This is a genomic window from Mesorhizobium sp. M0227 (assembly GCF_040321855.1).
Lineage (GTDB): Bacteria > Pseudomonadota > Alphaproteobacteria > Rhizobiales > Rhizobiaceae > Mesorhizobium.
The window spans coordinates 166876-280925 of record NZ_JAMYSJ010000005.1; the positions used below are offsets into that span (position 1 = coordinate 166876).

110 protein-coding genes (2 of these 110 only partly in view) are annotated in these 114050 nt (G+C 63.4%); 50 read left to right on the top strand and 60 right to left on the bottom strand.

What is annotated here, in order from left to right; translation table 11 throughout:
- Positions 1-17: the final stretch of a response regulator gene (locus NKJ00_RS09710; protein ID WP_352440854.1), read on the top strand. Its footprint begins 2242 nt before the window's first position; 17 of the gene's 2259 nt are visible here — the last part of the coding sequence; its start codon lies beyond the left edge, outside the window; its stop codon occupies positions 15-17.
- A gap of 180 nt (positions 18-197) precedes the next feature.
- On the top strand, positions 198-1073 hold the full coding sequence (olsB, locus tag NKJ00_RS09715; RefSeq protein ID WP_352629609.1) for a l-ornithine N(alpha)-acyltransferase: 876 nt from the start codon (positions 198-200) through the stop codon (positions 1071-1073).
- A gap of 142 nt (positions 1074-1215) precedes the next feature.
- Here olsB and NKJ00_RS09720 read toward each other — a convergent pair whose 3' ends face one another.
- Together NKJ00_RS09720 and grpE are read right to left on the bottom strand one after the other, a co-directional pair.
- A complete protein-coding gene (locus NKJ00_RS09720; protein WP_352440853.1) occupies positions 1216-1848 on the bottom strand; it encodes a trimeric intracellular cation channel family protein in 633 nt (210 codons plus the stop codon).
- A gap of 120 nt (positions 1849-1968) precedes the next feature.
- Entirely contained in the window at positions 1969-2604 is a 636-nt protein-coding gene (gene grpE / locus NKJ00_RS09725) for a nucleotide exchange factor GrpE (RefSeq protein ID WP_127296395.1), read from the bottom strand.
- A gap of 239 nt (positions 2605-2843) precedes the next feature.
- Here grpE and NKJ00_RS09730 point away from each other — a divergent pair, with 239 nt between their 5' ends.
- The 3 genes from NKJ00_RS09730 (at position 2844) to NKJ00_RS09740 (ending at position 4670) form a co-directional block, all read left to right on the top strand.
- Positions 2844-3044, top strand: coding sequence for a hypothetical protein (locus tag NKJ00_RS09730; protein WP_352610170.1), 201 nt, complete (start codon positions 2844-2846; stop codon positions 3042-3044).
- A 97-nt stretch (positions 3045-3141) separates the two neighbouring features.
- On the top strand, positions 3142-3519 hold the full coding sequence (locus NKJ00_RS09735; RefSeq protein WP_023812522.1) for a hypothetical protein: 378 nt from the start codon (positions 3142-3144) through the stop codon (positions 3517-3519).
- A gap of 128 nt (positions 3520-3647) precedes the next feature.
- Positions 3648-4670 (top strand): fatty acid desaturase, encoded by a 1023-nt coding sequence (locus NKJ00_RS09740; protein ID WP_023812521.1) that lies wholly within the window; start codon positions 3648-3650, stop codon positions 4668-4670.
- Positions 4671-4787: 117 nt separating this feature from the next.
- Here the strand turns inward: NKJ00_RS09740 and NKJ00_RS09745 are convergent, their stop codons facing one another.
- From NKJ00_RS09745 to cysG, 6 genes are all read right to left on the bottom strand, one after another.
- A complete protein-coding gene (locus NKJ00_RS09745) occupies positions 4788-6392 on the bottom strand; it encodes a GMC family oxidoreductase (RefSeq protein ID WP_352629568.1) in 1605 nt (534 codons plus the stop codon).
- Positions 6393-6489: 97 nt separating this feature from the next.
- Positions 6490-7023, bottom strand: a complete 534-nt coding sequence (locus NKJ00_RS09750) for a DUF934 domain-containing protein (RefSeq protein ID WP_128303221.1) — start codon at positions 7021-7023, stop codon at positions 6490-6492.
- Positions 7024-7135: 112 nt separating this feature from the next.
- Positions 7136-7900 carry a phosphoadenylyl-sulfate reductase gene (locus tag NKJ00_RS09755; RefSeq protein WP_023812518.1) on the bottom strand — a complete coding sequence of 255 codons (765 nt, stop codon included), beginning with the start codon at positions 7898-7900 and terminating at the stop codon, positions 7136-7138.
- On the bottom strand, positions 7875-9545 hold the full coding sequence (locus NKJ00_RS09760) for a nitrite/sulfite reductase (protein WP_023812517.1): 1671 nt from the start codon (positions 9543-9545) through the stop codon (positions 7875-7877). Before NKJ00_RS09760 ends, NKJ00_RS09755 begins: the two co-directional genes overlap by 26 nt.
- Before the next feature lie 43 nt (positions 9546-9588).
- On the bottom strand, positions 9589-9882 hold the full coding sequence (locus NKJ00_RS09765) for a DUF2849 domain-containing protein (RefSeq protein ID WP_023812516.1): 294 nt from the start codon (positions 9880-9882) through the stop codon (positions 9589-9591).
- On the bottom strand, positions 9879-11330 hold the full coding sequence (cysG, locus tag NKJ00_RS09770) for a siroheme synthase CysG (protein WP_023812515.1): 1452 nt from the start codon (positions 11328-11330) through the stop codon (positions 9879-9881). Before cysG ends, NKJ00_RS09765 begins: the two co-directional genes overlap by 4 nt.
- A 420-nt stretch (positions 11331-11750) precedes the next feature.
- Between cysG and NKJ00_RS09775 the strand changes: the two genes are divergently transcribed.
- Positions 11751-12200, top strand: coding sequence for a baeRF12 domain-containing protein (locus tag NKJ00_RS09775; RefSeq protein WP_023812513.1), 450 nt, complete (start codon positions 11751-11753; stop codon positions 12198-12200).
- Positions 12201-12423: 223 nt separating this feature from the next.
- On the top strand, positions 12424-14220 hold the full coding sequence (locus NKJ00_RS09780; RefSeq protein ID WP_352610164.1) for a cation:proton antiporter domain-containing protein: 1797 nt from the start codon (positions 12424-12426) through the stop codon (positions 14218-14220).
- Between the two features lie 70 nt (positions 14221-14290).
- On the opposite strand, the gene NKJ00_RS09785 is transcribed toward NKJ00_RS09780, so the two are convergent.
- On the bottom strand, positions 14291-15100 hold the full coding sequence (locus NKJ00_RS09785) for an AraC family transcriptional regulator (RefSeq protein ID WP_352610161.1): 810 nt from the start codon (positions 15098-15100) through the stop codon (positions 14291-14293).
- Positions 15101-15217: 117 nt separating this feature from the next.
- Between NKJ00_RS09785 and NKJ00_RS09790 the strand changes: the two genes are divergently transcribed.
- Complete coding sequence (locus NKJ00_RS09790; protein ID WP_352610160.1) at positions 15218-16138, top strand: zinc-binding dehydrogenase; 921 nt, start codon at positions 15218-15220, stop codon at positions 16136-16138.
- Between the two features lie 13 nt (positions 16139-16151).
- Here the strand turns inward: NKJ00_RS09790 and NKJ00_RS09795 are convergent, their stop codons facing one another.
- On the bottom strand, positions 16152-16904 hold the full coding sequence (locus tag NKJ00_RS09795) for an SDR family NAD(P)-dependent oxidoreductase (RefSeq protein WP_023812510.1): 753 nt from the start codon (positions 16902-16904) through the stop codon (positions 16152-16154).
- A 164-nt stretch (positions 16905-17068) separates the two neighbouring features.
- On the opposite strand from NKJ00_RS09795, the gene NKJ00_RS09800 reads away from it, so the two are divergent.
- Positions 17069-17431, top strand: a complete 363-nt coding sequence (locus tag NKJ00_RS09800; RefSeq protein WP_352610157.1) for a nuclear transport factor 2 family protein — start codon at positions 17069-17071, stop codon at positions 17429-17431.
- A gap of 9 nt (positions 17432-17440) precedes the next feature.
- Here the strand turns inward: NKJ00_RS09800 and NKJ00_RS09805 are convergent, their stop codons facing one another.
- The 8 genes from NKJ00_RS09805 to NKJ00_RS09840 form a co-directional block, all read right to left on the bottom strand.
- Entirely contained in the window at positions 17441-19702 is a 2262-nt protein-coding gene (locus NKJ00_RS09805) for a transglycosylase domain-containing protein (RefSeq protein WP_127296407.1), read from the bottom strand.
- Between the two features lie 149 nt (positions 19703-19851).
- Complete coding sequence (locus tag NKJ00_RS09810; RefSeq protein ID WP_352610154.1) at positions 19852-21822, bottom strand: acyltransferase family protein; 1971 nt, start codon at positions 21820-21822, stop codon at positions 19852-19854.
- A 23-nt stretch (positions 21823-21845) separates the two neighbouring features.
- On the bottom strand, positions 21846-22760 hold the full coding sequence (locus NKJ00_RS09815) for a hypothetical protein (protein ID WP_352610152.1): 915 nt from the start codon (positions 22758-22760) through the stop codon (positions 21846-21848).
- 33 nt (positions 22761-22793) lie between these two features.
- Entirely contained in the window at positions 22794-22940 is a 147-nt protein-coding gene (locus NKJ00_RS09820) for a hypothetical protein (protein ID WP_013529552.1), read from the bottom strand.
- Between the two features lie 25 nt (positions 22941-22965).
- Entirely contained in the window at positions 22966-23220 is a 255-nt protein-coding gene (locus NKJ00_RS09825) for a GlsB/YeaQ/YmgE family stress response membrane protein (protein ID WP_013529551.1), read from the bottom strand.
- Between the two features lie 110 nt (positions 23221-23330).
- Positions 23331-23534, bottom strand: a complete 204-nt coding sequence (locus tag NKJ00_RS09830; protein ID WP_013529550.1) for a hypothetical protein — start codon at positions 23532-23534, stop codon at positions 23331-23333.
- Positions 23535-23634: 100 nt separating this feature from the next.
- Complete coding sequence (locus tag NKJ00_RS09835; RefSeq protein ID WP_031213535.1) at positions 23635-24255, bottom strand: ribonuclease D; 621 nt, start codon at positions 24253-24255, stop codon at positions 23635-23637.
- Positions 24256-24379: 124 nt separating this feature from the next.
- Positions 24380-25765: a M20/M25/M40 family metallo-hydrolase gene (locus NKJ00_RS09840; protein ID WP_352610150.1), complete on the bottom strand. Its 1386-nt coding sequence runs from the start codon at positions 25763-25765 to the stop codon at positions 24380-24382.
- A gap of 415 nt (positions 25766-26180) precedes the next feature.
- Between NKJ00_RS09840 and polA the strand changes: the two genes are divergently transcribed.
- Positions 26181-29132 (top strand): DNA polymerase I, encoded by a 2952-nt coding sequence (gene polA / locus NKJ00_RS09845; RefSeq protein WP_023812503.1) that lies wholly within the window; start codon positions 26181-26183, stop codon positions 29130-29132.
- An 82-nt stretch (positions 29133-29214) separates the two neighbouring features.
- Here polA and NKJ00_RS09850 read toward each other — a convergent pair whose 3' ends face one another.
- Positions 29215-29619 (bottom strand): Fur family transcriptional regulator, encoded by a 405-nt coding sequence (locus NKJ00_RS09850; protein WP_013529546.1) that lies wholly within the window; start codon positions 29617-29619, stop codon positions 29215-29217.
- A 245-nt stretch (positions 29620-29864) separates the two neighbouring features.
- Here NKJ00_RS09850 and NKJ00_RS09855 point away from each other — a divergent pair, with 245 nt between their 5' ends.
- The 3 genes from NKJ00_RS09855 (at position 29865) to NKJ00_RS09865 (ending at position 33257) form a co-directional block, all read left to right on the top strand.
- Positions 29865-32063: a caspase family protein gene (locus NKJ00_RS09855; protein ID WP_352629569.1), complete on the top strand. Its 2199-nt coding sequence runs from the start codon at positions 29865-29867 to the stop codon at positions 32061-32063.
- 109 nt (positions 32064-32172) lie between these two features.
- The gene (locus NKJ00_RS09860) at positions 32173-32553 is read left to right on the top strand and encodes a hypothetical protein (RefSeq protein WP_352440845.1); all 381 of its coding nucleotides are present in this window, start codon (positions 32173-32175) and stop codon (positions 32551-32553) included.
- Positions 32550-33257, top strand: a complete 708-nt coding sequence (locus NKJ00_RS09865; protein ID WP_352440844.1) for a DUF4760 domain-containing protein — start codon at positions 32550-32552, stop codon at positions 33255-33257. The genes NKJ00_RS09860 and NKJ00_RS09865 overlap by 4 nt, the downstream gene beginning before the upstream one ends.
- Before the next feature lie 60 nt (positions 33258-33317).
- Here the strand turns inward: NKJ00_RS09865 and NKJ00_RS09870 are convergent, their stop codons facing one another.
- Complete coding sequence (locus NKJ00_RS09870; RefSeq protein ID WP_352610145.1) at positions 33318-34412, bottom strand: trypsin-like serine peptidase; 1095 nt, start codon at positions 34410-34412, stop codon at positions 33318-33320.
- Between the two features lie 397 nt (positions 34413-34809).
- Between NKJ00_RS09870 and NKJ00_RS09875 the strand changes: the two genes are divergently transcribed.
- On the top strand, positions 34810-35907 hold the full coding sequence (locus NKJ00_RS09875; protein WP_352610143.1) for a S1 family serine peptidase: 1098 nt from the start codon (positions 34810-34812) through the stop codon (positions 35905-35907).
- A gap of 71 nt (positions 35908-35978) precedes the next feature.
- Here the strand turns inward: NKJ00_RS09875 and mgrA are convergent, their stop codons facing one another.
- From mgrA to NKJ00_RS09910, 7 genes are all read right to left on the bottom strand, one after another.
- Entirely contained in the window at positions 35979-37025 is a 1047-nt protein-coding gene (gene mgrA, locus NKJ00_RS09880; protein WP_023812497.1) for an L-glyceraldehyde 3-phosphate reductase, read from the bottom strand.
- A gap of 121 nt (positions 37026-37146) precedes the next feature.
- Positions 37147-38289, bottom strand: a complete 1143-nt coding sequence (locus tag NKJ00_RS09885; RefSeq protein WP_352610140.1) for a Gfo/Idh/MocA family protein — start codon at positions 38287-38289, stop codon at positions 37147-37149.
- An 11-nt stretch (positions 38290-38300) separates the two neighbouring features.
- Positions 38301-39047: a sugar phosphate isomerase/epimerase family protein gene (locus NKJ00_RS09890; protein WP_352610137.1), complete on the bottom strand. Its 747-nt coding sequence runs from the start codon at positions 39045-39047 to the stop codon at positions 38301-38303.
- A 53-nt stretch (positions 39048-39100) separates the two neighbouring features.
- Positions 39101-40198, bottom strand: coding sequence for an ABC transporter ATP-binding protein (locus tag NKJ00_RS09895; protein WP_352610134.1), 1098 nt, complete (start codon positions 40196-40198; stop codon positions 39101-39103).
- Positions 40199-40203: 5 nt separating this feature from the next.
- On the bottom strand, positions 40204-41142 hold the full coding sequence (locus NKJ00_RS09900; RefSeq protein ID WP_352610131.1) for a carbohydrate ABC transporter permease: 939 nt from the start codon (positions 41140-41142) through the stop codon (positions 40204-40206).
- On the bottom strand, positions 41139-42026 hold the full coding sequence (locus tag NKJ00_RS09905) for a carbohydrate ABC transporter permease (protein ID WP_352610128.1): 888 nt from the start codon (positions 42024-42026) through the stop codon (positions 41139-41141). The genes NKJ00_RS09900 and NKJ00_RS09905 overlap by 4 nt, the downstream gene beginning before the upstream one ends.
- Positions 42027-42106: 80 nt before the next feature.
- Positions 42107-43345 (bottom strand): ABC transporter substrate-binding protein, encoded by a 1239-nt coding sequence (locus NKJ00_RS09910; protein WP_352629571.1) that lies wholly within the window; start codon positions 43343-43345, stop codon positions 42107-42109.
- Positions 43346-43747: 402 nt separating this feature from the next.
- On the opposite strand from NKJ00_RS09910, the gene NKJ00_RS09915 reads away from it, so the two are divergent.
- Positions 43748-44803 (top strand): LacI family DNA-binding transcriptional regulator, encoded by a 1056-nt coding sequence (locus tag NKJ00_RS09915; protein WP_023812490.1) that lies wholly within the window; start codon positions 43748-43750, stop codon positions 44801-44803.
- Between the two features lie 9 nt (positions 44804-44812).
- On the opposite strand, the gene gnd is transcribed toward NKJ00_RS09915, so the two are convergent.
- The 6 genes from gnd to NKJ00_RS09945 form a co-directional block, all read right to left on the bottom strand.
- Entirely contained in the window at positions 44813-46240 is a 1428-nt protein-coding gene (gnd, locus tag NKJ00_RS09920) for an NADP-dependent phosphogluconate dehydrogenase (protein WP_023812489.1), read from the bottom strand.
- Between the two features lie 234 nt (positions 46241-46474).
- Positions 46475-48115, bottom strand: coding sequence for a copper resistance CopC/CopD family protein (locus NKJ00_RS09925; protein ID WP_023812488.1), 1641 nt, complete (start codon positions 48113-48115; stop codon positions 46475-46477).
- Positions 48112-48687: a YcnI family copper-binding membrane protein gene (locus NKJ00_RS09930; RefSeq protein WP_352629572.1), complete on the bottom strand. Its 576-nt coding sequence runs from the start codon at positions 48685-48687 to the stop codon at positions 48112-48114. Before NKJ00_RS09930 ends, NKJ00_RS09925 begins: the two co-directional genes overlap by 4 nt.
- A 30-nt stretch (positions 48688-48717) precedes the next feature.
- Positions 48718-49257, bottom strand: coding sequence for a copper chaperone PCu(A)C (locus NKJ00_RS09935; RefSeq protein ID WP_352629573.1), 540 nt, complete (start codon positions 49255-49257; stop codon positions 48718-48720).
- Between the two features lie 97 nt (positions 49258-49354).
- Positions 49355-49711, bottom strand: a complete 357-nt coding sequence (locus NKJ00_RS09940) for a DUF2946 family protein (RefSeq protein ID WP_352440835.1) — start codon at positions 49709-49711, stop codon at positions 49355-49357.
- A 194-nt stretch (positions 49712-49905) separates the two neighbouring features.
- On the bottom strand, positions 49906-50808 hold the full coding sequence (locus NKJ00_RS09945) for a GntR family transcriptional regulator (protein ID WP_023812484.1): 903 nt from the start codon (positions 50806-50808) through the stop codon (positions 49906-49908).
- Between the two features lie 226 nt (positions 50809-51034).
- On the opposite strand from NKJ00_RS09945, the gene NKJ00_RS09950 reads away from it, so the two are divergent.
- The 6 genes from NKJ00_RS09950 (at position 51035) to NKJ00_RS09975 (ending at position 58672) form a co-directional block, all read left to right on the top strand.
- Entirely contained in the window at positions 51035-52540 is a 1506-nt protein-coding gene (locus NKJ00_RS09950) for a UxaA family hydrolase (protein ID WP_023812483.1), read from the top strand.
- Between the two features lie 61 nt (positions 52541-52601).
- Entirely contained in the window at positions 52602-53600 is a 999-nt protein-coding gene (locus tag NKJ00_RS09955) for an aldo/keto reductase (protein WP_023812482.1), read from the top strand.
- 300 nt (positions 53601-53900) lie between these two features.
- Positions 53901-54893 (top strand): ABC transporter substrate-binding protein, encoded by a 993-nt coding sequence (locus NKJ00_RS09960; RefSeq protein WP_023812481.1) that lies wholly within the window; start codon positions 53901-53903, stop codon positions 54891-54893.
- A 180-nt stretch (positions 54894-55073) separates the two neighbouring features.
- The gene (locus NKJ00_RS09965; protein WP_023812480.1) at positions 55074-56627 is read left to right on the top strand and encodes a sugar ABC transporter ATP-binding protein; all 1554 of its coding nucleotides are present in this window, start codon (positions 55074-55076) and stop codon (positions 56625-56627) included.
- Complete coding sequence (locus NKJ00_RS09970) at positions 56624-57589, top strand: ABC transporter permease (protein ID WP_023812479.1); 966 nt, start codon at positions 56624-56626, stop codon at positions 57587-57589. The genes NKJ00_RS09965 and NKJ00_RS09970 overlap by 4 nt, the downstream gene beginning before the upstream one ends.
- Before the next feature lie 66 nt (positions 57590-57655).
- Entirely contained in the window at positions 57656-58672 is a 1017-nt protein-coding gene (locus tag NKJ00_RS09975; protein WP_023812478.1) for a zinc-binding alcohol dehydrogenase family protein, read from the top strand.
- Between the two features lie 279 nt (positions 58673-58951).
- Here NKJ00_RS09975 and phnF read toward each other — a convergent pair whose 3' ends face one another.
- Entirely contained in the window at positions 58952-59701 is a 750-nt protein-coding gene (gene phnF / locus NKJ00_RS09980) for a phosphonate metabolism transcriptional regulator PhnF (RefSeq protein ID WP_023812477.1), read from the bottom strand.
- A 132-nt stretch (positions 59702-59833) separates the two neighbouring features.
- On the opposite strand from phnF, the gene phnG reads away from it, so the two are divergent.
- The 3 genes from phnG to NKJ00_RS09995 are packed head-to-tail and all read left to right on the top strand — an operon-like array spanning position 59834 to position 62020.
- A complete protein-coding gene (gene phnG, locus NKJ00_RS09985) occupies positions 59834-60295 on the top strand; it encodes a phosphonate C-P lyase system protein PhnG (RefSeq protein WP_023812476.1) in 462 nt (153 codons plus the stop codon).
- Positions 60295-60906, top strand: a complete 612-nt coding sequence (gene phnH, locus NKJ00_RS09990) for a phosphonate C-P lyase system protein PhnH (protein ID WP_128303247.1) — start codon at positions 60295-60297, stop codon at positions 60904-60906. Before phnG ends, phnH begins: the two co-directional genes overlap by 1 nt.
- Position 60907: 1 nt before the next feature.
- Positions 60908-62020, top strand: coding sequence for a carbon-phosphorus lyase complex subunit (locus NKJ00_RS09995; protein WP_023812474.1), 1113 nt, complete (start codon positions 60908-60910; stop codon positions 62018-62020).
- 2 nt (positions 62021-62022) lie between these two features.
- Here NKJ00_RS09995 and NKJ00_RS10000 read toward each other — a convergent pair whose 3' ends face one another.
- The gene (locus tag NKJ00_RS10000) at positions 62023-62226 is read right to left on the bottom strand and encodes a hypothetical protein (RefSeq protein WP_023812473.1); all 204 of its coding nucleotides are present in this window, start codon (positions 62224-62226) and stop codon (positions 62023-62025) included.
- Between the two features lie 65 nt (positions 62227-62291).
- Between NKJ00_RS10000 and NKJ00_RS10005 the strand changes: the two genes are divergently transcribed.
- The 8 genes from NKJ00_RS10005 to phnE (NKJ00_RS10040) all read left to right on the top strand — a co-directional run bounded on the left by NKJ00_RS10005 (position 62292) and on the right by phnE (NKJ00_RS10040) (position 70256).
- Entirely contained in the window at positions 62292-63260 is a 969-nt protein-coding gene (locus tag NKJ00_RS10005; RefSeq protein WP_023812472.1) for an alpha-D-ribose 1-methylphosphonate 5-phosphate C-P-lyase PhnJ, read from the top strand.
- Positions 63257-64033 (top strand): phosphonate C-P lyase system protein PhnK, encoded by a 777-nt coding sequence (phnK, locus tag NKJ00_RS10010; RefSeq protein WP_023760811.1) that lies wholly within the window; start codon positions 63257-63259, stop codon positions 64031-64033. Before NKJ00_RS10005 ends, phnK begins: the two co-directional genes overlap by 4 nt.
- 322 nt (positions 64034-64355) lie before the next feature.
- A complete protein-coding gene (phnL, locus tag NKJ00_RS10015; protein WP_023812471.1) occupies positions 64356-65063 on the top strand; it encodes a phosphonate C-P lyase system protein PhnL in 708 nt (235 codons plus the stop codon).
- Positions 65060-65677, top strand: coding sequence for a DapH/DapD/GlmU-related protein (locus NKJ00_RS10020; protein WP_128306073.1), 618 nt, complete (start codon positions 65060-65062; stop codon positions 65675-65677). Before phnL ends, NKJ00_RS10020 begins: the two co-directional genes overlap by 4 nt.
- Positions 65678-65954: 277 nt before the next feature.
- Positions 65955-66812: a phosphonate ABC transporter ATP-binding protein gene (gene phnC, locus NKJ00_RS10025; RefSeq protein WP_352629574.1), complete on the top strand. Its 858-nt coding sequence runs from the start codon at positions 65955-65957 to the stop codon at positions 66810-66812.
- 151 nt (positions 66813-66963) lie between these two features.
- Positions 66964-67872, top strand: a complete 909-nt coding sequence (phnD, locus tag NKJ00_RS10030) for a phosphonate ABC transporter substrate-binding protein (protein WP_127297934.1) — start codon at positions 66964-66966, stop codon at positions 67870-67872.
- A 57-nt stretch (positions 67873-67929) separates the two neighbouring features.
- Positions 67930-68886 (top strand): phosphonate ABC transporter, permease protein PhnE, encoded by a 957-nt coding sequence (gene phnE / locus NKJ00_RS10035; RefSeq protein WP_128306075.1) that lies wholly within the window; start codon positions 67930-67932, stop codon positions 68884-68886.
- 2 nt (positions 68887-68888) lie between these two features.
- A complete protein-coding gene (gene phnE / locus NKJ00_RS10040; protein WP_128306076.1) occupies positions 68889-70256 on the top strand; it encodes a phosphonate ABC transporter, permease protein PhnE in 1368 nt (455 codons plus the stop codon).
- Between the two features lie 345 nt (positions 70257-70601).
- On the opposite strand, the gene NKJ00_RS10045 is transcribed toward phnE (NKJ00_RS10040), so the two are convergent.
- The 3 genes from NKJ00_RS10045 to NKJ00_RS10055 form a co-directional block, all read right to left on the bottom strand.
- Complete coding sequence (locus tag NKJ00_RS10045) at positions 70602-71453, bottom strand: sugar phosphate isomerase/epimerase family protein (protein WP_128306077.1); 852 nt, start codon at positions 71451-71453, stop codon at positions 70602-70604.
- A 41-nt stretch (positions 71454-71494) separates the two neighbouring features.
- Positions 71495-72682 (bottom strand): Gfo/Idh/MocA family protein, encoded by a 1188-nt coding sequence (locus NKJ00_RS10050; protein WP_127295124.1) that lies wholly within the window; start codon positions 72680-72682, stop codon positions 71495-71497.
- Positions 72683-72830: 148 nt separating this feature from the next.
- Positions 72831-73886, bottom strand: coding sequence for a sugar phosphate isomerase/epimerase family protein (locus tag NKJ00_RS10055; protein ID WP_128304518.1), 1056 nt, complete (start codon positions 73884-73886; stop codon positions 72831-72833).
- Between the two features lie 398 nt (positions 73887-74284).
- On the opposite strand from NKJ00_RS10055, the gene NKJ00_RS10060 reads away from it, so the two are divergent.
- From NKJ00_RS10060 to NKJ00_RS10080, 5 genes are read left to right on the top strand one after another with little or no spacing between them, the layout of a single operon-like run.
- Positions 74285-75172 carry a sugar phosphate isomerase/epimerase family protein gene (locus NKJ00_RS10060; RefSeq protein WP_023812461.1) on the top strand — a complete coding sequence of 296 codons (888 nt, stop codon included), beginning with the start codon at positions 74285-74287 and terminating at the stop codon, positions 75170-75172.
- A gap of 60 nt (positions 75173-75232) precedes the next feature.
- Positions 75233-76402, top strand: coding sequence for a mandelate racemase/muconate lactonizing enzyme family protein (locus NKJ00_RS10065; protein ID WP_023812460.1), 1170 nt, complete (start codon positions 75233-75235; stop codon positions 76400-76402).
- Positions 76403-76404: 2 nt separating this feature from the next.
- Positions 76405-77121: a FadR/GntR family transcriptional regulator gene (locus tag NKJ00_RS10070; protein ID WP_023812459.1), complete on the top strand. Its 717-nt coding sequence runs from the start codon at positions 76405-76407 to the stop codon at positions 77119-77121.
- A gap of 5 nt (positions 77122-77126) precedes the next feature.
- Complete coding sequence (locus tag NKJ00_RS10075; RefSeq protein WP_128304519.1) at positions 77127-78107, top strand: hydroxyacid dehydrogenase; 981 nt, start codon at positions 77127-77129, stop codon at positions 78105-78107.
- 42 nt (positions 78108-78149) lie between these two features.
- Positions 78150-78536 carry a hypothetical protein gene (locus NKJ00_RS10080; RefSeq protein ID WP_352629575.1) on the top strand — a complete coding sequence of 129 codons (387 nt, stop codon included), beginning with the start codon at positions 78150-78152 and terminating at the stop codon, positions 78534-78536.
- An 18-nt stretch (positions 78537-78554) separates the two neighbouring features.
- Here the strand turns inward: NKJ00_RS10080 and NKJ00_RS10085 are convergent, their stop codons facing one another.
- Positions 78555-79850: an amidase gene (locus tag NKJ00_RS10085; protein WP_352629576.1), complete on the bottom strand. Its 1296-nt coding sequence runs from the start codon at positions 79848-79850 to the stop codon at positions 78555-78557.
- Between the two features lie 106 nt (positions 79851-79956).
- On the opposite strand from NKJ00_RS10085, the gene NKJ00_RS10090 reads away from it, so the two are divergent.
- Entirely contained in the window at positions 79957-80304 is a 348-nt protein-coding gene (locus NKJ00_RS10090; protein ID WP_023812455.1) for a GFA family protein, read from the top strand.
- 96 nt (positions 80305-80400) lie between these two features.
- On the opposite strand, the gene NKJ00_RS10095 is transcribed toward NKJ00_RS10090, so the two are convergent.
- The gene (locus NKJ00_RS10095; RefSeq protein WP_352629578.1) at positions 80401-81615 is read right to left on the bottom strand and encodes an MFS transporter; all 1215 of its coding nucleotides are present in this window, start codon (positions 81613-81615) and stop codon (positions 80401-80403) included.
- A 91-nt stretch (positions 81616-81706) separates the two neighbouring features.
- On the opposite strand from NKJ00_RS10095, the gene NKJ00_RS10100 reads away from it, so the two are divergent.
- The 3 genes from NKJ00_RS10100 to NKJ00_RS10110 all read left to right on the top strand — a co-directional run bounded on the left by NKJ00_RS10100 (position 81707) and on the right by NKJ00_RS10110 (position 84563).
- Positions 81707-82690 (top strand): AraC family transcriptional regulator, encoded by a 984-nt coding sequence (locus NKJ00_RS10100; protein ID WP_352629580.1) that lies wholly within the window; start codon positions 81707-81709, stop codon positions 82688-82690.
- A 298-nt stretch (positions 82691-82988) separates the two neighbouring features.
- On the top strand, positions 82989-83960 hold the full coding sequence (locus NKJ00_RS10105) for an AraC family transcriptional regulator (RefSeq protein WP_352612888.1): 972 nt from the start codon (positions 82989-82991) through the stop codon (positions 83958-83960).
- Between the two features lie 171 nt (positions 83961-84131).
- Positions 84132-84563, top strand: a complete 432-nt coding sequence (locus NKJ00_RS10110; RefSeq protein WP_127293503.1) for a DUF4437 domain-containing protein — start codon at positions 84132-84134, stop codon at positions 84561-84563.
- Positions 84564-84576: 13 nt separating this feature from the next.
- Here NKJ00_RS10110 and NKJ00_RS10115 read toward each other — a convergent pair whose 3' ends face one another.
- The 7 genes from NKJ00_RS10115 to NKJ00_RS10145 form a co-directional block, all read right to left on the bottom strand.
- Entirely contained in the window at positions 84577-85680 is a 1104-nt protein-coding gene (locus NKJ00_RS10115; protein ID WP_128304526.1) for an ABC transporter ATP-binding protein, read from the bottom strand.
- Positions 85680-86783 (bottom strand): ABC transporter ATP-binding protein, encoded by a 1104-nt coding sequence (locus tag NKJ00_RS10120; RefSeq protein WP_023812449.1) that lies wholly within the window; start codon positions 86781-86783, stop codon positions 85680-85682. Before NKJ00_RS10120 ends, NKJ00_RS10115 begins: the two co-directional genes overlap by 1 nt.
- On the bottom strand, positions 86780-87001 hold the full coding sequence (locus NKJ00_RS10125) for a hypothetical protein (RefSeq protein WP_127268335.1): 222 nt from the start codon (positions 86999-87001) through the stop codon (positions 86780-86782). The genes NKJ00_RS10120 and NKJ00_RS10125 overlap by 4 nt, the downstream gene beginning before the upstream one ends.
- Positions 86998-87957, bottom strand: coding sequence for a carbohydrate ABC transporter permease (locus tag NKJ00_RS10130; RefSeq protein WP_292455374.1), 960 nt, complete (start codon positions 87955-87957; stop codon positions 86998-87000). Before NKJ00_RS10130 ends, NKJ00_RS10125 begins: the two co-directional genes overlap by 4 nt.
- Position 87958: 1 nt before the next feature.
- Positions 87959-88864 carry a carbohydrate ABC transporter permease gene (locus tag NKJ00_RS10135; RefSeq protein ID WP_023812446.1) on the bottom strand — a complete coding sequence of 302 codons (906 nt, stop codon included), beginning with the start codon at positions 88862-88864 and terminating at the stop codon, positions 87959-87961.
- Positions 88865-88934: 70 nt separating this feature from the next.
- On the bottom strand, positions 88935-90251 hold the full coding sequence (locus NKJ00_RS10140) for an ABC transporter substrate-binding protein (protein WP_023812445.1): 1317 nt from the start codon (positions 90249-90251) through the stop codon (positions 88935-88937).
- A gap of 360 nt (positions 90252-90611) precedes the next feature.
- Positions 90612-91307 (bottom strand): TetR/AcrR family transcriptional regulator, encoded by a 696-nt coding sequence (locus NKJ00_RS10145; RefSeq protein WP_352629584.1) that lies wholly within the window; start codon positions 91305-91307, stop codon positions 90612-90614.
- A 111-nt stretch (positions 91308-91418) separates the two neighbouring features.
- On the opposite strand from NKJ00_RS10145, the gene NKJ00_RS10150 reads away from it, so the two are divergent.
- The 3 genes from NKJ00_RS10150 to NKJ00_RS10160 are packed head-to-tail and all read left to right on the top strand — an operon-like array spanning position 91419 to position 93915.
- Entirely contained in the window at positions 91419-92615 is a 1197-nt protein-coding gene (locus NKJ00_RS10150) for a Tm-1-like ATP-binding domain-containing protein (RefSeq protein ID WP_128304529.1), read from the top strand.
- A gap of 12 nt (positions 92616-92627) precedes the next feature.
- On the top strand, positions 92628-93491 hold the full coding sequence (locus NKJ00_RS10155; RefSeq protein WP_352629586.1) for a phosphoenolpyruvate hydrolase family protein: 864 nt from the start codon (positions 92628-92630) through the stop codon (positions 93489-93491).
- A gap of 7 nt (positions 93492-93498) precedes the next feature.
- On the top strand, positions 93499-93915 hold the full coding sequence (locus NKJ00_RS10160; RefSeq protein ID WP_352629588.1) for a cupin domain-containing protein: 417 nt from the start codon (positions 93499-93501) through the stop codon (positions 93913-93915).
- Positions 93916-94112: 197 nt separating this feature from the next.
- Here NKJ00_RS10160 and NKJ00_RS10165 read toward each other — a convergent pair whose 3' ends face one another.
- Positions 94113-95303, bottom strand: coding sequence for a M24 family metallopeptidase (locus NKJ00_RS10165; protein WP_352629590.1), 1191 nt, complete (start codon positions 95301-95303; stop codon positions 94113-94115).
- Between the two features lie 61 nt (positions 95304-95364).
- Entirely contained in the window at positions 95365-95679 is a 315-nt protein-coding gene (locus NKJ00_RS10170; protein ID WP_352629592.1) for a hypothetical protein, read from the bottom strand.
- Here NKJ00_RS10170 and NKJ00_RS10175 point away from each other — a divergent pair.
- The 5 genes from NKJ00_RS10175 to NKJ00_RS10195 all read left to right on the top strand — a co-directional run bounded on the left by NKJ00_RS10175 (position 95678) and on the right by NKJ00_RS10195 (position 101140).
- A complete protein-coding gene (locus tag NKJ00_RS10175; RefSeq protein ID WP_352555953.1) occupies positions 95678-97288 on the top strand; it encodes an ABC transporter substrate-binding protein in 1611 nt (536 codons plus the stop codon). The genes NKJ00_RS10170 and NKJ00_RS10175 overlap by 2 nt on opposite strands.
- Before the next feature lie 264 nt (positions 97289-97552).
- On the top strand, positions 97553-98539 hold the full coding sequence (locus NKJ00_RS10180) for an ABC transporter permease (RefSeq protein WP_352629594.1): 987 nt from the start codon (positions 97553-97555) through the stop codon (positions 98537-98539).
- Positions 98536-99366 (top strand): ABC transporter permease, encoded by an 831-nt coding sequence (locus NKJ00_RS10185; protein WP_352629596.1) that lies wholly within the window; start codon positions 98536-98538, stop codon positions 99364-99366. The genes NKJ00_RS10180 and NKJ00_RS10185 overlap by 4 nt, the downstream gene beginning before the upstream one ends.
- Complete coding sequence (locus NKJ00_RS10190) at positions 99363-100367, top strand: ABC transporter ATP-binding protein (protein ID WP_352440806.1); 1005 nt, start codon at positions 99363-99365, stop codon at positions 100365-100367. The genes NKJ00_RS10185 and NKJ00_RS10190 overlap by 4 nt, the downstream gene beginning before the upstream one ends.
- Positions 100364-101140, top strand: a complete 777-nt coding sequence (locus NKJ00_RS10195) for an ABC transporter ATP-binding protein (RefSeq protein ID WP_352440805.1) — start codon at positions 100364-100366, stop codon at positions 101138-101140. The genes NKJ00_RS10190 and NKJ00_RS10195 overlap by 4 nt, the downstream gene beginning before the upstream one ends.
- Before the next feature lie 171 nt (positions 101141-101311).
- Here NKJ00_RS10195 and NKJ00_RS10200 read toward each other — a convergent pair whose 3' ends face one another.
- Both NKJ00_RS10200 and NKJ00_RS10205 read right to left on the bottom strand, forming a co-directional pair.
- A complete protein-coding gene (locus NKJ00_RS10200; protein ID WP_352440804.1) occupies positions 101312-101923 on the bottom strand; it encodes an NAD(P)-dependent oxidoreductase in 612 nt (203 codons plus the stop codon).
- Positions 101924-101958: 35 nt separating this feature from the next.
- The gene (locus NKJ00_RS10205; protein ID WP_352440803.1) at positions 101959-102597 is read right to left on the bottom strand and encodes a DsbA family protein; all 639 of its coding nucleotides are present in this window, start codon (positions 102595-102597) and stop codon (positions 101959-101961) included.
- A gap of 131 nt (positions 102598-102728) precedes the next feature.
- Between NKJ00_RS10205 and NKJ00_RS10210 the strand changes: the two genes are divergently transcribed.
- Positions 102729-103646 carry a LysR family transcriptional regulator gene (locus tag NKJ00_RS10210; RefSeq protein WP_352440802.1) on the top strand — a complete coding sequence of 306 codons (918 nt, stop codon included), beginning with the start codon at positions 102729-102731 and terminating at the stop codon, positions 103644-103646.
- A gap of 12 nt (positions 103647-103658) precedes the next feature.
- Here the strand turns inward: NKJ00_RS10210 and NKJ00_RS10215 are convergent, their stop codons facing one another.
- The 9 genes from NKJ00_RS10215 to NKJ00_RS10255 form a co-directional block, all read right to left on the bottom strand.
- Entirely contained in the window at positions 103659-105275 is a 1617-nt protein-coding gene (locus tag NKJ00_RS10215) for a GMC family oxidoreductase (RefSeq protein WP_352629598.1), read from the bottom strand.
- The gene (locus tag NKJ00_RS10220; RefSeq protein WP_352629600.1) at positions 105272-106786 is read right to left on the bottom strand and encodes an FGGY-family carbohydrate kinase; all 1515 of its coding nucleotides are present in this window, start codon (positions 106784-106786) and stop codon (positions 105272-105274) included. The genes NKJ00_RS10215 and NKJ00_RS10220 overlap by 4 nt, the downstream gene beginning before the upstream one ends.
- A gap of 22 nt (positions 106787-106808) precedes the next feature.
- A complete protein-coding gene (locus NKJ00_RS10225) occupies positions 106809-107651 on the bottom strand; it encodes a class I fructose-bisphosphate aldolase (protein WP_352629602.1) in 843 nt (280 codons plus the stop codon).
- Positions 107642-109339 (bottom strand): glycerol-3-phosphate dehydrogenase/oxidase, encoded by a 1698-nt coding sequence (locus NKJ00_RS10230; RefSeq protein WP_352629605.1) that lies wholly within the window; start codon positions 109337-109339, stop codon positions 107642-107644. The genes NKJ00_RS10225 and NKJ00_RS10230 overlap by 10 nt, the downstream gene beginning before the upstream one ends.
- Positions 109340-109360: 21 nt before the next feature.
- On the bottom strand, positions 109361-110356 hold the full coding sequence (locus tag NKJ00_RS10235; RefSeq protein ID WP_352629607.1) for an aldo/keto reductase: 996 nt from the start codon (positions 110354-110356) through the stop codon (positions 109361-109363).
- Positions 110353-111333: a sugar-binding transcriptional regulator gene (locus NKJ00_RS10240; RefSeq protein WP_352612862.1), complete on the bottom strand. Its 981-nt coding sequence runs from the start codon at positions 111331-111333 to the stop codon at positions 110353-110355. The genes NKJ00_RS10235 and NKJ00_RS10240 overlap by 4 nt, the downstream gene beginning before the upstream one ends.
- Positions 111334-111358: 25 nt before the next feature.
- A complete protein-coding gene (locus NKJ00_RS10245; protein WP_352629611.1) occupies positions 111359-112282 on the bottom strand; it encodes an ABC transporter permease in 924 nt (307 codons plus the stop codon).
- 76 nt (positions 112283-112358) lie between these two features.
- A complete protein-coding gene (locus NKJ00_RS10250; protein WP_352612860.1) occupies positions 112359-113894 on the bottom strand; it encodes a sugar ABC transporter ATP-binding protein in 1536 nt (511 codons plus the stop codon).
- 95 nt (positions 113895-113989) lie between these two features.
- Positions 113990-114050, bottom strand: the 3' portion of a protein-coding gene (locus NKJ00_RS10255; protein ID WP_013529471.1) for a substrate-binding domain-containing protein. Its footprint extends 971 nt past the window's final position; only the last 61 of its 1032 coding nucleotides appear in the window; the start codon falls outside the window, past its right edge — the gene reads right to left on this strand; it ends in the stop codon at positions 113990-113992.

Here is a 114050-nt window from a genome sequence, read left to right on the forward strand (position 1 = left end):
AGGTCGTCGCGGCCTGAGCTTTCCACCGCCATTCGGCACGGGCGATCACTTAAACGTAGCCGGTTGATCGTATTCGCCAGCCGACGAAGTATTGCCCATGACGTCGTATCACGGTACTGTCACAATCCTGTTGCACCTACACCGTATCCCCGTGCCAAGAGGGATGGCTCGAAGGAGAATCACTCGTGCATACAGTTATGCCGGAATGTGACACTCGGCCGAACGCCAGCAGCGCCTTGCTTGCCGGACGTAACGTCGATTCCGTCATAAAGGGCGCTGCGCTGGGCCGTATAGGCAATCTTGAAGTGCGGCTCGCTCGCAACGAGGCCGAGATCGCGGCCGCGCAGGAAGTGCGCTACCGGGTGTTCTACGACGAACTTGGCGCCAGGAAGGACCTGTTCCAGGCCCATGACCGCCGGGACACCGATCGGTTCGATCCGCTCTGCGACCATCTGCTGGTTTTGGACACCACGCTTTCCGGTCCCGAACATCGCCGCATCGTCGGCACATATCGGCTGCTGCGGCAAGAAATCGCGGCCACGGCCGGTGGCTTCTATTCCGAAGGTGAATTCGAGCTGACCAAGCTCATCGCCCGCCACCCCGGCCAGCGCTTCCTTGAACTCGGCCGCTCCTGCGTGTTGCCGGAATACCGCTCGAAGCGCACCATCGAGGCGTTGTGGCAAGGCATCTGGGCTTACATCAACCATTACGAAATCGGTGTGATGACCGGCTGCGCGTCCTTTCACGGCACCGTGCCGGCGGCGCATGCCGAGGCGCTCACCTACCTAGCCCACCACTGCCGGACGAACTCGGCCTGGGACGTGCGCGCGGTGTCCGGGCGCTATTGCTCGATGGATCTGATGCCGATCGAGGCCGTCAATGCCAAGGCGGCGATCGCCGCGATGCCGCCTTTGGTCAAGGGCTATCTGCGCGTCGGTGCCCGCATCGGCGATGGTTGCGTCATCGATCGCGAATTCTCGACGGTCGATGTGTTCGTCGTGATGCCGGTCAAGGAGATCGGCGCACGCTACGTCAACTATTATGGCGGCGAAGCCCAGCGCTTCGCGGCGTGAGATTGAGTAGGCAGTAGGCAGTAGTGATGACGCCACGATTAAGCTCCTGTGACTACTGATTATTCCCTATTCCCTATTCCCTATTCCCTATTCCCTATTCCCTATTCCCTATTCCCTATTCCCCATTCCCTATTCCCTCTCTTCACGGAATATCTTCCGGCCGCCTGCCGGGTCGGCTCTTGTAGGACGGAAACGACCAGCCGAATTTGAGCGCACCACCGCGCACGAGGAACGCCGCCGCAAAACCGGCGAGGTCCGAGGCGAGCGGCGGCAGTCCGGCAAGTTCGCCAAGCGTGTAAAGGCCGGCACCCGCAAGGGCCGCCGTAACGTAGATTTCGGGCCTGAGCAGCACCGATGGCTCGCCGGCGAGGAGATCACGCAGAATGCCGCCGAAAGTGGCGGTGAGCACGCCGGTGATGACGGAGACGACCGGCGAACCGGTAATCGCAAGCCCCTTGGCCGCGCCCATCACCGAAAAAGCGGCGAGCCCGACGGCGTCGAGCCAGAGCAGCCATTTCCAGCGCGATTCGACACGATGCGCGCTGAAGAAGACCAGCACCGCAACCGCGGCGCAGACCAGCACATAGCCGGAGTTGGCGACCCAGAAAACCGGCAGGTTGAGGATAACGTCGCGAAGCGTGCCACCTCCTATCCCGGTGACGCTGGCCAGGAACAGGAAGCCGATAATGTCGAGTTGCTTACGCGAAGCCGCCAGCGCCCCGGTCGCCGCGAAGACGGCGACACCGGCATAATCAAGAAGCGCGATAGGGTTCATGAGGCCAAGGCAGTAGGGATTAGGGATTTAGGGATTAGGCAGTATGAATAGCACGAAGCCGCGCGAAGATACGACTGCCCTAGTTTCCTACTGCCTACTGCCTACTGCCTATTCCCTGCCTCACGCATCTTTCTCAGCCTGTTCGTTCACCGGCCCCGGCTCAACCGGTGCTTCAGCGGCGACGAACTTTGGCCCGCCCTTGGCGACGCCCACCATGGCCGGGCGCAGCACGCGGTCGCCGATCGAATAGCCCGGCTGCACGACCTGGACCACGGTGTTGGCCGGGACATCCGGATTGGGCACTTCGAACATCGCCTGGTGGAAATTGGGATCGAACTTCTCGCCTTCAGGCGCGAGCTTCTTGACCCCATGCCGTTCCAGCGCCGACAGCATGGCGCGCTCGGTGAGGTCGACGCCTTCGATCAGCGCCTTGAAGCCGGCGTCACCCGATGCCTTGGCCTCGGCGGGAATCGCATCCAGCGCGCGGCGCAGATTGTCCGACACCGACAACATGTCGCGGGCGAAATTCGCGACCGCGTAGGTGCGCGCATCGTGCACATCGCGCGCCGTGCGGCGACGCAGGTTTTCCATCTCGGCCGCCACGCGCAGCGCGCGGTCCTTCAGCTCTTCATTTTCCTTCAGCAGCCGCACAAGGGCTTCATAATCACCGTCGGTGCTGCCTTCCGTGCGCTCGGCTGTGGGCTCGGTCGCCTCGACTTCATCGGGCGCGCGTTCGTCTTTTGCCTGGTCGCTCATCGCCGTTTCCCGTCAATCTCGAATGATGTGGATTTTGTGCCCGATATCGATGTTTGGCGGCCAAAAATCAAGGGGTAAGCGACTATGGAAGCCGCCGGCCAAGGCGGGACAATGACAGGCAAGACATTTCGACTTTAATTCAAATTTTACCTTAACCGCCGGCTTTGCTTGCCACACAGGCATGATGGGGGAACCATTCTCTTGCTGCAGGAGTTTCGAAGCCGAGACAGGATTTTGAGATGATGACCCGCAACATGGGCGAACAGACAGAGGGGCTGGCCATCGAGATCAGGCGCCAGTTCGGCGCCGAGGCGGTGACCCGCTTTCTGCGCACCTTGCCGGCCTTCCGCACCGAGGCCGACATCCCCGACCGGCTCAGAGAACTGCTCGACCGCCTCGATGGGGCGGAGCGCGGTGACATCGGCTGGCGCCGGCCGTAACGCAACAATCGATCTTGGCAGCAAACCTCCTATAGGCAATAGCCGGGGAGAGCCGAACCATCTAAGGATAGATGGGTTGGTTCAAATGGAGGACGTAATGCGCAAGGTTTCGATTACCTCATCGCTGATGGCGCTTGTCGGCCTCGGCGCCATAACTTTGGCGGCCTTTCCGGCACAAGCAGACAATCTGCAGCTGCAATTGGGCAAACATGGCCCGCGGCTGAAGCTCATGGAAGATTGCGACCCCGCCTACGACGATTGCGAAGGTCCCCGTCGCGACGATCGGCGCGACCGGCGTCAACGAGGCTGCACGGAAGACCGGGCTCTCGACAAGGCAGAGCGAATGGGCATCCGCCGCGCAAGAATTGAGTCCATCGGCCGCCGGGAGATCACGGTCCGCGGCAGACAGGGTGGCGACCGCGTGCGCGTGACTTTTGGCACCGAGCGCGGCTGTCCTATCCTCGATCGCGAATAGCGGTCGACGTCATCAGCAGGTTGAGCTGGCGGTTGGCTGGCTCGACCGCCAAGCCACGCGACAATTACGCACAGTAATTTTGCGTGATGTTGCCTTGCGGCGGCGAGGCACCGCGCCTATGCTTCCTGATGAACATGATTTCCCCTGAGGCGGTGGCCAACAGCAAGCGCGCCTGGCTGAAGATTCTCGCCCGCTACAAGAAGCCCGACAGGCGGCGCAGCGCCGTCGAACTCGCCATCACCCTCATTCCATTCGCCATACTCTGGGGACTGTCCTCGGCGGCCTATGCCTATGGCCATTGGTGGGGACTGGTCCTCATCCTTCCCGCGGCCGGGTTTCTGGTGCGCATCTTCATGATCCAGCACGACTGCGGCCACGGCTCCTTCTTCGCCAATCGCTACGCCGACGACTGGATTGGCCGCGCGCTCGGCATCCTGACGCTGACGCCCTACGATTGCTGGCGGCGTGCCCACGCGACGCACCACGCCAGCGCCGGCAATCTTGACGAACGCGGCATGGGCGACATCCGGACGCTGACCGTTGCAGAATACCGGCAGATGTCGTGGCGAGGCCGCCTCGCCTACCGTCTCTATCGCCACCCGCTGGTGATGTTCGGGCTCGGTCCGATCTGGCTGTTCATCTTCGAGCAAAGGCTTCCCGTCGGCATGATGCGCGGCGGGCTGACCCCTTGGGTGTCGTCGATGACCACCAATCTTGGCATCGCGGTCGCGGCAGCCATCCTCATCTGGTTCGTCGGCCCAGGCGCTTTCCTGGTGGTCCACCTGCCGATCGTCATCCTCGCCGGTTCGGCCGGCATCTGGCTGTTCTACGTCCAGCACCAGTTCGAGGAAACGGAATGGGCGAAGGATGCCGACTGGGAATTCCAGCACGCTGCCCTGCACGGATCGTCCTATTACGATCTACCGCCGGTGCTGAACTGGCTCACCGGGAACATCGGTGTCCATCACGTCCATCATCTCTCCGCCAAGGTGCCGTGCTACCGGTTGCAGGAAGTGCTGCGGGATTATCCCGAGTTGCGCGACATCGGCCGTGTCACGCTGCTCGAAAGCTTGCGCTGCGTCAAACTGGCATTGTGGGACGAAAACCGCCGCAAGCTGGTGTCGTTCCGCGAGGCACGGGCGGCGGCTTAAGCAATTCCAGGAGAAGTTTGAACGGTTTCCCAGGGAAAGCGCGTAACGTTTTCCCTGGGCAATTGCGTCATAACAAAAGGACCGCCGCGCTATGGGCGCCGCGGCCTGGAGCTCCGATCAGGCAGCCCTGATCATGTCGGCGGCCTTTTCGGCGATCATGATGGTTGGGGCATTGGTGTTGCCACCAATCAGTGTCGGCATCACCGAGGCGTCCACGACACGCAAGGCTTCAAGCCCGCGCACCTTGAGTTGCGGATCGACCACCGCCATCTCGTCGACCCCCATCCGACAGGAGCCGACCGGGTGATAGACTGTGTCGGCGCGGGTACGGATATGGGTCATCAGATCGGCATCGCTCGGCTCGCCGGCGATGTGCATTTCCTTGTGCCGGTAGCGCGTCAGCGCCGGCGAAGCCAGCACCTGCCGGGTGATCCTCACGCCTTTCAGCAGCAGTTCCGCATCGCGCTGGTCGCCGAGAAAGCGCGGATCGATGCGTGGCGCGGCAAATGGATCGGCGCTGGCCAGCCCAACCTCGCCACGTGAGTGCGGCCGCAATATGCAGACATGACAGGAAAAACCGAAGCCGTAGTGCAGCGTGCGCGCATGGTTTTCGACCAGGCCGATGACGAATTGCAGCTGCAGGTCAGGGCGTTCAAGCGCCGGGTCGGATTTGACGAAAGCGCCGCTCTCGGCCGCCGGCGAGGCGATCAGCCCGGTTCCATCCCGGCGCCACTGCGCGATGTGCCTAAGGAAACCCAACGCGCCGCGCGGGCTCATGCCAAGCATATCGGTGTCCTTCGATCTCCAGCCGACGATGAAATCGAGGTGATCCTGCAGGTTCTTGCCGACGCCCGGCAATTCGTGGACGACGGGAATGCCATGCACGGCAAGTTCGGCCGCCGGGCCGATACCCGATAGCAACAGAAGCTGCGGCGAACCGAAGGCACCGCCACAGAGGATCACCTCGCGCGACGCCTGTGCCACTGTCTCGCCTTTGCGTGTCCGGTAGCGGATGCCGGTGGCGCGCTTGCCGTCAAGGACGATGCCTGTGGCGTGCGCCCGCGTGACCACGGTCAGATTGGTCCGCTGCATCACCGGATGGAGATAGGCGGCGGCAGTCGAACAGCGCTCGCCATTACGGGCGCCACCGGCAAACTGGGTCACCTGGAAATAGCCGGCGCCCTCTTGTTCCGGTCCGTTGAAATCGTCCGAGGCGCGAATCTGGTTTTCGGCACAAGCCTCTATGAAGGCCTTGGCGATCGGCCTCGGCGAGCGCTGGTTCGACACTTTCAGCGGGCCGTCCCCGCCATGCAACGCATCAGTGCCGCGCTCATTGCCCTCGGCGCGCCGGAAATAGGGCAGCACCTCATCCCACGACCAGCCCTCGCAGCCTAGATTTGCCCATTCGTCATAGTCGCTGCGATGGCCCCTGACATAGAGCATTGCATTGATGGCGCTGGAGCCGCCCAGCGCCTTGCCGCGCGGCTGGTAGCCCTTGCGGCCGCCAAGACCTTGCTGCGGCACGGTCTCGAAGGCCCAGTTGTTGATCCTGGGCCGGCCGGAAAGCATGCCGATAATGCCAGCAGGAGCGCGGATCAGCATATCCCTGCCCTCGCCGCCAGCTTCGATCAGGCAGACCGTTTTCGATGGATCTTCCGAAAGCCGCGCGGCAAGCGCACAGCCGGCGGACCCACCGCCGGCTATGACATAGTCGTAACGCATGAAGACCCCTCCCCGATCGTCCACGGATTTTCCATCCGGATGATCAAGAGAAGGCCTGAACACGACTGATGTAAAGACGCGCGGAATTACCGCAACGTCAGCTGCTGCGAACGCGCCGCCAGGAGTATTTCGGGCCTTTTGGTTCCGGCACGGCGGCTGGCTGGTAGTAGAGCCCCAATCCGCCGGTACGGTCCTCCTCCAGGCGCTTCAACAGCACCGGATTGGAAATCTCGAACTCGTCGAAGCCCAGCCGCAGCATATGCGGCAGCTGGTCCACCAGCACCTGGCCCGTGGCGCGAACGGCACCTTCGAAATGGTAGCGGCCGCGCAGCAGTTCTCCCTTGGAGAAGGAGCGGCCGTCGCTGAAGGCCGGGAAGGCCAATGCCACCAGCGACAGCTGGTCAAGCAGGTCGGCAATCTTCTCGAGCTGATCACCCGGCTGCAGCAGGACGCCGAGCCGTTCCTTGGCCGAGCGGCGCACCTCCGGATCCAGATCGAGGAAGACTTGCAACGGCAGGATGAAGCGGCCGTTGCCGGACAGCGCATCGGCGCTTTCGGCATGCGTCCACTCATCCTCGTGAAAACCCGCAGGGGTCCAGAGCCGGGTCTCCGGTGTCGTCGGTCCAGTCATAAAGATTCCTAAAGCCCCAAGATCCAGGTCCGCTGAAAGTCCATCCCACGCAAAGCCGGCGGCCTCCGGATGAAGGTTCGCCGTTCGCAGGCCGGCTGAATTTCAGCATACCCTATAGTGATGCGTCGGTCAGCGACTTCTCCAGCCCCGACAGGTGAATGCCGCACTCGGTCTTGGCATGACCGGCCCAGCGGCCGCTGCGCGCGTCCTCGCCCGGCTGCACCGGCTGCGTGCACGGGAAGCAGCCGATCGACAGATAGCCATAGGCGACCAGTGGATTTTCGCGCAGCGCATGCGCGCGCATGTAGTCGGCCTGGTCCGATGTCGTCCAATGCGCCAGCGGATTGATGCGGATGCGCGGACCGACCGCCTCGAACACCGGCAGCGCCGCCCGCGTCGCGGCCTGAAAACGCTTGCGGCCGGTGAGCCAGGCACGAAATGGCGCGACACCGCGCGCCAGCGGCTCCACCTTGCGCACGTCGCAGCAGGCGTCGGTGTTGCTCTGATGCAGATTGCCCGTCGGATCGATCCGTTCGAGTGCTGCTTCCTCGGGTTTGATCACCCTTATGTTGGTCAGCCCGAAATCGGCGGCGAGCGCGTCGCGATAGCCGAGCGTCTCCTCGAAATGCTTGCCGGTGTCGAGGAAGATGACCGGCAGTGTCCGGTCGATCTTGGCGATCATGTGCAGCAGCACAGCCGAATCCGCGCCGAACGACGACACCGCAGCGATCTCGTCAAGGAACAGTTCGCGGGCCGAGCGTTCGATGATCTCGAGCGGCTTCAGATGACCGTAGAGCGCATCGAGCCCCGCCGCTTTGGCGGCGATGCCGTCATCGACGTCTCCAATACGGTCAAGCGGCCTTGGCTTCGCCAGCATAGAGCGCCTCCTTGAACGGCGCGGGACCGACTCGGCGGTAGGCGTCGATGAATTTCTCTTGTGGGTCGAGCCGAAGGCCGAGATAGGTCTCGACGATCTGTTCGATGGCGTCGGTGATCTCTTCCGACGAGAAGCCGCGGCCGATGATCTCGCCGACCGAGGTGTTCTCGTCTGCCGAGCCGCCCAGCGTCACCTGATAGAGTTCGGAGCCCTTCTTCTCGACGCCGAGGATGCCGATGTGGCCGACATGGTGATGACCGCAGGCGTTGATGCAGCCGGAGATCTTCAGCTTCAGTTCGCCGATCTCGCGCTGCCGTTCCAGCGAGGCGAAGCGTTGCGAGATTTCCTGCGCGATCGGGATCGAGCGCGCCGTGGCCAGCGCGCAATAATCGAGGCCCGGGCAAGCGATGATGTCCGATATCAGGTTGGAGTTGGCTGTCGCCAGACCGATGCCGACCAGCGCATCATAGACCGCCTTGAGGTCGGCGCGGGCCACATGCGGCAGGATCAGGTTCTGCTCATGGCTGACACGCAGCTCGTCAAAGCCATATTTCTCGGCGATGTCGGCGATCGCTTCCATCTGGCTGTCCGAAGCGTCGCCGGGCACCTCGCCGATGCCCTTCAGCGAGATCGTCACCGCCGCATAGTCGGGATGGCGGTGCGTCACGACGTTCTGGTCGAGCCACTCCGAAAACCCCTTGGAATCGAGCCGCGCCAGCTTGACCGCCTGGTCGCCTTCCGGCCGCCCAGCGAGCACCGGTGGCGCGAAATAGGCCTCGATCGCGCGGATGTCGGCTTCCGGCAGCTTCAGCTCGGCGTCCTTCAACTCCAGCCACTCGGCCTCGACCTGACGGGTGATCTCCTCGACGCCGGTCTCATGGACGAGGATCTTGATGCGCGCCTTGTACTTGTTGTCCCGGCGGCCATAGAGGTTGTAAACGCGCAGGATCGCCGTGCAGTAAGACAAAAGATCGGCTTCCGGCAGGAAGTCGCGGATTTTCCGGGCAACCATCGGCGTGCGGCCCTGGCCGCCGCCGATATAGACGGCAAAACCGAGTTCGCCGGCGGCGTTCTTCTTCAGGTGCAGGCCGATGTCGTGGGTCTGAATGGCGGCGCGGTCGCGCTCGGCGCCCGTCACCGCGATCTTGAACTTGCGCGGCAGGAACGAGAATTCCGGATGCACCGACGACCACTGGCGCAGGATTTCCGCGTAGGGACGCGGATCGGCGACTTCGTCGGCGGCAGCGCCGGCGAAGTGGTCTGCGGTGACGTTGCGGATGCAATTGCCGCTGGTCTGGATGGCATGCATCTCAACGCTCGCGAGATCCGCCAGGATCGCCGGAATGTCAGACAGCGCCGGCCAGTTGAACTGGATGTTCTGGCGCGTGGTGAAATGGCCGTAGCCCTTGTCGTATTTGCGGGCGATGTGGCCAAGCATGCGCAACTGCTTGCCGTTCAGCGTGCCGTACGGCACCGCGATGCGCAGCATGTAAGCATGCAGTTGAAGATAGACGCCGTTCATCAGCCTCAATGGCCGGAACTGGTCCTCGGTGATCTCGCCGGCAAGACGACGCTGCACCTGGTCGCTGAACTCGGCAACGCGGGCCTGGACAAAATCGTGGTCGAACTCATCGTAACGGTACATGCTTGGTCTTTCAGGGCGCGTCCGCCCATGCCTGGTGTCTTGGTTATGCTGCCCGCGCAGCCTGCTTGCCGAGATCGTTGCGAATGGTCGGGCCGGCGGCGCGGATCTTCTCGCGTAGCCGCACCGGCTGGACGACGCCGTTGACGACTTCAGCGTCGATCAAATTGACGTCGACCACTTCGTTGGCGGCATAGGCCTTGGCGCCGGTCGCCTCGAGCCTGTCCTCGGCTGCCTTGTCATGGGCGAGGTCGGCATGGTCCACCGTCTCGGCCCAGCCGCCATCGGCGTACCAGACGGCAATACCGTCGGTGAGGCGGTTGGCGGTCAGTATCTTCATTGCTGAACTCCTTCGGCGACCGAACTGGACGCGCCTTCATGCCTGTGTGCCGCCAGCGGCTCGGACCGTTCAAAGTTGGCGCCGGCGACCGCATCGCCGATGATGGTCATGACCGGGCCGGAAAGATCGGCGCGCGTTTCCAGCGACGGCAGGTCGGCAAGCGTGCCGTGGAAGCGACGCCGGTTGGCGAGGCTGGCATTCTCGACCACGGCCACCGCCGTATCTGGCGACAGACCCGCCTCGATCAGCCGTCCGGCAACCTCGGCGGCCACCGAGCGGCCCATATAAACGGCGACGGTGGCGCCGGAAATGGCGAGCTTGGCCCAGTCGGGCAGCGAATTGCCCTTGAGGTCGTGGCCGGTGGTGAACACCATCGACGAGGAGACACCGCGCAAGGTCAGCGGCAGTTCGAAATCGGCGGCGGCGGCAAAGGCCGCGGTGACGCCCGGAACCACCTCATAGGCGATGCCGGCATCGCGAAGTGCCGCCATCTCTTCGCCGGCCCGGCCGAACACCAGCGGATCGCCTGACTTCAGCCGCACGACACGCTTGCCTTCACGGCCAAGCTCGACCAGCAGCGCATTGATCTCAGCCTGGCTCTTGGTGTGACAGCCCTTGCGCTTTCCGACCGGCAGACGCTCGGCATCGCGGCGACCCATGGCAACCACCGCCTCCGGCACCAGCGCGTCATGGACGATGACATCGGCTTCCATCAGCAGGCGGTGTGCGCGCAAGGTCAGAAGATCCTCGGCGCCCGGACCGGCACCGACCAGCGCGATGTGGCCGCGAGCCGGCGCATTCGAAAGCAGGAGATCGACGGCAGCATCATGCGCCTGCGAAAGCTGACCGATTTCAGCCGCGCGTGCAGGAGCACCAGTGAAGAAATCATTCCAGAAGCGGCGCCGGGCATTGCCTCTCGGCAGCAGCTTCTCGGCAGCCCCGCGAAACGAAGCGGCAAGCGTTGCCAGCGGCCCGAGCGACGGCGACAGCATACGGTCGATGCGGCCGCGCAGCATCTGCGCAAGCACCGGCCCGGCGCCTTCGGTGCCGATGGCGATGGCGACTGGCGCGCGGTTGACCAGCGCCGGGGTGAAGAAATCGCAAAGCTCAGGCCGATCGACGGCATTGACCGGAATGCTTAGGCGGCGCGCATCCGCAGCCACCCGACGGTCGAGTTCCTCGTCGCCGCTGGCGGCAAACACCATGATCGCGCCTTCGAGCTGCGATGCGTCGTAAGCGGCGGCAAAATGGCTCGCGCCGGCCTGGGCGACGAAGGCGAGCAGGTCAGGCTCGGCGTGTTCCGCGATAATCCGCAGGACCGCACTCGACTGTCCGATCAGCCGCGCCTTGGCCAGCGCCTCTTCGCCGCCGCCAACGATGGCCACAGCTTCGCCCTCGACCCGCATGAACACGGGGAAGGCATTGAGCTTGGGAGCAGTGTGCGACATGGACGCGAGCGGAATCCTGAATGAGCTTGCAGTTCTACGCGCGGGCGCGAGAAACCAGAAGGAACGCACTCGCGCATCCCTTATCGGGATGCAATTGCTTTTCTGAAAGCATCCCGGCCAAGAGAAAAATATTTCTCGTTTATAGATGGAGCGGATTCAAGCTGCTGTCGCAGGCCTTGTTTTCCGGGTCTTTTAGCGCCCAGGGAGAAAAGCCGCAAAACCGTTTTTTCTAAATTCTACCAAATTAGTAGATTAAAGCCGCGAACTCTGGATAGCCAGAATGTCCAACGCCGACGCGGCTGCCGACTGGAACATTAGTGGCTCGGGGCGCGTTCTCAAAAGGCCTGTCATATCGGATCGAAACCCCGGCTGCGGAACGCCACGAAAGGCCACCACGCGGCTGAAAAGGAGCCTGTCATCATGAACACAATCATACTCAAGCACGGTATCTGGGTCATGGTGGCCGATGGCGAGAAGGCGCTTTTCCTCCGAAACGCCGGCGACAACAAATATCCGAATCTCGAGGTGGTGCAGGAAATGCAGCAGGACAACCCGCCCACCCGCGAGCAAGGCAGTGACAGCCCGGGCCGATACAATGATGGTCCCTCCGTACACCGCAGCGCAGTCGAGGATACGGACTGGCACCGCATCGGCAAGGAGCGTTTCGCCGATGAAATCGCCGCCCGGCTCTACAAGCTCGCGCATGACGGCGAATTCAGCGAGATCGTGCTCGTCGCACCGCCGGTGGTGCTTGGGACAATGCGCAAAAAGCTGCACAAGGAGGTCGGGGACAAGGTGACCGCCGAAATTCCCAAGACATTGACCAACCATGCCATACCGGAAATCGAGGCCTTGCTGCAGGCAGCCTGATCATTGTCGATCGGCCCTGACCGATCGAGACGAATAGCACCGCACAAATTCCGATTTGACCGGCAGCTTTCTCAGCTGCCGGTCAAATATTTGCGGCAGCGCCGTCGATTTCATGGCTTTGCGGGTTGCATCGCCGACATACCATCCACCATATTGCAAACAGGCGGCGGCTTTGGGCGGCGCTCATCCAACATCGCTGTTTTTGAAAGGCGCTCCATAGACAATGCCGCATGACACGCCCCTTATCGCCACCATCGTCGCCGGTCTGGGGCTGGCTTTCGTCTTCGGGGCTCTCGCCAATCGCTTCCGCATTCCGCCGCTGGTCGGCTATCTCGTAGCCGGCGTGCTGGTCGGGCCGAACACGCCTGGCTTCGTCGCCGATGCCGGCCTTGCCAACGAACTGGCCGAAATCGGCGTCATCCTCCTGATGTTCGGCGTCGGGCTGCACTTCTCGCTGAAGGATCTGCTGTCGGTGCGTGCCATCGCCGTGCCGGGCGCCATCGTCCAGATCGGCTTCGCCACCGCACTTGGCGCCGGTCTTGCCTGGATGCTTGGCTGGTCGATGGGCGCGGGGCTGGTGTTCGGCCTGGCGCTGTCGGTGGCCTCGACCGTGGTGCTGCTGCGTGCCCTGCAGGAACGGCGGATGATCGAGACCGAGCGCGGCCGCATCGCCGTCGGCTGGCTGATCGTCGAGGATCTGGCCATGGTGCTGGCGCTGGTGCTGCTGCCGGCGCTCGCTGGCGTGCTCGGCGGTCAGGAGCAGGCTGACGCCCATGCGAGCGGCCTGCTGTCGCTGCCGGCCAGCTACGGCATCTGGGGCGTCGTCGGCATCACGCTGGCCAAGGTCGCCGCTTTCGTGATCGTCATGCTGGTGGTCGGCCGCCGGGTCATTCCCTGGATCCTGCATTACGTCGCCCATACCGGCTCGCGCGAACTGTTCCGGCTGGCGGTTTTGGCCATCGCGCTCGGCGTCGCCTTCGGTGCGGCAAAACTATTCGGTGTCTCGCTGGCGCTGGGCGCCTTCTTCGCCGGCATGATCATGAGCGAGTCCGAGCTCAGCCACCGCGCCGCCGAGGAATCGCTGCCGCTGCGCGATGCCTTCTCCGTGCTGTTCTTCGTCTCGGTCGGCATGCTGTTCGACCCGTTCAGCCTGATCAGCAATGGCTGGCCGATCCTGGCGACGCTGGCCATCATCGTCATTGGCAAATCACTGGCCGCATTCGCCATCGTTGTCGCCTTCGGCTATCCCATCGCCACGGCGCTGATAATTTCGGCAAGCCTTGCCCAGATCGGCGAATTCTCCTTCATTCTGGCTGAACTCGGCGTCGGGCTGAAGCTGCTGCCGGAACAGGGCCGCGACCTCATTCTGGCCGGTGCGATCCTGTCGATTGTCCTCAACCCGCTGATGTTCCTGGCCATCGACTGGATGAAGCCGTGGCTGGAACGGCGCGCCGCCAGGACGGCACCACCGGTCGAGGCAAAACCGGTTGGTCCGGCGACGGAGCCGGGCCAGGTAGCCTCTGTCGCGGCAACGACGAAAAAGGAGGACGGCCCGCCTCCAAAGACGGCACTCACCGGCCATGCTATCCTGATCGGCTACGGCCGTGTCGGTGGCCTGGTCGGCTCGGCGCTGAAAGACGCGGCAATGCCCTTCCTGGTCATCGAGGACGCCGACAAGACGCTGGCGAAATTGAAAGCGGACAGCATCGAGACCGTCGCCGGCAATGCGGCCAATGCCGAAGTGTTCGCCGCCGCCAATCCCGAAGGCGCCAGCCGGCTGATCCTTGCCATCCCCAATGCCTTCGAAGCCGGCCAGATCGTGCTCCGAGCCCGCACCGCCAACCCTGGCATCAACGTCATCGCTCGTGCCCATTCCGACGCCGAGGTCGAACATCTCAAGGGTTTGGGCGCCGATACGGTGATCATGGGTGAACGCGAGATTGCGCGCGGGATTGTGGAAGAAGTTCTCGGTCCCAAACCGGAGTTGAGGCGCGAAACCGCCGAGCCATCGGTGGCCTGAGTTCCAAAGCCCAGGCTGCACTCTCGCACGCTGGCACCGTGATCGGCTCGACCACCCTTTCAAGCGAGCATCACGCCACGAATGCAGAGCCGCCATTTTGCGCGATGCCACTGAGGTATTTGGCCGGCGGCTTCCCAAGCGCCTTCTTGAACATGGTGATGAAGGCCGTAACGGAACCATAGCCGAGATCGCCCGAGACCTGCTGGACACTTTTGCCGGAAGCCAGTTCCCGAATTGCAACGATCAAGTGCAATTGCTGGCGCCAGCGCCCGAAACTCAGCCCTGTCTCCTTTGCCACAAGGCGGGCGAGGCTGCTTTCGCTGAGCGCCACGCGATTGGCCCATTCCGCCAGTGTGCTGCGGTCGGCGGGATCCTGCGCCAACGCCTCGGCGATCCTGTTCAAGCGCGGCTCGGACGAGATCGGCAGGTGTAGCTGCTGGACAGCCATGCGTGGCAATTCGGTGAGCAGTATCTTGATCAAGAGTTCGCCCCTCGCCTCGTCGTCCTGCAGCCGATCGGAAAGCTCGATGATCAATTCGCGCAGCAGTGGCGAGATCGAAAGCGTGCAGCACCGCTCCGGCAGATCGGCGGCTCCCGGCTCTATGTAGACGAAAAAAATCCGGGCGTTGGCGGTTGCGACATTGCTGTGCTCCATGCCGCCGGGGATCCACACCCCGCAATGCGGCGGCACCATCCATAAACCGCTTGGGACGCGGCATGTGACGCCGCCTGCAAGCGCGAAAACGAGTTGGCCCTTGCGGTGCCAATGGGAGGGTACCTCCGCTCTGGTCTCTGGGATATCGACGCGCACGGCAATCGCAGGCGCGGAAAGGTCATCCACATCGAAATCGAGCCAGGGGTAGCTGAGGGGCTGTCTCATGATTGACAGTTTTTAGCGATCAATTGCTTTCATATCTAAATTATTCAAAGGCAAAAGTCGATAAGGTACACTTGCGAATGAGCGGTGCGACCGCCGCGCAGCCAGGAGGTATCAACCATGCTCGCCCTCGTCATCTCCTCCGACAGCGCGACCGGACTGAGGATCTCAGAGCTTGCCGAGCCTCAACCGGCCTCGAACGAGGCGCTTGTCTCGGTCCACGCGACCTCGTTGAATCGCGGCGAACTGCGCCTGCTCAGCATACGTCCGAACGGCTGGATACCCGGCCAGGACATCGGTGGGATCGTCGAACGGGCAGCAGCCGATGGCTCAGGACCGGCCGTTGGCGCCCGCGTCGCGGCTTTGGTCGATGAAGCCGGATGGGCGCAACGTGTCGCCGTTCCGACCGACCGTCTCGCCGTCCTGCCCGATGACGTCAGCTTTGCCGCCGCCGCCACGTTGCCAGTCGCGGGCACGACGGCGCTGAGGACTCTACGCCATGGCGGCGACCTGACCGGCCAGCAGGTGCTGATTACCGGTGCAAGCGGCGCGGTCGGCCGTTTCCAGGTCCAGCTTGCCCGCGAGCAGGGCGCCTCGGTGACGGCAATCGCCGCCGCCCGGCACGCCGAGGATCTCCGCGGCCTTGGAGCCGAGCAGGTTGTCGAAGCGATCGATCTGGCCGAGGGACCGTTCTCGCTGATCACGGAGTCGGTGGGCGGCAAAAGCCTCGCTCACGCGATCGAGCGCATCGCACCTGGCGGGACCATCGTCATGTTCGGTTCGAGCAGCGGCGAACTGACGCCCGTCGGATTCCGCCAGTTCGTTCCGGATCGTGAAGGAGCGAGGCTTCAGACTTTCGCGTACTACACGTCTGGTCCAGGCATTGGCGAGGACATCGCCTCGCTGCTCGCTCTGGTCGCAGCCGGCCGGCTCGAAACGCGCGTGGCCTTGACCGTGCCGTGGACAGACATCGCCCAAGTGCTGGACGCACTGCGACAGCGCAGCTTCAGCGGCAAGGCCGTTCTCACAATAACCGGATGAGCACCCTGATTTGTCACACATGCTGACCGCCATTGATGTGGATTTCCGAGCCGGTCACGTAGGACGCCTGCTGCGAACACAGGAAGAAGATGATGTCGGCGACTTCCGCCGTGGTGCCAAGGCGCCTGAGAGGGATGGTCTCGACGATCTTGTCAGTGCCCGGCGACAGGATCGCGGTGTCGATCTCGCCGGGCGCAATGGCATTGACGCGGATGCCGTGCGGGCCGAAATCATGTGCCATCTCGCGCGTCAGCGAGCCGAGTGCCGCTTTCGATGTGGCGTAGGCCGTGCCGGCGAAGGGATGCACGCGGGTTCCGGCGATCGAGGTTACGTTGACGATCGAGCCCTTGGCCGCCGCCAGTTCCTTGAACAGGCCGCGCGCCAGCATGATCGGCGCGAAGAAATTGACCTGGAACACGTCGCGCCAGACATGCATCGGCGTGTCGATCGAATCCATGCGGCTGTTGCCGTCCTTGAGCTTCGGCGAAATGCCGGCATTGTTGACCAGTGCATGCAGCTGGCCGCCATGCGCTTCCAGCCGGTGGCGGATTTCGGAGACGGCGATGCCGACATCCTCCTGATCGGCGAGATCGACCTTGATGTGGTCTTCCGGCCCGGCCGGCCACGGGCAATCCTCGGCGAAAGCCTGCCTGGAGCAGGTGATGACGCGCCAGCCCTCGCGCGAAAAACGCTTGACGGTGGCGTGGCCGATGCCGCGGCTGGCGCCGGTCAGCACGATGGTCTTTCTGGTGTCGAGTTCAGTCATTTCAAGGTCTCCGGCCGGCAGATGTAGCCGAACGCCGCCGAGGTGGCGAGAGGCCGAAATGTCACCATTCACGTCAAAGGAGGAACCGGGAAGCCAACTCGCCGTTGGTTCGGGAGTGCAGGACAAGGGTGCGGGGTTTCACATCAAATCAATCGGACAGAGCCATGACACAGACAGCACCCCTCGACATCGCCACGGCCTTCACCAAGGCGTGGACAGGCCACGACCTCGAAAAGCCAGCATCCTATGTCGCCGACGACGTCGTTTTTGATGGGCCGATGCAGCAATCGACCGGCAAGGCCCCCTACCTGAAGGGCCTGACCAAACTTTCACAGGATGTGACCGGTGTGCGCATGATCGCTGCTTTCGGCGACGATCACCAGGCGCTGCTGATGTATGACTTGATGACAAAGTCGTCCGGCGCGCTTTCCTGCGCCAAGCACCTTACCGTCCGCGATGGCAAGATTCACAGCGACAACCTGACCTTTGACAGCAAGAAATTGGGCAACGCCAAACCACGGAATTAGCGGATCGGATCAGCCGCCAAGGAGGTCGAGGATGGAGGTCTGCCGCTTTTTGCGCGGACCGCCGACGTCGCCTGGCGGCACCGGGTGCTTGATCGATGCGGTGGCGCCGTCATCCTCTGGCATGGAAAGGCCATCGGCATCTACGGTTTGGGCGGGACGGGCCGCGCGGGACGGCGCTTGGGCAACCGGCGCTGCTGGCCGCGCCGGAGCCTGCTGGCCGACCGACGTTGACGGAACCGGCGCCGTGTTGTTCGCCGAGGGTATCTCGTCGGGGACGAATGTGTCGGCCGGCGTCGATTTCCAGGTGCCGGGCAGTGGCCGCACCGGCACACCCTCGTGGGCCGCAACCATGAACTCGTGCCAGGCCTGCGCCGGCAGTGCGCCGCCGGTGACCTTCTTCATCGGGCTGCCATCGTCATTGCCGAACCACACACCGGTGGTGAGGTTGGCGGTGTAGCCCACGAACCAGGCGTCGCGCGAATTCTGACTGGTGCCGGTCTTGCCGGCCGATGGCCAGGCGAAAGCCGCTTTCCGGGCAGTGCCGATCTCAACCGTGCCCGTCATCATCGAGTTCATCATGCCCACGATCTCAGGCTTGACGACGCGCGGCGCGCTGCCGCCGCCGCTGTCGTAAAGCACCTTGCCCTCGGTGGTCGTCACGCGCCGGATGAAATGGATGTCGGGCTTGTAGCCGCCATTGGCAAAGGGGACATAGGCCGAGGTCAGCTCCAGCGGCGTCACTTCCGAAGTGCCGAGCGCGATCGAGGTGTTGGACTGCAGATCGGACTGGATGCCCATGCGGTGCGCCGCCTCGACGACCGCGTTCGGCCCGACCTCCATGGTCAGTTGCGCCGCCACCGAGTTCAGCGACTTGGCCAGCGCGGTGGCCAGCGTCACCTTGCCGAAATACTTGCCGCCGTAATTGTCGGGCGTCCAATTGCCGATCTTGATCGGCGCATCGTTGCGGATGCTGTCGGGCGTGCGACCGGCTTCGAGCGCGGCCATATAGACGAACGGCTTGAACGCCGAGCCCGGCTGGCGACGTGCCTCCGAAGCACGGTCGAACTGGCTCGTCGAATAGTCGTAGCCGCCGACCATGGCGCGCACCGCGCCGGAATCGTCGATCGACACCAGGGCGCCCTGGCTGACGTTGAGCTTCTTGCCGCTGTCGTCGATCAGCCTGCGGATCGATTGTTCGGCGAGCTTCTGCAGGTTCAGGTCGACGGTGCTGTCGATGACGATGTCGCCGCGTACGTCGCCGATCAGGTCGGGCAGTTCCTCCATGATGGTATCGGCGACGTAATTCTCCGAGCCGGTCCAGTAGGACGGCGCACGCGTTGCCGGCGCGCTCATTGCCGAGGTCAGTTCCTTGGCGCTGATCTTTCCCTCGTCGCGCATGGCGGCAAGCACCAGTTGCGAGCGTTCCTCGGCGGCCTTCGGATCGCGTGCCGGCGACAGCCGCGACGGCGCCTTCAACAGGCCGGCAAGCAATGCGGCTTCCGACAGGGTGACGTCACGCGCGCTCTTGCCGAAATAGCGGCGCGAGGCGGCCTCGACGCCATAGGCGCCGGAACCGAAATAGACCCGGTTGAGGTACATTTCGAGGATCTGGTCCTTGGTGTGCTTGTGCTCCAGCCACAGCGCCAGCAGCACTTCCTGCACCTTGCGCTCCAGCGTGCGGTCGGGTGTCAGGAACAGGTTCTTCGCCAATTGCTGGGTCAGCGTCGAACCGCCCTGCGAGAAATGCCCGCCAAGCACATTGGTGACCATGGCGCGAGAAAGCCCGATCGGGTCGATACCGAAATGCGAGTAGAAGCGCCGATCTTCAATAGCGATGACGGCTTCCGGGATATAGGGCGACATTTCATGCAGGCCGACGGCCTCGCCACCGCTCATGCCGCGATTGGCGAGCAATTGGCCATCTGCCGAAACGATCTTGATGTTGGGGGCGCGGTCGGGAATCGACCAGGTCGTCGCCGCCGGCATCTTGGCGCCATAGTAGACGACGATGCCGGCCACGCCGATGCCGCCCCAGATGGCCAGCACGAAGCACCAGTAGAACAGCCGGCCGAGCACACCGAACAGGCCGCGCCGGCTTCTGCCGCGCTTGGCCCGCGACGATTTCCCTTTGGCCGGCTTGCGTTTTGCGGAGGCTTTGCGATTGCTCGGCACGACGCGATCCTCCTCGTTCACCGAAAGACCCGCCGAGGACCGCGCCTGCGGCGGCCCCTCGAAACTGGGTTCGATGCGACTGTCCCTGCGGTTCGCCATGCGCTGTGCTTGATATCCCCGATGCCTATGGCGTTCGGGTTGAAGAGTAGATGCGGCGATTTAAGGGCGGGTTAAGTCGTGTCCGAATGCCGGCCTTGGCATTGGTCAACGATGTTGATGCGAAAAAGCCGCTACGCCTTGATATCTCGCTAGAGACCCGCCGCCTTCGCCAGATAGGGCGCCAGCGCCAGCGCATAGGTGGCCGTCATATGGTGATGGTCGCGCCAGACGATGATGTTGCCGACCACGGCCGAACAGCTGTTCTTGCCACATAAGGCATCGTTCATGTCAACGACGCGGACCCCCGGCAATGCCCCTGCGGCGAGGGCGAAGACGTCGCTCGTCTCCACCTCGTGTCGCGCGTTGACGCATTTGTCGGGATCGGCGGCCAGGCAATCACCGGGATCGAACTTGACGAAAGGCGTGTTCCGGATGGCGATAATGCGCACGCCGGCTCTGTTCAAGTCGCTCCAGATGCCGCGCAAACCGTCGATCATTGCTGGCTCCGGTGTGTCGGAATAGCGAGACTGGCTGGTGAACATCAGGTCTGGCCGCAATTTCCTGATCTCGGCGAGAACGTTGTCGCGCCATGTTGCGCAGGCCTCATACGGCTTACCGTCATCCGTCACCGCGGCAAGGGTGAAAGGGCATGCAGCCTTGGTGAAGGTGACCAGTTTCCACTTGCGGTCCCTGGCAATCTCGTCGATGGCCGGGATCCATTGTGCTGCGTGTGAATCGCCTGCGACGACAATGGTCCTGGTTCCCTGGGGATCGCCGAGCTGGCAGCCCACAGCTTGCGTGCTGTCCTGCTCCTGATGGCATTTCAGTCGATAGACGATCGGTACGTCACGCCTGAGTTTGCCGAGGGATGGCAGCAGTTCCACGTCGCGCGGAACCGAAGCGTTGGCAAGCAGCGCTGCCGGCCCTGGATAATTCGGTGTCCCGATCAGGGTGATATCGACGTCTTGCCTGTCGAGCGCATAGCCGAACCCACCCGACACCATCACGCAGACGGCAACGGCGGCAGTGGCATAGGCCAGAGGTTTCCGTTCCGTATCCGGCCGCGGCTGCCGGTAGCGCTGTTCGACATATCGGTAGGACAGGTCCGAGATTGCCAGCGTCAGGGCGATCAGCACGACACCTGCAAAGAGCCCGGCGGCGGGGCGATGCGCCGAATAGAAAACAACCAGCGGCCAATGCCAGAGGTAGATCGAATACGACCGGTCGCCGACATAGCAAAGGATGCTGGCGTCAAGTGCGCGAAACCGACCTAGTTTGATGCCGCCGGCGGCAATGATGAGCACCGTTCCCAGGGTCGGCAGCAACGCAAGAGCGCCAGGAAATGGCGTCGAGGCGGAAAGGAAAAGCGCTGAAAACCCGATAGCGCCAATACCGGTCATCGCCATTGCGGTGCGCAATGGCAGCCCTGCCCTGAACCGATGGACCGTCAGCGCCAGCAGGCCACCGAGCGCCAGCTCCCACAGACGGGTATGGGTTACGAAATAAGCGGCGGCCGGATCGCTCCGGGTGATGAGAACCGAGGCGATCAGCGATCCGGCAAAAACCGCGGTCAGCCCTACGAGGAATACGCCTTTCGCTGGCCGCCCGAGACGGCGCGCCAGCCAAAGGCCTGCCACCATCAGCAATGGCCAGACGATATAGAACTGCTCCTCGATCGATAGAGACCAGTAATGTTGTACCGGGCTCGCCGCCTCCTCGGCGCCGAGATAGTCGACCGCCTGCCAGGCAAGCCGCCAGTTCTGCACATAGAGCGCACTGGCAGCGACCTGGATCGCCGTCTCTTCCCAACGGGCCATGGACAGGAAGACCAGCGTTCCGGCGAGCGTGGCAAGAAGGGCCAGGATCGCAGTCGGCAGCAGTCGCCGCACTCGCCGCGAATAAAAGGCCATCAGCGAGATGCGACCATCGCGCAACGCCATGCGGGCAAGCAGACCGGTGATGAGATAGCCCGAGATGACGAAGAACACATCGACCCCGACATACCCACCAGGAAGAACCGCGGGCCAGATGTGGAAAACCACCACCAGGGCAACGGCAATGCCACGCAGCCCCTGGATTTCAGGCCGCAATGCAACAGGCCCCTCAGCGTTTTCTGTCAACACCACCCGCCTCAGACCTGATTTCAGATGGGCTCGAACTTCACATCCGGCTGGTCGGGACCGCCCGCTTGCCGCAACAGCGCGAGAATGTGTTCGCTCCTGTCAACCTGCTGTCGCCTCCAGTTCGAGGCGTTCGTTACATGCAGCCAGCCATCGACCACCATGAAAAAATCCTCGGATTGATCATGTCCAGCGCCGAAGCGAAGCGATTTGTTTTCAGCGAACCGAACCATCGCCGGGTCGATCGACCTGTAGAGCACCGGCCAGTTGCCGCCGCCGGAATCCATATGAAACTTGTAGCTCGGGGCGAAATCCAGCCGCCGTCGCAACAGGCTTCCATCGAAAAAACAGAAGCCGGGCCACAAAAACCAGCCGCCTGGTGTCGGCGTATCGCGCCGCACGCTGCCGTAGAGGCTCTTGCCCTCCATCCGGTCGCGGATCGAAAATGGTTCAGTTGGAAAGATGTCATGATCGATGAAGCCGAAAAGCTTCGGCCCGAACCCAGGCAAGAAATTCCGCACGATCCAGTTGAGCGCTTGACCGTGCGATCTGCTGACGACCAGCCTGTTCTTCGGCAATGCCACATAGGGAACATGCTGGCGACGGCAGAGATCGCGGATCGCTTGCCTCGCCTCGTCCTTCTTGCTGTTGTCGAAGACGATGTAGCTCTCGTGCTCGGCAACGTATCGGCGCACCAGGTGGATCTGCCATTCGATCATTTCGGGCCGGTTGAAGGCCACGGTGGCGACGACCGCACCGCGGAATACCTGCTCTTGCCCTTGCAATTCGCTGACCGGCGCGGATGTCCTCAGAAAGCGAAACACCCGCCAATGATAGCGCAACAGCGCCTCGCGCCTTGGCGGCCTGTTCAGCCTCTCCCATTCCGCGACGGTAATTCTGGGCGGATCGTCGTCTTCCGGCGCGTCGGAAGCCCCCATGTCGCGCTCCTGCATCTGCCCCACCGGTGCAGGCTAGTTCTGCTGGATCGAAATGCCCTTGTCGTCGATCTTGAGTTCGACGCCTTTGGGTTTGGTCTGCTCGCGATAGACGTAGATGCCGAGCGCAATGACCACGACGACGAGCGCGCCAATGACGAGATAGAGCGTATTCTGTTTCATGGCGCGCTCTTTGCGTTGTCGAGCCTCAGGCTCTTTTCAGGACCTTGACCAGCACCAGCAGGATGATGGCGCCGATTGTGGCATGGATGATCGCGGCGAGAGTGCCGCCGCCGATGGAAAATCCGATCCTCGGGAACAGCCAGCCAGCGATGAACGCGCCGACGATACCGACAATGATGTTGCCGATCAGACCGAAGCCGAAGCCGGAAACGATAAGACCGGCGAGCCAGCCGGCGATGGCACCGATGATGATGAAGACGAGCAGGCTTTCGACACCCATAGAGAGTTCCTCCGAGCAAGAGGACGACGGCGGAACGGAAAGCTCCGAATCGGCCTCGATATCAACAGCTTCAGGCTATTCGAAAGCGGCCGGCCTCACCAGCGGCGCCATCATTGATCGTCATCGTCGCTTGCGGCAGGGCGCCAACTGGTCGGCTCGACCTTCTTTTGCGTGTGACTGTCGATATAGACCCACCAGCCGTCGTCGCGATATTGCGCGATGGATTCGTTGATGACGCCGTCGCTGTCCTTCCAGGTCACGGAGACCTTGGAGCCATCTGTCGGTGCGGTCGCAATCGGCTTTCTGTCCGCCATGTCATCATCCCCCAATTGCACCGACAAACTGAGCCGACAGAACGCGGCGGCCTGCATCCGGTTCCAAACGCTCACCGGCCGCGGAGCGCGCCGACGACCGTCAGCTATGGGCGAAGATATCCTCTTCGTCCCAGCCCATCAGGTCAAGCTTGGCACGCGTCGGCAGGAAGCGGAAGCAGGCATCGGCTTCCTTGATCCGCCCATCGCGCGCCAGCCGTCCGGCCAGCACATCGCGCAACCGGTGCAGATAGAGCACATCGGAAGCTGCATATTCGAGCTGTTCGGGCGACAGCGTCTCGGCCGCCCAGTCCGACGATTGCTGCGCCTTGGAGAGGCCGACGCCAAGAAGCTCGAAGCAGATGTCCTTCAGCCCGTGGCGGTCGGTGTAGGTGCGGGTCAGCCGCGAGGCGATCTTGGTGCAGAACACCGGCTCGGGCATGACGCCGAACGCATTGTAGAGCACGGCAAGGTCGAAGCGTCCGTAGTGGAACAGCTTGGTTACGCCGCGGTTCCGCAGCAGGCTGACGAGGTTCGGCGCCTTCTTCTGGCCGGGCGCGATCTGGATCACATCGGCCGTGCCGTCGCCAGGCGAAATCTGCACCACGCACAGCCGGTCGCGATGCGGATTGAGCCCCAGCGTTTCGGTGTCGATGGCCACTGCCCCGACATTGTAGTGCGAGAGGTCGGGCAGATCATGCTTGTGGAAACGGATATCGGCCATTGTCTTCTCCGGTCGAGCCTTGCGCGTCCCTTGACCCGCAAGGGACGCTGTAGCGCTTTGTCTTGTGGCCCGTCCTCGCCGCGTTCCGCTGAAAAATCAACTGAAAGTTGATTTTCACGCCGCGTCAGCGGGTCAGCGCATCGAGAATCCGCGCCCAGGAGCGCTGGCCCTTGTGGAAGGAGCTGAGCTCGTATTTCTCGTTGGGCGAGTGGATGCGGTCGTCGTCGAGGCCGAACCCGACCAGCAGCGATTCCATGCCGAGATAGGTCTGGAAGTCGCCGACCACCGGTATCGACCCGCCGCTGCCCGTCGTCACCGCCGGCTTCGGCCATTCGTCGGACAGCGCATCCTTGGCCTTGGCCAGGAAGGGCGAGTCGTAGGAAAGCTGGATTGCCGGCGAGCCGCCATGCGGATGGAATTCGACCGAGCAGTCGGCCGGAATCCGCTCCTTGACGAATTTCTGGAACGCCGCGCGGATTTTCTTGGGATCCTGCTTGTGTACGAGGCGAAACGACACCTTCGCCGAGGCTTCGGCCGCGATCACCGTCTTGAAGCCCTTGCCGGTGTAGCCGCCGATGATGCCGTTGAACTCGGCCGTCGGCCGCGCCCAGGTCAACTCCAGCACGGAGCGGCCCTTTTCGCCCGACGGGATCGACAGGCCGACTGGCCCGAGGAACGTCTCGGCCGTCTCGCCCAGCGTCTCCCAAGATTTCAGGATCTGCGACGGCGTTTCCTCGACGCCGTCATAGAAGCCGGGAATGGTGATGTGACCGTCCTTGTCGTGGATATCGGCCAGCACCTTGGCCAGGATGCGGATCGGGTTGGCGGCGGCACCCCCATAGAGGCCCGAATGTAGGTCGCGATCGGCCGCCTTCACCGTGATCTCCTCACCGACCAGCCCGCGCAGCCCGACGCAGATCGACGGCGTGTCGCGGTCCCACATGCCAGTATCGCAGACCAGCGCGAAATCGGCCTTGAGTTCGTCGGCATTGGCTTCGAGGAACGGCTTCAACGAGGGCGAGCCGGATTCCTCTTCGCCCTCGAACAGGATGGTGATGCGGCAAGGCAAATTGCCGTGCACCTGCTTCCAGGCGCGGCAGGCCTCGACGAAGGTCATCAGCTGGCCCTTGTCGTCGGCCGAGCCGCGTCCGGTGATCACCTTGTGATCCGGGCCGACCTCCTTGACCGCGGGGGCGAACGGGTCGCTTTCCCACAATTCGATCGGATCGACCGGCTGCACGTCATAATGGCCGTAAAACAGCACATGCGGCGAACCGGCCGGGCCATCGTGATGGGCGACCACCATCGGGTGTCCGGGCGTGTCGCGCACACTGGCATCGAAGCCGATCAGCTTGAGCTCCGCCACGAGCCATTCCGCCGCCTTGCGGCAGTCGGCGGCATAGGCCGGATCGGTGGAGATCGACTTGATCCTGAGCAGGCCGAACAGGCGTTCGAGGCTCTGGTCGAGATTCTTGTCGAGACGGTCGAGGACGGGGGAAACTGCGGACATATGTGAAGCCTTTCGATTCAGAACCCGAACCGTAAAGGCAGGACAGCAAAACGAAAAGCCCGCGATCATTGGACCACGGGCTGCAAACGTCTGTCTGGGATAAAAAAGACCGCCGTGGTGGAGGGGGAACCACGGCGGCCTTCTACTCGAAACGATGCGGCAGCCCGGAGAGGGGGGATAGGCTGCCGCAGGTGTCCGGGATAGGCGGGGGACGGGCCTTGCTCCGGACTCGGCGAAAACTGCCGATGACGTGTATTTGGGTCTCTGAACATGGCGATTCAAGGGCACGAAAATTACAGTTTTGTAACATAGGCGTGAGCGGGGTGACGGCGATCTGTCAGGGTGTTGCCGGAACCGATAGTTGAGGCTGCCTTTGGCATGGACCAAGCCGCCGCGCCGCGCTATCCCTGCCGGCATGAAAAAAGGCGATCATCTCTTCCTTGTCGACGGCTCCGGCTACATCTTCCGTGCCTATCACGCGCTGCCGCCGCTGACCCGCAAATCCGACGGCCTGCCGGTGGGCGCCGTTTCCGGCTTCTGCAACATGCTGTGGAAGCTGATGCTCGACGCCCGCAACACCGATGTAGGCATTGTGCCAACGCATTTCGCCGTCATTTTCGACTATTCGTCGAAAACCTTCCGCAACGACCTCTACCCCGAATACAAGGCCAACCGCTCGGCACCGCCGGAAGATTTGATCCCGCAATTCGGCCTGATCCGCCAGGCGACCAGGGCGTTCAACCTGCCCTGCGTCGAGATCGAAGGCTACGAGGCCGACGATCTGATCGCCACCTATGCGAGGCTGGCCTGCGAAGCTGGCGGCGACACCACCATCATCTCCTCCGACAAGGATCTGATGCAGCTGGTCGGCGACACGGTCGCCATGTACGACCCGATGAAGGACCGCCAGATCGGCATTCCGGAAGTCATCGAAAAATGGGGCGTGCCGCCGGAGAAGATGGTCGATCTGCAGGCACTGACCGGCGATTCGGTCGACAATGTGCCTGGTGTGCCCGGCATAGGGCCGAAGACGGCGGCGCAACTGCTCGAACAGTTCGGTGACCTCGACACGCTGCTGGCCCGGGCCGGCGAGATCAAGCAGGACAAGAGGCGCGAATCGATCATCGCCAACGCCGACAAGGCGCGCATTTCGCGTCAGCTGGTGACGCTGATGAACGATGTGCCGGTCGCCGAGGGACTGGACGATTTCGTCCTGCACGCGCCGGACGGCCCGAAGCTGATCGGTTTCTTGAAGACCATGGAATTCACGTCACTGACCCGCCGTGTCGCGGAGGCGACCAGCACCGAGGCCGGCGATGTCCAGGCCGTCGCGGTCACCGTCGAACGCGCCGACCATGCCCATGGCCCGGATGTTGGGGCCGGTTTGCCGCCGGTTGCCCGAAACGCGTCCGGCACTGGATCGGACGAAGCCGGCGGGACGGCGGAGACGTCAAAACAAGGCGATACCCCTTCCCTGCTCGCGGCACTAAGGCTGGAGCGCGCGGCCACCGGCAAGATCGACACTTCGGCCTATCACTGCATCCGCGATATCTCGGCCCTGAAAGCCTGGGTCGCCGAGGCGCGAGAGGCCGGCATCACCGCCTTCGATGTCAGGGCAACATCGGCTGATCCGATGCAGGCCGAACTGATCGGCATGGCCATCGCCACAGCGCCCGGCCGCGCCGCCTACATTCCTTTTGCCCACATGAGCGGCAATGGCGACCTGCTCGGTGGTGGCGCGCTCGAAAACCAGATTCCGCTGCGCGAGGCGCTGGCCGTGCTGAAACCGCTGCTCGAAGACAGATCGGTTCTCAAGATCGCGCAGAACCTGAAATACGATCTTGTCATCATGAGCCGCTACGGCATCGATGTCGCACCGTTCGACGACACCATGCTGATCTCCTACGTGCTCGATGCCGGCACGCCCCATGGTCACGGCCTGGACTCGCTAGCCGAGAAATGGCTGGGTCATACCCCTCTCCTGCTCAAGGACGTCACCGGCTCCGGCAAAAGCTCCGTCGGTTTCGATCAGGTCGACATCGACAAGGCGACCGCTCATGCCGCCGAAGACGCCGATATGACGCTGCGGCTCTGGCTGGTGCTGAAACCGCGGCTTGCCGCCAAAGGCCTAGTGTCGGTCTATGAGCGGCTGGAGCGGCCGCTGGTGCCGGTGCTGGCGCGCATGGAACAGCGCGGCATCTCGGTCGACCGGCAGATCCTGTCGCGGCTCTCCGGCGAACTGGCGCAGGGCGCCGCTCGCCTCGAAGAGGAGATCTACCAGCTCATCGGCGAACGCATCAACATCGGCTCGCCAAAGCAGCTCGGCGACATCCTGTTCGGGCGCATGGGCCTGCCCGGCGGTTCGAAGACCAAGACCGGCCAGTGGTCGACCTCGGCGCAGCTTCTTGAAGATCTCGCCGCGGAAGGCCACGAACTGCCGCGCAAGATCGTCGACTGGCGCCAGCTGACCAAGCTGAAATCGACCTATACCGATGCGCTGCCGGGCTTCATCCACCCCGACACCAAGCGCGTCCACACCTCCTACGCGCTGGCGGCGACGACGACGGGCCGGCTGTCGTCCTCCGATCCGAACCTGCAGAACATCCCGGTGCGCACCGCCGAAGGCCGCAAGATCAGGACCGCCTTCATCACCGACAAGAGCCATCGGCTGGTCTCGGCCGACTACAGCCAGATCGAACTGCGGGTGCTCGCCCATGTCGCCGAGATCCCGCAATTGCGGCAGGCTTTCGCCGACGGCGCCGATATCCACGCCATCACCGCGTCTGAGATGTTCAACGTGCCGGTCGAGGGCATGCCTTCGGAAGTCCGTCGCCGCGCCAAGGCGATCAATTTCGGCATCATCTACGGCATTTCGGCCTTTGGTCTCGCCAACCAGCTGTCGATCCCGCGCGAGGAGGCCGGCAACTACATCAAGAAATATTTCGAGCGCTTCCCCGGCATCCGCGATTACATCGAGGAGACCAAGGCCTATGCCCGCGAGCATGGCTTTGTCGAAACGATCTTCGGCCGTCGCATCCATTACCCCGACATAAGATCGTCCAACCCCTCGCTTCGCGCCTTCAACGAACGCGCCTCGATCAACGCCCGCCTGCAAGGCACCGCCGCCGATATCATCCGCCGTGCCATGATCCGCATGGAGGAGGCGCTGGAAAAAGCAGGGCTTTCCGCACGCATGCTGCTGCAGGTGCATGACGAACTGATTTTCGAGACCGTCGAGGCGGAAGTCGAGGCGACGATCCCGGTCGTGCGTCACGTCATGGAAAACGCGGCGATGCCAGCGGTATCGATGTCGGTGCCGCTGCATGTCGATGCGCGCGCCGCCAACAACTGGGACGAGGCGCATTGACGCTCCGCCTCTTCGTCATCCTAGGGCGAAGCAAGGAGCGAAGCGACGCGGCGTAGACCCTAGGATGACGAAGCGATGGGCCTCAAGCCGCTTCGGCCAGGCACTTGGCACACGTCCCGCGAAACTCGATCACCGCCTTCTTGGCGGCGAAGCCTGTCGAGCGCACCCATTCGTCCAAGCTGTGGCCGACATCGTGGTCGGACATTTCGGTCACCTGCCCACATGTGTCGCATATCGCGAAGGCGGTCATCGAATGGCTGTGGTCGTGCGGCTCGGCGCAGGCGACGAAAGAATTGATGCTTTCGAGCCGGTGCACGAAACCTGACTTCACCAGCGTGTCGAGCGCTCGATAGACCTGCAGAGGCGCGCGAAAACCGCGCTCGCGCAGTTGGTCGAGCAAGGTATAGGCACTGAGCGGTCCGCTGGCGGTCTCGAGTTTCTCGAGCACGCACAGCTGGTTCTTCGTCAGCACATCCCTTGCCGCCATGATCCTGTTTCCAACTCGCCTTCCGTCGCTTGCGCCGCGCACAAACTATCCATGTACCCATCCAGATAGCGACGAACAGGCATTTTTGCTACTGTTTCCAGCATTCTGCCCGCAAGGCGGTCGAGAACATCGATCGGAGCGGGGCAACAGGCAGGTTGCTCTGCGATGTAACGTTCAAAATACTGACAATATCTTCAGCGAGGATTGCCGCGCTTGGAATTTCGGTCGGGCTTGGGGAAGCAATCATGATCAAATTGACGCGGCGGACGCTGCTGGTCGGCACGTCCGCTTTGACCATGGCCGGCATGGTGTCGTTCCGGACCATGGCCGCATCGCGCACCTATCATGCGCTGCTGGTCGCCTGCACCGAATATCCCAACCTTCCGCAGAGGAATTGGCTGGTCGGGCCGAAGAACGATGCAGCCCTCGTCCGCGACTATCTCCTGAAGAATGTGCCCGACCCGGTGCGGTTCGCGCCGGAGAACGTCACGCTGCTCGCCAAGGATGTCCCCGGCGCCAGTGGCCTGCCGACCCATGCGGCCATCAAGGCCGCATTGGCCGACCTTGCCGCCAAGGTTCAGCGCGACGATTTCGTCTATCTGCATCTGTCCGGTCACGGCGCCCAGCAGCCGCAGATGGTCAAGGGCGACGAAACCGACGGGCTCGACGAGATCTTCCTGCCCGTCGATATCGGCAAATGGATCAACCGCGATGCCGGCGTGCCCAATGCGCTGATCGACAACGAGATCGGCGCGGCACTCGACGCCATTCGCGACAAGGGCGCTTTCGTCTGGGTCGTGTTCGACTGCTGCCATTCCGGCACCGCGACACGCGCCGTCGAGGTCGATGACGAGTTGGAGCGCAAGGTCGAGTTCGCCGACCTGGTCGGCGGCAACGAGGCCGAGCGGGCTGCCGCGATCAAGGCCTATGACGAGGTGATTTCGGTCGCCGGCTCGCGCGGCGTCGACGACAATGGCACGCGCAAGCCCGCCTTCACCCTGACGCCGACCGGTGGCGAACCGATCACCAAGGGCAAACTGGTCGCCTTCTATGCCGCGCAGACGGTGGAGACGACACCGGAAATGCCGCTGCCCAAGGGCATCGCGGATGCGCCGCGGTTCGGCCTGTTCACCTTCACCATCCTGTCGAAACTGGCCGAGAATCCCAACGTCACCTATCGCCAGCTCGGCCAGGCCGTGCTGCAGCAATATTCGGCCGACAGCCGCACCCGGCCGACACCGCTGTTCGAGGGCGAACTGGATGCGCGGGTGTTCGGCACCGACAAGACCGACGCGGTCATGCAGTGGCCTGTCGTCATCAAGGACGGCGAAGCGACGATCGGCGCCGGCCTGCTGCACCGCCTCACCCCCGGCAGCAAGCTCGCCATCCTGCCGTCGGCGCTATCGCCGCTGTCCGACGCTGTCGGATTTTTGGAAGTGCAGTCGGCAAAAAACCTGGAAAGCCGCGTCAAGCCGGTCGAGTTCGACAAGAAGCCGGCGCTCAAAGTCGCCGACATTCCCGCCAACGCCTATGGGCGGGTGGCGGAGATCGCCGTCGACTACAAGCTCGTCTTGGCGCGGCCGGCCGCGGCCAAGGGACTTGAGAAGGAAACCGCTCTGGTCAATGCGGTTCTCGACGAACTGGCCACAGCCAGGGAGACCGGCTTCAACATCGAGCTGGTCGAGCCCGGCAAGAGCGCCGACCTCCGCCTCGGGGTGATGCGCGAGAATGCCGTTCCCGGCGCCGCCAAGGATGCGACCGCTAAGCCGGCGCTGTGGTTCCTGCCGGCGTCGGGCGACGTGACCTTGAAGGAGGGCGGCAAACCGCCGCTGATCATCATTCACGACCGCCAGAAACTGGCCGATGCAACGACCAGGAACCTGCGCACCATCTTCCGCGCCACCGGGCTTTCGCGGCTGGCGGCGGCCTCGGACTACAGGCCCGAGGACGTCGACGTCCAGTTCCAGGTCAAACGTCGCGACAAGGATGGCCTCGAACCGCTGCAGGCTTCGGTTGTGCCGCGCGTCTCGCCGGGCGACGAAGTGCATGTGCTGGCCAGGAACGGCTCGGATCTGCTGGTCGACATCAACGTGCTCTATGTCGGCAGCGACTATTCGATCACCCATATCGTTGCCGAACGCCTCGCCCCGCAAGCCATACTCGAAGAGGGGCTGCTGGCCTTCACCGACACCAGCTTCGGCATGGAACGGATGATCGCGGTTTTGACCGAGGCGCCGCCGGAGAGCGAGAAGCAGGATCTGAGCTTCCTGGCACAGGACGGCGTCGCCTCGGCGACACGCGGAATGGGCTCCGCCGGCTTCTCCGACATGCTGACCGATCTCGGCATGGCGCCGGCAACCCGCTCGGTGATGCGGCTTGCCGACAAGAGCGGCCCGAAAGGCGCGGTAATGATCTTCCCGCTGGAGACGGTGCCGCGCGCCTGAGCGGATGCCGGCGCGCAGGGCTCTGCGGCGGCTCTTGCGCGATCGGCGCGATATGAGAACATTCCCGGCCGCTGACGCATGACGGCGGATGAAATGGATAGGATCGATTGTGAAGAATTCTGTGTTTTCCTGGCGTGGAACGGTAGTCGGCCTTGCCGGCGGCCTGTTGCTGATCGCCAACGCGTCGGCGGACGAGGCCTGCGGCCTATGCGTCAAGCAGATCGTCACCAACTCGGAACTGGCGACATGTTTTCTCGATCAGTACGACCAGTTCGCCAAAAGCGGCAGCGACGCGGTTGTCGTCGATCTCAGCAACTGCGCCTCGCGTGGCGTCGTCGAAGCCTTGCCGTCCCCGAACAAGGGGGCGGCGGAGCCTGACGTACAGTTCATGATTTCGCGCCTGCAGTTGCAATGCCTGAAAAAGAAGCTGGAGACGCCGGGCATTGTGCTTGATCCCTCCGCCACCATTGAACTGGACAGCTGCGGATGAAGAAGCCGACGGGCAACACCAGGCAGACAGCAATGACCGCACCCGCAAAAGCGCAGGCCGGCAAACCGGCCCTGCAGGAAACCACCGAGGGTTTCCCGTGGCCAAGCAGCCACGAGATCAAGAAGGAGAGCAACCCCTTCACAGACCGCGATTGGCGCATGCTGGTCTATGCCTGGTCGGGCATGGCCGTGCGTCTCGCCATCATCTTCACCTTGATGTTCTCGGTCTACCAGTTCCTGGCCAACCAAGAGCAGAAGCGCGTCGAGCAGACCATGTCGCTTGTCGAGCTCTGGGAAAACAAGGACTACCAGCAGGCGCAGCGTGCCCTGAAGGATCGTCTGACGGCGCTCAACGCCAAATATGACAATCTGCTCAGCGCCAACCCCTCGCCGACCGAGGAGCAGGTGTTCCGGCAACGCATCGGCATCGAGGCGATGACCGCCTCCGGCGGCGACATGCCGCTCGCCGACTTCAGCGAGAATTTCGATCGCATCGTCTATTTCCTCAACCGGCTGTCCTTCTGCATCGACGGCGATTTGTGTTCGCGCAAAGTGACCGATGCTTATTTCCGTGACTATGCCGTCTCTTTCTGGAGCTATTTTGCCGGCTACATAGATAAGCAGCGCAAGGCGGGTTCTCCCACTTTCGCTTCGGCAATCGAGAGCTACGTGCGCAACGGCACGCCTGCAGCCGAAGCCAAATAGCGGCGCGAAAAAGGCGGCGGGATTGCTCCGCCGCCTTTTTCCACCGCGAAGGCGCAGTGATTACTTATACAGGCTGTTGATCCACTGGACATTGGCGGCGTTCAGGCGCACGGCGGTGTTCGCGTCGGGGCTTTCCGCCACGTTGACACCGGTGACGATGCGCTGCTTGGCCTTGTTGTCGTAGGCATAGACCGAGCTGCCGCTCGACCCTGGGAACGTATCGCAGTCGTACTGGAAATATTCCGGCGCGATGTTTTCGGCGTGCACTTCGCAGTTTGCCTTCCACATCGTGCCCATCGGCTTGTCGCCGGGATAGCCGACGAGATTGGCGGTGAAGTCGCCGAGATCGTCATAGTTCGCATAGCCCAGCCAGCCGAGATTGGTGCCGACATCCTGCTTCAGCGTGACGATGCCGAGATCCCACAGCAGGACCGAACCATAATAACCCTGGTAGTTGTCGATGAAGCCTTGCAGCACATAGGCGCTTTCGAAGGCGAAGGCGCCGAACGGTGCGTCGTCGGCCGTGCTGCCGTTAAGGCCCGGCACGAACAGGTAGTCGGAGAGCCAATCCTTGTCCTCATGACTGTAGAGGCAGTGCGCGGCGGTGAGTACGGTTCGCGGACCGATCAGCGTTGCCGAACAGCTGCCGAAGCTGCCCGTCTTCGGCGATTTGGCTTCGAGATAGCCTATTGCCGAGAACGGATAGGTCTTGGTGTTCTTGACCTGCTCGCGATCGTCGGTGCCGAAAACCTGACGGCCGGCTTCGCCTTCGCCGAGGTCCGGATCCTCGGTCTTGCGCTCGGCCCCGTCTTTTCCAGTGGCCGGAGCGTTCAGTTCCTTGATGATAAGCTCCCGCAGCGCTTGGCTCGGCTCGATCTTGATCTCCTTGCCATCGGCGGACCGTCCGACGATGCCGTAGGATTTGACAGCCGTTGCCTCGTCGGCAAGCGGCGCGGCGCGGCTGTCTTCGTCGGTCAGCTTCGGTGGCGGGATTGGCTTTGCCCGCCCGGGCTTGTAGTCGCCTGAAGTCACGTCGCGCGCGCTTTCGCCATTGCCGGTACTGGCGGAACCAGGATCGGCGGCGAAAGCCGGAACCGTCCACATTGCGGTGGAAAGCAATGCGGACGCAACAAGTGCGTTTGTCAGTTTTGTCATGGTGAGACTCTCCCAAAAGTCAGCAAGGACTGGATCAAGATACAGAAATATTGTCGAGATCGTGGTGAGGCCAAAAAAGGAGTTTTTGATTACCGGTGCCTGACCTGATCATTACCCCTACAGTCTGTCGAGGTCCCGCCAGAGGCACTCGCGCGGATATATTGCCTAAATTAATACAACATTGGAATGACAAATCGCTTCCACATAGCCCGTGGGGGGCTATAGGATTTTGAGCGAGGTCTGCACAGGAACGCGATCCGCGAAGCGGTGCCCGACTTGGTGTTCCTGCCGTGCCGCAACAACTGTGCTGCGCGGTCTGATCCCCAGGCTGAGGCTTGTTTCGTTGATCATGTGCCGGGGCTGGTCCGCTCGGGTACATGTCTCAGGAGGGCTTCAGGTGAACATCATCCATCGGTTCAGGCCGATCGCCGCCGCATCGCTGCTCGGCATCGCGGCCGTCCTTGCGGCAGCCAATTTCACCCAGGCCGACGAAGCGGTCGCCCGACCGGAGGCAGCGGTCTCGCCAATGAAGCGCGTGACGGAAGCCAGGGCGAAAGCAGCGGCGGAGAACCCCGACGCGGCCGACCGCGTCTATGGCGGCAACCAGGCCGAAAAGGGAGCCTACCCGTTCCAGGTCGCGCTGCTCACCACCGACAGGCTGGACGAGAATCCGGCATCGCAGGCCAACGCCCAATTCTGCGGCGGCAGCCTGATCGCGCCGCAATGGGTGCTGACGGCAGCACACTGCCTCAACGACAAGGGCCAGCCGGTTTCGCCCGAGAGCGTCACCGTGCTGACCGGTGCAACCGATCTCAGCGAAGGCAAGCGCCACAAGGTGGTGGAGGTCATCGTCAACGAAGGCTACAGCGAGCAGACCCTCGACAACGACCTCGGGCTGCTTCGGCTTGCCGAACCGGCCGACGCTCCGACCATCAAGGTCGCCCAGGACGCAACGCCCGAGACCGGCAAGACGACGGTCACCGGCTGGGGCAAGATGCAGGACGGCACCTTTCCGACCACGCTGATGGTCGCCGACCTCGACCTGCAGCCGAACCAGGCCTGCAACAGCGCCATCAAGGCCATCTATGCACATGATCTGAAGGCAGCACTTGGCGATTTGTCGCGCCGTATGCGCTATTCGAAAAAAGGCATCGACGCGGCCGCCAATGCGATCGCCGCCGACATGACCGACCCGCTGACCGGCAACATGATCTGCGCCGGCACCACCAGCGGCGTGCGCGATGCCTGCAATGGCGACAGCGGCGGCCCGTTGTTCATGACCGGCACCGGCGGGCCGGTCCAAATCGGCGTCGTCAGCTGGGGCGAAGGCCCGGCTGACGGCAGTGCTGCCTGCGGCCACAAGGACGCCTACGGCATCTACACGCGGCTGGTCAACTACACCGGCTGGATCGAGGCGAAGATGAAAAGCTCTGCTCCGGCGCCTGCCAAACCCAAGGCGGGACTCGGCACGGCGCAGAAGCCGAAAACGCCCTGAACCGCGGCCATTTGGCTTCCCATGAAAAACGGCGGGAGTGCCGCCGCTCTTATTTTGCCGGCTCGAGTGGTCTATTTTCGCGGCGGGCCTTTGCGCTCGGCCGAAGCTGCCCACAGATTGATATCGGACTCCCGGGCGTAGGTATCGATCTCGGCGAGTTCGGCATCGCTGAAGTCGAGCACCTTGAGCGCGCCGACGCAGTCCTCGACCTGCTCCGGCCGGCTGGCACCGATCAGCGCCGAGGTCACCCTGCCCTTGCGCAGCACCCAGGCCAGCGCCATCTGCGCCAGCGTCTGCCCACGCTTGCTGGCGATGGCGTCGAGCGCCTTGATGTTGGCGATGGTCTTGTCGTTGATGAAGGCTGTCTTCAGCGACTTGCCCTGGGAAGCACGGCTGCCGTCCGGAATGCCGCCGAGATACTTGTTGGTCAGCATGCCTTGCGCCAGCGGCGAGAACACGATGGAGCCGACACCGAGCCCTTCGAGCGTGTCGAGCAGGCCGTCTTCCTCCACCCAGCGGTTCAGCATCGAATAGCTCGGCTGGTGGATGACGCAAGGCGTGCCAAGCTGCTTCAAGATATCGGCGGCCTCGCGCGTGCGCTGCGAATTGTAGGACGAGATGCCGGCATAGAGCGCCTTGCCCGAGCGCACCGCATGGTCGAGCGCACCCATCGTTTCTTCCAGCGGCGTGTCGGGGTCGAAACGGTGCGAATAGAAGATATCGACATAGTCGAGCCCCATGCGTTTCAGGCTCTGGTCGAGGCTGGCCAGAATGTATTTGCGCCCGCCCCATTCGCCGTAGGGGCCGGCCCACATTTCGTAGCCGGCCTTCGTCGAGATGATCAGTTCGTCGCGGTAGGCGGCGAAGTCGGTGCGCAGGATTTCGCCGAAAGCGGTCTCGGCAGAACCGGGCGGCGGACCGTAATTGTTGGCGAGGTCGAAATGCGTGATGCCGAGGTCGAAGGCCTTGCGCGCGATCGCCTGCTTGGTCTTGTGCGGCGTGTCGTTGCCGAAATTATGCCACAACCCCAGCGAGATTGCCGGCAGCTTCAGGCCGGAGCGGCCACAGCGGTTGTAGATCATCTTTTCATAGCGGTTTTCGGCAGGCGTGTAGGGCATCGGAAAATCCTCAAATGAAAACGAGCCGGTCGGCTGCATCGCGACAACGCGGCGAGTTGGCTCTGCCCCTCACCCTTACCCTCTCTCCGTCGAAACGGGGAGAGGGTTGAGGTGTGCTGCCCTATTTCTTCTTCGCCAAAAGCGCCTTGGCTTCCTTGACGCCAAGTGCCGCCGGCCGTTCGCAGGTGGTCTGCATGGCGACGAACTTGCCGGTTTCGCCGGAGCGCAACAGGCCGGTCATCACGTCGACGGCGTGCAGCGCCAGTTCCATGGAACAGCGATGCGGCCGGCCTTCCGCGATCGCCACCGCCATGTCGGCGAGGCCCGATGTGCGGTAGTTGGCCATCATGCCTTGCGAATGCATCTCGTTGGGCACGCCGAACGGATGCGGCCAGTTCGGCAGCTTCTTGACCGGCTTGGCCGCGTCGGTGAAGCGAACGTCACCACCGAAGAAGTTCGGGTCCGGCACGAACACCGTACCCGCCTCGCCATAGAGTTCCATCGGCGCGTGGCCGTGGGCCCAGACGTCCCAGCTGGTGTTGAGCGTGATAACGGCGCCGTTCTCGAACTCCAGCAGCCCATGGATGGTCGTCGGCGTGTTGACCGGTATCTTTTCACCCGCGCGCGGCTTTGAACTGATCGTCCGCTCCTTGGCCGGCGTCGTCGCGAAGGCCGCGACCTGTTTCACCGGTCCGATCAGCTGGATCAGATTGGTGATGTAGTAAGGCCCGATATCGAGCACGGGACCGGCGCCCGGCTGGAAGAAGAAATCCGGATTGGGGTGCCAATGCTCCATGCCGTGGCCCATGACATGACAGGTACCACTCGTGACCTTGCCAAGCTTGCCGGTGTCGATCAGGTTGCGCACCAGCTGGTGCGCGCCGCCGAGGAAAGTGTCTGGCGCCGAGCCGATCCGAAGACCCTTTTTCTGCGCCCGCTTCTTAAGGTCGAGCCCTTCCTTGACCGACAGCACGAACGGTTTTTCCGAATAAACGTGCTTGCCGGCGTCGAGTATCTGCTTCGACACCTCATAATGCACCGCCGGGATGGTCAGGTTGACGATGATGTCGATGTCGTCGGCCCTGAGCAGGTCTTCGACGGTCTCGGCGCGCAGCTTGAACTCCTTCGCCCGAGCCCTGGCCGCCTCCATGTTGATGTCGGCGCAGGCACGCATCTCGATGCCGCGAAACAGCGGCGCCAGCGAAAAATACGCTTTCGAGATGTTGCCGCAGCCGATGACGCCGATGCCAAGTTTCTTTGCCATGCTGATTGCTCCTAATAGGTTTTGGCGGCTGCGATGGAGCGGCGGGCGAAACGCTCGATGTCGTTGGGGTTGTCCTGTTCCATGACGTAGTATTGGGCAGCACTCTTGGCACGCAGCACCTTGACCAGGCCGGCCCAGTCGATGGTGCCATGGCCGACATCCGACCAGCCATCCTCATCCAGCCCCTCGCCGGGCTTGGCCATGTCCTTGACGTGGACGGCGCTGATGCGCTTGCCGTGTTTTTCGATCCACGACAACGGATCATCGCCGCCGCGCACCACCCAGGCAACGTCCATCTCCCAGCTGACATCGGGCGCGGATGACAGGATGTGGTCCTGCGGCACCGATCCGTCGGCAAGTTTCTTGAACTCGAAATCATGGTTGTGCCAGGCAAAGCCGTAGCCGGCCTTTTTCGCGGCGTCGCCGACCTTGGCCAGGCGTTCGCCGAAGCCGCGCCAGCCGGCGGCGTCGGATGGCCGCTGGTCGGGCATCAGGAAAGGGCAGATGAGCAGCGTGATACCGAGTGCGTCGGCGGTTCTGCGCACGCCGTCGAAATCGTTCTCGAGAGCGTCGATCGAGAAATGCCCAGTCGGCATGGCAAGCCCGTTCTTGTCGAGCTCGGCACGGAAAGCCTCGGGATCATCATAGACGCCGCCAAAACCTTCGACCTGAGCGTAGCCGAGCTTGCCGAGCGTGGCGAGCACACCGTCCCAGGGTTGGAAATTGCGGGCGCTGTAAAGTTGGAATGACCAATTCATCGTCTCTGTCCGTTTCGCTTGGGGATTGTCGTTGGAAGGTTGGTTCTCGGAAGCTAGATGCGTGTGCCGGTTGCCGTGTCGAAAAGCGAGGCGCGCATCGGATCGAAGCCAAGCGTCACCGCCTCGTCGTTCTTGGGCGTGCGTTCCGAGGTCACCCGGACGCTGAAATTCTGCTGGGCAAGCATCAGCCAGACCAGCGTGTCGGAGCCCATGGGCTCGACCACCTCGACATTGGCGGCTATCGAGAACGGCCAGCCGGTGCCACTGTTCAGACTGACATGCTCGGGCCTGATACCGAATGTGACGGGGCCTGGAGCCGGAGGCTTGGCAAAGTCGTAAGTGCCGAGCGGGATCTTGATATCCTCGGCCGCGAACCGCCAGCCGCCGTCCGCGTCTTCCAGACGGCCATCGACGAAGTTCATTGCGGGCGAGCCGAGGAAGCCGGCGACGAAGCGGTTGACCGGACGGTTGTAGATGGTCTGCGGCGCATCGAGCTGCTGGATGACGCCGCCCTTCATCACCGCGATACGGTCGGCCAGCGTCATCGCCTCGATCTGGTCGTGGGTGACGTAGATCATGGTGTTCTGCAGCTTGCGATGCAGCAGCTTGATCTCGACGCGCAGTTCGGCGCGCAGCTTGGCATCGAGATTGGACAGCGGCTCGTCGAACAGGAACACGTCGACATCGCGCACCAGCGCCCGTCCGATGGCGACGCGCTGGCGCTGGCCGCCGGAAAGTGCGGCCGGCTTACGCTGCAGCAGCGGCTCGATCTGCAGGATTTCAGCCGCCCGCGCGATCCGCTTGGCGATCTCTTCTCTTGGCGTGCCGGCGACACGCAGCCCAAAGGACAGGTTCTTTTCCACCGTCATTTGCGGATAGAGCGCATAGGACTGGAACACCATGCCGATGCCGCGGTCCTTGGGCTCTTCCCAGGTGACGTTCTTGCCCTTGATGAAGATGCGGCCTTCGGAGACATCGAGCAGGCCGGCAATGCAGTTGAGCAAGGTCGACTTGCCGCAGCCGGACGGCCCGAGCAGCACGATGAACTCGCCATCGGCGACATCGAGATTGAGCGTCTCCAGGACGGTCACCGCGCCGAAATTCAGCGACAGGTCCTGGATCGAAACGCTGGTATCGTTGGCTGCCGTCATCGCCATCACCCCTTCACCGCGCCGGCGGCGATGCCGCGTACGAAAAGCTTGCCGGAAATGAAGTAGACGATCAGCGGCACTAGCCCGGTCAGGATGGTTGCGGCCATGTTGACGTTGTACTCCTTCACGCCTTGTACCGAATTGACGATGTTGTTGAGCTGCACCGTCATCGGATAGGTGTCGGGGCGGGTGTAGACGACGCCGAACAGGAAGTCGTTCCAGATGCCGGTCACCTGCAGGATGATGGCGACGACGAAGATCGGCAGCGACATCGGCAGCATGATGCGCAGGAAGATGCCCCAGAAGCCGGCGCCGTCGACGCGTGCCGCCCGGAACAGCTCTTCCGGCATCGAGGCGAAATAATTGCGGAACAGCAGCGTCAGGATCGGCATGCCGAAAATGGAATGGACGATCACCAGCCCGCTGAGGCTGCCGTAGAGGCCGATTTCGCGCAGGATGATGACGATCGGATAGATCATCACCTGGTAGGGAATGAAGGCGCCGACGATCAGGATGATGAAGAACGTATCGGCGCCCTTGAAGCGCCAATTGGCCAGTGCATAACCATTCACCGAGGCGATGGCGATCGACAGCAGCACCGACGGCACGGTGATCCGCACCGAATTCCAGAAACCGCGCGAGAGCCCGTCGCAGTTAAGGCCGGTGCAGGCCGTTGACCACGCCTTGACCCACGGCTCGAAGGTGATCTCGAGCGGCGGTGAGAAGATGTTGCCGAGCCGGATCTCCGGCATGCCCTTGAGCGAGGTGACGACCATGACATAGAGCGGCAAGAGGTAGTAGACCGCCATGACGAACAATGTGCCGTAGAGGAAGACGTTGCGGCGCGAAATCATGCGGCGCGGCTTTGGACCGTAGGGCCCGGCGATGTCCTGGCGCGCGCCGGCGGCAGTGCTTGCTTGAGCGGTGATGTCTGCAATGCTCATTTGCGTCGCCCGAACTCGAGATAGGCCCAAGGCACGATGACGATCACCACCGAGAGCAGCATCATGGTCGAGGCGGCAAAACCCTGGCCGAGGTTCTGGGCGAAGAACATATAGTCGTAGACGTACTTGGCCGGCACTTCGGAGGCGATGCCCGGGCCGCCGCTGGTCTGGGCCACGACCAGGTCATAGACCTTGACGATGCCGGAAGCGATGATGACGAGCGTGGTGATGAAGACCGGCCGCATCATCGGGATGACGATGAACAGATAGGTCTTCCACATCGGGATCCCATCCACGCGCGCCGCCTTCCAGATGTCTTCGTCGATACCGCGCAGGCCGGCCAGCATCAGGCACATGATGAGCCCGGTGCCTTGCCACAGCGCAGCGATCGATATGCCGTAGATGACGATGCTGGAATTGTAGAGCGGGTCGAAGCTGAAGCTCGTCCAGCCGAAGTCCCGCACGACATGCTGGATGCCGAAATCCGGATTGAGCAACCACTGCCAGACCAGGCCGGTGACGATGAAGGAGAGCGCGAAAGGATAGAGGAAGATGGTGCGGAACGTGTCCTCGAAGCGGATCTTCTGATCGAGCAGCGCGGCAAGCAGAAAACCGATGACCAGCGAGAACACCAGCGAGATCGCGCCGTAGATCAACAGGTTCTCGATCGAGATCAGCCAGCGCGGCGCCGCCCACAGGCGGTAATACTGGTCGAGCCCGACGAAATTCAGGCGCGGCAGGAGCTTCGAATTGGTGAAGGAATAGAGCACCGTCCAAACGGTGCCGCCGACGAAAACCACCATGGCGGTGAGGATCATCGGGATCGAGGCGAGCTTCGCATTGAGGTTGCGGAACAGAAGGTTGGGGCGTTCGCTCTTGCTCATCTCGTCAGCCGGCTGGGTAAGGGCGGTGCATTCCCGGCCCTGCATTCGCAAGGCCGGAATGAGGCGGGTTGCCTCCAGCGTCAGTCCGCCGAAGCGATGAGGTCGGCGAAGCGCTTCTGCGCGTCTTCGACGGTCAGTTCCGGCTTGGCGAAGAATTCGGCGAAAAGGTCTTCCTTCTGTTTCTGGGTGTCCTGTGAAAGCAGTTGGTCCGTCCACGGCATGACGGCGCCCTTGGCAAGAATGGCGAGGCCCTTCTTCATGCAGTCGTTGGCCGCATTGAGATCGACGTCGCCGCGCACCGGCAGGGATCCCTTCTTTAGATTGAAGGCAACCTGCGTCTTGGGATCGAGCAGCGTCTCGGCCAGCACCTCCTGCGCCTTGCTCTTGTCGGCATCCTTGAGCAGCGGGAAGTAGAAGGCGTCACCGCCCGTGGCTATCACCTCGTTCAGCCCAAGGCCCGGCAGGCAGGTATAATCCTTGCCGGCGGTCTTGCCGGCAACCTGGAACTCGCCCTGCGCCCAGTCGCCCATGATCTGGCCAGCGGCCTTGCCGGTGATGACCAGGTTGGTCGCCTGGTTCCAGTCCTGCACATTGGTGTTCTTCGCCATCTTGCGGGCATCGTCCGCGGCCTTGAAGACCTTGGCGACTTCGGGCCCGGCGGCGAACTTGGCATCCTTGTCCTTGTAGACCTTGAGGAATGTGTCCGTACCGCCCACAGCCGCAAGCAGGACGTCGAAGGCACCGGAGGATTGCCAGGCCTGACCGCCGACGGCGAGCGGGATGATGCCGGCCTTTTCCAGCGCCGGCGCTGCCGCCACGAATTCATTCCAGTCCTTCGGCAACGGCACGCCGGCCTTCGCGAAGGCTTCGTTGGACAGCCACAGCCACTGCCAGGAATGGATGTTGACGGGCACGCAGTAGATCTTGCCGTCGATGGTGCAGCCGTCGAGCAGGCTCTTCGGCCGGACGACATCAGTCCACTTGCCCTTGGTGGCGACGTCGGTGAGGTCGCGCATCAGGCCGGCCTGCACCAGTTCCTCCGCCTGCCGGCCATGGTTGAACTGCGTGGCGCCCATCGGATCGCCACCGGTGATGCGGCTGATCATGATTGGCCGCGCCGTGCCGCCGGAGCCGGCAATGGCGCCATCCACCCAGTGGTTGCCGGTCGCATCGAATGCCTTGGCAAGTTCCGCAACCGCCGCCGCCTCGCCGCCCGACGTCCACCAATGGGTGACTTCCAGGTCCGTCGCGGCCGCTTGGCCGGCAAACTGCAACGCGGCCGTCGCTGCCAGCGCAGCGGTCAAAAGTGTGTATCGCATTTCGGCTCCTCCCAGATCTGAAACGTTACAGATTTTCGATACGGCAATTGCGCGGGCTGTGCAACCCGTCAACGAAGCGCCCTCGATATTTTTTCGGACCGCGAACAAATTCACATGAATGATCGCGCTTCCCATGCACTGCAGCATGGTTTGTTGCGGCGCAAACACCGAAATGCCGCCTGATACGGGCAAAAGGCGTCGGCAGAGGCGATTTCTCCTGGAATCCCAATGCGTTTCGCAAAAGAACCATCCACCTCGTGGCGATGGACATGTAACTCGATATGGCAATCTGTAACGTTTCAGTATATTGAGGCTTTGCCGGGGCTGGAACGCATATCGTACCGCTATGGCGGCGATTGCCGACATGGCTCGCGGCTGCTATGCGCCTGACGGGCGGGACGAATGGACAGACAGCGTACGGACAAGAACGGGGAGACCTCGGCACAGGGACGGCCGACGTTGAAGACGCTTGCCTTCATGACCGGGCTCGGCGTCACCACTGTGTCACGCGCCTTGAAGGATGCCCCGGAAATCGGCGCCGAAACCAGGCGTCGCGTCCAGCTCGTCGCCAAGCAGATCGGCTACCGGCCGAACCGCGCCGGCGTGCGTCTGCGCACCGGCAGGACCAATGTCATCAGCCTCGTGCTCAACACCGACCGCGAGATCATGAGCTTCGTCTCGGACATCATCTACGGCGTTTCGGAAGTGCTCGCCGAAACGCCCTATCACCTGATCGTCACGCCCTATTCCCGCTCGCAGGATCCGATGGAGCCGATCCGCTATCTCGTCGAGACCGGCTCGGCCGACGGAGTCATCATTTCGCGCACCCAACCGAACGATCCGCGCGCCCGCTACATGCTCGAGCACGGCATGCCCTTTGCCACGCATGGGCGCACCGACATGGGCCTCGTCCATCCCTACCATGACTTCGACAACCATGTTTTCGCGATGGAAGCCGTGCGCCGCCTGGCGAGCATGGGCAGGCACAAGCTGGCGCTTCTGTCGCCGCCGCCCGGGCTGACCTATTATGGCCACACGCTGAACGGCTTTGCCGATGCGCTAAGCGAGGTCGGAGCCAGCGAAATTCCGTTCAACACCGTTTCCATCGATCACACGATCGAGCAGATCAGGACCAGAACCGCGCAGGTGATGCGCCGCGAGAACAGGCCGGACGGCTTCGTCAGCAGCGCTGCCGCCGCGACACTGGCGATCGTCGCCGGCATCGAGGATGCCGGCCTCAAGCTTGGCCGCGACGTCGATGTCGTGTCCAAGCAGTCGTCGGACCTGTTGCACCTGTTCCGGCCGGAATTGCTCGTCGTCAACGAGAACTTCCGCCTGGCCGGCTCCGATCTCGCCCGCTCCGTGCTCGGCTGGATCGGCGGCGCCGCACCCGGCTCGTTGCAGCGCCTGGTCGCCACCAGCGAGGTTCGGGCGTTCAGCCCGCCGGTTTCCGTTTAGGCCCTTGGGCTAACCAGCCGCACCGCTTCCCCACGGCCCATGGAACGCGCCTTTGTCGTCGATACGCTCGAAGCCGTGCGCGCCGAAAAAGTCGCGCTGCGCCTGGATCAGGTTCGACGTGCCGCGGCCCTGGCGGTAGCTGTCGAAATAGGCAAGTGCGGAAGACAGCGCCGGAACCGGCGAGCCGGCCTCCGAAGCCCTCGCCACGATGCGCCGCAGCGACGGATGCGCTTCCTGCATCAGCGCGATGAAGGCCGGGGCCATCAGCAGGTTGGTCGAGGCGCCGCCCTTGCTGAAGGCCTCCGCCATGGTGTCGAGCATCTGCGAGCGGATGATGCAGCCGGCGCGCCAGATCCTGGCGATGGTCGGCATTGGCAGGTTCCAGTTGAATTCCTTGGAGGCGCCGCTCATCACCGCAAAACCTTGGGCGTAGGCGGCGATCTTGCCGGCGAACAGCGCCAGTTCCAGATCTTTCAGCAAGGCGTCCTTGTCACCGGAAATCTTCGTCACGCCGATGTTGCCATAGGCCTTTTCCGCCGCCAGCCGCTCGTCCTTGATCGACGATAGAACGCGCGCCGCCACCGCCGCCTCGATCGCGGTGGCCGGGATGCCGAGCTGCTGCGCCTCGATGACAGACCATTTGCCGGTGCCCTTCTGGCCGGCGCGATCAAGGATGATGTCGACCACCGGCTTGCCGGTCTTCGGATCGTCTGATGCCAGCACCTTGGCGGTGATCTCGATCAGGTAGGAATTGAGCCGGCCCTTGTTCCAGTTGGCGAACACCGTGCCGATCTCCTTCGGGTCCATGCCCAGGCCGTCGCGCAGGATGCCGTAGATCTCCGCGATCATCTGCATGTCGGCATATTCGATGCCGTTATGGATGGTCTTGACGAAATGTCCGGCGCCGTCGGTGCCGAGCCATGCCGCGCAGGGTTCGTCCTTGAACTTGGCGGAGATCGCCGTCAGCACCTTCTCGACGCGTTTCCATGAGTCCTCCGTGCCGCCGACCATGATCGACGGTCCGTGGCGCGCACCCTCCTCGCCGCCGGACACGCCCATGCCGATGAAGGTGAGACCCGAGCCGGAAAGCTCGGAGAAGCGCCGCATCGTGTCGCGGAAATTGGCGTTGCCGGCGTCGATGACGATGTCGTTGGCCGACAGCACGCCGCGCAGAGCCGCGATCTGTTCGTCGACCGGCTTGCCGGCCAGCACCATGATGATGATCGGGCGCGGCGGCCGGATCGCGGCGGCAAGCTCTTCCAGGCTGTAGCAGGGCACGACCATGTCCCTGAGCGCGCCGGCATTCTCGATGAAAGCGTCCGTGCGCGCCCTGGTGCGGTTGAAGACGGCGATGCGATGCCCGTGCTCGGCGATGTTGAGCGCCAGGTTGGAGCCCATCGTGCCAAGGCCGATCAGGCCGATTTCGGCTTTTTCCATCGTTTTTTTCCTGCCTTCGGATTTTGTTGAGATCGCGTTTTGCCGCGATGATTGACGGGCCTTTCGGGCTGCGTCAACCGCCTCGCCGAATTGTGTTGATGCCGCGGCGTGTGAGATTCAGGTCAGGCCGAGTCGAGAATGGTGGTTTCCGAGAACCGGAGCGGAGCGTACTTAAAGTACGTGAGCACCGGAAGCGCAGGAAGCCGCCGTTCGCAGGCCGGCATCACCTGAATATCACTCGGCGCGGATGTCGACGGGCGCCTCGATCTTCACCATCTCGAAGTCCGAGACCAGTATGTCGATGCGCACCGTCCACCGGCCGGCCACCGGGATGACGAGGTTGTCGACACGCCAACTGCCGTCGCCGGGCTTGGCCGCCGCGCGCTTCAAGGGCTCGATGCCCGAATCGGGTTTCGACAGCACAAGCGTCACCTCCTTGGCGTCGAGCGGGCCGAAATCGCCGCTCATGATGATCATCGAGGCGACGACCGGTCCGGCATGGCCCGGCGTGATGCTGAGATCGGCCATCGCTTTCAGCGCGTGGATATGGACCGACACCGGTTGCGCTGCCGCAATCGCGAGGGCTCGTGGCGGCGGCGTGAAGCGCCAGCCCGCGGCAACGCCGAAAATCGCCAACACGATCAACATCTCGACGCCGATCGAGCGGACCAGCCTGCGTTGAACTTCCGTCGATCCCGCCTCGGCCGATGCCGTGAGTTTCCAGCGGTTGACGGCGGCGAGCGTGAACAGAAAGACCAACAGCCCGAGTTTGATCAGCAGCAGCCTTCCATAGGCGGTGTCGACCAATGCCGCGGGTGTTTGCACCTGGATGACGGCAAGCACGATGCCGGCAGAGGCAAGCACGGCCACCACCGGCAGGATCGCCCAAGAAAACCGCCGCAGGAATGGCGTGGCCCCCGCCGATTGCCCCTTCAGCGCCAGCCCGAGTGGGACCAATGCGCCGGCCCACAACGCGATGCCGACGCCGTGCAGGAACACCATCGGCCGCGTCAGCCATTGCGGTTCGGCGGCACTGGCATGGCCGCTGGCGGCAAGGGCAACCCCCACCCCGGCCAGACCTGCCAGCGCAAGTGGTTTGGCGGTGGCGCGGGGGCCGGCCAGCGACAGCAGGCCAAGCCCCAGCGCAATCAGCGCGACCAGCACCGTCCAGCCGAAACTGGTGCCGAGTCCGGTCCGCCAGATAACCGCCTGTGCCAGATGGGAGAGCGGTGCCCCGAGCGCATCAAGCCCCTGCAAGCCGAGCGACAAGGGCGCCGCGACAAGTCCGCCCAGGATTGCGGCTGCAACGAAGCGCTGTCCGGCGCGGCCACCTTGGGACAGCCAGGCGAGGGCGAAAGCGCCGCCGACGCCGAGAAAAAGGCCGAGGTAGAGAAAAACCTTGCCGAGCCAGATCGCCGACCGCAACGGCCAGTCGACGGCTTCGGACACGGCGGGCGGCTCGCTGGGCGCGCCGATGGAAAACAGCAGCGATCCGCCGACGGGATGACCGTCTGCGGAGATGACGCGCCAGCTCAAGACATGCGTACCGGATTTGAGCGGTTGCGGATTGTCGATCTCGAGCGTCTGGTCGCTGAGCCGGAATGACGTCAGAGCAACCGGCGTGCCGTCGGGCTTCACCAAGGTCAGCACCAGCGGCGAGACCGGCTCACTGAAGGTCAGCGAGAACTGTGCCGGCCCCTGTTCCAGCACCGCGCCGTCGGCCGGATCGGTCTTGATCAGCGCGGCATGGGCAAAGGCCTGATCTGACACGGCAAGGCTGGCAAGAAACACGATCACGGCCAACAGGCCGGCGGCAAGCCGGCCGGCAGGTTTGCAGGCCATGGAAGCCGTTTGCAGGAGGGGGGTCGTGCTCATGTCACCGCCACGAAAAAGAGCGGCGCGCTCGAATGAGCGCGCCGCCATGGAGATAATTTATTAGGCCACAGCTTGATGCCCGGTTCCGGGTTTTCCAGCGCGTCCTCATCCTGGCCGGCTGCCGGGATTTCGATCCAGCGGTCGGCGGCCCCATCGCATTCCTGCACAACCGGGAAGTAAAGCTTCTGGCCGACAGGGAGATCCGCCGTCAGCGTCGCGCGGAAGACGAACTCGTCGTAGAATTCATCTGGCAGGCTGCCGCCGCTCCAGTCGACCTCCTTGACCCCGTCGGCAACCGCCTGACCATAGAGCTGGTAGGATTTGTCGTACTTGCCCTTCTTGGTCTGCAGCGTCCAGCCAGGCTTCGGCATCGGCTTCACCGCGATCACCCCTTCCGGAATCTGCACGCGCACGGCGATCGTCGCCTTGCCCTCGCAACCATGCGGCACGCGCAAAACGGCCTTGTAGGTCGACCCAACGGCCGCTTCCTGCGTTTCGAACGTGATATGCGCGAAGGCGGCACTGGTTCCGAGCACGAGAAGTACTGCGGCCGACAAAAGATACTTGTTCATGATGGTCCCTCAAATTTCAAACTGGCCGGGTCAATTGGCGTGATCGTCCATGGCGCCACCGCCTATGCCTTCGACAGCGAAATCGACGCTGACGGCGCCGGCCTTTTCGAAGGTCAGGGTAGCGGAGAACTTTTCGCCCTGTTTAGGTTGCCGCTTCAGGCCGATGAACATCAAATGATAGCCGCCAGGCGCAAGGGCTACCTTGCCGCCGGCCGGAATTTCCAGGCCGCCGGCAACCGGCCGCATGGTCATGACGCCGTCCTTGACGCCCATCTGATGCAGCTCGGCCTTTTCAGAGACATCGGAGGAAATCGACACCAGCCGGTCCGGCGCACTGCCGTTGTTGGTGATGGTGAAATAGCCGCCGGCGACCTTGGCGCCGGCCGGCGTGGCGCGCGACCAGGGGTGGCCGATTTCGAGATCGCCAACCTTGAACTCATGCGCGAGGACGGACTGGGCGCCTGTGAACAGCAGCGCAAGAGCCAGCACGGCAATGCCGACACGCTCTTCGATGCCGCGTAGAATGCCGCCGGGCATAAGACGCGCGGCGTCAGGGAAAAAATAGGACATGGTTGCTCCATGAAGTGAAGGTCGCGCCGTTGCCGGTCGCGAGCAGTTTGATCTTTGGATGGGTACGCCCACGAAAGGTTCCGCCGGGCAAACAGGCTCAGGCCGTCAGCGGCGGCGCACGCGGGTTCGACGGCGAGCGCTCACGCGCAAAGTCGAGATGGATGACCGCCGGAAAAACAAAGGCGACCGTTTTGAAGGAAAGGCTGCCCAGCGCCAGGCCAGCACCGGGCGGCGGCGCAAAGGCCGCCGAAACCATGCTGCAGCCGAGCACGCAGCATGCCGGAAGATGGGACGGCGGCTGGTTGTCTCCGGGAAGCTGGGTTGCGCCCTCATGGGTGCAGATGACGTTGCCGAAGGCGTCGAGCTGCGATGCATTGGGACTGGTGCCGAAGGCGAATGCTCCGAGCGTCGACTGGAGCAACAGCAGATAGGCCGCGACCAGCGCGACCGGCATGCTCCACCGTCTCCTCGATACGCCCAAAGCCCTGCCTCTTAGCAGCAATGAACCATATCTAGCACGGCGCCGCCGGGTGGAAAATCGCCAAATCGCCGCGGCGCCAACGCGGCAGGCTCAATGCATGTCGCCCAAAAGTATAGCGGTTTTGGGACAACGACATGCATGAACAAGACACTGAACCGCGATGCGGTTCAGGATTTTTGCAGCGACCGGCTCTCCGGGATCGAGGTCAGCAATGTCTGGCGCGCCGACTTCAGGTGCTTGCGGCAAGCGGCGTCGACCTTGCCGAGATCGCGTGATTTCAGCGCCTCTATGTAGACCAGATGCTCACCGATCGCGACTTCGTTGCGCTCGCGTTCCTGCGCCTTGTTCCACTGGTAATGGTAGTGGAAGATCATGGCGATGACATCGTAGAAATCGACGATGAAGCGGTTGCGCGACGCCCGGTGGATGAGCCGGTGGAAGCGCTCGTCGAGTTCGGAGAATTCGGTGAAGCGGGTGGCGATGTCGTTTGCCAACTGGCGATGCTCGTCTTCCAGACGGTCGAGATCGGTCCAGACCGCGCTGTCCTGCGGTAAAACGGCAAAGGCAGCCGCCGAGCGCAGTTCGAACATTTCGCGGATTTCGGTCAGCTCCAGCGCGAAGGCGCGGGTAAAACCCTTCAGCACCCAGTGACTGTTGCGACGCTTCTCGATCAGGCCGAAGCGGGAGAAGCGGATCAGGAACTCGCGCACGCTGGTGGTGCCGACGCCGATCTCACGCGCCAGTTCGAGTTCGTTGATCTGCATGCCGGCTTCGGCACCGCCGGCGAGCAGCCGACGCATGAACGACCGTTCGATGATCTCGGCCAGCGTGTCGGTCTCCTCCTCGGGGAAGAAATCATCGGGACGCGTCTCGCGCAGCACCGTCTTGGCGCGCTTGTTCCAGGCGATCAGCCCAGTCTCTTCCATGCGCGCCAGAATGGTGCGCACCGTGGTACGGCTGACGCCAAGCAAGGTACCCAGTTCCGGCTCCGAAGGCAGGCTGCGCGTTTCGTCGAGCAGCCGCAGGCAGCGGTTGTAGGCATCCTTGTAGACGTTGTTGCTCTTCGACATCCCTGATCCGTTGCACCCGTCGCTTGCCGCGGCCGGTTTGAAGCGCGATATGACGTTCCCATGGCCCTGAAAAGCGAATTCGCTTTCCGGAACACCCAAGGCATGCGGAACTCCCCGGTGAAAAAACAATTGACGCAAAACTGTTTTTTCACGATAAAAGACAATATCTCTAAACAGACGCGTGTCAATCCGTCCGCGCAACCCAGGATCACCCAGGAAACCGCCCGTGAACGCCTCCAACTGCATTCTTCTGTCCCCCGCCGACAATGTCGCCGTCGCCAACGGCCGCATCGAGATCGGCACCGCGCTGCCGGGCGGTGCCGTCGCCAGTGTGTTGATCGAGCCCGGCCACAAGGTGGCGATCAAGCCGATCGCCGCCGGCGAGGCCGTGGTGAAATACGCCCAGGCGATCGGTCGCGCGACACAGGATATTGCGGCGGGCGAGCACGTGCATTCGCACAATCTGGTGTTCGAATCCGGCCGCTTGCCGGTCGTGCCCCCGAGCGAGGCCGAGCACGCGACGGAGGCCGACCGCGCCCGCACCTTCATGGGCTATCGCCGCGCCGATGGCCGCGCCGGCACGCGCAACTTCATCGGCATCGTCGCCAGCGTCAATTGCTCGGCCACCGTCTGCCATTCCATCGCCGACACCGCCAACCGCACGCTTTTGCCGAAATATCCCGGCATCGACGGCTTCGTGCCGATCGTGCACGGCCAGGGCTGCGGCATGAGCGGCACCGGCGACGGCATGATGGTGCTGCACCGTACACTCGCAGGCTACGCCCGCCACCCGAATTTCGGCGGCGTGCTGATGGTCGGCCTCGGCTGCGAGGTCAACCAGCTCACCCTCTACGGCCAAAAGGGCGTCGCTGCCGGCAAGCGCCATTTCAACATCCAGGACGCCGGCGGATCGCGCAAATCGGTGGAAAAGGCGATGGACGTGCTGGCCGAGATCGCCGAGGAAGTGGGCCAGCTGAAGCGTGAGCCGATCCCGGTCAGCGAGATCGTCGTCGGCCTGCAATGCGGCGGCTCCGACGGCATGTCGGGCATTACAGCCAATCCGGCACTGGGCGCGGCTGTCGATATCCTGGCTGGCGTCGGCGGCATCGGCATCCTCTCCGAGACGACGGAGATCTATGGCGCCGAACATCTGCTTGCTTACCGCGCGGCAACGCCGGAGATCGCGCAGAAGCTCGACGGCTTTGTGAAATGGTGGGAGGACCATGTCGCCAAGCACGGCGCCTCGATCGACAACAATCCCTCGCCCGGCAACAAGCGCGGCGGCCTCACCACCATCCTGGAGAAGTCGCTCGGCGCGGTCGCCAAGGGCGGCCAGACGCCACTCAACGGCGTCTTCGGCTATGCCGAAAAAGTCACTGGCAGCGGTCTGGTGTTCATGGACACGCCCGGCTACGACCCGGTTTCGGCGACCGGCCAGGTGGCGGGCGGCGCCAACGTCATCGTCTTCACCACCGGCCGTGGCTCCTGCTTCGGCTGCCGTCCGACGCCGTCGATCAAGGTCGCCACCAACTCGACGATGTACCACCAGATGGAAGAGGACATGGACGTCAATTGCGGCGTCATCGCCTCGGGTGAAAAGACCATCGCCGGCATGGGCCGCGAGATCTTCGAACTGATCGTCGAAACGGCTTCCGGCCGCAAGACCAAGAGCGAGGACTTCGGCTACGGCGACAACGAGTTCGTGCCCTGGCATCTGGGCGCAACACTTTAGATTTTACTGATATAAAGTAGACTGCGCGCCGGCCAGTTGGCTGGCCACGGGGAGGTTGTGCATGGAAAGACGCCGCATCGGCCAGACAGCGCTGGAAGTCACCGAGGTCAGCTTTGGCGGCGCTGCACTTGGCGGCCTTTACCGCGCCTGTTCGCGCGAAGCGGCGATGGAGACGCTGCAGGGCGCCTGGGATGCCGGCCTGCGCTATTTCGACACCGCACCCTTTTACGGTTTCGGACTGTCGGAGCGCCGCTTCGGCGACTTCCTGCGCTACAAGCCGCGCGATTCCTATGTGCTGTCGACCAAGGTCGGCCGGCTGTTCCGCCCGGTGTCGGAGGATCAGGTTCCCGATCACTCCTATGTCGATCCGCTGCCCTTCGCGCTCGACTACGACTATTCCTATGACGGCATCATGCGGTCGGTCGAGTTCAGCTATGCGCGGCTTGGCCTAAACAGGATAGACATCCTGTTTGTCCACGACATCGGCGCCTACACCCATGGTGTCGAGAAGACCAAGCTGCACTTTCGCGACCTGATGGACGGCGGCCTCAAGGCACTCGAAGAGCTGAAACGGTCCGGCGTCATTTCCGCCTATGGGCTTGGCGTCAACGAGGTGCAGATCTGTCTGGACGTGATGCGCGAGGCGCCGCTCGACTGCATCCTGCTCGCCAGCCGCTATTCCTTGCTCGACCGCAGTGCCGAAGCGGAGTTGCTGCCCCTATGCCGGGCGCGGCAGACCTCCTTGGTCATTGGCGGCGTGTTCAACTCCGGCATCCTGGCGACCGGACCGGTGCAAGGCGCACATTTCGACTACCGCCCTGCCAGCCATGACGTGCTCGACCGCGTCGGCGCAATGGAGAGGATCGCCGCCGAGGGTGGCTATCCGCTCGCCGCCGCCGCGTTCCAATTCCCCTTGCATGAACCTGCCGTCGCCACCGTGCTGACCGGCACCGCCAAGCTGGCGAACCTGACGCGTAACCTCCAACTGCTCGACATCGACGTGCCGGAGACGGAATACGCCAGATATCGTCCCCACACGCTGGTGCAGGAGCTGGCGTGAAACTTCATATTCTTGCGGTCACACGAAGGAATGGATATTCCATATTGACGAAATGGTGGAATTAATATTCCATACATTCCCGGAATGGAACGGAAGCGTGACGGCGTCGATGGGGAGCAGCGCGGTGGATTTGCTTCTGCCAGACCTCGCAAGGACTGATCAAACACCGCTTGCATCGATCTGTTCGATGCATTATCAAAACATGGCAATTGTTTTTTATTGATAAAGTTCTGTTTGGGCCGCGCCTATCCGGACGGAGCTTCCGTAACGTTCACCGGGCGACTTTAGGGAGGAAACCTCATGAAATTCGCGACCAGCATTCTCAACCGCCGCGCCGTCATGGCGCTGGCAGCAGCTTCGATGCTCGCCGGCGTCATGCATTCGGCGCCGGTTTCGGCGGCGGACGTCACCATTCCGATCATCGTCAAGGATACCACGTCGTTCTACTGGCAGATCGTTCTGGCCGGCGCCCGCAAGGCCGGCAAGGATCTCGGCGTCAACGTGCCGGAACTCGGCGCCCAGGCTGAAACCGACGTCAACGGCCAGGTCTCGATCCTCGAGAACGCCGTTGCCAGCAACCCGGCGGCCATCGTCATTGCGCCGACCGAGTTCAAGGCGCTTGGCAAGCCGATCGATGAAGCCGCTGCCAAGGTCAAGGTCATCGGCATCGACTCCGGCGCCGACTCCAAGGCCTTCACCTCGTTCCTGACCACCGACAACGTCCAGGGCGGCCGCGTCGCTGCCGACGGCCTCGCAGCCGCCATCGGCGCCGCCAACGGCGGCAAGATCGAGGGCGACGTCGCCCTGATCACCAACGCACCGGGCGCCGGCTCGCTCGAACAGCGCAAGCAGGGCTTCACCGAACAGCTGGCCGCCAAATATCCGGGCCTCAAGCTGGTCGCCGATAAATATGCCGACGGCCAGGCCACCACCGGCCTCAACATCGCCACCGACCTGATCACCGCCAACCCGAACCTCAAGGGCATCTTCGCTTCCAACCTGATCATGGCGCAGGGCGTCGGCCAGGCTGTCGCGGAAAACAGCCTTGGCGGCAAACTGGCGCTGGTCGGTTTCGACAGCGACGAGAAGCTGATCAAGTTCCTCAACGACGGCGTCATTTCCGCCCTCGTCGTCCAGGATCCGTACCGGATGGGCTATGACGGCATCAAGACCGCACTCGCCGCCTCCAAAGGCGAAAAGGTCGAAGCCAATGTCGACACCGGCGCCAATCTGGTGACCAAGGACAACATGAAAGACCCCAAGATCGACGCGCTGCTCAATCCGAAGCTCTGAGCCGCATCCGCAATCGTCTCCGGGGCACCTCGCCCCGGAGACACAAGCTGCCGCACAAACGGCTTGGCAATCCGCACGCCTGAGCTAGGCTGTTTTCGAGGCATATCCTTGCCTCGCCGCGTGCCAATCGTGAGGCCAGCCTGGGAAGCCAATCCGGGAGGCCAATCTGGGAGGATTGTCATGATTTCGACGGCGCAGGAACTGCATCCCACACCCGTTCTGGAACCGGGGCGGACCATCCTCGAATTGCGCGGGCTGGAGAAGCGCTATCCCGGCACCCACGCGCTGAAGCCGGTCGACCTCGCCTTCAAGTCCGGTGAGATACACGCCATCGTCGGTGAGAACGGCGCCGGCAAATCCACGCTCATCAAGCTTCTGACCGGCGTCATGCCGCGCACCTCCGGAGAGATCGCCTGGGAGGGCCAACCGGCCGCCCTGGCGACGCCGCACGAGGCGATGGCGCTCGGCATCAATGCCGTGCACCAGGAAGTCGTGCTGTGCCGTCACCTGACTGTCGCCGCCAACATGTTCCTAGGCGAGGAGAATTCACGCTTCGGCATCCTGCAGCAGCGCGCCATGGTCAGGCAGGCGCAGACGATCATCGACGATCTCGGCTTCGACCTGCCGGCGCATGTCACCCTTGGCGACCTGACCATCGGCCAGCAGCAGTTGATAGCCGCCGCCCGCGCCACCGTGCGCGGCACCAAATTCCTGATCTTCGACGAGCCGACCGCCTACCTCACCCGCAAGGAGGCCGACCAGCTCTTCACCTTGATCCGTCGGCTGAAGGATGAAGGCGTGACGATCATCTACATCAGCCACCGCATGGAGGAAGTGTTCGAGCTCGCCGACCGTGTTTCCGTGCTGCGCGACGGCACGCTGGTCGGCACCCGCAACATCGCCGAGACCAACGATGCCGAGCTGGTCAAGATGATGATCAACCGCTCGATCGAGCAGGTCTATCACAAGGAGCATTTCACGCCGGGCGCCGCCATTATCGAGGCGAGAAGCCTGTCCGGCAAGGGCTTCGAAAATGTCTCGATGACGGTCCGCGCCGGCGAGATCGTCGGACTCTATGGCCTGATCGGCGCCGGACGCAGCGAGTTCGTCACCACGCTTTACGGCCGCCACCGCAAATCCGCCGGCCAGATCCTCTGGGAAGGCAAGGAGGTGCAGGTCAATTCCGAGCATGACGCGATCAAGCTCGGCATGGCGCTGGCGCCGGAAAGCCGCCGCGACCAGGGCCTCTGCCTCAACCTGCCGGTCGGCTTCAACCTCAACCTGCCGATCTACAAGCGAATCTCGAACAATCTGCTGATTTCGAGCACGCAGGAGAAGACGCAAGCTGATCGCCAGATCGCCGATCTGCGCATCAAGACACCGACGCGCGGCGCGCTGGCATCCAGCCTGTCGGGCGGCAATCAGCAGAAGATCGTCATCGGCAAATGGCTGGCGCACGGCGCCAAGCTGTTCATCTTCGACGAACCGACGGTCGGCGTCGATGTCGGCACCAAGGCCGAGATCTACCGCCTGTTCGGCGCACTTTTGTCAAAGGGCGCCGGCATCATCCTGATCTCGTCCTATCTGCCGGAAGTCTATGAACTCGCCGACACGCTGCATGTGTTCCGGCGCGGCAAACTGGTGGCGACGCACGGTTTTCACGCCGCCAGCCACGAGGATATTCTTACTCAGGCGCTCGCCGAGAAACAAGAAAAGCTGGGAGGACAAATATGAGCACCGAGGCGATTGCCGTCGAAAAACCGAAGCGCAACTATAATGTCCTGTTTGGGCTGACGCTTTTGGCGCTGCTGGTTCTGCTCTGGATCCTTCTCTCCGTGGCGACGACGAGCTTCGCCTCCGCCAACAACATGGCCAATCTCTTGCGCCAGGGCTCGATGATCGCCATCATGGCGGTCGGCCAGACTTTCGTCATCATCACCGGCGGCATCGACCTGTCGGTCGGCGCCGTGGTCGGTTTCGCCACCGTGGTCGTGGCCATGATGATCAATGCCGGCTTCCCCATCTGGCTCGCCATTCTGGTGACGCTGCTGGTCGGCGTCGCCATCGGCATGTTCCACGGCTTCGGCATCGTCAAGATGGGCCTGCCGCCCTTCATCATCACGCTGGCAACGCTGACCTCGCTGCGCGGCATCGGCCTTTTGATGACCAACGGCAATTCGATCAACATCAACAGCGACACCTTCACCGCCTTCTCGCGCAATTCCTTCATCGGCATCCCCAACCTGTTCTGGATGGTGATCCTGGTCGGCATTCCGGCCTATATTTTCCTGCACCACAGCCGCTGGGGCCGATACCTGTTTTCGGTCGGCTCCAACGCCGAGGCCTCGCGCCTGTCCGGCGTCAATGTCCAGCGCACCATCTACATGGCCTACACGCTGTCGGGCCTGTGCGCCGCCTTTGTCGGCGTGCTGCTGGCGGCCCGCATCGGCATCGGCAACCCGACGCAGGCCGAGGGCTGGGAGCTGCAGGCGATCGCGTCTTCGGTCATCGGCGGCACCTCGCTGTTCGGCGCCGTCGGCTCGGTGCATGGGCCGCTGCTCGGCGCCTTCATCCTGGCCACCATCAACAACGGCGCCAACCTGCTCAACGTCAACTCGTTCTGGCAGCGCATCATCACTGGCGCGCTGATCATCATCATCGTCTACTTCGACGGCCTGCGCCGCCGCGGCAAGTAGCGATCCCGCAATCAACCGCCGGCCCGCCACACCAACGGGCCGGCGATTTCATGACTGGATTAGCGCATGAAAGCCGTCCTCTGCCGTTCGCCCGGCGATCTTGTCCTTGAAGACCGGCCCGCACCAGAGGCACCGCCTCCCGGCTGGGCGCTGGTGGCGGTCAGCCATGTCGGCATCTGCGGCACCGACTACCACATTTTCGAGGGCAAGCACCCGTTCCTCGCCTATCCCCGCATCATGGGCCATGAGGTGTCGGGAACGATCGTCGAGGCCGGCGACGGCGTCGATCTTGCCGTTGGTGAGCCCGTGGTGATCAACCCCTATCTTTCCTGCGGCAAGTGCATCGCCTGCCGGCACGGCAAGCCCAATTGCTGCGTCAGGATCGAGGTCTTGGGCGTGCATCGAGACGGCGCCATGTGCGAACGGATTCTGGTGCCGGCGCAAAATCTCTATCCCGCCAACGGCCTTTCGCTGGCCGACGCCGCCGCAGTCGAGTTCCTGGCCATCGGCGCGCATGCAGTGCGGCGCGCCCGCGCCGACCCCGGCGCCCGCACGCTGGTCATCGGCGCTGGCCCGATCGGGCTCGGCACCGCCATCTTCGCCCGCATCGCCGGGCTCGACGTGACGCTGCTCGACATGAGCAGTGAAAGGCTCGCCTTCGCCGCAAATGAGCTTGGTTTCCAGACCCTCGACGGGTCGCGCGGCGCGGTGCCCGATCTGGTCAAGGGAGCGACATCAGGCGAAGGCTTCGATGTCGTCTTCGACGCCACCGGCAACACCCAATCGGTGCAGTCGGCTTTCGCCCATGTCGCGCATGGCGGAACGCTGGTGCTGGTCTCCGTCGTCAAGGACGACATCAGCTTTTCCGATCCGGAATTCCACAAGCGCGAGATGACGCTGATCGGCAGCCGCAACGCGCTGCGCGCCGACTTCGATCACGTCGCCGCCTCGATCCGCAACGGCGCCGTGCCCCTGGCCAAGCTCGTCACACACCGCACCACACTCGCCGGCACGCCGCGCGATCTCGCCCGCTGGGCACACGAGAAATCCGGCCTGATCAAGGCTGTGATCGAGGTCGGATAGAGGCGCCTGTTCGACACGAATTCGGAGATCGTTGAGCGCCCAACTTGGTAGATCTGATGCTTTGGCGACTAGCCGCAACATCCATCGCTTCGTCATCCTATGGCGGAGCGAGGAGCGAAGCGACGCGGCGCAGACCATAGGATCCATGCCGTGACCTGAGAGCGTTGCTTCGGTGCAGAATTCTGCGCCGCTGCGCTCTTCGCCCGAGATCGCGGCATGGATCCTTGGGTCTCCGCGACGGAGCTGCGCTCCTGCTTCGCCCAAGGATGACGACGTTAGCTACAGCGCCGACAGCTTCAGCTCCACCCGCTCGGCCGGGAAGCGCGACTCGGAAAACTGGATCGGCTGGCCGTCCGGCGTGACGTTGACGGCAACCGTGACCAGCACGATGGCGCCCGGCAGCAGGTCGAGGTCGGCAAGGTCCGCCGCATCGGCATGGCGCGCCGACAGCACGGTCGATTGCCGGAGATAGTCGTCGATGCCGAAACGCGCCAGCGATGCGGTGATCGAGCCGGTTTGCGCCATCGCGGCATCGATGCCGGCAAAGCGCCGGGCCTCGAACCAGCCGGCAGCACGCGACACCGGCCGTCCGTCGGCTTCGCCGCGCGTTTCCAACCGGATCACATCGGCTCCCCTGGCAAGGCCAAGGCCCTCGGCAACGCGCTGGCTGGCCGGCTCGATCGACGAGGCGAGCAGGACGATGTGCCGTTCCGTCGTTTGCCCTTGCAGCCCTGTCGAAAAGCGTGTGCGCGCGCCGATCGGATAGGACAGCCGCTTGCGCGACAGTACGAAGGTGCCGCGCCCCTGCTCGGCCCGCAGCACGCCTTCCCTTACAAGGGCCGATATGGCGCTGCGCACCGTGTGACGGTTGACGCCATAGCGTTCTGCCAGCGCCACCTCCGGCGGCAACGCTGCATTCTCCGTGAAATCGCCGATGGCGATCGCATGCAGGATCTTGTCGGCGATCTGCCGCCACAGCGAAACGCCACTGCGCCGCTCGATGCTGTCCGCTGCCAGCCGCCCGACTATCATTGCCCCAACCTTCCAGCGCCCAGTCTTATATCGCTGTCATCCACCCGTCATGGACACGCGTTAGATAATAGGTATAATTTGTATAGTTGTCTATATCAATAGACAAATTGACAAAGAGGAATGCTGATGATGCGAGGACAGGAAGCCCGCGACCAGGCCGAGCGCAAGGCCGCCATGGCGACACTGGCGCAATCCAGCGGCGATGACATCGTCCGGCTCTGGAATGAAGCCGGATTGCCTTCGGAAGCAGAACTGCTGCGCGGCCCCGAGACCGGGCTGGTCACCGTGCGCGGCCGCATCGGCGGCGGCGGCGCGCCCTTCAACGTCGGCGAGGCGACCGTCACCCGCGCCACCGTCCGGCTGCCCTCCGGGCAGGTCGGACATTGCTATGCGCTTGGCCGCGACAAGCAGAAGGCGAAGCTGGCGGCCATCGCCGACGCGCTGTGGCAGGACCCTGCCCGCCGCAATGAAGTCGAGACCGGACTGATAGCGCCCCTGCGGTCGGCTCTGACCGCAGCGCATGAAAAACGCCGCGCCGAGACGGCGGCAACGAAGGTGGATTTCTTCACCATGGTTCGCGGAGAAGACTGATGGACATTGCAGCGCAATCGATAGAGGGCGGTTTCGCCGATCCGGTCTTCAATGCCCAGACGGTGTTCCGCGCCGTCATGGACGCAATGGCGCGGCCAGGCAGCGTGCAGCCGCTGCCGGCCTTCGCCCGCCCGCCGGCGCCGCTCTCGGCGGCCGCCGGCGCCATCGCACTGGCGCTGTGCGATAACGACACCCCGCTCTGGCTCGACCAGACCCTGCAAGCTTCCACCGCGATCAGACCCTGGCTTGGGTTCCACACCGGCGCGCCATTGGCCAACACACCGGCCGATGCGCATTTCGCCTTCATCGCGGCCCCGGCCGAGATGATGTCGCTCGATGGTTTTTCGCAGGGCACCCAGGACTATCCCGACCGTTCGACCACGCTGATCCTGCAAGTCGGCGATCTCGTGTCCGGCACGCCGCTGTTGCTCGAAGGTCCCGGCATCGAAACCAGCGCCACGATCGCGCCGGCACAGATGCCGCGCCATTTCGTCGAGCAGTGGAAACAGAACATCAAGCGCTTTCCCAGAGGCGTCGACATCATACTCGCCACCGCTGATGGCATTGCCTGCCTGCCGCGCACGACGCGCATCAAGACGATGGAGGCGTAAGATGTATGTCGCGGTGAAAGGTGGCGAAGCCGCAATCGCCAACGCCCACAGCCTGCTTGCCGACCGCCGCCGCGGCGACCGTTCGCTGCCGGCACTACGTCTCGACCAGATCGTCGAGCAGCTGGCGCTCGGCGTCGATCGGGTGATGAGCGAAGGCTCGCTCTATGATCGTGAACTGGCCGCACTCGCCATCGTCCAGGCGCGCGGCGACATGATCGAGGCGATCTTCCTGGTGCGCGCCTATCGCACCACGCTGCCACGCTTCGGCTACTCCAGGCCCATCGACACCGCCGGGATGCTGGTCGAGCGACGTGTGTCGGCGACCTACAAGGATCTGCCCGGCGGCCAGTTGCTCGGGCCCACTTTCGACTACACCCACCGGCTGCTCGATCCCGAGCTTGCCGCCGGCGCTGACGTCGCCCAGCCCTTGCTGCGCGAGACGGAAGCGCAAGCCATGCCGCGCGTATCGGCGATCCTCGACCGCGAAGGCCTGATCGAACCCGACGGCGACATGCCGCAGGATCACGTCCCCGGCGACATCACCCGCGAGCCGCTCGAATTCCCGATGGCGCGCGACATCCGCCTGCAGGCGCTGTCACGCGGCGATGAAGGGTTTCTGCTGGCGCTCGGCTATTCCACCCAGCGCGGCTATGCCCGCAACCATCCCTTCGTCGGCGAGATCCGCATGGGCGAGGTCGAGCTCGAGCTCGACGTGCCCGAGCTGCCCTTCGCGGTGCCGCTCGGCACTGTCCGCGTCACCGAATGCCAGATGGTCAACCAGTTCAAAGGCTCGGCCAAGGCGCCGCCGCAATTCACCCGCGGCTACGGCCTGGTCTTCGGCCAGAGCGAGCGCAAGGCGATGGCGATGGCGCTGTGCGACCGGGCGCTGCGCGCGAAGGAGCTCGGCGAGGATGTCGTCGCCGCGGCCCAGGACGAGGAGTTCGTCATTTCGCATTCCGACAACGTCCAGGCGACCGGCTTCGTCGAACATCTGAAGCTGCCGCACTATGTCGACTTCCAGGCCGAACTCGACCTCGTGCGCCGCATGCGCGCCGAATACGACGCCCGCGGAAATGCCGACATGCTGGAAGACAAGAAGGAGGCGGCGGAATGAGCCTAGTCGCCCGACCCGCCATCACCGCCACCGCTGTCGTGCGAATGGTCGCCATGCCCGCCACTGTAGCCGCCGCCGATGCCAACGCTCTCGCCATGCGCGCCTTCCCTGGCTGCGGGAAAAACCATTCTTCGGAGGATAAACGCGACCACGCCGACGAACGCCAGCAGCAGAATTCCGATATGCAGCCAAGCGGTCTGGGTCATCCGATTTCGCCCCTGTTTCCGCGTCCTGGACGCCAATTCAATAGCACAATGTGGATGTGATCGCCATGACCGACATCGCCACCTACAACTTCGCCTATCTCGACGAGCAGACCAAAAGGATGATCCGCCGGGCGATCCTCAAGGGCATCGCCATTCCCGGCTACCAGGTGCCGTTTGCCTCGCGCGAAATGCCGATGCCCTATGGCTGGGGCACTGGCGGCGTCCAGGTCACGGCTTCGATCATCGGCCCGGACGATGTGCTGAAGGTCATCGACCAGGGCGCCGACGACACCACCAACGCGGTCTCGATCCGCGCCTTCTTCAAGAAGGTCGCCAACATCGCGGTGACCACTGATACCGCCAGCGCCACCATCATCCAGACCCGCCATCGTATCCCCGAACATCCGCTGACGGCGGGCCAGGTGCTTGTCTACCAGGTGCCGATCCCGGAACCCTTGCGCTTCCTCGAGCCACGCGAGACTGAAACGCGGAAAATGCATGCGCTGGAGGAATACGGCCTCATGCATGTGAAACTTTACGAGGACATCGCCAAACACGGCCGCATCGCCACCACCTATGCCTATCCGGTCAAGGTCGAGGGCCGCTATGTGATGGACCCGTCGCCGACGCCGAAATTCGACAATCCCAAGATGCACCGCTCACCGGCTTTGCAGCTGTTTGGCGCCGGGCGCGAAAAGCGCATCTACGCGGTGCCGCCCTTCACCGACGTGGTCAGCCTCGACTTCGAGGACCATCCGTTCGAGGTGCAGACCTTCGACCAGCCCTGCGCGCTGTGCGCGGCAGAGAATGTCTATCTCGACGAGGTCATCCTCGACGACCATGGCGGCCACATGTTCGTCTGCTCCGACACCGACCACTGCGAGAAGCGGCGCAACGCCCCTACCTCCCCCTTGTGGGGAGGTCGCGCCGAAGGCGCGGGTGGGGGTCTTGACCAATCCACGCCCCACTCAACCCCCACCCCGGCGCTGCGCGCCGACCCTCCCCGCAAGGGGGAGGGTAAGGAGATACAATGACCGACGAACCGCTGCTGCGCGTCTCGGCGCTCTCCAAATTCTACGGCTCGCGCGTCGGCTGCGACAACGTCTCCTTCGACCTGTGGCCGGGTGAAGTCCTGGCTGTCGTCGGCGAGTCCGGCTCCGGCAAGACGACACTGCTCAACTGCCTGTCGACCCGGCTGCTGCCCAGCTCCGGCACCGCCAGCTACCGCATGCGTGACGGCCAGTTCCGCGAACTCTACCGCATGAGCGAGGCCGAGCGCCGCTTCCTGATGCGCACCGACTGGGGTTTTGTCCATCAGAACCCCGCCGACGGCCTGCGCATGACGGTATCGGCCGGCGCCAATGTCGGCGAGCGGCTGATGGCGGTCGGCGACCGTCATTACGGCAAGATCCGCGCCACCGCGGTCGACTGGCTGTCGCGCGTCGAGATCGACGAGGACCGCATCGACGACGAGCCGCGCGCCTTTTCCGGCGGCATGCGCCAGCGCCTGCAGATCGCCCGCAACCTCGTCACCGGCCCGCGCCTGGTGTTCATGGACGAACCGACGGGCGGCCTCGACGTCTCGGTCCAGGCGCGCCTGCTCGACCTGCTGCGCGGGCTGGTCACCGACCTTGGTCTCGCGGCCATCGTAGTCACCCACGACCTTGCCGTGGCGCGGCTTCTGTCGCAGCGCATGATGGTGATGAAGGACGGCCGCGTCGTCGAAAGCGGTCTCACCGACCGCGTGCTCGACGACCCGCGCGCGCCTTACACGCAGTTGCTCGTTTCCTCGATTCTGCAGGTTTGACGATGAAGTCTCAAAGCGCGTGTTCGCGAAACCTTGGCGCGAGGCACCCCCCTCTGGCCTGCCGGCCATCTCCCCCGCAAGGAGGGAGATCGGCTGTCCCTGCTGCGTTCACCAATTACCAAGGCTGCAAGAAAAGCGCTGCGGGTGAAGCTGCCAATCTCCACCCTTGCGGGGGAGATGTCCGGCAGGACAGAGGGGGGTGCCTCGCGCCGACACCTCGCAAACACCCGCTTCGAGATTTCACCGTTATTCCGCACATGCAATTGCATTGGCCAGAGGGGGGTGCTGGCCCGCAAACCAACAGCGATTGGAGGACCTTCTGATGCCGACGCCCCTCGTTGTCTCAGACGTCGCCAAGAGCTTCACCATGCATCTGCGCGACGGCATCAAATTGCCTGTTATCGCCGGTGTCTCGTTCTCGATCAGGGCCGGCGAATGCACCGTGCTCGGCGGCCCGTCCGGTGCCGGCAAGAGCTCGATCCTGAAGATGCTCTACGGCAACTACGCCGTCGACGAAGGCCAGATCATCGTCAGCCACGATGACGGGCTGATCGACCTCGCCACTGCCAGCCCGCGCACCGTGCTTGCCGTGCGCCGGCAAACGATCGGCTATGTCAGCCAATTCCTGCGCACCGTGCCGCGCGTTTCGGCGCTGGATGTCGTCGCCGAACCGCTGGTCGAGCGCGGCGAGGATCGCGAGATTGCCCGCGGCAAGGCACGCGCCTTGCTGGCGCAGCTCAACCTGCCGGAGAAACTCTGGGCATTGCCACCTGCGACCTTCTCCGGTGGCGAGCAGCAGCGCGTCAACATCGCACGCGGCTTCATCACCGAGCATCCGATCCTGCTGCTCGACGAGCCGACCGCCTCGCTCGACGCCAAAAACCGCGATGTCGTGATTGAACTCATCGCCGCCAAGAAGGCGGCTGATGTCGCGCTGCTCGGCATCTTCCATGACCACGACGTACGCGAGGCGGTTGCCGACCGCATCATCGACGTCACCGCTTTCGCTCCCGGAAAAATCGCCGCATGACCAGGAAATTGTCCGAGACGCCGCTGGTCCATCCGACGGCGGATGTGCAGAATTCGACGCTCGGCCGCTGGACCGAGATCGCCGACCGCAGCCGGGTGTCGGAAAGCGAGCTTGGCGACTATTCCTACATGATGCAGGACTGCGCCGTCTGGTGCGCGACGATCGGCAAGTTCGCCAACATCGCCGCCAGCGTGCGCATCAACGCCACCAACCACCCGACCTGGCGGCCAACGCTGCACCATTTCACCTATCGCGCCTCGGACTACTGGGACGACGCCGAGCACGAGACAGAATTCTTCGCCCAGCGTCGCGCCAGGCGAGTCACCATCGGCCACGACACCTGGCTCGGCCACGGCTCGACCATCCTGCCCGGCGTCACCGTCGGTGACGGCGCGGCGATCGGCGCCGGAGCCGTCGTCTCGAAGGACGTCGCCCCCTACACCATCGTCGCCGGCGTGCCGGCCAAACCGATCCGTGAGCGCTTCGACCGCCGCACCGCCGACCGTTATCAGGCGCTTGCCTGGTGGGACTGGGATCATGCCAGGCTGCGCGCTTCGCTCGACGATTTCCGGGAACTATCGGCCGAGGCCTTCCTGGAAAAATACGAAGGATAATTCTTCACATCATCGTCATGGCAGCCACATGGCAGGACCTGTTCGATGACTCTCTCAAGCTTTTTCGAGCAGCAGGCTCCCGTGATCGAAATCAAAACTCCCGCCTTCTGCGGCTTCAGGGACATGGAGCACTTCGAGGACCTGCTGGCCCTGGGCCGGCCATAACTCCACACCTGTGGAGCGTAACAAAACTGACATCACCGCGACACGGCAGGTTCATGTGGCTGCGTTAGGCGAGTGCCTGACGATCAATATGGTCCAGACTGGAACCTGCCCCATGTCAGCAAATTCCGCCACGCTCGAAATCCGCGGTGTCAGCCGCCGATTTGGTAAGAACACCGCCGTCAGCGACATCAACATCGCCATCCCACAGGGTCAGATGGTTGGCATTATCGGCCGTTCGGGCGCCGGCAAATCGACCCTTCTTCGCATGATCAACCGTCTCATCGATCCCAGCCAGGGATCGATCTTTTTTGACGGCGCCGAGGTTTCCCAGTTGCGCGGCTCGCCGCTGCGGCGCTGGCAGCGTGACTGCGCCATGATCTTCCAGCAGTTCAACCTGGTGCCGCGCCTCGACGTGCTCACCAATGTGCTGCTCGGCAAGCTGAACCACCGCTCGACCATGTCAAACCTGTTCGGCATGTTCTCCCGCGCCGAATGCGCCGAGGCGGTCGCAGCTCTCGAGCGGCTCGACATCGCCCGCACCGCTTTGCAACCGGCCGGCACCTTGTCGGGCGGCCAGCAGCAGCGCGTCGCCATTGCCCGCGCCATGATGCAGCAGCCCAAGGTTATCCTCGCCGACGAGCCGATCGCCTCGCTTGACCCGCTCAACGCCAAGGTGGTGATGGATTCGCTGCAGGACATCAATTTGCGCGAAGGCATCACCGTCGTCACCAATCTGCACACGCTGGACACCGCCCGCACCTATTGCAACCGCATTATCGGCATGGCCGCCGGCAAGGTCGTCTTCGATGGTCCGCCGGAAGAGCTCAACCGCGAGGCCATGCGCCTCGTCTATGGCGCCGACAGCAATGGCCAGGAAATCTCCGAGGCCATCACCTCGACCAGCGTTGCCTTCAGCCGAAAGATCGCCGCATCCGCCGCACCGCTCGAACCCGCATTCCCGGGATATTGAGTCCATGATCCCGAAAAGTGGAATCCGGTTTTCGGGCAAGATCATGGACAAACAAGAGAGAGCGGTTGGGATCGACAGCCCGCGTCAAGGGCACCTGTCAAAATCGAGAACGCTGCCGGCGCGGGGCCGGAACCTACAGGAGAGATTACAGATGTTCAGGAAGATGGTTTTCAGCGCCGTTTCGGTGCTCGCCATGGCGACCAGCATGGCCCATGCCGCCGACATGAAGGAATTTCGCGTCGGCATTCTCGGCGGCGAAAACGAAACCGACCGGCTGCGCAACTACCAGTGCCTCGCCGACCATCTGAAGGCCGAATTCGGCTTCGAAAAGGTCTCGCTGTTCCCCGCTGCCGACTATGACGGCGTGATCCAGGGCCTGCTTGGCGGCACGCTCGACTTCGCCGAACTCGGCGCTTCCGGCTACGCCAGCATCGCTCTCAAGGACCCGAAGGCGGTCACCCCGATCCTCACCACCCAGCAGACCGACGGCGCCACCGGCTACTATTCGATCGGCCTGGCGCTGAAATCCTCCGGCATCACCGATATCAAGTCGGCCAAGGGCAAGAAACTCGGCTACGCCGATCCGGATTCTACCTCCGGCTATCTGATCCCGCTGACCCAGATCCCGAAGGACACCGGCGCTTCGAACGAAACCTTCTTCGCTTCGACCCAGTTCAACGGCGGCCACGAGAACAACGTTCTGGCCGTGCGCGACGGCAAGGTCGATGTGGCGGTGGACGATTCCTCCGGTATCGGCGACTTCAAGGACGGCTACACCTCGGGCACCTTCCACAAGGAAGTCGCCAAGGGCGCCGTCGACCCCAACGACTTCGTCGAAGTCTGGCGCTCGGGCCTGATCCCGAACGGCCCGCTGGTCGTGCGCACCGCGCTCGGCGACGAAATGACCGCCAAGCTCGCCGACTTCTTCACGCAGTTGCCGAAGAAGGACAAGGCTTGCTTCGAAGGCGTCGAAGGCGGCGACTTTACCGGCTACGTCCCGGTCAAGGCGGACTTCTACAACGTCATCGTCGAAGCCCGTAAGGCAGCCATTGGCGGCTAACGGCGAAATCAGGAAGGGCGGCGTCGAGAAAACGCCGCCCTTCTTGCATGTCCGATCATGACCCTTTCCGTGACAGCCCCTTCCGGCGCCACTCACCAGATGGCCGACGCCTGGCGTCGCCAGACGTCCTTGCGCCGGCTCTACACCGCCATCGGTGTCGGCCTTCTCATCATCGCGCTTGGCAGCACCATGTGGTTCGCCGACGAGGCCAATGCCGGGCATTTCTTCGACCGGTTGCCGCATTTGCTGGACTTCCTGAGCTGGCTCGTCCCCAAGGACTGGAACGATGTCTGGCGGGCGATGTTCGATATCGCTTCCCCGCATGACACCGGCACCCAGGAATTCAACTTTCCGCTTGGCCGCTCGTATGTCTGGGACAGCTTCTACATCCCCGAATATTTCGAGCTGATGCTGACCACGCTCAACGTGGCGCTGGTCTCGACCTTCATCGGCTTCGTCTTCGCCGTGCCGTTCTCCTTCATCGCGGCGCGCAATCTGACGCCGCATCCGGTGCTGCGGCTGATCGTCAAGCGCCTCATGGAGCTGCTGCGCGCCTTTCCCGAGATCGTCATCGCGGGCCTGTTCGCCGCCATCGTCTCGATCGGCCCGATCGCCGCCATCATCGCCATCGGCCTGCATTCGATCGGCGCGCTGGGCAAGCTGTTCTACGAGATCAACGAGAACATCGACATGCGCGCCGAGGAAGGACTGAGGGCTGTCGGCGCCAACTGGTTCGAGCGGGTGCGCTTTGCCGGCCTGCCGCAGGTGCTGCCCAACTTCATGTCCTACACGCTGCTGCGTGTTGAGATAAATGTCCGCATTTCCACCATCATGGGCGCGGTCGGCGGCGGCGGCATCGGCGAGGAGTTGAAGCTGTCGATCTCGCGCGGCTTCGGCGCCAAGACGATAGCTCTCGTGCTGCTCCTGTTCACGACGATCTTCATCGTCGACCAGTTCTCCGCCTGGCTGCGCCGCAAGCTGGTCGGCGAGCAGGCTTTCGTGGTGGGGGCTTGACCATGGCTGCCTTGACCGCCGATCAAATCCAGTCGATCGAAGAGCGCTTCCCGCAGGTGTTCCAGCGGCCGTTCCACAAGCGCTTCGGGCCGCTGATGCTGCTTGGCGGCATCTTCCTCTACCTGCTCTATGCCCTGTGGTTCTTCAACCTGCCGCAGGTCATGCGGGAATCGCACTGGGAGCGGCTGCCGCTGTTTCTGACCCAGTGGATCAGCTACGACGTGCAGCCGATCTTCCGCCTCGACGAACCGCGGATCACCGCCAAATATCCACGCTTCTCGGTGCTCGGCCCGAACCCAGATCCGGACTGGGTCAAGACCAATGCCGATGGTTCGGTGACGGTCCTTATCGACGGCACCGCCAAGTCAATCACCTTCACCAAGACGCAAGCGACGATAATTGCCAATGGTGAGACCGTTGCGGTCGCACTTGGCACCGGCAAGCCGCTGATCTCGGGAGCGGTTCCCGGCTGGATCACCGCGCATGAGGATGAGGTCGTCGCCGACATGGGCTTTGCCGGCGAGGCCCGCGTCGCCGTTGACCGCGTCAGGATCCGAAAGCGATTTCTCGGCTGGGCAAACTTCGTCTTTGACACCCGCTCGCCCTTCTTCGGCAGGTCGGCAAGCGAAGTCGCCTCGCTGATCGTCTCCGGACCGGAACTGAAACCAGGCACGTCCAATCTGGCGCTGGCCGGCGACAACATCTGGAACAACGCCCAGTGGCAGCATGGCGATGTCTGGACGAAGCTCTTGCAGACCATCGTCATGGCCTTTCTCGGCACCATGCTTGGCGGCATCGTCGCCTTCCCGCTGGCCTTCTTCGCCGCCCGAAACATCACGCCCAGCCGGCTGGTCAACCAGGTGCTCAAGCGCTTCTTCGACTTCATGCGCTCCATCGACATGCTGATCTGGGCGCTGTTCTTCACCCGTGCCTTCGGGCCGGGACCGCTGGCGGGCAGTGCAGCCATCTTCTTCACCGAGATCGGCACGCTCGGCAAAACCTATTCCGAGGCGCTGGAGAACATCGACGACAAACCGCGCGAGGGTATTACCTCGACCGGAGCCAACGGCCTTCTGGTGCAGCGCTACGGCGTGCTGCCGGAAGTGGTGCCGGTGTTCATCAGCCAGACGCTCTACCAGTGGGAATCCAACACCCGCGGCGCGACCATCATTGGCGCTGTCGGCGCCGGCGGCATCGGCCTGAAGCTGTGGGAAGCGATGCGCACCAACTCCAACTGGGCCAACGTCTTCTACATGGTGCTGCTGATCCTGGCCGTTGTCTTCATCTTCGACAACATCTCCAACTTCCTGCGCCGCCGGCTGAGCCAGACCATCCACGACTACAACAGGATCCAGGCCGAGCAGGGGTAGGCAACGGCTGCCGTCTCATGAGAAGCCGGCGGGACAGCACCCCCCTCTGTCCTGCCGGACATCTCCCCCGCAAGGGGGAGATCAGATGTCCGTCGGCCTTCGCTAGTCTCCAGCGTTGGAAGGAAGGAGCCGCCAGCGGAACCGCCAATCTCCCCCACGAGCAAGGGGGGAGATCAGATGTCCGTCGGCCTTCGCTAGTCTCCAGCGTTGGAAGGAAGGCGCCGCCAGCGGAACCGCCAATCTCCCCCCTTGCGGGGGAGATGTCCGGCAGGACAGAGGGGGGTGTGAAGGAACGCGGCGGCAGGTGTTGGGCGGCTTCGCTCAGTCCCACTATAAGGAAGGCGCCTACGCCGCCTTCTTCCACCCATTTTTGATATGCTTATACCCTTCCCGATAGACCGCTTCCGGTGTCTCGGAAAAATCGCGCCACACCTTGGTCGCCGCCGCCAAATCTTTCAGCGAACGGCCGAACGCTTCGATCGTCAGCCAGTCGTTATAGCCGCTCTTGCGGATGGCCGAGAATGTTTCCTTCCACGGAATGTTGCCGCGCCCCGGCACGCCGCGATCGTTTTCCGAGATGTGGATATGAACGACATTCCTGCGGTGTTTTGTGTAGGCATCGATCGGGTCGGCCTCCTCGATATTGGCGTGGAAAGTATCGTACATCGCCTTGATGTGCGGCCGGTCGATGGCGTCGATATGCTCCGACAGGTCCGCCATCGTGTTGAGGAGATAGCATTCGAAGCGGTTCAGCGCCTCGAGCCCGATGGTGACGCCCTTGTTGCCGGCATGGTCGCCGATCGCCCGCTGCGAGGCGACGGAGCGCTTTTTCTCGGCAGCGGTCGGTCCGGAGCCGGAAAAGGCGCCGAGCGTCGAATGCAGCGGGCCACTCAGCGTGTTTGCGGCAAGTGCCTGCGCGCAGTCGATCGCCCATTTCATGTAGTCGACACCGGCCTTGCGCGTCGCCGCGTCGGCCGAGATCAAATTCATCCGGGGATCGCCCATGGCCGAAACCGCGGTCCGCTCCAGCCCGATGCGGTCGAGCAGATCGCCGAGCTTTTTATAATCGTCCGGCGCGCCGGCGAAGATCGGTATCTCGACGCCATCAAAGCCGGTTGCCTTGATATCGCGCAGCAGTGGTTCGTGTGCCTTCGACACGGCCGTCGTCCATAAGAACATGCACATGCCGATTTTCATCGACGCCCCCCTCCCCTTGGATCCCCCGGACCGCCTCTATTTCAGAGCTTCGTCCACGCCCCATTCTTCTTCGACGACTTCACGCAGGCCTCGATGAAGGCCATGCCCTCGACGCCGTCCTGGATGGTCGGGAAGACGACGTCCTTGGCCGGCTTGCCGCCCTTGCGGCGTGCCGCGCGGATGGCGCGCGCGGCCTCCTGGTAGATGTTGGCGAAACCTTCGAGATAGCCTTCCGGATGACCTGACGGCACGCGGCTGACACGGCCCGCCACCGGCAGCGCGCCGGCGCCGTTGCGGGTGATCAGTTGCTTCGGCTGGCCGAACGGCGTGTACCAGAGATAGTTCGGGTCGGCCTGCACCCATTCCAGCCCACCCTTCGAACCGTAGATGCGCAGTTTCAGCCCGTTCTCATGGCCGGGCGCCACCTGGCTTGCCCAGATCATGCCCTTGGCCGGATGCGTCTTGCCGACCGGCTTGAAGCGCAGCATGACGTTGACGTTGTCATCGAGTAGCCGGCCCGGCACGAAGGCGTCGAGATCGGCCGACAGGGAGTCCAGTTCCAGCCCCGAGACGAAGCGGGCGAGGTTGTAGGCATGCGTGCCGATATCGCCCAGCGCACCGCCGGCGCCTGCCTGCTTGGGGTCGGAGCGCCACGCCGCCTGCTTCTGGCCTGTCGCGGCCAAATCCTCGGTCAGCCAGTCCTGCGGATATTCGGACTGCACGATGCGGATGTCGCCGAGCACACCCTTGGCGACCATTTCGCGTGCTTGCCGGATCATCGGATAGGCGGTGTAGTTGTGCGTCAGCACGAACACCTTGCCGGTCTTCTCGACTATCGCCGCAAGCTTTTTTGCTTCGGCGAGCGTCGTCGCCAGCGGCTTGTCGCAGATGACGTGGATGCCGGCCTCGAGGAAGGCTTTTGCCGCCGGCACATGGACATTGTTGGGCGTGACGATGGCCACTGCCTCGATGCCGTCGGGGCGCTTCGCCTCCGCCTTGGCCATCTCGGCATAGGATGCATAGCTGCGTGCGGGATCAAGCCCCAGTTCGGCCGCTGATGCCTTGGCACGGGCCGGGTCGGCTGACAAAGCGCCGGCAACCAGCACGAAGTCGTTGTCCAGCCGCGCCGCGATCCGATGCACCGCGCCGATGAAGGCACCTTGCCCGCCGCCGACCATGCCGTAGCGGATCGGGCCGCCTCCCGTTTCCGACTTTGATGCGCCGACCATGTCTTTCTCCCTCGTTGTCTCACCTCCCTTGAGGGGAGGTCGATCCGTGCAGCGGATCGGGTGGGGTTGCCGGACGTAGAGCTCGGCATGAACCGACCCCTCCCGGCCCTTCGGGCCACCCTCCCCTCGAGGGGGAGGGGAAACCGCGTCAGATTCCCATCATGGCGCGCAGCAACTTCTTGTCGGTGGTGCCACCGGCGAAATCGTCGAATGCCTTTTCGGTCACTCGGATGATGTGATGCTCGATGAAAGGCGCGCCCTCGGCCGCGCCGTCCTCCGGATGCTTCAGGCAGCACTCCCACTCCAGCACCGCCCAGGAATCATAATTATACTGTGTCAGCTTGGAGAAGATGCCGCCGAAATCCACCTGTCCGTCGCCCAGCGAACGGAAGCGGCCGGCACGGTTGGTCCAGCTCTGATAGCCGGAATAGACGCCTTGCCGGCCGGTCGGGTTGAACTCTGCGTCCTTGACGTGAAACGCCTTGATGCGCTCGTGATAGATGTCGATGAATTCGAGATAGTCGAGCTGCTGCAGCAGGAAATGCGACGGATCGTAATTGATGTTGCAGCGCTTGTGGCCGCCGACCGCATCGAGGAACATCTCGAAGGTGGCGCCGTCGAACACGTCTTCCCCGGGATGAATCTCGTAGCCTATATCGACGCCATTATCCTCATAGACATCGAGGATCGGCTTCCAGCGCTTGCCGAGCTCAGCGAACGCTTCCTCGATCAGCCCGGCCGGCCGCTGCGGCCAGGGGTAGAGGTAGGGAAAGGCCAGCGCTCCCGAGAAGCTGACCGAGGCCTTGAGGCCAAGGTTCTTCGAGGCCTTGGCCCCGAACTCCATCTGTTCGACCGCCCATTTTTGCCGTGCCTTGGGATTGTTGTGCACTGAAGCCGGCGCAAAGCCGTCGAACTGCGCGTCATAGGCAGGATGCACCGCCACCAGTTGCCCCTGCAGATGCGTCGACAGCTCGGTGATCTCGACGCCGGCATCCGCGCAGATGCCCTTCACCTCATCGCAATAGGCCTTGGAAGAAGCCGCCTTCTTGAGGTCGAACAGCCGCGCGTCCCAGGTCGGGATCTGCACGCCCTTGTAGCCGAGACCGGCCGCCCATTTGGTGATCGACGCCAGTGAGTTGAACGGCGCGGCGTCGCCCGCGAACTGCGCCAGAAACAGCCCAGGGCCCTTCATTGTCGTCGGCATCGGCATCCTCCCTCATTTCTCTCGACCGAGCATAGCGCCGATTGGAAACAGGGCCAGCCACTTTGGTCTTTTCTCAACGGGTGCTTGCACGCACCGCCATTCTGGTATTACCAAATGTGGAAATTTGGTCAAGCCATGCAATGCGCCACCAAGACCCTAAAATCACCCGGTGCAGGCCTATATATCTCAATATAATCAAGCAAATAATCCCCAGCGAAAGTTGCATCCCAGCGCTTCTTGCCGATCTGGAGAATTTGCTGTAGACCTCGCTTCAGGCCCAATTGGTCGAACCAGTTTGCGAGAAAAGGCTGGGAACGCCTTGGGGAGGAACCTTTGTGTCGCCTTTTGGCGATGCATGTCGCAGGCGAACCATAGAGACGAGTTGGGAAGGACAGACCATGCATCTTTCGACGCACAACTGGATGCGCGCGGAACCCTTGGAGACGACGCTCAAGCGCATCAAGAAATTCGGCTATGAGTCGATCGAGATTTCCGGCGAGCCCGAGCAGTACAAGACCAAGGAGACCCGGGCGTTGCTGAAGGAGCATGGTATTCGCTGCTGGGGCGCGGTGACCCTGATGCTGGGCGAGCGCAACCTTGCCGCCAGGAACCAGGGCCAGCGCGAGCGTTCCGTTCAATATGTCAAGGATGTGCTGACCATGGTCAGCGAACTCGATGGCGAGATCATCACGCTGGTTCCGGCGACCGTCGGCAAGGTTGTGCCTGACGGGACCGAGGAAGAGGAATGGAAGTGGGTGGTCGACGCCACCCGCGAGTGCTTCACCCACGCCAAGAAGGTCGGCGTCAAGATCGCTGTCGAACCGCTCAACCGCTTCGAGACCTATCTGTTCAATCGCGGCGCCCAGGCGCTGGCGCTGGCCGATGCGGTCAGCCCCGAATGCGGCGTCTGCCTCGATGCCTATCACATCCACATGGAAGAATTTAACGTCTATGACGCGATCCGGCAGGCCGGAAAGCGCTTGTTCGACTTCCATGTCGCCGACAACAACCGGTTTGCCGCCGGCCTCGGCCAGATCGACTGGCCGAAGATCGTCGCCACCTTGCGCGAGATCGGCTACGACGGCGCGCTGACCAATGAGTTCGTCGCGCCCGTCGACCGGACGCCGGCAGCCCCCTATCCCGACATGGTCGAGCGCAATCCGGTCGACATCTCGCCCGAGCAGCTGAAGTTCATCCAGGACCACGGCTCCAGCGTGCTCACCGAGAAATTCTACACCGACCAGATGCGCATCAACGCCGAGACGTTGCTGCCGCTGATCAAGTAGCCGACTGCCTCTGGGAAATTCGCCCTTCCGCCCTGACCGGCGGCGGGGCTGGGGAAGAATATGCGCATCAAGTCCGTCCAAGCCTGGTGGATCCGCGTTCCGATCGAAGCCGCTCGGCAGCACCGCAGCGACTTCGGTCAGGTGACGACCTTCGACGCCGCCATCCTGCGCATCGAGACCGATGACGGGCTGGTCGGCTGGGGCGAAGGCAAGAACGCCGCTGGCAGTGCCGGCAGCTACGGTGCGCTCGTCCACATGCTGAACCATGAGGTCGGGCCGCAACTGGTCGGCCGCGATCCGGCCGACATCGGCGTCATATGGGAGATGCTCTACAATGGCGTGCGCCACGACAGCGCCGCGCGTGGCGGCCACGCCATGCCGCAACTGGCGCGGCGCGGCATGAGCATCGCCGCCATCAGCGCCGTCGACATCGCGCTGTGGGACATTCTTGGCAAATCGCTTGGCGTTCCGGTCTGGCGGCTGCTCGGCGGCCGCAAGCTCGATCGCATGCCGGCCTATGCCTCCGGCGGCTGGGCGGCCGCCGACGCCATCGGCGAGCAGTTGAAGTCCTATATCGCCAAGGGCGGCTTCAAGGCGCTGAAGATGCGGGTTGGCGCCATGGATGGCGCGGCGCACATTTCCGCCACCCGCGTGCGGGCCGCACGGCAGGCGCTCGGCCCCGATGTCGAACTGATGGTCGACGCGCACGGCACCTACACGGTGGCCGAGGCCAAGCGCTTCATCCACCTTGTCAACGATTTGGACCTCGCCTGGTTCGAGGAACCTATTATCGCTGACGACAAGCCCGGCATGGCTGAAGTGCGGGCGTCAGGTGCCGTCCCGATCGCCACCGGCGAAAGCGAGGCGACACGCTATGCCTTCCGCGACCTTGCCGTGCTCAAAGCCGCCGACATCTTCCAGCCTGATCCCGCTTTCTGCGGCGGCATCAGCGAGGCGATGAAGATCGGCACCATCGCCAGCGCCTTCAATTTGCGCTTTGCACCCCATTTGTGGGCCGGCGCGCCCTGTTTTTTCGCAGGCTTGCATGTCTGCGCCGCCTCGCCGTCGAGTTTCACCGTCGAATATTCGCTTGGCGCCAACCCGATGATCCATGATCTGGTCGAAGAGACTGTCGAAGCCAGGGACGGTATGATAGCGATCCCGGAAAAACCGGGTCTGGGATTCACCATTTCGGAGCGGTTCCTGGAGGCGCACGCGCAACGCGGTTGACGATGAAAGAAAAGAACCTCCTCGCAGAACTCGCTGCCTACCTGTTCTCCCATTCGGACAAGGAGAGCGGCCGAACGCCTTCGGAACGCGAACTGGCGGAGCATTTCGCCGTCAGCCGCGGTCAGATCCGCGAGGCGCTGGCCATCCTGGAGGCCATGCGCATCGTCGAGCGTCGAGCCAAGTCCGGTATCTACATCGACACCAAGCAGGCCAGTGTGGAGGCCATGGCGCTTTTTGCCCGCGCAGGCCTGCCGCTCGACCCGATCCAGATCTACGAGACGGTCGAACTGCGCAAGATCCACGAGATCAAGGCGGCCGAACTTGCCTGTTCGCGCGCCACCGAGGAGAATTTCGAGCGGCTGCGCGAAATCCTGAAGGCTTCGGAAGAGCGCATCGCCGCCGGCGAAGGGCTTGCCAGGGAAGACCGCGAATTCCACCTCGAAATCGTGCGCGCCACCAAGAACAGCGTCTTCCACAATGTCTGCAGCGTCTACTACATGATGGGCGAGCAGCGCCTGCCGATCTATTTCAACGACCCCGAGCGCAACCTGCGCTCGCATGCCGAGCATATCCAGATCTATGAGGCGCTGCTGCGCCGCGACGGCAATCTCGCCCAGGCGCTGATGAGCGCCCATCTTCAAGGGGCTGAGAGCTACTGGAAAGGCCTGATCGAGGGCCATGGCGAGGAGCCGCAAAGCCCGGCGCTCGAAAGAGCCTGATCGACATGGCCCGTATCCTCACGACCCACGCCCTGCACCCGCGCGCCTCGGCCATGCTCTCAGGCGCCGGCGAACTCGTCGTCGCCTCCGCCATCGATCCGGCCACGCTGGCCGCCGAGGCTAAAAATGCCGAGATCGTCATCGTGCGCGCGCCGCTGCCACCACAGCTTTTCGACGGCGCAAAGCTGCTGAAGGCGGCAATCCGCCATGGCGCCGGGCTCGACATGATCCCCATGGAAGCAGCGACCGTCGCCGGCGTGCTGGTGGCGAACGTGCCGGCGGTCAATGCCCGCTCGGTTGCCGAGCACGTCATGTTTGCGGCGCTTGCTTTGCTGCGCAATTTCCGCGCCGTCGACCGCGACCTGCGCACCAAAGGCTGGCTCGCCGGCCGCGAGCACGCCAATTCCAACATCGAGCTTGCCGGCAAGACGATCGGCATCGTCGGCCTCGGTGCCGTCGGCCAGGCGGTCGGCCATATCGCCGCGCACGGCTTCGACTTGAAGGTGGTGGCAACGACGCGCAGCATGCAGCCGGCGCCGGACAAGGTCGGCTTCCTGTCGATCGACGCGCTGGTCGAGCAGAGCGACATCATCGTGCTCTGCTGCCCGCTGACGCCGGAAACGCGCGGCCTGATCAACCGTGAGCGGATCGCCCGAATGAAGCCCAATGCGCTGCTGATCAACGTGTCGCGCGGACCGGTCATCGACGACGACGCGCTGATCGAGGCGTTGCAGAAACGCCGTATCGGCGGCGCCGCGCTCGACGTGTTTGCGACGCAGCCGCTGCCGTCGAATCATCCCTATTTCGGCTTCGACACTGTCATCATCACGCCGCACATGGCCGGGATCACCGAAGAATCGATGATGCGCATGGGCGTCGGCGCGGCGGGTGAAGCCTTGCTGGTGCTGGCCAACAAGCTGCCGGTCAATCTGCGCAATCCGGAAGTGGTCGATCACTACCGGCGGCGGTTTCCGGAGAGCCTGTAACACATCGCGGTTTCGCCCCAATTCTCCGCGACGTTGAGAGCCATGTCCGATCCACGCCTCGCATCCCTGGTAGCCGTCGTGTGTTCGCTCTGCGCCATGCCGTCATTCGCGGCCGAAAGCAGTTATGTCTATTGCGACAACGGGCTGCGCTGCTTCATGGCGCCCTGCCCATCGAACAGCGCGCTCGACCTTGGCACCGGCACGATCATCAAGGGCGTGTCGATCGACCCCAGCGGATTGCCGCAGGCCGACAAGGCGATAACCGATCTTTCCGACGCGCTTTATGCCGGCAAGATCGTCGTCAGAGGCTCGATCGAGCACCGCACCCAGACGATCACCGGCAAGGAGCACAATCTCCCCTGGCTGGTCGCGACCCGTATTGTGCGGACCGCCAAGGACAGCGAACGCAAGCACTGTTCGTCGCGCTGATAGGCAGGTCAGCCCTGGTCACGCGCCAAGCAGCTGTTCTATTTCAGCAGCAATCCGCAGCAGGCGCCGGTCGTGCCCGTTGCGCGCCACCAGCATCAATCCGGCGGGCAGCGCCGTGCCCGGCATCGGCAGCGAGATTGCGCAGAGATCGAACTGGTTGGCGACCTGCGTGTTGCGCAGCAGCAGGCCTTCGGTGCGGTCGCGCAACTCGGCATCGTCAGACATCGAAACGATGGTCGGCGCCGTCACCGGCGTGGTCGGCAGAGCCAGCACATCGACCGATGCCAGCCGCTCGTCCATGGCGGCGACGAGCGCTGTGCGGCGGCGCATTGCCCTGATGTAGACAGGCGTCGGCAGCATTGCCGCCCGCGACAAAGGTCCGCTGACATGCGGGTCGACCAGCACCGAAGCCCCTGTCGCCAGCCAGTCGGCATGCACTTCGGCCCCTTCCATCGCAGCGATCGAACCCCGCTTGGTGGCAGCCCGCATATCGGCAAGCAGATCGTCGATCGACAGGTCGGCGATCCGCGCGCCCGTCTGTTCGATCTTGCCAAGGCAGCGGTCGAACGCGGTCGCCACCTCGTCTTCCGTCTCTTCGAAAAGAACGCCGCGTGGAATGCCGACGCGAAGCCCTGCAAGGGCAATCGGCGTCAGCGCGGTCGGCACTTCACCGGCCATCACGGCGTCGGCGGCGGCACATTGGGCGACGGTTCGGGCAAGCGGACCGATCGAGTCCAGCGTGGCGGACAGCGGGAACGCGCCGGCAAGAGGCACGCGCCGCGCAGTCGGCTTGAAGCCGACGACACCGTTGAGTGAAGCCGGAATGCGTATCGAACCGCCGGTGTCGGAACCGATCGATATTTCGCTCGTCGCCTCACCGACCGAGACGCCGGCGCCTGAGGAAGAACCGCCCGGAATGCGGCTGGTGTCCACGGCATTGCCGGGCGTGCCATAGTGCTGGTTGTCGCCGATCGCGGTGAAGGCGAATTCGGTCATGTTGGTCTTGCCGATAATGACCGCGCCGGCTTGCCGCAGCCGGCTGACGATCACGGCATCGCGCAGCGGAGGTGCTGCGGTCCTAAGCATCAGCGAGCCAGCCGTGGTTGGCTCGCCGGCGACATCGAACAGGTCCTTGATCGAGACGATGGTGCCGTCGAGCGGCCCTAGCGTCACACTTGCCCGCTTGCGGGCATCGCTGGCATCAGCCGCGGCCCGTGCGGCTTCGGCATAGAGCTTCGTGAACACGCCCTCTTCGCCGGCACGGGCGGCGAGGCGCGCGAGAATGGTTTCCAGATGATCACGAACGGATTGCATTTTCGGTGTCGGACTCCGAACGCCTTGAACGTCCTTGGGGCATGGCTTGCCGAGACTTAACCCGGCGCAGGCGGTTTTGCACCCTGTCTATTGTGAGGAAAATCCGATGCTCTACAAAGGCAGCTGCCACTGCGGCAAGGTCGCCTTCGAATTCAAGGCCGAACTGACGGGCGCCTTGCGGTGCAATTGCTCGATCTGCTCGCGCAAGGGCGCCCTGTTGTGTGCCATCCCGCACGGGACCTTGCAGGTCCTGGCCTGGGGCGACGATCTCGGCACCTACACATTCGGCAATCATGCCATCGCGCACCGGTTCTGCCGGGCCTGCGGCATCCATCCCTTTGCGGAGGATGTCCGCGAAGGCAGCGAACGCAGTGCCTACATCAACATCAACTGCGTGGCCGATCTCGACCCCTCGACCCTGTCGGTTTTCGATTTCGACGGGCGGTCGGCCTGAGTTTGTTCGCCCCTGCCATCACAACGGCAGCGGCCCGAGAACCGTGACAGTTCTCAGGCCGACGCGCAGTGTCAGGGAAGCCTGATCGCGTCCAGGCTACTCGGCGCGCTTCGGGCCGCGCAGGAACACCACGATGGCCGCCAGCAGTGTCGCCGCGCCGCAATAGGCGAAGGCACTGGCCACGCCGGCATGGTCGACCAGCAGGCCGCCGAAGACGGCGCCGAGCGCGATCGCCACCTGGAACGTCGCCACCATCAGTCCGCCGGCGCTTTCTGCCTGATCGGGCGCTGCCCGCACCAGCCAGCTCTGCAGCCCGACCGGCACCGCGCCGAAAGCAAAGCCCCAGACCGCGACGGCGGCAGCGGCGATCGTCGGCGAAGCCCCGAAACCCAGCATCGAGGCGGCGGCCAGTGCGATCAGCAACGGCGCCAGCGCAACGGCTGCCTTGAGGCTGCGCTCGGCCAGGATACCGCCGGCGACATTGCCGAATAAACCGCCAATGCCATAGGCCAGCAGCACCAGCGAGATCGTCTCGATGTCGAGCAGGGGGACCTTCTCGAGGAAGGGACGGACATAGGTGAAGCCGGCAAAGTGTCCAGAAGCGACCAGCAGCACGACCAGCAGCGCCACCCTGATCGACGGACGCTTCAGCACGTCGAGCAAGGTGCGGAAGCTTGCAACACCCACGGGGGGCAATTTCGGAATGGTGGCCAGCTGCACCAGCAGCGCCAGGGCGGCGACGACGGTCGCAATCATGAATGCCGTGCGCCAGCCCCAGATGTCACCAACGTAAGCGCCGACCGGCGCCGCGCAGACGGTCGCCAGCGAGACGCCGGTCAGGATGATCGACATGGCGCGCGGCATCAATCGCATCGGCACCAGCCGCAGCGCCATCGCTGCCGACATCGCCCAGAAGCCGCCAAGTGCTACGCCGAGCACGACACGGGCAAGCAGAAGCACGGGCAGCGATGAGGCAAAGGTGGCCAGAAGATTGGACAGGATCAGGAATACGGTCAGCATCCACATCACCAGCCTGCGATCCATACGCCTGGTGATGATGGCCATGGTGGGTGCGGCAATGGCTCCGACGATCGCGGTTGCCGTCACCGCCTGTCCGGCCACGCCTTCGCTGACGCCGAGATCGCGCGCCATCGGCGTCAGCAGGCTGGCGGGGAGAAATTCAGCGGTGACGAGGCCAAAAACACCAAGTGCCAGCGAAACAACGGCGCCCCAGGCCGGCTCGGTTCGTTCGTCGGAGTCCGCAGGGTTCAAAAGTGTGGCGTCGATGACGCCTGTCGCCTGTTCGGCCATGGTCAGTCTCCGAGTTGTTTTGCAGCGCAGCATTTGGCTGCAACGCAACATGGGAGTGACCGCTTGGAGTTTCCATGCTAGAAACCCCATCATGCTTGACCATTCGTCCAAAATTCCGATCACTGGCGACCCGCTCACCGACATTTTGCGCGGCCTGCGCCTCGATGGCGTCGAATACGGCCGCTTCGAACTGAAGGAACCCTGGGGCATTCATTTTCCAGCCCAGCCAGCGGCGCGGTTTCATTTCATCGGCCGCAAAGGCTGCTGGCTGAAGCAGCCATCCGGCGAATGGGTGGAACTCAAGGCAGGCGACGCGGTGCTGCTGCCGCGCGGTGCGGCGCACGTGCTGGCCAGCGAGCCCGGCGCCCAGGCCTGGCCGATCCACGGCTACGAAGTCGAGGAGGTCTGCAAGGACGTCTACTGCACGTCGAACGAAGGCATGTCGGAATGCTGCCGGCCGGGAACCCTGTTGTTTTGCGGCAGCATGTACTTCAATCTCGATGGCCTGCATCCCCTGCTCGGCATGATGCCGGATGTGATGCGCACGCATGAGTTGGAAGCCTATGAGCCCGGCATTCCGCATCTGCTGGAATCGATGGAGCGTGAGGTGACGATGGAGCGCGTCGGCTCCGGCGGCATCCTGGCGCGGCTGGCCGACGTACTGGCCGCCACCGTCATCCGCTCATGGGTCGAGCGCGGCTGCGGCGACGCCTCCGGCTGGATCGCCGCCGTCAGGGACCCGGAAATCGGCCGCGTGCTGGCCGCCATCCATCTCGAGCCAAACCATGACTGGACGGTCGAGTCGCTGGCCAGGATGATGGGCGCCTCGCGATCGGGATTTGCCGATCGCTTCGCCACCATCGTCGGCGAAACCCCGGCAAAATATGTCACCCAGGTCAGAATGCATCAGGCACGGCAATGGCTGGTCCGCGACCGGATTAAGATCTCCGTCGTTGCGGCGCGTCTCGGCTATGAATCGGACGCCGCCTTCAGCCGCGCCTTCAAGCGCGTCATCGGCTCGGCGCCCAGCCATCTCCGGGCCGAGGAACAGGCCGATATCCGCCAGGCCAGCTGACGCACAGGGTTCCGAACTCAGCTTGACAAAGGCAGCACCCAGTTCGGCGGTCCCGGCAGTTTTTTTGCCGGCAGCTTTTCGCGATAGGAATTTTTTCTTGACTCGGTGACCTCAGCTATGCTACATTTTTGCCCATGGTGCTGATTTGCGCCAGTGACCCGCCGCACAGGTGGGTTTTGCGTTTGATGCTACGTCAGCCGACGCCCCGGCGGAGGAACCCGTTGGCCCGAGTTTGTTGCCCCTGAGCTGACGCATGGAGGCCGTGACGGACTGGTGATTCCAGGCTAGAGAAATCAGCATGGTTTTCACCTCGCCCAAGACTGCCTTCCCGGCCTCGGACGGTCCGCTAACCGACATCTTGCGCGGATTGCGGCTTGATGGCGTCGACTATGGCCGCTGCGAACTTTCAGACCCATGGGCCGTGTTGTTTCCTGCCCAGAAGGCAGCAAGGTTTCACTTTATCGGCCGCCGCCAATGTTGGCTGTTTTCGCCAGCCGGGGAATGGATTGAGCTGACACCCGGCGATGCATTGCTCTTGCCGCGCGGTGCCGAGCATGTCGTTGCCAGCGCGCCTGGCATTCCGGCCGTGCCGATCGAAAGCTACACTGTCGAGCCTTTGCAGGACAATGTCTTCAATGTCTCCAACGGCGGCCACGGCCCGAAAACCTTGCTGTTTTGCGGCAGCATGCACTTCAACCTGGACGGGTCGCACCCCTTGCTGGGCATGATGCCGGACATGATGCGCGCCAAGGAATTGATGGCTGGCGAGCCAGGTATTCCGCATCTGCTGGAAGCCATGGCCGCCGAAATCACCATGAACCGGGCCGGCTCTGGCGGCATGCTGGCGCGACTGGCCGACGTGCTGGCTGCAAGCATCATCCGTTCCTGGGTAGAAAACAGTGGCGGCGACACCAGAGGCTGGATCGCGGCGATCAAGGATCGCGACATCGGCCGCGTACTTGCCGCCATTCATCTGCAACCCGACAGGAACTGGACCGTCGAAGCGCTCGCGCGCGAAATGGGCGCCTCGCGATCGGCCTTCGCCGAACGCTTCACGGCCATCGTCGGCGAAACACCGGCGAGATATGTCGCCCGCATACGCATGCACCAGGCGCGGCAATGGCTGATCGACGATCGGATGCGGGTATCAGTGGTCGCCGCCAGACTGGGTTACGATTCCGAAGCGTCGTTCAGCCGGGCGTTCAAGCGCATCATAGGCATCGCGCCCAGCCACCTGCGCACTGTCGACGGTACCTCCGGAAACCGCTGAGGCGATCCCGGATCCGCGGCCGCGGATTGCCGGGTCTGGATGAATTGCCGGGTCTGGATGAATTGCCAAGCCTTCCGGACGCAATGCCATTGCCGGGCCACCCGCATGCAATAGCTTGCCAGAACCAAGCAGCGAGAGGCCGGCGGCCAGTCGGTCCGAAGAGGAGAACCAATGCCAAATCATCCGAAGGTCATCGCACTCGCCGTCATGCTTGCGGTTCCCGGGCGCGCCTTTGCCCTCGAGGACAGCTACCTGCCGGCCGACAAGATCCCCTATGTGGCGGAAGTACCCGACCAGCCGCATCGTCTTGGCCCATTGTGGGGCGAGCGGGCCAAGGGCCCGGCAGGCACGTTGCTGAAGGTTCCCGGCAACTGGCGTGCACCGGTCCATGCGCACACCGCGGATTATCGCGCGGTGGTCATAAAGGGGCTGTGGGCGCACTGGCAGATGGATGGCGGCGAGGCGACCAAGGTCGAACTGCCTCCTGGATCCTATTGGACCCAGAAGGCCGATGAGATGCATGACGACGCCTGCGTCTCCGACACGGAATGCGTGATCCTGCTGATCAACGACACGCCCTACGAAACCTACTTCCAGAAATAGGCTGGGATGCAGCCTATGAGGCGTGTCGCAAGCTGACGCCGCTGCCCTTGTCGAACAGCACCACCTTGTCGGGGTTCCAGGCAAAGCGCACCGCCTGCTCGATGGCGACGTCGGTCCTGGCCGGCACGGTGGCACGCAGCGTCGCGTCGCCGACGCGCAGCGTCAGGATCTTTTCGACGCCGTGGTTCTCGACGTCGTGGACGCGCGCCTCGACCGGCGCGCCGCTCTCGAGATAGACGTCCTCGGGACGAATGCCGAAGACGAGCGGGCGACCGTCGGTCGCCGCACCCGCCTTTAGCCCCCCAAAAGTCTTGGCGCCCTGCGAAAAAGGCAGTTCGAAGTTCAACGGAGCCATCACCGCGCGGCCGTTCACAAGCTTGCCGTCGATGAGGTTCATCGGCGGCGAGCCGACGAAGCTTGCCACATAGGTGTCGCGCGGGTTGTTGTAGATCTCGTGCGGCGTACCGGTCTGGACGATGCGGCCATGGTTGAGCACGCCCACCTTGTCGCCCATCGACATCGCCTCGATCTGGTCGTGGGTGACGAACAGGAAGGTGGCGCCGAGCTGCATCTGCAGGTTCTTCAGTTCAGTCCGCAGCGCCTCGCGCAGCTTTGCGTCGAGCGCCGACAGCGGCTCGTCCATCAGGAACACACGCGGCTTGCGCACGATGGCGCGGCCGATCGAGACGCGCTGCATCTCGCCGCCGGACAGCCGATCCGTCTTGCGGTCGAGCAGATGCTCGATCCGCAGCGTACGGGCGGCACGGTCGACGCGATCCTTGATCTCGGCGTCGGGCAGCCGGCGGATTTTCGGCTTGAGCGGGAATTCTAGATTTTCGCGCACCGTGTAGCGCGGATAAAGCGAGTATTGCTGCAGCACCAGCGCCACGTCACGCTCGGCCGCACCCCAGTCGGCGACGTCGACGCCGTCGATGAAGACCTGGCCTTCGCTCGGCTTTTCCAGGCCGGCGATAAGCCGCAGCGTCGTCGTCTTGCCGGCGCCCGTCTCGCCCAGCAGCACGAAGAACTCGCCATCGGCAATATCGAGATCGAGCCCGGTGAGCGCAGTGTGGTTGCCGAAGGTCTTCGAGATGTTCTTGAGCTGGATATGGGCCATCAGAGTCTCACCTCAAGCGACTTGCCGCTTGCCTTGTCGAAGAAGTGCGCCTGGGTCGGGTCGATCCTGGCGAAGACCCTTTCACCGGGTCCGGCAACGAAGCCGCTCTTGGTGCGGGCCCGCAGCAACTCGGTTCCCACCTTGAGATCGACGATGTCGAAGGAGCCGAGCGGCTCGACGATATGCGTGTCGACAGGCACGAAGCCCTCGGTTGCCTCGCGCCGAATGAGCACGCCCTCCGGGCGGATGCCCAGCGCGAGCTGCCGCCCGGCATGGCCGTTGAGCTTCGACAGCAATGCCTGCGGAAATTCGAAGCCGGAAGCCGCGCCGCCGACCGTTACCGAGACCGCGGATCCGGTCTCGGCGACTGCGGCATCGGTGACATTCATCACCGGGCTGCCGACGAATTGCGCCACGAACAGATTTGCCGGCTGCGAATAGACCTCGTCCGGCGTGCCGACCTGCTGCAAGACGCCTGCGTGCATGATGACGATGCGGTCGGCCAGGCTCATGGCCTCGATCTGGTCGTGCGTGACATAGATGGTGGTCGAGCCCTGCTTGATGTGCAGCCGCTTGATTTCCGCGCGCATCTCCTCGCGCAGCTTGGCGTCGAGCGCGCCGATCGGCTCGTCCATCAGCATGGCCTTCGGCCGCCGCACCAGCGCCCGGCCGATGGCGACGCGCTGCATGTCGCCACCCGAGAGGGCCGACGGCTTCTTGTCCAGCAGATCGGTGATCTGCAGCGTCTTGGCCACGGAGCGAACCTCGCTGTCGATCTCCGTCTTGCTCTTGCGCGTGGCACGCAAGGGGAAGGCGATGTTCTCGTAGACGCTCATATGCGGATAGAGCGAGAACGACTGGAACACCATGGCGATGTCGCGGTCGGCGGCCTTCAAATGCTGTACCGGCTTGCCGTCGATGAAGATGTCGCCCTCGTCGATCGTTTCCAGCCCGGCGATGGCCCGCAGCGTCGTCGTCTTGCCGCAGCCCGACTGGCCGAGCAGAACGATGAACTCGTTGTCGGCGATCTTGAGGTTCAGGTCCTTGATGACCTGGACGGCGCCGAAGAATTTCTGGACGCCGCGAAGCTCGATCTGGGTCAATGCTGTGCTCCCGGATTGCGCACCTGGCCGGTGCCGGCCTTTTCCTCAGGCGCGATCTTGGAGGTTACGTTGAAGCCGACAAGTCCGATCAGGATGATGGTCAGGCCATATGTGTGCAACAACAGGTTCCAGGGCTGGCAGAGTGCTATGATGCCGAGCACCATCAGCACCTGCGAACCGGGCTCCAGATATTTCTGGTTGATGGCACGAAAGCTCATTTGCGAATCGCTCCGAAGGACATGCCGCGCAGCAGATGGTTGCGGAGCAGGAACGTGAAGATCGCGACCGGCAGCAGGAACAGAAAGGTTCCGGCGGCGATCACCGTCCAGTCCGGCAGGCCCGAGCCGACCTGGCTCGGGATGAAGGGCGGTGCGGTCTGGGCGCGGCGGTTGGTCATGATCAGTGCGAAGGCATATTCGTTCCACGCGGTGATGAAGCAGAACACCGCGGTGGCGGCGATGCCGGTGGCCGCCTCGGGCAGCACGATCTTGAAGAAGGCCTCCATGCGCGTGTAACCGTCGACCAGGGCCGCCTCTTCATACTCTTTCGGTATCTCATCCATGAAACCCTTCATCAGCCACACCGAGAAGGACAGGTTGAAGGCGGTGTAGAGGATGATCAGGCCCACATGCGTGTCGTTGAGGCCGACCGCCCGGTACATCAGGAACATCGGGATCGCCACCACCACCGGCGGGAGCATGCGTGTCGACAGGATGAAGAAGAGCAGGTCAGCCTCCCCCTTCACCTTGAAGCGCGAAAAGCCATAGGCGGTGAAGGTGCCCATGCCGACCGCCAGCACCGTGGAGGTGATGGCGATGATCAGCGAGTTCATGAAGCGACTCGGATAGCCGGACCATTGAACCTGGCCCTTGCCGTCGCGCACGATCTTTTCACCGCCGTCGAAGACGACGCGCTCCCACCAGGGCGCTGCCGCATACTCTTCCGGCGTCGGCGCGCTGCGCAGTTGCGAGCGCTTGGTGAACAGCTTGACGAAGGGCGATATCTCCGGCTGGAACACCACCGTCGGCGGGATCGTGGTGGCGAGGTTGCGCGGCTTGAACGCCGTCGAGGCGATCCAGTAGATCGGCGCCAGGAAGATGATCGTCACCAGCAGCACAGCGACGATGGCGACGCGATTGAAGCCGATTTCGGAAGAAGTGCGGACGGCGGCCATCTCAGCGCTCCTTCACCTTGTTGAGGTATTTGACGTAGATGTTGGTGATAGCCAGCACCATGATCAGCACGATGTAGGCAAGCGCGCAGGAGCGCCCGGTCTGCCATTCCTGGAACGCCATCTTGTAGAGCCGGATCGAGATCACCTCGGTGGTTGGCTGGCTCGTCAGGATGTAGGCGAGATCGAAGGTCTTGAACGCCTCCATGGTGCGGAAGATGATCGCGATCATCAGAATCGGCGCGACCAGCGGCAGCGTAATGCGAAAGAAGGTATAGAACGAGCCGGCGCGGTCGATCGCCGCCGCCTCGTAGAGGTGCTTCGGCACTGCCGACAGGCCGGCAAGCGACAGCAGCATGACGAAGGGCGACCACATCCAGATGTCGGTGATGGCAACCGCGTAGAGCGCCATGTCAGGGTTGGACAGCCACTCGAAATTGCCGAGGCCGAGTGCATAGTTGATGACACCCCATGACGGATCATAGAGCAGTTTCCAGAACAGACCGACGACGGCCATCGACAGCATCATCGGCAACAACAGCAGTGTCGTCAGCAGGCCCTTCAGCGGGATATCGCGGTTGAGCAGCAACGCCACGCCAAAGCCGACGATGACCTGACCGACCACGGAGACGATGACATATTTGGCGGTGATGGCGAAATTCGACCAGATGAACGGGTCGTTGAGCAGTTCGCGGTAATTCTGCAGTCCGACGAAATTGGCCGCCGCCGGGCTCGACGCGCGAAAGTCGGTGAACGAATAGCCGAGCGAATAGAGCAGTGGAAAGATGTTGAAGACGATCAGGAAAACGATCGTCGGAATGATGAAGAGATTTCGGATCGTGAGATCGCTCATGCCGCGGGTGGCGGAGCGCGAGTTGGGATCCAGCGTGGTCATGACTGCAGTGGCCAAGGCCAGTTCCTTCCTTGAGAAAAGAAAACGGAAGGGGTGGGCTCCCACCCCTTCCGAGCGTTAGTACCGCTTACTTCACGCGGTTGTACTTCTTGAACGTCGCGTTCCAGTCCGCGGCGAGCGAATCGAGCACTTCCTTGGCCGTGCCCTGATTGCCGGTGATGTACGGATAGACGCGTTGGTTCATCGCGATGAGCAGCTCGGCATATTCCGGCGTCGCCCAGAAGTCCTTCACCTTGAACATGGTTTCGTAGAAAGCCTTGTTGTAAGGCGTGGCGTTCTGGAATTCAGGCGACTCGAGCACCTTGGCACTTGCCGTGTAACCGCCGAGTTCCGCCCACTTCTTCTGCGTCTCGTCTTTGATGAACCATTCCAGGAACTTCATCGCCTCTTCCTTGTTGTTGGAATAGGAGATGACGGAGATGCCCTGGCCGCCGAGCGCGGCGAACTGGTCGCCGTTCGGGCCGGCCGGGTTGGCGAAGAAGCCTGTGTTCTTGGCATTCGGGTTCGAGGCTTCGTTGATGAGCGCCGGGAAGAAGGCGAAGTAGTTCATGCTCATCGCAGCCAGATTCTCGGTGATCGCCTGGTTGTCCTCGATGAAGAAGCTCTTGGCCCAACCAGGAGGTGTGAAGGAATAGAGTTCCTTGTAGACCTCGAGCGCCTTGACGTTCTGATCGGAGTTGATGATCCCGTCGACCTTGTAAGTGGCATAGTCGCCAAGTTCGCCGCCGTAGGAGAAGATGGCGTTCTCGACGCCCATAACCAGGGCATCATATGAATTGTCGGTGTAGATGGCGACGCCGTAGCGCTTCTGGTCGGGACGGTGGAAGAATTCGGCAATGTCGCGCAGCGCCTTGAAATCCTTCGGCACGCCGAGATCGTAGCCATACTTGGCCTTGAACGCTTCCATTTCCTTGGGGTCCTCGAACCAGTCCTTACGGTAGGACCAGCCGACTGCGTCACCCTCGGCCGGGATCGACCAGTACTTGCCGGAGGCCGACGGATATTCGGCGTAGTACTTGACAGTCGCCGGCGCCATCACCTCCTTCAAATTATGCTTGTTGAAGAAGTCGGTAAGGTCGACATAGTGGCCCGCCTCGGATGCGGCACCGATCCACTGCGAGTCGCCGACCACCATGTCGTAGGCGCTGCCCTTGGCGTTGAACTCGGTGAATGCCTTGGTCTGGAAGTCGGACCAAGGTGTGGTTTCGACCGTGACCTTCACGCCGGTCTCGGCCTCGTAGAGGTTGACGAGTTCCTGCAAATAGTTCGCCGGATCCCATTCCGCCCAGAATATGGTGAGTTCTTTGTCCTGCGCGTAAACGGACGTTCCGCAGGCAAGCGTTAAGCCGATACCAGCAAGTGCGCTGGTCACTAACTTGCGCATAATGATTTCCTCCCTTGTGCGCGTTCTACCTTATCGTGCGAGCCGGCAACGGGGCCGGCCCTGGTAGTTCCTCCCGTGATCGCACCTTCCCGGTTTCGAGCCTCCTCGCCCCTGCCGGAAAATGGATCGCAGCCCTCACTTTCGATCCGCTTTTCTGATCCAATCTGGTATTACCAATTTTGCATGCACGTCAAGCCCTTTCTTGACAGCTTGACGTGGTCATTGCCATCGGATTCCGGCTTTATCTGCCTGTTTTACCAAGATTTTCCTACTCAGTGATATGATTGGGTATTGTCCGACACCCCACTCAACGGCTAAGATCAGTAGCGTGCATGCCAATCTGGTCGAACCAGATAGGCTCTATTTCATGACTGCCTTCGGATCGGGGCTGCCTCCTTCATCGACCGATTCCGCGACTGCCGCACGCACCAGCGCCCCGGCTGCCCACTGTGCGACCGCCCTTGTCCGGCGGCTGTCCAGCCCCCAGATATCCTTGAGCACGATCAGCACCTCGACGCCGAAGATCAGCGACAGCGCCTGCGCCAGCCGCCTGAAGTCGCGCGGCGGCAAACGGCCCTTGAGCGGCGCGATCGCATCTTTCAGCAAGTCGATGCGATGGCCGCGCGTAAAGGCGGGCTCACCGCCCAGCGTGCCGGCCTGACGTCGCGCCCATTGATCGAGCGACAGCTTCAGTGCTGCCTTGAACGTGGCTTCGAAGGCCTCGATGCGCGGCATGGCCGTATCGAACAGATCGGCGACCCGGCGCTCGGCATTGGCGGAGGTCGATTGCCAGGTGAGGATCGGCCCCAGCCCCTCGTCGACCACCGCTTGCACCAGCACCGCCTGGCTCGGGAAGTAACGATAGGCGGTAGCGCGGGAAACCTCGGCGGCCTCGGCGACCTCGCTGACCGAAGGTGTGACGCCCGCCTGCATCAGCCTTGTTGCCGTCTCCAGCATCAGCCGTTTCGTCCGCGCGCGCGGCCCACGTTCGGGCACTGGACCGGTTGCCCGTTCAGCGTCGTCGATCGCAGCGGATTGTTGACGTGAGACATTCATGCCAATACGATACGCGCGTCTCAAAAATTTGCAATGGCGTCCGCATCGTCGAGCGGCCCGGGCAATGAGCGATGGAGGCGGCATCGCGCCTGCCAGGATTGGGGGAGCGCAATGAAGCGTATCTATGTGGTGGGTACCGCGGACACCAAGGGCGAGGAACTCGCCTTCCTGGCCGATGCGATCGCTGCTGCGGGCGCCCTCGTTAGCCGTGTCGATGTCGGAACGCGCGGCGCAACCATACCTGTCGATATCAGCGCGAGGGAAATCGCCGACCATCATCCCGGCGGCCGTGACGCCGTGCTCGGCGGCAATGATCGTGGCGCCGCGGTCGCCGCGATGGGCATCGCCTTCGCCCGCTTTGCCCAATCGCGCAACGACATCGCAGCCATGATCGGCATCGGCGGCGGTGGCGGCACATCGATCATCACGTCGGGCATGCGCGCCCTGCCGCTCGGCTTGCCCAAGATCATGGTCTCGACGCTCGCCTCCGGCGATACCGCACCCTACGTCGATGTCTCCGACATCATCATGATGCCGGCGGTGACAGACATGGCCGGACTGAACCGGCTCTCCCGTGTCGTGCTGCATAATGCGGCTCAAGCCATATCAGGCATGGCGGCCAGACCGGCGCCGCCGCCAGACGGCCGGCCGTCGATCGGCCTCACCATGTTCGGCGTCACCACACCTTGCGTGACCGCCATCGCCGACCAGCTCCGTTCTGGATATGACTGCATGGTCTTCCACGCCACCGGCACAGGCGGCCGCAGCATGGAAAAGCTGGCCGACAGCGGCTTGCTGTCCGGCGTCGTAGACATCACCACGACCGAAGTCTGCGACCTGCTATTCGGCGGTGTGCTGCCGGCGACTGACGATCGTTTCGGCGCCATCGCTCGCACGGGGCTGCCCTATGTCGGCTCCGTCGGCGCGCTCGACATGGTGAACTTCTGGGCGCCTTCGACCATCCCGGAGCACTATCGCGATCGGCTGTTCTACGAACACAATCCCAATGTCACGCTGATGCGCACCACGGCGGACGAATGCCGTGCGATCGGCGAGTGGATCGGCACCAGGCTCGCCCGCTGCGGGGGGCCGGTGCATTTTCTCATCCCGGAAAAAGGCGTCTCGGCGCTCGACATCGAAGGCGGCGCCTTCTTCGACCCGGAAGCCGACGCCGTTCTGTTCGATGCCATCGAGCGCACCATCAAGCCCAACAGCAAGCGCCGCGTGACGCGCCTGCCGCTGCACATCAACGATCCCGAATTCGCAAAGGCTGCAACATCAGCCTTCCTCGACATCGCCAGACAGTGAGAGATCTCAAAGATGCCCGCCATACCGCGCAAGGACATATTGAAGAAATTCAGGGGAATGATCGACAAGGGCGTGCCGATCGTCGGTGGCGGCGCCGGCACCGGCCTGTCGGCGAAAGCCGAGGAAGCCGGCGGCATCGACCTCATCATCATCTACAATTCCGGCCGCTACCGCATGGCCGGGCGCGGCTCGGCCGCCGGCCTGCTCGCCTATGGCAATGCCAACGAGATCGTCAAGGAAATGGCCTATGAGGTGCTGCCGGTGGTCAGACACACGCCTGTGCTTGCCGGCGTCAACGGCACCGACCCGTTCGTCATCATGCCGCTGCTGTTGGCCGAGTTGAAGACCATGGGCTTTTCCGGCGTGCAGAACTTTCCCACCATCGGTCTGTTCGACGGAACCATGCGGCAAAGCTTCGAGGAAACCGGCATGGGCTTCGGCCTCGAGGTCGACATGATCGCCTCGGCGCACAAGCTCGATCTCTTGACCACGCCCTATGTCTTCAACCCCGACGAAGCCCGCGCCATGACAAAAGCCGGCGCCGACATCGTCGTCGCCCATATGGGTGTGACGACAGGCGGCTCGATCGGCGCCACGTCAGCCAAGTCGCTCGACGACTGCGTTCAGGAGATCGACGCCATCGCCAATGCCGCGCGCTCGGTGCGCAAGGATGTCATCCTGCTTTGCCATGGCGGCCCGATTTCGATGCCCGACGACGCCCGCTATATTCTCTCCCAGGCCAAGGGCCTGCACGGCTTCTATGGCGCAAGTTCGATGGAACGGCTGCCGGCGGAAGCCGCGATCGCCAAACAGACGGCCGATTTCAAGGCGGTGACACTTGGTGGTGACAAGACCACGAAGAAAAAGAAGGGATGATGAGACGATGACTGACACGAGCAAGGTATTTGTCTACCCGAAGGACGTCAGCGCCTTCGGCTTCGACTGGGGAAAATTGGCGCTGACGGTGGCGCCCGAAGTGAATGGCGCAACCCGCTTTTCCGGCGGTGTGGTGGACCTGCCTTCCGGCAAGGGTCACACGCGCCACAATCATCCGGGCGCGGAAGAAATCATCTTCGTCATCTCCGGTCATGGCGAGCAGATGGTTGAGGACGAAAAGGGCAATCCGGTGGTCGCAAAAGTCGGCCCCGGCTGCACCATCTATGTGCCGGAAAGCCGCTTTCATTCGACGCTGAACACCGGCGACGGGCCGATGCAGCTTTTCGTCGTCTATTCGCCGGCAGGGCCCGAACTGGTTTTGCGGGAATTACCGGACTTCAGGCTGATTCCGGCGGGGCAGTGATCTTTCCTCCGTTCCCGCGTTTGCTGGGAGGCCCGCTCATCCGGCCGCTTCGCGGCCACCTTCTCCCCGAGGAGAGAAGAGACGAGCATCATCGCCGGCAATCCTCCTCTCCCCTCGGGGAGAGGAGGATTGCCCCGAATTGCTCTTCGCAATTCGGATAGCAATCCGGGTGAGGGGGCAGCGCCCTTCAGTACCAGCTAGGCCGCACCACCCCTGTTCCAGCCCCTGCCACGGTCGCCGAACATCACATAGCCGGTTTCGGTGACCGCCAGCGTGTCCTCCAGCTTGATGAAGCCACGCGTCGGGTGGAGCATGGTTGTCTCCACCGACAGCACCATGTTCCTTTCCAGCGGCTTGGCCGCATAGGTGCCTTCATAGGTCACCGGGTGGTTGGTCATCAGGAACGGCGCCTCATGTGTGATCAGGCCCATGCCATGGGCGAAGAAATCCGTGTAGGGCGCGACCTTCGAAGCCTTCAGCACGCCCTCGGCATGCGAAATCATGTCGCCGCCCAGCGTGCCCGCTTTGACCTTGGAGAAGGCCGCCTGCTGCACCGTCTCGACCTCGGCCAGCAAATCTCTAAGTTCGGCATCCGGTTCGCCGAGGATGCCCATGCGGCAGAGGTCGCCGATATAGCCGTGATAATTGCCGCCGGAATCGATTGACAGCACCTCGCCTTTTTTCCACGCCTGCGGTGAAGCGGCGCGGTTGTGGCTGGAGCCCAGCGTCAGCAGGCAATATTCGAAATGAATGCCGCGATTGGTTTCCTCGCGCCGCAGTTGTTCGATCATCTCGCCCTTGGTCGTGCCTTCGCGCGCCCAGGCAATGGTCGCCAGCATGGAATCGGTGATCAGTTCGGAGGCCGTGCGCAGCTTCTCCAGCTCCGCATCGGTCTTGATGGCGCGCATGCGCTCCAGCATATCGGTCGCATCGATCAGTCTGGCGTCCGGCAACGCCTTGCGGATCAGCGTATAGGCATCCGACGGCAGGAAGCCAGGCTCGATGCCGATGCGGGCGCCGGCCATGCCGATCTTCTGCAGGTGCTCGACGGCGAGGTTGGCGGCGTCGAGCGTGCCCCAGCAAGCGGCGTGCAGCGTCGGCGTCCAGAACGGGTTATTCTGGTGTTCGCCGCCTTCCATGCGGTTGCCGATATAGGCGGCATGATCCGGCCCGCCCTTTTCGTACACGACGATCGGCAGGTAGCGGCTGTGGCCGATCGCATCCATGGCGGCAAAGAAGATGAACTTGTAGCCGCCCAGCAGATATTGCGTGTTGTGCTTGGAGGTGGCGAGCAGCACATCGATGCCGGCCTCCTCCATCAGCCGGTCGACCCTTGCCTGGTCGAACGGGATATTGCCGACGGCATTATTGCCCGGAGCAATGTTCATCTCTCTCTCCCTGAATTGCCTGCAATCGCTGACTGTCTCAGTCCGGATCCCTTGGCTACGGTCAAATCTGCACCATTTTGCCCACTCTGGTCCAGCCAGAAATAGGAAAAACAGCACCGTTCGATGTCACCATGTCGTCTTCCGTCGCATATTCGATCAATCTGGTCTTACCAGATTGATCGAACTGAGCCACGCCCTCCAAACTGGTCCAGCGGACGAAAATTTCAAAGCCAAGCGAGGATGCGCCAATTCCGTCTCTGGCGAAACCCTCGGCAAAGCTCATAATTGCCGCGGCAAGGGATGCTGGCGGGCTTGCCGGCGTCCGAGGGGTATTGGCGCACCCGACCGGGTCGCGGAGAGGACGGAGTTCGATCATGTCAGGTTTCACGATTTCCAGACGCACGATGCTTGCCGGTTCGGCAATGCTGCTGGCCTCCACCGCAATGCCGGCACCGGGCTGGGCGCAGACGCCAAAGAAGGGCGGGCGGCTGGTGCTTGCCGCCGATTCCGAACCGCGCAACCTCAACCCGGCGATTGTCGCCTCCAACGGCGTGTTCTTCATCTCCAGCAAGATCGTCGAAACGCTGGCCGAAGCCTCCTTCGACGGCAAGGACGGGCTTGCACCACGGCTGGCGCTGAGCTGGGAAGGTGCCGCCGACGGGCTCTCGGCGACGTTCAAACTGCGCGACGGCGTCAAATGGCATGACGGCAAGCCGTTCACTTCGGCCGACGTCGCCTTTTCGGCGCTGCAGATCTGGAAGCCGCTGCAGAATCTCGGCCGCACTGTGTTCAAGGATCTGGCCAGCGTCGACACGCCCGACGATCTCACCGCCATCTTCAAATTCGCCAAGCCGACGCCGTTCCAGCTGATCCGCAACGCGCTGCCGGCGCTGAGCAGCGTGGTGCCGAAGCACATCTACGAGGTCGGCAAGATCGAGGACAACCCGGCCAACAACGCGCCGATCGGTACCGGGCCGTTCAAATTCGGCGAGTACAAGGCCGGCCAATATTACCGGCTGACCAAGAACACGGATTACTGGGGCAAGGACGAGCCCTATCTCGACGAGATCATCTATCAGGTGTTGCCGGATCGCACTTCAGCGGCGAGCGCGCTGGAGGCCGAGGAGATCCAGCTCGCAGCCTTTTCCGCCGTGCCGCTGGCCGACCTCGACCGCATCTCGAAAGTGCCGGGCCTGAAGGTGATCTCCAAGGGTTACGAAGGGCTGACCTATCAGCTTGTCGTCGAGATCAACCATCGCCGCAAGGAACTGGCCGACCTGAAAGTACGCCAGGCGATCGCGCACGCCATCGACAAGGATTTCGTCATCAAGACGGTGTTCCTCGGCTATGCCGCCACGGCCACCGGTCCGGTGCCGAAGAACGATCCGCAATTCTACACCGCCGATGTGCCGACCTATGCCTTCGACGTCGCCAAGGCCAACGCGCTGCTCGACGAGGCCGGCTACAAGAAAGGTCCGGACGGCAAGCGCTTCACGCTAAAACTGCTGCCTGCGCCCTATTTCAACGAGACCAAGCAGTTCGGCGACTATCTGCGCCAGGCGCTCGCCGCCATCGGCATCGACGCCCAACTGGTCAACAACGACTCGGCCGCGCACATCAAGGCGGTCTACACCGACCACGCCTTCGACCTCGCGGTCGGCCCGCCGGTGTTCCGCGGCGACCCGGCGATCTCGACCACCATCCTGGTGCAGAGCGGCATTCCGGACGGCGTGCCGTTCTCCAACCAGGGCGGCTACAAGAACGACGCGCTCGACGCGCTCATCGCCAAGGCATCGGAGACGCTCGACGCATCAGCCCGCACCGACCTCTACAAGGAATTCCAGAAGGAGGTGGCCACCGACCTGCCGCTGATCAACGTCGCCGAATGGAGTTTTATCAGCGTCGCGCGCGACACTGTCGGCAACATCGCCAACAACCCGCGCTGGGCGGTGTCGAACTGGGCGGACACGTATTTGGAATCGTGACAGAATTGCGCGGATGAGAGTTTGCGAGAAAAGGGGAATTTGGCCGAAGGCCGAGTTCCTTCACACCCCCCTCTGTCCTACCGGACATCTCCCCCGCAAGGGGGGAGATCGGCTATTTGTCCGCCCCGCCAATTATGCAACCTCGGAAATTGGCGAAACCGTCGGTGACATCCAATCTCCCCCCTTGCGAGGGAGATGTCCGGCAGGACAGAGGGGGGTGCCCAGACACCGCACCTCTCACGATCAGGCCGGCGTCCTTTTCCCATGACCCGCGCCCTCACCCTGCTCCGCCGTCGCCTCGTCGGCAGCATCTTCGTGCTGCTGATCGTCGTCATAGGCACCTTCCTGCTGCTCGAAGCCGCCCCCGGCGACGCGGTCGACGCCTATATCGTCTCGACCGGCGGCGACGCCGGCATGATCGAACTGTTGCGCCATCGCTGGGGTCTCGACCAGTCGGAGCTGACGCGGCTCGCCAATTACCTCTGGGCGCTGTTGCATCTTGATCTCGGGCAGTCGGTGACCTTCTCCCGGCCGATCCGCGACGTCATCCTCGAGCGCCTGCCCAACACGCTGCTTTTGATGGTCAGCGCCACCGCGCTCTCCTTCGGGCTTGGCTCGGCACTTGGCATCTATGCCGGTGCGCGGCCAGGCAGTTTCCGAGATCGTTTCCTGTCGATCGGCTCACTGGCGCTCTATGCCGTGCCGGGTTTCTGGCTCGGACTGGTGCTGATCGTCGTCTTTGCCGTCGACCTGCGCTGGCTGCCGGTCGGCGGCATCGAAACCCTGGCCTCGGACAAGACGGGGCTCGACCGTGCAGCCGACATCGCTATTCATCTCGTCTTGCCGGTTTCTGCCCTCGGCTTCATTTATCTGGCGCTTTATCTGCGCATGATGCGCGCCGGCATGGCCGAGGTCTGGCGGCAAGATTTCGTCCTGGCCGCCCGCGCCAAGGGGCTATCCCGCCGCCGCATCGTGCTCGCCCACGTCGCCCGCAACGCATTGCTGCCGCTGGTCACCATGCTCGGCCTGCAGTCGGCGCAGATGCTCGGCGGCAGCGTCGTCATCGAGAGCGTCTTTTCCGTGCCCGGCCTCGGCCGGCTGGCGCAGGAGGCGGTCGCCTCCCGCGACACCCCGCTTCTGCTCGGCATTATCCTCACCAGCGCCGTCCTGGTCATCGTTATCAATTTGCTCGTCGACATCGCCTACGCCTTCCTCGATCCGCGCGTCGGCGCGAGCGAGGCCCGCGCATGAGCCCGCTCCGCCGCTTTCTGCGCGTGCCTGAGGCGGTTGCCGGTGCCATCCTCCTGGCGGCGCTGATTGCCATGGCGCTGTCGGCGTCGCTGCTGTTCCCAGGCGATCCCCAAGCCATCGCCGGCCCCGCACTGCTGCCGCCGTTCCAGGACTGGTCGCTGCCGCTCGGCACCGACCGGCTTGGCCGCAACGTGCTGGCCGAGCTTTTTCATGGCGCCCGCACGTCGCTGGCCGTCGGGCTCGCGGCCGCGGCGGCGGCACTTGTCGTCGGCGCGGTGGTCGGCACATTGGCCGGCTTTGCCGGCGGCCTCGTCGACGAGGTGCTGATGCGCGTCACCGACGCCTTTCAGACCGTGCCGAGCTTCCTGTTGGCGCTGGCCTTCGTCAGCGTCGTCGGACCGTCGCTCGGCGTCGTCGTGATTGCCATCGCGCTCGGCACCTGGACCGGACCGGCTAGAGTAGCCCGCGCTGAAGTCCTCTCCATTCGCGAACGCGATTATGTCGCCGGGGCCAGGGTCATCGGCATGCACCCGCTGGCGATCGCCTTTCGCGAGGTGCTGCCCAACGCCTTGCCACCGGTGCTGGCGATGTCGTCGGTGATCGTCGCCGCCGGGATCCTCACCGAAGCGGCCTTGTCTTTCCTCGGCTTGGGCGACCCCAACCGGGTCACCTGGGGCGGCATGATCGCCGAAGGCCGCGCCGTGCTGCGCACCGCGCCCTTCCTGTCGATCGTCCCGGGCATAGCGTTGGTTCTGACCGTGCTCGGCGTCTATCTCGCTGGTGAAGGCATCGTCGAGACGACGGCAGTCAGGAGAGGCCTGTCGTGACCGCCCTGGCTACGATCCGCGACCTGACGGTGACCTACCGCCGCGACGGCAGCGAGGTGGCGGCACTGAAGAGCGTCAGCCTCGACATCGCCGCTGGCGAACGCCTCGCCATCATCGGCGAAAGCGGCTCGGGCAAGAGCACGCTGGCACTGGCCATTGCCGGGCTGCTGCCGGCTTCTGCCAAGGTTGGAGGTCGCATCGATTGGTTTTTGTCCTCATCGGGCGCCAAGGCACCCCCCTCTGTCCTGCCGGACATCTCCCCCGCAAGGGGGGAGATTACGCTCTCACCTCTGCCTTCGCCAATCACCAATGTCGCGGAAGGGGAGCGGTCGGCGAAGCTGCTGATCTCCCCCCTTGCGGGGGAGATGTCCGGCAGGACAGAGGGGGGTGTGACGGAACGCCAGCCTTTCAAACCCGAACTCAACAAAATCCCCCGCCTCGGCCGCGACATCGGCTTCGTCTTCCAGGACCCGTCCGCCAGCCTCGATCCGGTGATGACCATCGGCAAGCAAATCGCCGAAGTGGCGCGCACGCATCTCGGCCTCACCTGGTCCCAGTCCTATGCCAGGGCCAAAAGCCTGCTCGAGCGCGTCCGCCTGCCAGATCCGGACTCGGCCTTGCGCGCCTTCCCGCATCAGCTCTCCGGCGGCCAGAAGCAGCGTGTGGCGATCGCCGCCGCCATTGCGGCCGGTCCGAAGTTGCTGATCGCCGACGAAGCGACCAGCGCGCTCGATACCATCGTGCAGGCCGAGATCGTCGCCTTGATCAGACGACTGGTGAACGAGGACGGCATGACGCTGCTGTTCATCAGCCATGACATCGCGCTGGCGGCCGAGCTTGCCGAGCGCATCGCCGTTTTCCGTCATGGCCAGTTGGTCGAGCTTGGCATGACGGCGCAGATTGTCGGCGCCCCGGCCCAGCCCTATACGCGTGCATTGCTCGACGCCCATATAGGCCTCGACACCAGGCCGTTGCTGAACCGAGCCAGGCTCCACGCATGAGCCTGCTGGCGGTGTCCAACCTCACCAAGCGCTACCGTCGCGGCGGCAAGACCATCGCTGCCGTCGACGATGTCTCCTTTCACATCGACCCCGGTGAGACGCTGGCGTTGGCCGGACCTTCGGGCAGCGGCAAGTCGACGATCGCGCGGTTGGTGCTGCGATTGATCGAGCCGGACGACGGACGCATCGAATTCGAAAGCGACGATTTCCTGGCCTTGAGCGGCGCCGCGCTGCGAGCACGCCGCGCACGCCTGCAAATGGTGTTCCAGGATCCATTGGCCGCCTTCAACCCTCGCGCCACGGTGGCGCGTGTGCTCGACGATCCCTTGCGCATCCATGGCATCGCCTCCCGCGCCGAGCGCCCGCGCCGCATCGCCGCGTTGCTGGAGCGCGTCGGGCTGACGGCTAATCTCGCGCCGCGCGCCATTCATGAAATCTCCGGCGGCCAGCGGCAGCGTGTCGCCATTGCCCGCGCCATCGTCACGAAGCCGTCGCTGATCGTGCTCGACGAGGCGGTGTCGGCGCTTGACGTCTCCGTGCGCGGGGAGATCCTCGAGCTTTTGCTCGACCTGCAACGCCAGGAAAAGATCGCCTATCTCTTCATTTCACATGATCTCGGCGTCATCAGGTCGGTCGCCCACCGCGTCATCCTTCTCGACGCCGGCCGAATTGCCGAAAACGGCGATGCCCAAACCGTCATCGGCGCGCCGCAATCAGCCATCGGCAAGGCGCTGGTGGCGGCCGCGCCAAGATTGAACCGGGCCGGACCATGATCCCGAAAAGTGAGATCGCAGGCATGACAGCCCAGCATTTGCTTTGCCCAAGGCACCGAGACGGGACGGCGTCGGCACCGATGACCTACCGGGGCGTCGCCGCCCGCGAAATCTTGATGCGGCTGGCGTCGGCCGGCCTCGATTGAGTTCCGGCCGCCACCACCCGTTCGCTCAATAGCCGACGGTGAAGCGCTGCCTGATGTGGGCCGGCTTCTCGATCTCATCGACCATGACGATCGCGTAGTCCTCGAAGGAAATGCTGCTCCCCTTGTCGGAGGCGAGAAGCGTGTCCTTGCCGAGGCGGAATTTGCCGGTGCGCTCGCCCGGCACGAACATCGCGGATGGCGACAGGAACGTCCAATCGAGGTCGCTGACCGTCTTCAATCTGTCGAGAAAGTCGGCGCCCTTCTGCGCTTCTGCCTTGTAGATCGCCGGGAAGTCGGGGCTATCGACCAGCCGCTTGCCCGGTGCGGCTTCGAGACTGCCGGCGCCGCCGACGACGAGATAGCGCTTCACGCCGGAGGCCCGCACAGCGGCAATCAGCGTGTCGGCGTCGCTGTCCAGAAAATGCACCGTGCTGATCACCACATCATGGCCGCGGATCAGATCGGCAAGACCCTGCTCGTCGAAGACGTCGCCCTTCCTGGCCGTCACGCGTGGCAGCGCCGCGATCTTTTCCGGGTTGCGCGCAATGCCGGTGACGGTGTGGCCGCGATCGGAGAGTTCTTTGAGAAGGCGCGAACCAACTGCGCCGGATGCACCAATGAGAGCGACTTTTGCCATGTCTTTCAGTTCCCTTGTTGAAGATTTGCTGGGGATCACGCCGCCGCGATATGGGCGACGAGATTGTCGAAGCTGCCGAACAGTGCGTTCGAACCGATGAGCCGGGGCGCATCGTTGCGGATGACCGCCAGCGAAGGCACGCCATCGGCATGCAGGCGCTGTAACAGCGCGCGGCCGCGGCCGACCATCTCGCGGTAGGCCGTCAGCAATGTTTCGGTCGGCGCCTTGAGCATCTCGGCGGCGTCCGCCATGCCGGCGGCGGCGAGCACCTCGGCCACACCGCCGATCGTCACGACATCGCGTCCATCCACGTAGCGCGCCCGCTGGATCGTCTTCAGCGCGGCAAGCCGGCGGCTGGGATCTTCCAGGCCGGCGGCACTGATACCGAGCGTGGCGGCATGCGAGTCGAGCAGGGTTCCGCGGACGCCAAGGACATTGTGCCGGTAGGCCGGTGTGAACACTTGTCCGGTCAGGCGCTCGATGCGCTGGTCGTTCGCCCAGGCATGGGCGGCAAAACCTTCATCCATCGGACGCGCGCCGGCGCCGGAGAACAGGCCGGTCGGCAGCAGTTCGACGTTCAGGCCGGCGGCCGGCAACCGGTCGAGCATCGGGGTGGCGCCATAGCACCAGCCGCAGAGCGGATCGAATAGATAGGTCACTTCTGAATTGCTCATAGTCGCTGCCATTCCTGTCCGGCCACCGGACTCATCGAGGCCGTCGCTCGTATGTGGCAGACGGCGGCCTTGCGATAAATGGCGCCCAATTATACAAACTGTCTGATCTGATCATACAAAGGGCAGCCAGCTTGGCCGAACTTCTGAACCTCAATCGGCTGGCTTATTTCACCACGGTGATGGAAACCGGCTCGTTCACTGCCGCGGCCGACCGGCTTGGCGTCGCCAAGGCCGTGGTCAGCCATCAGATCGGCAAGCTCGAAGAGGAGCTGGGCGCAACGCTGCTGCAGCGCACCACCCGGCGTGTCACGCCGACCGAAGAGGGTCGCCTCTTTTATGACCGCGCGATGATCATCCTGCGCGAAGCGGAGGCGGCCTATGGCGAAATCTCGCGCGGAGCCGTCGAACCGAGCGGAACGCTGAGGCTCACGGCGCCACTCGACTACGGCACCAAGATGGTGGCTCCGGTCATGGCGGCCTATCTCAGAACCTATCCGCATATGCGCGTCGAGGCGATCTTCGACGACGCCGTCAGCAATCTGGTGGACGAGCAGATCGATCTCGGCATCCGCGTCGGCTGGCTCACCGATTCCTCGAACCAGGCGCGGCGCCTGGGGACGATCCGGCAGATCGTGGTGGCGAGCCCTGGCTTCGCGGCGAGCCTGCCGCCCGACGTGACGCCGCGCCAGGCAAGATCGCTGGCCTGGGTCGGCAACACCCAGTTGCGCGGCATCGGCCAATGGCTGTTTTCCAGGGACGGCGAAACGGTGCTGACCGAACTCAATCCGGTCGTCATGTGCGACAAGAGCCCCGCCGCCCTGGCTTGTGTGCTCGCCGGCATCGGGCTCGGCGTCTTTCCGGACTACAGCGTCAGCGACGATATCGCCGAGGGGCGACTGGTGCCGGTGTTTGCCGACTGGAGCCTGCCGTCAGGCGGCATCCACGCGGTTTTTCCGCCGGCCAGGTTCCGGCCCGCCAAGGTGCGCACCTTCGTCGATCTGCTCGCGGCGGCCGAGAGACGGCGATCGCGCGGTGTTGCCGCGGCCTGAAGCCGATGGCGGTCAGCGGGCCTCTTGCAGGATCATCTCGGCTGCCTTTTCCGCGATCATGACGACCGGCGAGTTGGTGTTGCCCGAGACGATTGTCGGCATGATCGAGGCATCGACCACGCGCAGCCCGCCAAGCCCGTGAACACGCAGGGCCTCGTCGACCACCGCCATCGTATCCGAACCCATCTTGCAGGTGCCGACGGGGTGGAAAATCGTCGTGCCGATATCGCCGGCCTTGCGGATGAGCTCTTCGTCGCTGTCATACTGCGTGCCGGGCAGCATCTCTTCCGGCGCAAAGCGCGCCACCGCCTGTGCCTTCATCAGACTGCGGACATGGCGCAACGACGCGACGGCCACGCTGCGGTCCCCCTCGGTGGAAAGATAGTTCGGGCGGATCTTCGCCGCCTCCCGCGCATCGGCTGAACCCATGTGCACGCTGCCCCGGCTTTCCGGACGCAGATTGCAGACCGAGACGGTGACCGCGGGAAAGCGATGCAGCGGCTCGCCCAGACGGTCGGTGCTCAGCGGCTGCACGTGATATTCGAGATCGGGCGTTGCGAGGCGTGGATCGCTCCTGGCGAAGATGCCGAGCTGACTCGGCGCCATCGACAGTGGCCCGCTGCGCTTGAGCGCGTATTCCAGCCCCATCGACGCACGGCTGACCAGATTGTGGTAGCGCTGGTTGAGCGTGGCGGTGTTGGCGACCTTGAAGACGGTGCGAATCTGCAAATGGTCCTGCAGGTTTTCTCCAACGCCCGGCAAGGCATGACGAACATCCAGGCCGATGCTCGAAAGCAGGTCGGGGCGGCCCACCCCCGACAGTTCGAGCAGCTTCGGAGAGTTGATGGCACCGGCCGCAAGGATCGTCTGTCCAGCGCGGATCTGGTGTAGGCGGCCGCCTTGGCGGAAAACCAGTCCGGTGACGCGCCGGCCGTCGAATTCGAGCCGTTCGGTCTCCGCGCCGAGCACCACGCGCAGGTTCTTGCGCCCCGCGATGCCGCGCAAAAACGCCTTCGACGTGTTCCAGCGCACGCCCTTCCTTTGGTTGACCTCGAAATAACCCGAGCCTTCATTGGTGCCGGTGTTGAAGTCTTCGGTGCGCGGAATGCCGAGTTCCTCGGCAGCGTCCCGAAAGGCGTCGAGGATCGGCCACGACAGCCGCTGCCGTTCGACCCGCCACTCGCCGCCACCGCCGTGCATGGCACTCTTGCCGCCGTGATAGTCTTCCGATTTGAGGAAATAGGGCAACACGTCGTCCCAGCCCCAGCCGGCATTGCCGGCCTGCCGCCAACCATCATAGTCGGCAGCCTGGCCTCGCATGTAGATCATGCCGTTGATCGATGAACAGCCGCCGAGCACCTTGCCGCGCGGATAGTTGAGGCTGCGTCCATTGAGACCGGCTTCCGGCTCGGTCTTCATCATCCAGTCGGTGCGCGGGTTACCCATGCAGAAGAGATAGCCGATCGGGATATCGACCCAGTGATAGCGGTCGCTGCCCCCGGCCTCGAGCAGCAGCACATTGTTGCGCGGATCGGCGGAGAGCCGGTTGGCGAGCACGCAGCCGGCGGAGCCGGCCCCGACGATGACGTAGTCGTAACTGCCGAACGGGGACGGTGGAGCTTCGGTCACGTGCGCGCCTGCTGTCCGGCGATGCGCTCCCACATCGGGGTCATCGCCTGGTTGATCTCGCCGTACAGTCGATACCGCCGTGCATACGCGTCGGCAACCGCCTCGTCAGGCACAAAGTGTCGAGCGGCCGCAGTCATGGCGGCGGCACCTGCGCTGTAGTCCGCGAAGATGCCGACCCCGGTGCCCGCCGCGATCGCCGCTCCCAGCGCGCCGGTTTCGCGGCTGCGCGCCACAGTGACGGGCACGCCGAGCACATCGGCGAATATCTGCGGCCAGACGCTGCTGCGCGAGCCCCCGCCGGACAGCACCACCTGGTCGAAATCAGCGCCCGCTCTGTGCAAGGTCTCGACATGGCGCTTATGCTCGAAGGCAACGCCCTCGAACAGCGCACGCAGCAGATGGGCTCGGCTGTGCCAGCCGGCGATGCCGTAGAACCCGGCGCGCGCATGGCCATTCTGCTGCGAGCCGTAGAGGAAGGGATGATAGATCGGGATGTCGCTGTTGGGATCGGCTGACGCCACCAGTTCGCTGCACAATTCGAACGGCGACTTGCCGGCTTCGCCGCCATGTTCGAAGAATTCGCGAACGATCCATTCGAGATTGGCGGCCGAGGTCGCGCTGGATTCGATCGCCAGATAGCGCTGGCGATCGAAAGTCGACAGCATGAAGATCGAAGGGTCGCGGATCGGTTCGTCGGTGATGATCTGGTTGATGCTCCAGGTTCCAGCGATAACCGAGGCGGCGCCGGTTCTGGTCACGCCCGAACCGACCGCGCTGGCGACGACATCGAATAGCCCGGCGACGACCGGCGTGCCGATGCGCAGTCCAGTCAGGGCCGCCACCTCCGCGCCCACATGGCCGGCAATGTCGGCCGATTCCAGCACTGGCGGCAGCAGGTCCACGCAATCGCCGAGCCCATAGGCGGCAAGCAGGTCCGGCTCGTAGCGACGGTCCCGCATCTGCAGCAGGCCGCAGCCCGACATATCTGAAGTATCGCTGCTGCGCGCACCGGTCAGGCGGTTGACGACGAAATCCTTGCACAGGAACACAGTTCCGATGCTGGCAAACAAAGCCGGCGAAAAGCGCTTGAGCCAGGCTAGCAGGGTCGGCGTCTGCGCCGCCCACGGCCGTTGCAGGCAATGTGCATAGGTGCGGTCGCCGACATTCTCTTTTGCCCATTCGGCGACGATGTCGACCGCGCGTGTGTCGAGCGACTGGATGCCGATCAACGGCGCACCCTCGCGATCGAGCGCGTAGAGCCCGTTGCCATGACCGGCGCAGCCGATGGCAACGATCTCGCGGGCGTCGATACCGGCTTCAGCGATGCATTGGCCGATGACCGAAACCGCGTTGCGCCAGAGTTCGTCGAGGTCGCGTTCGACATGTCCGGGCTTTGGCATGGACGAGCGGCCGTCACGGGCGGCGAATGCCAGCTCGCGGCCGGACAAGTCGAAGAGGATGGCCTTGATGACGGTGTTGCCGGCATCGAGGCCGAGGATGTAGCTTGCCATTGGCGCCTCCCGAGGCCGCAGCCTATGCCTGGTTGTACAGATCCCAGGCCACGCCGCCATTGGCATCGTCATGAATGATCGCCATCAGCCCGCGCACGACGGCGCTCGGGTTGGCATGCTGGTAGATGTTGCGGCCATAGACCATGCCAAGCGCACCCTGTGCCATCAAGGCAGCCGACTTGTCGAACACGGCACGCAGATCCTCCTTGCCGCCGCCGCGCACCAGCACCGGGCAGCGCGCCGCCTCGACGACGCGGTGGAAGTCGTTGGGATCGGTGGTCGGATCGGCCTTGACGATATCGGCACCCATCTCGCGGGCAAGCCGGGTCAAGGTGACGATCTTTTCGGCATCGCCGTCGACCATGTAGCCGCCATGCTCTGCGACCGGCAGCATGGCCAGCGGCTCGATCATCAGCGGCAGGCCGTATTTCTCGCAATCGGCGCGCACGCGGGCGATGTTCTGCACGCATTGCCGGAACAGGTCCGGCTCGTCGGGCAGCATGAACAGATTGACCACGACGCAAGCCGCATCCATCTCGATGGCGCCAAGCAAGGGCTCGGCTTCGTTCTGGAGCACCGCCCACATCGCTCGGTGGCGTATCCTGTTGTAGGGATTGCCCATGTCGATGCGCATCACCAGCGCCGGCTTGTCCTTGCCAGGCACGGCCTGCAGCAGGTCGGCCTGGCCGTAGTTCATCTGGATGGCGTCGGGGCCGGCCTTGACCAGCTGGGTGACGACGCTGGCCATGTCTTCCAGCCCGGCAAGGAAACTCGGCTCGTTGCAGACGCCGTGATCGATGGCGACGTCGAGACAGCGGCCGCCGCCGAACAGACGGTTCATGCGGACTTTCTTGTTTACGCGCATAGGGCGCTCCTTTGATGCGTCTGGAGATCGATGCCGTGCCGGTAGGCCAGCAAGGTGAGGAAGGTCGAGCGCTCAATGGCGGCCTCGCTGGCGCTCCAGCCCTTGTGCGCCGCCAGCATGTCGAGAACGGCATTGACGAGGTCGAAGCTGAGACCGCCCGAAATGGCGATGGTGGTGCGGCGCAGGAACAGGTCGGCGAGGCACTCGACCTGCTCGCGCTCGATGATGCGCCCTATCTCGCTTGCCGAATAGTCCGACCGCGGCAGCATCTGTTCGCCCGCCGGGTGCGAAACGAAATCCCTGGCCGACGTGCCATAGCGTTGCAGAAGTGTGTGCGCGCGCTCGACCGGCAGGCCATGCTCGGCAGCGAATGATGCGCACCAGGCGTCCGGATCGGTGGGAAAATCGCGGCCGCCACCGATGGCCATGTCCTGCGTTCCCTGGCTGCGCGCGAGGCCGAGCCGCTTCAGCGCCATGTCGGCGGCCAGCGCTCCAAACGAACGGAAGGTGGTCCACTTGCCGCCGATCATGCACAACGTCGCCGGCAGATGCCCGCTCGCTTCCACGAACTCGCAAACATGATCGCGCGGTATGCGGCTCGTAAAACTGTCCTCGCTGGCCGGCAAAGGACGCACGCCGGCGAAGCGGAACACGATCTGGTTTTCGGTAACCTTGATCGAGGGAAAGACGAAAGCGAGCGACTGCAGGATGTAGCGCTGCTCGTCCTCCTCGCAACGGACTAGGTCTGGATCATCGACCCGGATGTCGGTCGAGCCAATCAGCACCTTGCCCAGATAGGGAAACAGGATGCAGATGCGACCGTCCTCGTTTTCGTAATAGACCATGTGGCCGCCGAGCGCGTCGAACAGTTCGCTGTTGTCGACGATCAGATGCGAGCCCTTGGTACCGCCCATCATCGTCTGCGCCGTCGCCCCGATGGCCTTGTTGGTCAGGTCGATCCAGCCACCGGTGGCGTTGATGACCAGTTGCGCCCGCACCGGCAACTTCTCGCCGGTCAGCGTGTCGGTGATGACAAGGCCGTCGCCGGTCGACGACGCCTGAGCGTAGTTCAGGGCGCGCGCGTTCGCCCCGCTCGTCGTGGCGTCCAGCAGCATCTCCAGGCCGAGGCGCTCGGGCCGGCTCACCCAGGCGTCGTAATAGGTCGCCGAATTGCGGATCGCCGGGTTGATCGCCGGCCATGTCTTCAGGGTTTCGGCGCGGCCCCTGAACCGGTGCGTCGGCATCAAACGCCGTGCAGCGGTGAAAAGGTCATACATGGCAAGCCCGGCTTTGATGACCAGCGCCCCGCGCCGGCTGGGCCGCCGCGTCAGCCCCAGGAAACGCACCGCACCGTTGGCGAGACCGGAGAAAATGTCGAAGACCGGCACCGTCGTCGGCAGCGGAGCCACATAGTGCGGGGCATTCCTCAGCAGCCGGTCGCGTTCGAGCAGCGATTCGCGCACCAGTTTGAATTCGCCGTTTTCGAGGTAGCGCAGGCCGCCATGCACCATGCGCGACAGGGCGGCACTGGCACCACTGCAATAGTCGCCCTTTTCCGCCAGCACGACATCGACCCCTTGCAAGGCCAGTTCGCGAAAGACGCTGATGCCGTTGATGCCGCCACCAATGACGAGCACGGCAATGTCCGGCCGGTCGCGCAGACCGGCGATTGTATGACTACGCTTCATCGGGGCTGTTGCCTTTTTTGCTCAGGCATCCATCGCGGTGAGATGCGCGGCTGCCGCGGCGTCGATTGCCGCTAGCTCGCTTGCCGCAAGCGTGATCTCGCCGGCCCGCGCATTGTCGAGCGCCTGTTCAGGATTGCGCGCGCCGCACAGGGCGAAGGTGATGCCCGGCTGGGCGAGCGTCCAGGCGATGACGATCTGCGCCATCGACGCCTGGTGGCTTTCCGCGATCGGGGCGATTGCCTCTTTCAGCTTTGCGACCTTCTGCCGGTTGGCCGTGGAGAAGCGTGGGTTGTCCTTGCGTTGGTCGTCGCCGCCGAATGTGCGCTCAGGGTCGACCGTGCCGGTAAGTAGCCCCAACCCCAGCGACGAGTAGCTGAGGGTGGCGATGTCATGGCGGCGAGTGATCGGCAGCAGGCTGCCTTCGATCTCGCGATCGATCATCGAATAGCGCTCCTGGATCGCATCGATCTGGCCGGCGTCGATATAATGGCCGAGATCCTCGACGCTGATATTGCTGGCGCCGATGGCGCGGATCTTGCCGGCTGCCTTGAGCTTTTCCAATACCGCCATCGTCTCGGCGATCGGCGTCGTCGGGTCCTGCCAATGGGTGATGTAGAGGTCGATATGATCGGTGCCGAGACGCCGCAAGCTCTGCTCGACCTCATAAGCGATGCCATCGGCGCCGAGATAGCGATGCACAGGCTTGTCGTCCTGATCGAAGAAATGGCCGCCCTTGCCCGAATGCCAGTTCAACCCGCATTTGGTCGCGATCACCACTTTGTCACGCTTGCCCTTGATGGCGGTGCCGACGATCGCCTCGCTGCGGCCAAGACCGTAGGCCGGCGCTGTGTCGATCAGGCTGAGGCCGGCATCGATCGAGGCTTCGATCGCCTTGACCGACTCCTTCTCGTCGGTGCCGCCCCACATCCACCCGCCAATCGCCCAGGTGCCCAAGCCCACGGCCGACGCCGATATGCCGGACTTGCCGATCTGCCGCTGGAGTTGTCGAGAATTCATGCTGCCTCCTGTTCGGCCAGTTCGAGGATCTGGAGCCCCGTGGCCTCGTCCGTGACGATGGTGTCGAGATGGTTGCCGCGCAGGGCGGCGAGAATCGGCGCGACCTTGCTGGGGCCGCTTGCAATGCCGATCGAGCGCGGGATGGTCGCGAACTCGTCCAGCGTCAACGAGACCAGCGAACGGTTGAGCGAATAATTGCAGAGCTTGCCCTGGCGGTCGATGAGATGGGCGAGCAGCTCGCCTGTCGCCCCGGACTTTTCGATCGCCTGGCGATCGGCATTCGAGGATGGATGCAGGTCGTAGTAGCTGGAATCGTCGGTCAGGATGGAGCCGACACCCACCACCGCGACATCGGCCTCGCGCGCCTTGCGAAACACGTCTGCGACGGAGCTGATGCCCATCAGCATCTCGCGCTGCTGCGCGGTATCGGCAAACAGCGGCGCATGGATCTGATAGGCGCGGCCGCCGAGCTTGTCGGCCATCAGCGAGGCGACGTGGTTGACGTCGGTGTAGTGCTTGCCCTGCACCAGGCCGGTTGCGGGAATGATTTCGACGTCGTAGCGGCGCCCCGGCTTGAGACCGGCGACCAGCGCGCTGACACCCTTGCCGCCGGTGATCGAAATCGTGTCGCCATCCTTGATGGTGTCGAGCAGCAGCCCAGCCGCCGCCTCGCCGACGCGCTGCAGGGCCGTGTGCGGATTTTCGGAGACCGACGGAACCACCATCGCCCGCTCGATGCCGCCCAGCGCAACCAGCCGCGCTTCCAGGTCGACCAGATGGTCGATCGGCGACTTGATCTTGATCTCGACGAGGCCGAGCTGGTGGCCGCGCTTGATCAGCCGGTTGACCGTCGCGTGCGAGAGGCCGAGTTCCCCGGCGATCTCGGCCTGGGTCTTTCCTTCGACATAATGCAGGACAAGCGCCTGGTGCATCTGGCGGACAGCGGCGATGTCGTCGCGGGTGTTGGGAGGGGCCATGGTCTTGCTTCGCCGCCTTTGAGGTTCAGGACTTCTTGCGGTGCAGGAAGTGATCGATCGACACCGCCGCCAGCAGGATGCATCCCTTGATCATGTCCTGCCAATAGACCGAGACATCGAGCAGGATAAGCGAGCTCGTCACCACCGAGAGCAGCGCCATGCCGAGGATTGCCCCGAAGATGGTGCCCGAGCCGCCATTCAGCGAGGCGCCGCCGATGACGGCCGCGGCGATGATGTTGAGCTCCAAGCCGGCGCCGAAGGTCGGCGTCGCCGCGCCAAAGCGCGCCATGTAGATGACGCCGGCCAGTCCAGCGAGGGTCGAGCACAGCACCGTGACCCAGAACTTCACCTGATTGGTTCTGATGCCGGAGAACTGCGCGGCCTTCTCGTTGGAGCCGGTGTAGAAAACCTTGCGGAAGGCCGTGGCGCGACGCAGCAGGAAGTCGAAGATGGCCACCACGACGATGAAGATCAGGATGACATAGGGAATGTTGTTGAAACTGCCCTGGCCGATGGCCTTGAAAGCCGGCGGCAGTGTGAACAGCGACAGCGGCGTGCCCTTGGTGACCACCAGGCACATGCCGCGCACGATGACCATGGCCGCCAGCGACGTGATGAAATGATTGAGGCCTATCACGGTCACGAAGAAGCCCATCGCCGCGCCGATCAGCGCGCTGACGCCGATGCCGATCAGGCTTGCCGTCCAGGGGTCGAGGCCGGCGAGGAACAGCGCACCCGAGACCACCATCGAGAAACATACGACCGAGCCGACGGAAAGGTCGATGCCGCCGACGATGAGCAGGATCGTCATGCCGACGACGACGATCCCTTCGATGGAGAAGCTCATCAGCATGGCGCGGAAATTGCCCCATGTCAGGAAGTGCGGCGAGGCGAAGCTCATGGCGATGCACAGCGCCAGGATGATGACGATCAGCCCGGCCTCGCGCATCGAGGCGAGCTGAGCGAGATTGATGCGCCGCCCGGCGGCCTTGATCTCGGCGTGCACGAGCGCTTCTCCTGATTCCCTAGGCGACATTCTGGGCCTGCCTTTGATTTGAACTATCCTGAACGCCAGAGGCGAGCATGATGATGGCTTCCTCGCCGAGCTCGTCGGCGGTGAGTTCGCCGGCGATCCTGCCTTCGCGCACCACGAGAACGCGGTCACACAAGCCAATCAGCTCCGGCAGTTCCGACGAGATAACGATGACGCCGACACCGCTGCCGGCAAGCTGGCGCAGCAGCCGGTGGATCTCGACCTTGGCGCCGACATCGATCCCGCGCGTCGGCTCGTCCATGATGATGACCTTGGGACTGACGGACAGCTGCCTGGCGATGGCAACCTTCTGCTGGTTGCCACCGCTCAGCGTCGAGACGGCGGCCTCGATGCCGGCCATGCGCACGCCGAGCCTGCCGGTCAGTTCCCTCGCCTGACGATCCTCGGCCTTGCGGTCGAGCAGGCCGAGGCGCCCGGTGAGCCGGCCGAGGTCGAGCGCCGAGATGTTCGCGGCGATCGGCAGATCGAGGAACACGCCGGAGCCTTTGCGATCCTCAGAGAGATAGACCAGCCCCGCCTTGACCGCATCGCCATAGCCGCGCAGCCGGAGCTGCTTTCCGTCGAGCGCGACGGTTCCTGCCGTCATTGGCCTGAGGCCACAGACCGTCTGTGCGATCTCGCTGCGGCCGGCGCCGATCAGGCCGCCAATGCCCAGAATTTCGCCGGCGCGAAGCTGCAGATCGACGTCGGCGAAGCGGCGCCCATCGGAAAGCCCCTCGACCGAGAGGAGCAGGCGCCCAGGCACCTGCGGCGCCAGCTTGTCGGGATAGAGCTGGGTGATTTCGCGGCCCACCATCTTGCGCACGACATCGTCCGGTGAGACGGCGGCGACCTGATCGGTCGCCACGTAGCGGCCGTCGCGGAAGACGGTGACTCGGTCGCACAGCGAGAATATCTCGGCCATGCGGTGGCTGATATAGACCACCGAAATGCCACGCTCCTTGAGCCCGCGCACGATCGAGAACAGCCGCTGCGCTTCGCTTTCGGTCAGCGCCGCGGTCGGCTCATCGAGCATCAGCACCTTGCAGTCGAGCGTCAGCGCCTTGGCGATCTCGACGAGTTGCTGGTTGGAAATGGAAAGGTCGGCGACCCTGGTTCGCACCGGAATGGGCGCGAGCAGATCCATGACCTTCTGGGCATCGGCGTAGAGCCTCTGGAAATTCATCAGCGGCGCGCGCCGGCTGTTGATCGCGGCCATGTAGATGTTTTCGGCAACCGTCGCGTCCTGACAGAGCGCGATTTCCTGGTGAACAAGCGCAATGCCGAGGCGTTGGGCGGCCGCGGGCGAGTGGATCGAAATACGCTCACCATCGATCAGGATGTCGCCCTCGTCGGGCTGCAATACACCGGCGATCATGTTCATCAGCGTCGACTTGCCGGCGCCGTTCTCTCCGCACAGTGCATGGATTTCGCCGCGCCGCAGCTCGAACCGTACGTCGCTCAGCGCCTTGACCGGGCCGAACGCCTTGGACAGGCCACGGATTTCAAGAATGGGCGCCTGGGTCACGCCGTGCTCCTGCGATGAACCTGCGGGGAGGAAGGAGGCCGAAGCCTCCTTCCCGGTTAATCCGGCCATGCCGAGGCCGGGCGGCGAGATCGAGACTATTCCTCGATGCCCTTGGTGCCGCGACGCTTGAGGTACTTGTCCCAGTAGAAGTCGTCC

Coding starts and splice junctions, on each gene's coding strand:
- olsB (WP_352629609.1), top strand. CDS start 198: ATGCCGGAATGTGACACTCGGCCGAACGCCAGCAGCGCCTTGCTTGCC.
- NKJ00_RS09720 (WP_352440853.1), bottom strand. CDS start 1,848: ATGAACCCTATCGCGCTTCTTGATTATGCCGGTGTCGCCGTCTTCGCG.
- grpE (WP_127296395.1), bottom strand. CDS start 2,604: ATGAGCGACCAGGCAAAAGACGAACGCGCGCCCGATGAAGTCGAGGCG.
- NKJ00_RS09730 (WP_352610170.1), top strand. CDS start 2,844: ATGATGACCCGCAACATGGGCGAACAGACAGAGGGGCTGGCCATCGAG.
- NKJ00_RS09735 (WP_023812522.1), top strand. CDS start 3,142: ATGCGCAAGGTTTCGATTACCTCATCGCTGATGGCGCTTGTCGGCCTC.
- NKJ00_RS09740 (WP_023812521.1), top strand. CDS start 3,648: ATGAACATGATTTCCCCTGAGGCGGTGGCCAACAGCAAGCGCGCCTGG.
- NKJ00_RS09745 (WP_352629568.1), bottom strand. CDS start 6,392: ATGCGTTACGACTATGTCATAGCCGGCGGTGGGTCCGCCGGCTGTGCG.
- NKJ00_RS09750 (WP_128303221.1), bottom strand. CDS start 7,023: ATGACTGGACCGACGACACCGGAGACCCGGCTCTGGACCCCTGCGGGT.
- NKJ00_RS09755 (WP_023812518.1), bottom strand. CDS start 7,900: ATGCTGGCGAAGCCAAGGCCGCTTGACCGTATTGGAGACGTCGATGAC.
- NKJ00_RS09760 (WP_023812517.1), bottom strand. CDS start 9,545: ATGTACCGTTACGATGAGTTCGACCACGATTTTGTCCAGGCCCGCGTT.
- NKJ00_RS09765 (WP_023812516.1), bottom strand. CDS start 9,882: ATGAAGATACTGACCGCCAACCGCCTCACCGACGGTATTGCCGTCTGG.
- cysG (WP_023812515.1), bottom strand. CDS start 11,330: ATGTCGCACACTGCTCCCAAGCTCAATGCCTTCCCCGTGTTCATGCGG.
- NKJ00_RS09775 (WP_023812513.1), top strand. CDS start 11,751: ATGAACACAATCATACTCAAGCACGGTATCTGGGTCATGGTGGCCGAT.
- NKJ00_RS09780 (WP_352610164.1), top strand. CDS start 12,424: ATGCCGCATGACACGCCCCTTATCGCCACCATCGTCGCCGGTCTGGGG.
- NKJ00_RS09785 (WP_352610161.1), bottom strand. CDS start 15,100: ATGAGACAGCCCCTCAGCTACCCCTGGCTCGATTTCGATGTGGATGAC.
- NKJ00_RS09790 (WP_352610160.1), top strand. CDS start 15,218: ATGCTCGCCCTCGTCATCTCCTCCGACAGCGCGACCGGACTGAGGATC.
- NKJ00_RS09795 (WP_023812510.1), bottom strand. CDS start 16,904: ATGACTGAACTCGACACCAGAAAGACCATCGTGCTGACCGGCGCCAGC.
- NKJ00_RS09800 (WP_352610157.1), top strand. CDS start 17,069: ATGACACAGACAGCACCCCTCGACATCGCCACGGCCTTCACCAAGGCG.
- NKJ00_RS09805 (WP_127296407.1), bottom strand. CDS start 19,702: ATGGCGAACCGCAGGGACAGTCGCATCGAACCCAGTTTCGAGGGGCCG.
- NKJ00_RS09815 (WP_352610152.1), bottom strand. CDS start 22,760: ATGGGGGCTTCCGACGCGCCGGAAGACGACGATCCGCCCAGAATTACC.
- NKJ00_RS09820 (WP_013529552.1), bottom strand. CDS start 22,940: ATGAAACAGAATACGCTCTATCTCGTCATTGGCGCGCTCGTCGTCGTG.
- NKJ00_RS09825 (WP_013529551.1), bottom strand. CDS start 23,220: ATGGGTGTCGAAAGCCTGCTCGTCTTCATCATCATCGGTGCCATCGCC.
- NKJ00_RS09830 (WP_013529550.1), bottom strand. CDS start 23,534: ATGGCGGACAGAAAGCCGATTGCGACCGCACCGACAGATGGCTCCAAG.
- NKJ00_RS09835 (WP_031213535.1), bottom strand. CDS start 24,255: ATGGCCGATATCCGTTTCCACAAGCATGATCTGCCCGACCTCTCGCAC.
- NKJ00_RS09840 (WP_352610150.1), bottom strand. CDS start 25,765: ATGTCCGCAGTTTCCCCCGTCCTCGACCGTCTCGACAAGAATCTCGAC.
- polA (WP_023812503.1), top strand. CDS start 26,181: ATGAAAAAAGGCGATCATCTCTTCCTTGTCGACGGCTCCGGCTACATC.
- NKJ00_RS09850 (WP_013529546.1), bottom strand. CDS start 29,619: ATGGCGGCAAGGGATGTGCTGACGAAGAACCAGCTGTGCGTGCTCGAG.
- NKJ00_RS09855 (WP_352629569.1), top strand. CDS start 29,865: ATGATCAAATTGACGCGGCGGACGCTGCTGGTCGGCACGTCCGCTTTG.
- NKJ00_RS09865 (WP_352440844.1), top strand. CDS start 32,550: ATGAAGAAGCCGACGGGCAACACCAGGCAGACAGCAATGACCGCACCC.
- NKJ00_RS09870 (WP_352610145.1), bottom strand. CDS start 34,412: ATGACAAAACTGACAAACGCACTTGTTGCGTCCGCATTGCTTTCCACC.
- mgrA (WP_023812497.1), bottom strand. CDS start 37,025: ATGCCCTACACGCCTGCCGAAAACCGCTATGAAAAGATGATCTACAAC.
- NKJ00_RS09885 (WP_352610140.1), bottom strand. CDS start 38,289: ATGGCAAAGAAACTTGGCATCGGCGTCATCGGCTGCGGCAACATCTCG.
- NKJ00_RS09890 (WP_352610137.1), bottom strand. CDS start 39,047: ATGAATTGGTCATTCCAACTTTACAGCGCCCGCAATTTCCAACCCTGG.
- NKJ00_RS09895 (WP_352610134.1), bottom strand. CDS start 40,198: ATGACGGCAGCCAACGATACCAGCGTTTCGATCCAGGACCTGTCGCTG.
- NKJ00_RS09900 (WP_352610131.1), bottom strand. CDS start 41,142: ATGAGCATTGCAGACATCACCGCTCAAGCAAGCACTGCCGCCGGCGCG.
- NKJ00_RS09905 (WP_352610128.1), bottom strand. CDS start 42,026: ATGAGCAAGAGCGAACGCCCCAACCTTCTGTTCCGCAACCTCAATGCG.
- NKJ00_RS09910 (WP_352629571.1), bottom strand. CDS start 43,345: ATGCGATACACACTTTTGACCGCTGCGCTGGCAGCGACGGCCGCGTTG.
- NKJ00_RS09915 (WP_023812490.1), top strand. CDS start 43,748: ATGGACAGACAGCGTACGGACAAGAACGGGGAGACCTCGGCACAGGGA.
- gnd (WP_023812489.1), bottom strand. CDS start 46,240: ATGGAAAAAGCCGAAATCGGCCTGATCGGCCTTGGCACGATGGGCTCC.
- NKJ00_RS09925 (WP_023812488.1), bottom strand. CDS start 48,115: ATGAGCACGACCCCCCTCCTGCAAACGGCTTCCATGGCCTGCAAACCT.
- NKJ00_RS09930 (WP_352629572.1), bottom strand. CDS start 48,687: ATGAACAAGTATCTTTTGTCGGCCGCAGTACTTCTCGTGCTCGGAACC.
- NKJ00_RS09935 (WP_352629573.1), bottom strand. CDS start 49,257: ATGTCCTATTTTTTCCCTGACGCCGCGCGTCTTATGCCCGGCGGCATT.
- NKJ00_RS09940 (WP_352440835.1), bottom strand. CDS start 49,711: ATGCCGGTCGCGCTGGTCGCGGCCTATCTGCTGTTGCTCCAGTCGACG.
- NKJ00_RS09945 (WP_023812484.1), bottom strand. CDS start 50,808: ATGTCGAAGAGCAACAACGTCTACAAGGATGCCTACAACCGCTGCCTG.
- NKJ00_RS09955 (WP_023812482.1), top strand. CDS start 52,602: ATGGAAAGACGCCGCATCGGCCAGACAGCGCTGGAAGTCACCGAGGTC.
- NKJ00_RS09960 (WP_023812481.1), top strand. CDS start 53,901: ATGAAATTCGCGACCAGCATTCTCAACCGCCGCGCCGTCATGGCGCTG.
- NKJ00_RS09965 (WP_023812480.1), top strand. CDS start 55,074: ATGATTTCGACGGCGCAGGAACTGCATCCCACACCCGTTCTGGAACCG.
- NKJ00_RS09970 (WP_023812479.1), top strand. CDS start 56,624: ATGAGCACCGAGGCGATTGCCGTCGAAAAACCGAAGCGCAACTATAAT.
- NKJ00_RS09975 (WP_023812478.1), top strand. CDS start 57,656: ATGAAAGCCGTCCTCTGCCGTTCGCCCGGCGATCTTGTCCTTGAAGAC.
- phnG (WP_023812476.1), top strand. CDS start 59,834: ATGCGAGGACAGGAAGCCCGCGACCAGGCCGAGCGCAAGGCCGCCATG.
- phnH (WP_128303247.1), top strand. CDS start 60,295: ATGGACATTGCAGCGCAATCGATAGAGGGCGGTTTCGCCGATCCGGTC.
- NKJ00_RS09995 (WP_023812474.1), top strand. CDS start 60,908: ATGTATGTCGCGGTGAAAGGTGGCGAAGCCGCAATCGCCAACGCCCAC.
- NKJ00_RS10000 (WP_023812473.1), bottom strand. CDS start 62,226: ATGACCCAGACCGCTTGGCTGCATATCGGAATTCTGCTGCTGGCGTTC.
- NKJ00_RS10005 (WP_023812472.1), top strand. CDS start 62,292: ATGACCGACATCGCCACCTACAACTTCGCCTATCTCGACGAGCAGACC.
- phnK (WP_023760811.1), top strand. CDS start 63,257: ATGACCGACGAACCGCTGCTGCGCGTCTCGGCGCTCTCCAAATTCTAC.
- phnL (WP_023812471.1), top strand. CDS start 64,356: ATGCCGACGCCCCTCGTTGTCTCAGACGTCGCCAAGAGCTTCACCATG.
- NKJ00_RS10020 (WP_128306073.1), top strand. CDS start 65,060: ATGACCAGGAAATTGTCCGAGACGCCGCTGGTCCATCCGACGGCGGAT.
- phnC (WP_352629574.1), top strand. CDS start 65,955: ATGTCAGCAAATTCCGCCACGCTCGAAATCCGCGGTGTCAGCCGCCGA.
- phnD (WP_127297934.1), top strand. CDS start 66,964: ATGTTCAGGAAGATGGTTTTCAGCGCCGTTTCGGTGCTCGCCATGGCG.
- phnE (WP_128306075.1), top strand. CDS start 67,930: ATGACCCTTTCCGTGACAGCCCCTTCCGGCGCCACTCACCAGATGGCC.
- phnE (WP_128306076.1), top strand. CDS start 68,889: ATGGCTGCCTTGACCGCCGATCAAATCCAGTCGATCGAAGAGCGCTTC.
- NKJ00_RS10045 (WP_128306077.1), bottom strand. CDS start 71,453: ATGAAAATCGGCATGTGCATGTTCTTATGGACGACGGCCGTGTCGAAG.
- NKJ00_RS10050 (WP_127295124.1), bottom strand. CDS start 72,682: ATGGTCGGCGCATCAAAGTCGGAAACGGGAGGCGGCCCGATCCGCTAC.
- NKJ00_RS10055 (WP_128304518.1), bottom strand. CDS start 73,886: ATGCCGACGACAATGAAGGGCCCTGGGCTGTTTCTGGCGCAGTTCGCG.
- NKJ00_RS10060 (WP_023812461.1), top strand. CDS start 74,285: ATGCATCTTTCGACGCACAACTGGATGCGCGCGGAACCCTTGGAGACG.
- NKJ00_RS10065 (WP_023812460.1), top strand. CDS start 75,233: ATGCGCATCAAGTCCGTCCAAGCCTGGTGGATCCGCGTTCCGATCGAA.
- NKJ00_RS10070 (WP_023812459.1), top strand. CDS start 76,405: ATGAAAGAAAAGAACCTCCTCGCAGAACTCGCTGCCTACCTGTTCTCC.
- NKJ00_RS10075 (WP_128304519.1), top strand. CDS start 77,127: ATGGCCCGTATCCTCACGACCCACGCCCTGCACCCGCGCGCCTCGGCC.
- NKJ00_RS10080 (WP_352629575.1), top strand. CDS start 78,150: ATGTCCGATCCACGCCTCGCATCCCTGGTAGCCGTCGTGTGTTCGCTC.
- NKJ00_RS10085 (WP_352629576.1), bottom strand. CDS start 79,850: ATGCAATCCGTTCGTGATCATCTGGAAACCATTCTCGCGCGCCTCGCC.
- NKJ00_RS10090 (WP_023812455.1), top strand. CDS start 79,957: ATGCTCTACAAAGGCAGCTGCCACTGCGGCAAGGTCGCCTTCGAATTC.
- NKJ00_RS10095 (WP_352629578.1), bottom strand. CDS start 81,615: ATGGCCGAACAGGCGACAGGCGTCATCGACGCCACACTTTTGAACCCT.
- NKJ00_RS10100 (WP_352629580.1), top strand. CDS start 81,707: ATGCTTGACCATTCGTCCAAAATTCCGATCACTGGCGACCCGCTCACC.
- NKJ00_RS10105 (WP_352612888.1), top strand. CDS start 82,989: ATGGTTTTCACCTCGCCCAAGACTGCCTTCCCGGCCTCGGACGGTCCG.
- NKJ00_RS10110 (WP_127293503.1), top strand. CDS start 84,132: ATGCCAAATCATCCGAAGGTCATCGCACTCGCCGTCATGCTTGCGGTT.
- NKJ00_RS10115 (WP_128304526.1), bottom strand. CDS start 85,680: ATGGCCCATATCCAGCTCAAGAACATCTCGAAGACCTTCGGCAACCAC.
- NKJ00_RS10125 (WP_127268335.1), bottom strand. CDS start 87,001: ATGAGCTTTCGTGCCATCAACCAGAAATATCTGGAGCCCGGTTCGCAG.
- NKJ00_RS10130 (WP_292455374.1), bottom strand. CDS start 87,957: ATGGCCGCCGTCCGCACTTCTTCCGAAATCGGCTTCAATCGCGTCGCC.
- NKJ00_RS10140 (WP_023812445.1), bottom strand. CDS start 90,251: ATGCGCAAGTTAGTGACCAGCGCACTTGCTGGTATCGGCTTAACGCTT.
- NKJ00_RS10145 (WP_352629584.1), bottom strand. CDS start 91,307: ATGAATGTCTCACGTCAACAATCCGCTGCGATCGACGACGCTGAACGG.
- NKJ00_RS10150 (WP_128304529.1), top strand. CDS start 91,419: ATGAAGCGTATCTATGTGGTGGGTACCGCGGACACCAAGGGCGAGGAA.
- NKJ00_RS10155 (WP_352629586.1), top strand. CDS start 92,628: ATGCCCGCCATACCGCGCAAGGACATATTGAAGAAATTCAGGGGAATG.
- NKJ00_RS10160 (WP_352629588.1), top strand. CDS start 93,499: ATGACTGACACGAGCAAGGTATTTGTCTACCCGAAGGACGTCAGCGCC.
- NKJ00_RS10165 (WP_352629590.1), bottom strand. CDS start 95,303: ATGAACATTGCTCCGGGCAATAATGCCGTCGGCAATATCCCGTTCGAC.
- NKJ00_RS10175 (WP_352555953.1), top strand. CDS start 95,678: ATGTCAGGTTTCACGATTTCCAGACGCACGATGCTTGCCGGTTCGGCA.
- NKJ00_RS10170 (WP_352629592.1), bottom strand. CDS start 95,679: ATGATCGAACTCCGTCCTCTCCGCGACCCGGTCGGGTGCGCCAATACC.
- NKJ00_RS10180 (WP_352629594.1), top strand. CDS start 97,553: ATGACCCGCGCCCTCACCCTGCTCCGCCGTCGCCTCGTCGGCAGCATC.
- NKJ00_RS10185 (WP_352629596.1), top strand. CDS start 98,536: ATGAGCCCGCTCCGCCGCTTTCTGCGCGTGCCTGAGGCGGTTGCCGGT.
- NKJ00_RS10195 (WP_352440805.1), top strand. CDS start 100,364: ATGAGCCTGCTGGCGGTGTCCAACCTCACCAAGCGCTACCGTCGCGGC.
- NKJ00_RS10200 (WP_352440804.1), bottom strand. CDS start 101,923: ATGGCAAAAGTCGCTCTCATTGGTGCATCCGGCGCAGTTGGTTCGCGC.
- NKJ00_RS10205 (WP_352440803.1), bottom strand. CDS start 102,597: ATGAGCAATTCAGAAGTGACCTATCTATTCGATCCGCTCTGCGGCTGG.
- NKJ00_RS10220 (WP_352629600.1), bottom strand. CDS start 106,786: ATGGCAAGCTACATCCTCGGCCTCGATGCCGGCAACACCGTCATCAAG.
- NKJ00_RS10225 (WP_352629602.1), bottom strand. CDS start 107,651: ATGCGCGTAAACAAGAAAGTCCGCATGAACCGTCTGTTCGGCGGCGGC.
- NKJ00_RS10230 (WP_352629605.1), bottom strand. CDS start 109,339: ATGAAGCGTAGTCATACAATCGCCGGTCTGCGCGACCGGCCGGACATT.
- NKJ00_RS10235 (WP_352629607.1), bottom strand. CDS start 110,356: ATGAATTCTCGACAACTCCAGCGGCAGATCGGCAAGTCCGGCATATCG.
- NKJ00_RS10240 (WP_352612862.1), bottom strand. CDS start 111,333: ATGGCCCCTCCCAACACCCGCGACGACATCGCCGCTGTCCGCCAGATG.
- NKJ00_RS10245 (WP_352629611.1), bottom strand. CDS start 112,282: ATGCGCGAGGCCGGGCTGATCGTCATCATCCTGGCGCTGTGCATCGCC.